The sequence below is a fragment of the Sphingomonas sp. 7/4-4 genome (assembly GCF_027941955.1).
In the GTDB taxonomy this organism is placed as follows: domain Bacteria; phylum Pseudomonadota; class Alphaproteobacteria; order Sphingomonadales; family Sphingomonadaceae; genus Sphingomonas.
On record NZ_CP115960.1, the window covers coordinates 3,217,999 to 3,332,464 of the forward strand.

A 114,466-nucleotide genomic window follows, 5' to 3' on the forward strand; every position below is an offset into this window, starting at 1 on the left:
TGTGCAGCGGCGCGTCGAAGGCCTGCTGGTTGGCGAACATCGCGTCGAGCGTCCGGAAGAAGGCTGGCGTGGGCACGCACTGGTTGAGCAAAGCCAGCGAGAGATCGGGCACGCCATGGATCAGATAGTCGCGGAATTCGTAGCTGAGCTTTCCGCTGGCGATCCATTCGCGGCGGAGCGGCTCGACGCCCTCGGCGGCGAAGCGGCCGCAGGTCGGGCAGGTGCGCGAGCCATATTCGACCAGCTTGATCGGCGCATTGGGGTTGCCTTGGCGAAAGCCGCCTTCGGGAGTTTTCGCGACCACGTTCACCCAGTTCGCGGCGGGCGCACGGCGCGTCTGTTGCGCGGGCGCGGTGGCGGCGCCGAGCGTCAGCAGCAAAGCGGCGGCAAGCAAGCGCAATGGCATCAATCGATCCTGCCGAGCTTGAGCGTCTCGTCCGCCGCCGCGACGCCTGCGGCAAGCGATTCGAGCACTGCCTTCAATTCCGGATCGGCGATGCCCCGCAAACTGTCGCCCATCGCTTCGGACAGCGGCTTCAGGCTCGGCGGCGGTGCGGCCTTGGCGGCGCGCTTGATCTCGCCCTGGCGGATCGCGACGCGGACCACCGCGGGATAGCCGAAGAAGCGATTGACCCGGTCGACGATCTCCGGGGCGATATGCTGCATCATCGGGGCATGCGCGCCCGCGACGACGAGGCTCAGCACGCCCTCGGCGCGCTTGCCCTGTGGAAAGCGGATCGATTCGGGCGCCGAGACCCGGGCATAGCGCTCGCCGACGATCTCGCTCCAGCGGCTGACGATCGCATGCTGGACGAAGCCGAACTTGCGGAACGCGGCCCGGCCGACATCGGGCAGCAGCTCGGAAACCGGCCGCGCACGGTTCGATCGCTGCGGTTCGAGCCGGGGCTGGCGCGTGGTGGCGCGTTTCGGTTTGTCGGGGGCCTTCGTCATTTCGGCCTACCCATGCCATAGGCGAGGCGTGCCCGACAACGTCCCTCGCGCAATCGCCGCTCCGCTGCTCAAATGGTACGACGCTTATGCCCGCGACCTGCCGTGGCGCGCACCGCCCGGCGCCAACGCACCCGATCCGTACCGGGTGTGGCTGAGCGAGGTCATGCTCCAGCAGACCCAGGTCGCCAGCGTGATCCCCTATTTCGAGAAATTCACTGCGCGCTGGCCGAGCTTCGAGGCGCTGGCGGCGGCGGAGGATGCCGATCTGATGGCTGCCTGGGCGGGGCTCGGTTATTATGCCCGGGCGCGCAATTTGCTCGCCTGTGCCCGTGAGGTCGCGCGGCGCGGGGCGCTTCCCGAAACCGAAGCCGAACTGCTCGGCCTGCCCGGGATCGGCGGCTACACCGCCGCGGCGATCGCCGCGATCGCCTTCGGCCGGCGCGCAGTGGTGGTCGACGCCAATGTCGAGCGCGTGGTGACGCGCTTGTTCGCGCTGGCCGATCCGCTTCCCGGCGTCCGGCCCAGAATCCGCACGCTCACCGATTCGATCACTCCCGACGCGCGCGCTGGCGATTTCGCGCAGGCGATGATGGATCTCGGCTCGGGCATCTGCACCGCCCGCGCGCCGCGCTGCCTTCTATGCCCTTTGCGCGGGCAATGCGACGGTTTTGCCGGCGGCGCACCCGAGCGCTTCCCGGTCAAGGCCGCCAAGGTGCCGAAGCCGCAGCGCTACGGCACGATGTTCTGGCTCGAGCGGGACGACCAGGTGCTGCTGGTGCGGCGTCCGGCCAAGGGATTGCTCGGCGGCATGCGCGCACTCCCCACCGGGCCCTGGACCGATTCACCACCCGGATTGGCGGACGCGCCGATCGCCGCTGGATGGCGCGTGCTCGACGCTCAGGTCCGCCACGGGTTCACGCATTTCAACCTCGACGTGGCGCTTGCGGCTGCAACAATCCCGGCGCACACAGGCGCGCCGGAGGGCGAATGGTGGCCGATCGCCGGGATCGAGGCGGCGGGGCTGCCTACCGTTTTCGCGAAGGCGGCAAGGATGTTCGGGAGGATGCATGCGTAGTTGGCGGATATTCGGATCGATCGCGGCGCTGGCGATCGCCGGCCCGGCCTGGCCCCAAACCGCTACCGCTCCAATGCCCTTTCCCGACTCGCGCAGCCTCACTGCGCAGGGCGAACTGGCCCGGCGGGTCGTCGCCGAGGGCAAGGTGCCGGGCATCGTCATCCTCAGCGCGGTGGGCAACAGCATGCCCCATCTGGTCGCCGAGGGGCGCATCGCGATCGAGCCGGATGCCCCGGCCGTGAATGCCGACAGCCTGTGGCGCGTCTATTCGATGACCAAGCCGATTACCGGTATCGCCGCGATGATCTTGATCGAGGAGGGCAAGCTCCGGCTCGACCAGCCGATCAGCGATTTCATCCCCGCGTTCAAGGACATGAAGGTCCTTGTCGATCCGGCCAAGGACCTGACCAGCCGTCCCGCCACGCGCCCGATCACGGTGCGCAACCTGCTCACCCACACAGCGGGCCTCGGCTACACCATCATCACCAAGGGGCCGCTGCTCGACGAATATAACCGGCTCGGGATCAATCCCGCGCAGGTCAACGCACTGCTCGAGCCCGGCATGCGCGCCGCACGGCCGGCGAGCCTCGAGGAATTCGCCAATCGCACCGCGACATTGCCGCTGATCGCGGATCCGGGCACCAAATGGAGCTATTCGATCGGCCTCGATGTGCTCGGGCGAGTGATCGAAGTCGCCGGCGGCATGCCGTTCGATCAGTTCGTCAACACGCGTATCTTCGCGCCGCTCAAGATGCAGTCGAGCTTCTGGACCGTGCCGCAGGCGAAGGCCGGCATCCTCGCCACCAATTACATGGCGCCCAAGGTCGCGATCGATCAGGGCGCCACGTCGGTATGGCTGCAGCCGCCCAGCTTCCCTTATGGCGGCGCCGGCCTCGTCATGTCGGCGCGCGACTATGACCGTTTCCTCCACATGCTGCTGAACGGCGGCGAGCTAGACGGTGCCCGCATCCTTAAGCCCGAGACGGTGCGGCTGGCGATGTCGGACCTGCTTCCGCCCAGCGTCGATCGCTCGACCCTCGCGCAGATGACTGCCGATACCGGCGCGCCGATGGGCTTTGGCGCGGGCGGCTCGGTCTATTTGGCCGATGTTCCCGGCGGCCCGGGCAAGGGCACTTATGGCTGGGCCGGCGCGGCGGGATCGATCGGCTGGGTCGATCCGGCGCACCGGCTGCGCGCGACGATGATGATCAATTCGTTCAGCGAGCAGGCGCTCAAGCGCGAAACATCGAAGGCGATCTACGCCGATCTCGCCCGGTGAGGGCGCCCGGCTTTACCGGCGGCACACTCGATCGTGCCGACCGGGTCCGCCACGAACCGGCGCTGCTCGCGGCCGCGGAAGCCGATCCGCGTGCCCGGCTGCTCGTGCTCCACGGACTGGATCCTGAGCTTGACGAGGCCGATCGGCTCGTCTGGACGTCGCTCGGTGCCGCGCCGGGCGAGCGGCTGTTCCTCGGCTTCGACGAAGGCGTTCCGCTCTTCGCCGCCGCGCCGCCGCATGGCCAGGTCTTCCCCGGCATTCGCTCGCCGGCCCTGTTCGCGATGCTCGATCGCTTCCATGCGCAGGATGCCGCGCTGTATGCCGCGGCGCGCAGCCTTGTCGACTGGCACAGCCGCCACGGCTATTGCGCGGTCTGCGCCACGCCCACCGCGATCTTCCGCGCCGGCTGGGGGCGGTCCTGCCCCAATTGCCATGCCGAGCATTTCCCGCGGGTCGATCCCGTGGTGATCATGCTCGCCGAGCGGGGCGACAAGGTGCTGCTCGGCCGGCAGCCGCCATGGCCGCAGGGGCGCTACTCGGCGCTGGCCGGCTTCCTCGAAGTCGGCGAATCGATCGAGGAAGCGGTCCGCCGCGAGATTTTCGAGGAAGCGGGCGTCCGGGTCGGCGCGGTGCGCTATGTCGCCAGCCAGCCCTGGCCCTTTCCTCCTCGCTGATGATCGCGTGTATCGGCGAGGCCGAGGGCGATGCGATCACGATCGATGTCCACGAACTCGAGGACGCCCGCTGGTTCAGCCGCGACGATGTCCGTCGCGCGCTGGCCCGCGATCCCGACGCTCCGTTCGGTGCGCCGCCGCCTTATGCGATCGCGCACACGCTGCTGACCGCCTGGTTCGAGGGCTAGTCGTCCTCGGCTACCGGCTGGGTCGCCCAGCTCGCATGCAGCGTCGGCACCGCCAGATGGAGCGTCATCAAATAGAAGCCGAGCGAGCGCAGCTGATCGAGGATCGTGAAGCGCGGCCAGTCGCCGATCAGCGCTAGGCCGATCACCAGCCAGATGCCGACGAATGCCGCCATGCTGACTGCGGCGAACCCGGCGAGCATCGCTCGGCCCCGCAGTGCGCGATCGAACTCGTCGATGCGTTCGGGCGATCCCCAGGGTTTCAGCGGGCCGAAGATCGGCAGCATCACTGCGATCGCGAAGCCCAGCATGATCAGCGCATAGCCGGCATTGACCAGATCGATGCGGATCAATCCCGTCAGCATGCCCGCCGATGCCATTGCCAGCGCGACGATCGGCACCCAGCGCAGATGCCGGCGCCGCATTTGGCCTCTGGCGATGGCGGGGACGCCGGTACGTTCGGCGGCAGCGTCGAGCCTGGCGAAAAAGCGTTGATTGAACTTGGTCATGGACCGGCTCCTATTCGGCGGCGCGCCGCAGCGCCGTCGCCACGGATTCGAAGGGATCGAAGGAGAAGAGCAATTCGATCGGCACGTCGAACACCCGGGCGATCTTCATCGCGAGCTCCAGGCTCGGGCTGTAATCGCCGCGCTCGAGATAGCCGATCGTCTGTGGGTTGACGCCCGCCGCGTCCGCCAGCGCGCGCCGGCTCATCCCGCGCTCGGCGCGGAACAAGGCAATGCGATTGTGGATTTGCAACATTGCAGCAACTCAGGCGATGACTTGTTGTGTATAGACAACATATCGTCGCGTGAGTCAAGCAAGCGAGATCAGCCGCTCTGCGCAATCATCGCTACTTTCGGTCAGGGCCGCTCGCGCGCCTGCGGATAGGTGCCGAGCACGCGCATCCACTTCGAATGGAACTTGAGTTCCTCGAGCGCGCGGTCGACCGCGGGATCGCCCGGGCCGCCGACGATATCGGCATAGAATTCGGTCGCCGCGAAGCTGCCGCCGCGCTGATAGCTCTCCAGCTTGGTCATGTTGACGCCGTTGGTCGCGAAACCGCCGAGCGCCTTGTAGAGCGCCGCCGAGACGTTCTTCACTTCGAAGATGAAGGTCGTCATCACCGGCCCCGCGACCGGCAGCGCCAGCGGCTCGTGTGCCAGCACGACGAAGCGCGTCATGTTGTGCTCGGCATCCGCCAGGTTCGATTCGAGCAAATTGAGTCCATAAAGCTCGGCGGCTCCCGGCGGCGCGAGCGCGGCAATCGCGGGATCGGCCATCTCGGCGATCACTGCGGCGGCGCCGGCGGTGTCGGGATAGGCGACCGGGGCGATCCCGCGTGCCTTGAGCCAGTGGCGGCATTGGCCGAGCGCCTGCGGGTGGCTCATCGCCTGGCGGACCTGGGCGAGGGTGCCGGTGCCCATCAGGCCGTAGCGGATCGGCAGGAAATGCTCGCCGGTGATCGCCAGGCCCGATTCGGGCAGCAGGAAATGGATGTCGGCGACGCGGCCGTGGAGCGAATTCTCGATCGGGATCATCGCGCGATCGGCGCGGCCTTCCTTCACGGCATCGATCGCGTCCTCGAACGAAAAGCACGGCAAGGGCAGCCCGTCGGCAAAGGCTTCGCGCACCGCGATGTGCGAATTGGCGCCCGGCGCGCCCTGGAACGCCACGGTGCGCTCCGGCTCGGCCGAAGCGTGAGCGATCATGTCCGCGACGATCGGTCGGGCGGGTGCTGCGAAATTCTCCATGGGATCGCGCGCTAGCGGTGCGCGTTTCCCGCGGCAACCCCGGCTTGCGATAGCAAAAACCGCGGCCTAAAGGGCGGACGACTTTCCTTTAGGGGCGTGTGATGGACGATCGGTTCAATACGATTGCGGGTTGGGCACTGGCGGGCGGCATTGCGGCGTTGGGCCTTTCGATCGTGAGCGGCATGGTCTTCCACTCCGAGCGGCCCGAGAAGATGGGCTACGCGATCGAAGGCGTCGAGGATACGAGTGAAGGCGGTGGCGCCGCCGTCGCGCCGATCGCGACTCGTCTCGCTGCCGCCGATGTCGCCAAGGGCGCCGACATATTCAAGCAGTGCACTGCCTGCCATACGATCAATCAGGGCGGCGCATCGGGCATCGGTCCGAACCTTTATGCCGCAGTCGGCAAGCCGCATGGCCATGTCCCGGGCTTCGCTTATTCGGACGCGCTCAAGGCGGTTCCCGGCACCTGGACCTTCGAAGCGCTCGATTCGTGGCTGACCAGCCCGCGTAAGTACGCGCCGGGTACCAAGATGACCTTCGCCGGCCTGTCGAACCCGCAGGACCGCGCGAACGTGATCGCCTATCTCAACAGCCAGGGCTCGAACCTGCCGCTGCCGGCCGCGCCAGCCGCAGGCGAGGAACCCGCCGCGGACAACGCAGCCGAGGCGAACGTCGCCGAAGGCGCCGGCACCGCCAACGTCTCCAACGAGGCGACGCCGGCAGAAGGCACTCCGGCCAAGGATCCGCAGGCTGCGATCCAGGCCGAGAAGAAGGGCCACTGAGCCGAGACTAGAGGTCGGGCAGCGCCTGGCCGGTCTCGCCCCAGCCTTGCAGCGCGCGGCTCGTCGCGCGTTCGAGCAAGATTTCAGCGTCGCGGATCGTGTAGAGCTTGGCGGATTCGAGATCCCGCAACTCGGTCCAGCTGATCGGTGCGGCGACCGGCGCGTTCTCGCGAGCGCGGGCGACATAGGGCAGCACCGCAGTCGCGCCGCGCTGGTTACGCAAATAGTCGATGAAGATCTTGCCCTTGCGGGTGACCTTTTTGAGATTGGCCGTGAAACGGTCGGGCTCGGCCTGCGCCAGTGCCCGTGCAAAGCGTTCGGCGAAGCTGCGCACCGCAGGCCAATCGGCTTCAGGGATCAGCGGCACCACGACATGGACGCCCTTGCCGCCTGACAGCAACGGCCAGCTCGTCAGGCCGATATCGGCGAGATGGCCCTTCAGGTCCTCGGCGGCCCTTCGGACCTGCGCGAAATCGAGCCCCTCGTCGGGGTCGAGATCGAAGACGAGCCGGTCGGGCTTCTCGATATCGGCGACGAGGCTGCCCCAGCCATGGAACTCGATCGTGCCCATCTGGACGCAGGCCATGATCCCGTCGAGATCGTCGACATAGAGATAGGGTTCGACCGAGCCGTCCTTCTCGCGGACGTCGATATGATGGACATGCTCGCCGAAGCTGCCGGCGTCGTGTTTCTGGAAGAAACAATGTTTCGCGCGTCCCTGCGGGCAGCGGACGAGGCTGATCGGGCGGTTCGCCAGCCAGCGCAGCGCCACCGGGGCGATCGCGGTGTAATAGTCGGCGAGCTGGCCCTTGGTGAGGCCGGCCTCGGGGTAGATGACCCGATCGCGGCTGCTGATCTTGATGCTCGATGGAGCGGCGGCAGGGGTTTCGGGCAGCGGCGTGGGCTTTTCGGCCACGACGTCTCTGGGCTTCTTGTCCTCGCGCAGCCCGATAAAGCTGCCGTGGCGCACGACATTCTCGGCGGTGAATTCGGTGAAGGCGATTTCGGCGACCAGTCTGGGCTGAAGCCATTGCGCGCCGCGCGCCTCGGCGCGGGGAACCTTCACCGGTGCTTCCTTTGCCGGGATCCTATCGAAGCGTTCGCGAAGATCGTGGAGCGTCGCCTGGTTGAAGCCCGTACCCACCTTGCCGGCATAAACGAGGCCATCGGGGCCGTTGAGCGCGAGCAGGAGCGAGCGGAACCCGCGGCCCTTGGCGCTGCTCGGGGTCCAGCCGATGATCACGAATTCCTGGCGGTGGATGCATTTGACCTTGAGCCAGGCCTTGGTGCGCGCGCCGCGATAGGGTGCATCGGCGCGCTTCGAAACGATCCCCTCATAGCCTTCACGGCACATCGTCTCGAACAGCTTCTCGCCCGCGCCGACGATGTGCTCGGAGAAGAGGATGCGCTCATCGGCGCCGTCCAGCAATGCGCGCAGCCGCTCTTTCCGGGCCAGCTGGGGTAGTTTGGTCGTATTCTCGCGATCGGCGAGCAGGTCGAAGGCGAAGAAGGTCAGGTCTTCGCCTCCGTTCGCGATCGCTTCCTGCAGCGTCGAGAAATCGGGCTTGCCTTCCTTATAGGCGACGATCTCGCCGTCGATGAGCGCAGGCGCGGGCAGGCTCTTCGCGGCTTCGGCGATGCCCGGAAACTTGTCGGTCCAGTCGAGACCCGTGCGGGTGTAGATTTTCGGGCCCTTGGCGCCGGTGGCGATCAGCGCGCGATAGCCGTCATATTTGACTTCGTGGAGCCATTGGTTGCCGGCGGGCACGCTGTCCACGAGGGTGGCGAGCTGGGGAGACTGGAAAGCGGGGAGTTTCGCGTCCCCTCTCTTTCCGTCATTCCCGCGAAGGCGGGAATCCAGAGTCGCGGGCGATTCGCTCTGGGCTCTGGATTCCCGCCTTCGCGGGGATGACGACGAAGAGGAGGATGACGAGGGGCCCTTTTTGCCCTCGGCGATTTCCTGCATCGTCCGCCCGGTCTTGATGCTGGTGAGACCGGTCTCGACCAGATAATCCGTGGCGCCGGCATATGCGTCGTCGATCTTCCGCAGCAGCCAGTTCTCGTTCTTCTCCTTGCCGCGCGGCTTGAGGCGGATGAGCAGCCATTCGCCCTTCATCCGTTCGCCTTCGAGGCGGAAATGGAGATGCCCCTTCTCCAGGTCCTTCGCGCTCTTGCCCTCGACCGGCTCCCAGACGCCGTCGTCCCACAGCATCACCGTGCCGCCGCCATATTGGCCCTTGGGGATCGTGCCTTCGAAATCGGCGTAGGACAGCGGATGGTCCTCGGTTCGGACGGCGAGGCGCTTCTCATTGGGGTCGAGGCTGGGGCCGCGCGTCACTGCCCAGCTCTTGAGCACGCCGTCGACTTCGAGGCGGAAGTCCCAATGGAGGCGCGTTGCGTCGTGCTTCTGTACCATGAAGCGATTGCCGCCGGTGCGTGCGATCTTCCCCGCCGGCTCGGCGGTCCGGGTGAAATCACGCTTGGCGTTGTATTTGGCGAGGGGATCGCGACCGGCCACGGATCAGGCCCGCTTCCGCGCCGATGCCTTCTTCGCAGGCGTCTTGGCCGGTTTGGTCTTCACCGCGCCGCTCGACTTGGCCTCGGGCCGCTCGAGCGACTTCTTGAGCGCGGCCATCAGGTCGACGACATTCGAGCCGCGGCTCGGAGCGCCTTCGTCGGCCTCCTCGATGATCTTCTTGCCCTTGGCCTTCTTCTTGCGCTCGATCAGGTCCTTGAGCGCATCGACATAGCGGTCGTGGAATTCCTTGGGGTCGAACTTCGCCACCTTCTTGTCGATCAGCGTTTCGGCGAGGCCGAGCAGTTCGGGGTCGGGCGCGGTGTCGGGGATGTCGCGGAAATAGCCCTGCGCCTTGTTGACTTCGTCGGCGTAGCGCAACGTCTCGAGCACCATGCCGCGCCCGCACGGCTTCAGGCTGACGACATATTCGCGGCCCCTGAGCGCAAGCTGGCCGAGCCCGACCTTGCGCGTGCGCTTCAACGCCTCGCGCAGCACGATGAACGCCTCCTCGGCGAGATCGTCGGCCGGGACGACGAAATAGGGCTTCTCGTAATAGAGCACGTCGATCTCGTCGGCGTCGACGAACTGGGTGAGCTCGAGCGTCTTCTTCGATTCGAGCTTCACCGCATCGATCTCGTCCTGCTCGAGCAGGACGTAACTCCCTTCTCATATTCGAAGCCCTTGACGATCTCCTCCACATCGACCGGGCCGACGCCGGGAGCGACCTTCTCATATTTGATCCGCTTGCCGGTCGGCTCGTGGATCTGGTGGAAGCTGATCTGCGCGCCCGATTTGGTCGCGGAATAAATCTCGACCGGGATCGACACCAGCGCCAGCCTTATCTGTCCTTGCCAATAGGCGCGCGCGGCCATGTCGAACTCCCTCGTTGCGAAACCGATTCAATTCGCCAGACGGGAGTCCGTTCCTCGACACCAAAATGGTGTCGGCGTAGAGGGCAGGCACGATGACGACCGATCCCTTCCAGCTGTTCGACGCGTGGTTCGTCGAAGCGCGGGCGAGCGAGCCCAATGATTCCAACGCGATGGCATTGGCAACGGTCGACGCCGCCGGCCAGCCTTCGGTGCGGATGGTGCTGCTCAAGGGCCATGGGCCCGACGGTTTCGTGTTCTTCACCAACCGGGAGAGTCGCAAAGGCGGCGAGCTGGCGGAAGGGTCCAAGGTAGCGTTGCTCTTCCACTGGAAGTCCTTGCGCCGTCAGATCCGCATCGAAGGGATGACCTCGATAGACGACGAGATGGACAGCGACGCCTATTTCGCCACCCGCGCGCGCGATTCGCAGCTCGGGGCCTGGGCTTCCGACCAGTCACGCCCGCTCGATTCGCGCGCGACGTTCGAGGCGCGCTTCGAAGCGGCGAAGGCGCGCTTCGAAGGGGGACGTCCCCGTCCGCCCTATTGGGGTGGCTATCGCATTGTCGCCGATCGCATCGAGTTCTGGCAGGACCGCGAACACCGGCTGCATGAGCGACGGCTGTTCGTGCGCGCGCCCGGCGGCTGGGACGAAGGGCTGCTCTACCCATGAACCTCGCGCGGCGGGCTGCGCTGGCGAGCGTCGCGTGTGCGGTGCTGCTCGGCACGCTCAAGGCGTGGGCGGCGTGGCGGACCGGTTCGGTGGCGGTGCTCGCCAGCCTGGCTGACAGCGTGCTCGATCTCGTCGCGTCGCTGGTGACCCTGGCCGGCGTCCATTGGGCGTCGCAGCCCGCGGACCATGACCATCGCTTCGGGCATGGCAAGGCCGAGGCGCTGGCCGCTTTGTTCCAGGTCGGGGTGATCGCAGTCTCGGCCTTCGCGATTCTGCTGCGCGCGTCGCAGCGGCTGATGGAGCACCAGCCCAGCGTCGAGGCCGAATATGGCATCGCAGTCTCGCTTGTTGCGATCGTCGTGACGCTGGCGCTGACGCGCTACCAGCGTTCGGTGGTTGGCCGCACCGGCTCGATCGCGATCGGGGCCGACCGGATCCATTATGAATCGGATATGTTCCTCAACAGCGCGGTGATCGTCGCGCTGGCGCTGGAAGGCTATGCCGGGATCGCCGGCGCCGATGCGGTGTTCGGCATCGCGATCGGGCTGTGGCTGCTGTTCGGCGCGTGGCGTGCCTCGGTCGCGGCGATCGATCAATTGATGGACAAGGAATGGCCGGAGGAGAAGCGCCAGCGCTTCGTCGAGGTGGCTGCGCGGCACCCCGAATTGATCGGGCTGCACGATCTGCGCACGCGGACCAGTGGGTCGAAGGACTTCGTCCAGTTCCACATCTGGATGGATCCGCACATGACCGTCCTCGAATCGCACGATGTGGTCGAGCGGCTCGAAAAGGAACTCGCGGAAGAATTCCCGGGCACCGAGGTGCTGATCCATGTCGACCCCGAAGGCCAAATAGACGAGCCGGGCAATCCGCTCGCCGAGACCGATTTGCTCAAGGACACGCGATGAAACTGTCTTTCGCCCAGATCGACGCATTCGCGGACCGGCCGTTCAGCGGCAATCCGGCCGCGGTGATCCCGCTCGATGCCTGGCTCGACGATGCGATGCTGCAGGCGATCGCTGAGGAGAACAACCTGTCCGAGACCGCCTTCCTCGTTCCCGACGCGAGCGGCGAGGCGGATTACGAACTGCGCTGGTTCACCCCTGCGGTGGAAGTGGCGTTGTGCGGCCATGCCACGCTGGCGAGCGGACATTATGTGCTCGGCCGCGAGCAGGACCGCGACCTCGTCCGTTTCCGCACGCGCAAGTCCGGGGTGCTCGAAGTGGCCCGGCACGGCGACGGCTATCTGATGGCGCTGCCCGCTTTCCCGCCCGCGGTGCTGGAAGTGCCGGGCCTTCTGGAGGCGCTCGGTGTCGCGCAGGCCGAGACGCTGCGCCACCCGCGTGGCTATGATCTGATCGTGCTCGAAAGCGCCGAGGCGGTGCTGGCGCTGACCCCGGATTTCCACGCCCTCGCGGCGATCGGCGACACGCTCAACATCGTCACGGCGCCCGGCACCGACACCGACGTGATCAGCCGCGTCTTCGCGCCGGCGGCGGGGATCGACGAGGATCCGGTCACCGGATCGGCGCATTCGGTGCTGGTGCCCTATTGGGCCGCGCGGCTGGGACGGAATGCCTTCACCGCATTCCAGGCGAGCCGCCGCGGCGGCTATGTCGGTTGCGAGCTCGACGGCGAGAAGGTGATCCTCGGCGGCAAATGCGTCACGGTGATCGAAGGCGAATTCAGGCTGCGATGAGCTCGGCGCGCTCGGTTTCCGCGATCCAGCCGCCGCCGAGGACGCGGTCGCCGGCATAGAGCACCGCGGCCTGGCCGGGCGCGACGCCATATTCGGGGGTCTCGAAGACCACGCGATCGGCCTCCAGCCGCGCCGGGACCGGCTTGGCCAGCGAACGGACCTTGACGGTCATCTCCCCGGCATGATCGCCGCCGAGCCAATTGATATTCTCGATCCGCGCGGCGCGGACGGCGAGAGCGCGCTTCGGGCCGACGACGACTTCGCGCGTCGCGGGATCGAGACGCAGCACATAATAGGGTTCGGGCGCCCCGCCGATCTCGAGCCCGCGGCGCTGGCCGACGGTGAAGTGGATCAGGCCCCTGTGCGCGCCGAGCTTGCGACCGCTCTCGTCGACGATGTCGCCGCCGGCCTCCGCGTCGGGCCGCAGCTTCTTGACCAATGAGGCGTAATCGCCGTCGGGGACGAAGCAGATGTCCTGGCTGTCCGGCTTGCCCGCGACGCCGAGACCGAGTTCCGCAGCGAGTTCGCGGACCTGCGGCTTGGGCATGCCGCCGAGCGGGAAGCGCAGAAACTCGAGCTGCGCCTGGGTAGTGGCGAACAGGAAATAGCTCTGGTCGCGCGCGGGATCGGCAGCGCGGTGGAGTTCGGGGCCCTCAGCGCCTTCGACGCGGCGGACATAATGGCCGGTGGCGAGGCAGTCGGCTCCCAGATCGCGCGCGAGCGCGAACAGATCGGTGAACTTGGGCCCCATGTTGCACTTCACGCACGGGATCGGGGTGCGCCCGGCGAGATATTCGTCGGCGAAATCGTCGATCACCGTCTCGCGGAAGCTCGAGGCGTGATCGAAGACATAATGCGCGATGCCGAGCTTGTCGCAGACGGCGCGGGCGTCTCGGATGTCGCGGCCTGCGCAGCACGAGCCCGCGCGGCCGACCGCTTCGCCATGATCGTAGAGCTGCAGCGTCACGCCGATCGTCTCGGCGCCGCTGCGCGCGGCGAGCGCGGCGACGACCGAAGAATCGACGCCGCCCGACATGGCGACGACGATCCGCCGCTTCGAAAGCGGCCCTGAGAGCTGGAAATCCACGGGAATCACAGAGGCGCACATAGGCGCATGTGCAGTCCCGATCCAGCCCGGAGCCTTGGAAACGGATCAGCAACGCAGGTTAAGCGAGCGTTCCCATCGGCTTTACGGCCCCTTCATCCTGCTTCGCTAAAGCTGGTCGACCAAGAGAATTGAGGCTGGATTCGTATCCGTGGACTTGAGCTTTGCTAGATTGGATCGCGACGTGGCGGTCACCGCCATGCCCACCGAGCTGGCAGTGCTGCTGGTGGGCGTCGCCGCCCGCCAGGCGGCGAGCCCCACGGCATGCATCCAGACGCGGCTGGCGCTGGCGGTTCCCGCCGATGCGCTGCTCGCACCTGCACACGGTGCCTTTCACCGTGCCGCGGCGGCGGCGCTAACGCGGTGGCAAGAGGAATGAAGCCGGCGTTTACCGTGGCGTTTCAGTCGTTGTTCAAACGCCGGGGATATTGGTCGTTGAAGTTGAGTAACGGGGGCCCCCGCCCCGATGAGGCAAGTAGATGATTGAAAACCAGAAGATCCGTCCTGCGAAAGTGATCGGGCCGCTCGGCGAGCCGCTGACGCTCGATACACTGCCGCCGCCGAGCACCACCCGCTGGGTCGTGCGGCGCAAGGCCGAAGTGGTCGCCGCGGTCAATGGCGGGCTGCTGAGCGTGGACGAGGTTTGCGAGCGCTACAGCCTTACCGTCGAAGAATTTGCCGGCTGGCAGCGGGCGATCGACCGTTCGGGCATGCCAGGGCTGCGCGTTACGCGCATCCAGCATTATCGTTCGCTGTACGAGCGCCAGCAGAAATACTGATTTAGCCCTCTCATCGGGCCAAGGCGGCTCGCTCCCAGGACCCGGGAGCGGGCCGTTTTCTTTGCGGCACTGTCCGGGCGCCGGAAAGTTCCGCTCGCGCCGCGAAAAATCGATACGGAACCAATATGAGTGCTTGCGGATTTTCTCTCTGTCGCCCGGGCCCGCCGGGCTAACAACGGAGGGACTATCTATGGTGGGTCTTCTTGTTTGGCTCGTCATCGGCGGCGTCGTCGGCTGGCTGGCGAGCATCGTAATGCGTACCGATGCCCAACAGGGCATCTTCCTCAACGTCATCGTCGGCATCGTCGGCGCATTTATCGGCGGCCTGCTTTTCGGCGGCTCGATCAATAACGGCGCCATCACGCCGATGACGTTCCTGGTATCGCTGCTGGGTGCGGTCATCCTGCTGGCGATCGTCAACCTCGTCCGTCGCGGCGCTGTGCGCTAAAGACGCGAGACGAGCATCAAAAGGGCCGCCTGCGAAGGCGGCCCTTTTTCATGTCTTCCTACTTGAGCAGGAAGCGGACGGAGAGCGACACGCGCAGCTCGCTTTCACCCGCGACGACCTGAGTCGCATCGGCTGCGGCCTCCGCACGCATCATCATCATCGGCCGCGGCGGTACCGGCATCGCGCCGCTTTCGGAAATCGACAGGATGCGATCGACCCGAAGCCCGGCCGCCTTGGCATAGAGCTCTGCCCGCGCGCGCGCCGTGGCAACGGCGGCGGTGCGGGCCTCGTCGAGCGCTGCTTCGGGCTTGTCGACCATCAGATTGGGCCCGGAGATATTGTTGGCACCCTCTTTCACCAGTGCATCGAGGATCGCGCCGCTCTTCGCGATGTCGCGGAAGCGCACGGTGACCTGGTTCGATGCCTGATAGCCGGTGATCACGGGCGGCTGGTTCTGTGCGTAGCGATATTGCGGGCTGAGGGCGATGCTCGAGGTCTGGATATCGCGTTCGGCGACGCCCGCACGCTGGAGTGCCGCGAGCACCGTCGCCATGCGCGTGCTGTTCTGCCGCATCGCAGTGCCCGCGGTCACCGCCTGGGTCACCACGCCCGCCTGGATCATCGCGAGATCGGGCGCGCGCGTGCTGGTGCCGTCGGCTGAAATCTCGAGCATGGTGCCGTCGATCGGCATCATCATCGGCCGCGCTTCCTGCGCGGATGCGGAAACGGTGGCCAGTGTGAGGCCGGCGGCGGTTGCATACAGGGCCAAGCGAGATCATCGATACTCTCCCGGAACAATGAACGTCCTGCCTCGCGCCCTGCCGGATGCAGGGCACACCGAAGCTGAACGAACCCGAAGGCCGGCGTTCAGATACGCCGGGCGATCACCATCCGATAGAGCGCGAGCAGGATCACCGCGCCTGCGGTTGCGGCGGCATAGGCCTGCCAGGTGCTGTCGCGCACCTCGAGCCCCAGCAGCGGCGTGAGATAGAAAGCGAGCAGCGCGCCGGCGATGCCGATGAGGATCGTGACGATCACGCCGCCGGGATCCTTGCCGGGCATGATCAGCTTGCCGAGTGCTCCGGCCACGAGACCGATGAGGAGCCATCCGAGGATACCGTGAGGCATGCTATCCCTCCTGTTGCCGCCCGATGCAGGGCGTTGAAAAACAAGGTCGCCCCAAGACGCTTTGATTGCAACCGTTTCTTGAATGGAACGATCGCGATCTTGCGGGAGGGGCTTAAAACAGGCATTGCGCGGCACACGAGGCGAAACGGCTCTTGTGGCCGGTGCTTTATTCATCTAATACAGTGCGATCAAGAGGGGCATCGGCCATGGCGGCCGGACAGGAAGCTCGCACATGAACTATGAGGCAGGGATGTTCGGACGACAGGAGCGGCTGGAGTTCACCGGCGAGGAAACCACGCGCAAGAGCAGGCGGTGGATCTGGATCGTCGGCGTGGCGATCGTCGTGGTGGGGGCCCTTGCCTTCTTCATGATGAGCGGCTCGAAGACCGCGGCGCCCAAGGGCGCAGCGGGCAAGGGCGGCCCGGCGGACGCCAGCCAGTCGCAGATCCCGACCGTGACCGTCGCGATGCCCGGCCGCAAGACCGTGCAGACGATCATCACCGGCACCGGCAGCCTCGCGGCGCGGCGCGAGATGCCCGTCGGCGTGGCCGGCGAAGGCGGTGTGGTGACTCGCGTGCTCGTCGAGCCCGGCAGCTGGGTGGGCAAGGGTCAGGTACTCGCGACGGTCGATCGCAGCGTGCAGGTGCAGACCGCCGAATCGCTCGCCGCTTCGGTGCGCGTGGCGCAGGCCGATGCGCGGCTCGCCCAGGCCGAGCTCGATCGTGCGCAGCGGCTCGTCGCGAACGGCTTCATTTCCAAGGCCGATATCGACCGCAAGACCGCGACGCGCGACCAGGCGCAGGCGCGCGTCCGCGTGGCCCAGGCGCAGCTTTCCGAGACGCAGGCGCGCAATCACCGGCTCGATATCCGCGCGCCCGAGGCGGGGCTGGTGCTGACGCGCCAGGTCGAGCCGGGCCAGATCGTCAGCGCCGGGTCGGGCGTGCTGTTCCGCATGGCGATGGCCGGGCAGATGGAGCTGCGCACCCAGCTTTCCGAAGTCGACCTCCAGAAGCTTCATCCCGGCGCGGTCGCCGAAGTGACCCCCACGGGCACCACCCAGGTTTTCAAGGGCGAAGTCTGGCAGGTCTCGCCGGTGATCGATCCGCAGACGCGCCAGGGCATCGCCCGCGTCTCGCTCAATTATGATCCGGCGCTCCGCCCCGGCGGCTTCGCCAGCGCGCGCATCATCTCCGGCGGGATCACCGCAGTGATGCTGCCGCAGTCGGCGGTGCAGAGCGACAATGAGGGCAATTTCGTCTACATCATCGACAACAAGAACCAGGCGGTGCGCCGCGGCGTGACCACCGGCGATGTGACGGAGGCGGGCGTGGCGATCACCAGCGGTCTGAACGGTACCGAGCGCGTGGTGCTCACGGCGGGCGCGTTCCTCAACCCCGGCCAGAAAATTATCCCCAACCTTCAGAAGTCGAAGTAAGCGAGGCGATCTGCCATGAGCTTCCGGAACATCTCGGCCTGGGCGATCCGCAATCCGGTTCCGCCGATCGTCCTCTTCATCGCGCTGACCATCGCCGGGCTGGTCAGCTTCGCCCGCATGGACGTCAACAACGATCCGGACATCGACTTCCCGATCGTGTGGATCTCGATCAGCCAGCCCGGCGCCGCGCCGAGCGAGCTCGAGAACCAGATCACCCAGAAGGTCGAATCGGCGGTCCGCAGCCTGCAGGGGATCGACGAGATCAACTCGACGGTTTCCGAAGGCAACAGCCAGACGGTCGTCCAGCTCGACATCGGCATGCCGATCGATCGCGCGGTCGAGGACGTGCGCAGCGCGATCCAGCAGATCCGCAGCGACTTGCCCGACGGCATCCTCGAGCCGCAGATCGGCCGCGTCGATACGGCTAGCGACAACGACATTGCGAGCTTCACTGCCGTCGCCACCGACATGACGGTGGCGGACCTCAGCTGGTACATCGACAACAGCGTCGCCAAGGAACTGCTCGCGGTTTCGGGCATGTCGGCAGTCGAGCGCAACGGCGGCGTCGATCGCGAGATCCGCGTGGTTCTCGATCCCGCCAAGCTCCAGTCGATCGGGCTCACCGCGAGCCAGGTCAACCAGCAGCTGCGCCAGGTCAATATGAACGCCGCGGGCGGCCGGGCCGAGATCTCGGGCTTCGAGCAGTCGGTGCGCGTGATCGGCAATGCCGACAACGCCTATCGCCTCGGCCAGACCCAGATCTCGACCGGTGGCGGACGGACGGTGCGGCTCGCCGACATCGCCGAGGTCAAGGACGGCTATGCCGAACAACGCAGCCTGGCGAAGTATAACGGCCAGCAAGTGATCTCGTTCGACATCAAGCGCGCCAAGGGCGCGTCGGACGTCGAGGTGTTCCACGACGCCGAAAAGGCGCTCAAGAAGCTCGAGGAGCATAACCCCAAGGTCAAGTTCCAGCTGCTCAACAACAATTCGAAATATGCCGAGCAGCAATATGAAACCGCAATGGAAGCGATGCTGGAGGGCGCCGCCCTCGCAGTGGTCGTCGTGTTGATCTTCCTGCGCGATTGGCGGGCGACGGCGATCTCGGCGCTGGCGATCCCGCTCTCGGCGATTCCCAGCTTCTGGTTCATGGACATGCTGGGCTTCACGCTCAACCAGATGACCCTGCTGGCGCTTTCGCTGGTCGCGGGCGTGCTGGTCGACGACGCGATCGTCGAGATCGAGAACATCGTCCGGCACATGCGCATGGGCAAATCGGCCTATCAGGCGTCGATCGACGCCGCCGACGAGATCGGCGTCGCAGTGCTCGCCACGACGATGGCGATCGTCGCGGTGTTCCTTCCCGTCGGCCTGATGCCGGGCATTTCGGGCCAGTTCTTCAAGAATTTCGGCCTGACCGTCGTCGCCGCGGTGCTGATGAGCCTTGCGGTGGCACGCCTACTGACGCCGATGATCGCGGCCTATTTCCTCAAGGCCAAGGGCCATGCCAATCACGGCGAAGGCCGGATCATGGATGCCTATACCGGGCTGCTGCGCTGGACGCTGCGGCATCGCTGGTCGGCGGTGCTCGGCTATGTGCTCTCGCTCGCGGCAACGGTGCTCATGTTCGCCACCTCGCCGATGACCTTCCAGCCGGCGCAGGATCAGGATAGCGTCACCGCGACGATCGAGATGGTCCCCGGTACGCCGCTCGCCGATACCGAGCGCGTCGTCGCGCAGGTCGCCGGCATCCTGCGTCAGGAAGGAATCGTCACCGACATCTATAGCCGCAGCTTCGTCGGCAACGGCCGTGTGACTGCGCAGCTCAAGGAAAAGCGGGACGAGACCAGCACGGCGTTCGAGAAGCGGCTCGCGCCCAAGCTGATCGCGATCCCCGATGCCCGCGTGAACTTCCGTTCGCAGTTCGGCTGGGGCTCGTCCGGCCGCGACCTGACCGTCACGCTGGGCGGTGAGGATCCGGCGCTGCTCAACGAGACCGCGAACAAGCTCGTCAAGCAGATGGAAGGGATGAAGGAAGTCGTGGCGCCGCGCGTCGCGGGCGATCTCAACCGTCCCGAGATCGTCATCCGTCCGCGGCTCGATCTCGCCGCCAATCTGGGCGTGACCACGGCCGCGCTCTCCAGCGCGATCCGTATCGCTACGCTCGGCGACATCGACCAGAACAGCGCGAAATTCTCGCTCTCGGACCGTCAGATCCCGATCCGGGTGGCGCTCGACGAGGACGCTCGCGCCAAGCTGTCGACGATCCAGAACATGCCGGTGCAGACCCAGATGGGCGGATCGGTGCCGCTTTCGGTAGTCGCCGATATCGGTTTCGGTGCGGGCCCGACGCGCATCCAGCGGCTCAACCTCCAGCGCCGCCTCGTCGTCGGCGCCGACCTCGCCATGGATCCGGCGACCGGCAAGCCCTTCGTCAACAACGAAGTGATGAAGAAGATCAACGAGCTCCCGATCATGAAGAGTCTGCCCCAGGGCGTCGGTCAGATGACCGTCGGCCAGGCCAAATGGCAGGCGGAGATGCTCAACAACTTCTTCATCGCGCTGGCTTCGGGCATCTTCCTCGTCTTCGCGGTGCTGGTGCTGCTCTATCGCCGCTTCGTCTCGCCGCTGGTCAACATGGGGTCGCTGCTCAACGCGCCGCTCGGCGGGCTGATCGCGCTCAAGCTGTTCGGCATGCCGCTGTCGCTGCCGGTGTTCATCGGCATCCTGATGCTGTTCGGCATCGTCGCGAAGAATTCGATCCTGCTGGTCGATTTCGCGCTCGAGGAGATGGCGAAGGGCGTCGACAAGTTCACTGCGATCGTCGACGCAGGCCATAAGCGTGCCCAGCCGATCGTGATGACCACGATCGCGATGGTCGCGGGCATGATCCCGACGGCGATGTCGCTGAGCGGCGACTCGTCGTGGCGCGCGCCGATGGGCATGGTCGTCATCGGCGGTCTTATCCTTTCGACCGTCCTCACGCTCGTGATGGTGCCGGCGCTGTTCAGCCTCGCGGTCGGGCTCGAAGGCTGGCTCGGGCCGCGGCTCTCGCGGCGCCTGCTCACCTTCAAGCCGGGCGACGACGGCGCTCGCGTGCTCGGCCAGGCGCATGGCGCCGGCACGATCGAGCACAAGCCCGGGGACGACACGCCGCAACCTGCGGAGTGAACTTCGGGGCGGTTCGGGTATTGGGGAGCGTGTGACCAGGTCGCCCGCTCCCTTTCGCTCGAGGCAACGCCGCCGGGGCTGCGCCGCATGCGGCTGGTCGCGACCGGGCTGCTCGTGCTGATGGCGGCGGTCTTCCTCGCGGCGCGGCAACTGCAATATCTGCACCCCGCGATCGGCTATGTCCGCGCCTTTTCCGAAGCGGCGATGGTCGGCGGGCTGGCGGACTGGTTCGCAGTGACGGCGTTGTTCCGCCATCCGCTCCGCCTGCCGATCCCGCACACTGCGATCATCCCGCGCAACAAGGATCGTATCGCGGGCACGCTGGCGGCGTTCCTGCGCGACAATTTCCTGATCCCCAGCGTGGTGGCGCGGCGGATGCAGCGCGTCGATGTCGCGCGTGCGGCTGGGCGCTGGCTCGCCGATCCGGGAGCGGGGCGCGGGCGGTTGCGCGCGGGCATCGGCCGGCTTGCTGCCGACATGCTCGAGGCGCTCGATCAGGAGCGGCTGGGCGGCATGGCCAAGCGTGCGCTGGCCGAGCGGCTGCGCGGGCTCGAGGTCGCCCCGCTGCTCGGCCGCGCGCTGGCGACGGCGATGCAGGAGGATCGCCACCGGCCGCTGCTCGACGGTATCGTCCATTGGGCCGCCAAGGTGCTCGATGCCAATGAGCATATGATCCGCCAGATGGTGCACGAACGCTCGGGCTCGGTGATGCGCTGGACCGGGCTCGACGAGACGCTTGCCAACAAGATCATCGCGGGGCTCGCCAAGCTGATCAACGACATGGCCGAGGATCCGGGGCACCCGCTGCGCGCCAAGGCCGAGGAGGGCCTGGCGAAGCTGGCGCAGGATCTCCAGCACGATGCCGAGAGGCGCGCGCAGGTCGAGGCGTTCAAGAACGAACTGCTCGATAATCCGGCGCTGGGCGATTGGTGGATGGGCGTGTGGGAATCGGGCCGGGCGGCGCTGCTGCGGCTGGCGCGCGATCCCGATCGCGTGCTGGCGGGCGACCTCGGCGGCGCGCTGCGCCAGCTCGGCGAGACGCTGCAGGGCGATGCGCGGCTCGCCGATACGATCAACCGCTTCGTGCGTCGCACTGCGGTCGGCGCGGCATCGGACTATGGCGACGGGATCGTCCGGTTGGTCTCGGACACGATCCGCGGCTGGGATGCGCGCACCGTGACCGGCCGGCTGGAGAACGCCGTGGGGCGCGACCTCCAATATATCCGGATCAACGGAACTCTGGTGGGGGAATGGTGGGCGTCGCGATCCACGCAGTGGATGCGGTGCTGCGCTAAGTTGAGGACTCATATTCTTTCCGCGTCGCCCCGGCTCAAGGCCGCCACGGGTTCGGCATCGGGCGCAGGATTGCAATGTAGGATTTCGTCTGCTTGGCTGGCGCGATCGGCATCGGCGCGAAAGGAGAATAGGGGTTCACGCAGGCGCAATAATGTTGCGTGTTGAATCGCGTTTCCGCCAACAGAGTCAATTTAGCGGCCGCGGGAACGCCGTTTCGGTACCGGACGGCATCTAATCACGCCTTGGATCGTCCAGTTTCTTTGTGATTCGCGCAGCGCCGACAACTCCATCGCCGCCACCGTCTCCTCCTGATGCTGATTGAGTCGTGACCCTAATGCGACGGCCCGATTAAGGGTCGACGCCGGCGATCCTGCCTGCCACCTTTCGCGGCAATCACTTCAGCTGGAGAGAGCCCGTCGCGATGATCCTTGCAGCCCTTCTCGCTCTTGCCGTCGCCGCGCCGGCCGACGATGCCGGCATTCTCGCCTTCGCCGACGCCTTCGACCGCGCACAGCTGGCGCAGGACGCTGCGGCGCTGAACGAGATGGTCGCCGACGAATTGGTGTTCATCGACGGATCTGGCAAGCGGCAGGGGAAGAAGGAGTTCATCGCCGGCTGGACCAGCCCGGGCGACCGCTTCGATCCGGTGGTGCTGCTCGATCGCAAGGTGGTTCCGCTCGGAGGCGATGCCGCGATCGTCAATGCCGAGACCACTCTCGGCGGCACATCGGGCGGGCAACGCTTCGCCAGCCATATCCGTTTCGCGGATACTTTCCGCCGCGTGGGCGGAAAGTGGCGCGCAGTGCATATTCAGGTGACGCCGATCCGCTAATATCTCCAGTCGAGCAGCGGCCAGCCGCGCTCGGCGGAGAGCCTGCGGAGCGGGCCATGGGCATTCACTGCGAACGGCTCGTCGGCCCATTCGAGCAGCGGCGCATCGGAGACATGATCCGAGTAGGCCCGGACATGGACATCGCCCCGCGCGATCCCCGCGTCTTGCATCCACGCCTCGATCATGTGGAGCTTTGCGGGCCCGTAACAGTTGTCCCCCTCGATCAGGGAGAGAATACGGCCTTGCCCATCGCCCCTCGCCCGTGTGGCGACCACATCGTCGAAACCGAGGAGCCGGGCGATGGCCGCGGCGTAATAGCCGTGCGACGCGGTCGCCATCACCAGCCGATAGCCCGCAGCCCGGTCCGCGGCGATCCGTTCGCGCGCGCCGTGGAGAATCCCCGTCGCGATCTCCTGCGCGGCGAAGCTTTCGGCGACGGCTTCAAGGTCGGGAAGGGTGATCGCCCTGCCGATCAGCAGCCGTTGCGAGACCTGCTTGAGCCTGGCGCGGCCGACCAGCTTGAGCAGATAGCCGAGCCCCGCGAAGCCGATGACCGGCATCAGCGCCAGCCGCCACGGCGCCCTCCTTCGCGCCGCATGCACGAGGAAGCGGGTCCAGGTGGGCGTCGCCGTGATCGTCTTGTCCATGTCGTAGATTGCAAGGTGCCGCATTGGCGCATCTAGGCCGCGTCGGCATGCCTGAGCAAATCCTTGCCGTTCCACCGCGAATCGCCGAAAGGTGGCGGTGATGAGGGAAGCGCGGATTTCGAGCAGATCGATGCGGGCGGCGGCACGACGCTGCGCTTCACCGGCAATTTGTCGCTCGCCTGCCTGCGCGATCTGCCCGAGCGGCTCAATGCGATCGAAGGCGAGGTCGCCAGGGTCGATTTGAGCCAGGTCGAGCGAATCGACACGGTCGGCGCCTGGCTGATCCATCGTTTCGCGCGCGACCATGGCTCGACGGTGGACGGCCTCGAGGAAGACGAGCAGCATCTGTTCGATCAGGTCGCTGCCGCCGAACATCCGATCGAGCTGCCGCGCAAGCCCGCCGACCCGTTCACGCGCGTGCTGGGGAGGTTGGCGACGCCATCTACGTCGCGGGTCACACGCTATACGGCTTGCTCGGCTTCATGGGCGCGACGACGATCGCATTCTGGAACGTGTTCACCCATCCCAGGCGCTTCCGCTTCAACGCGACGGTGCACCGCTTCGAAGTCGTCGGTGTCTCGGCGCTGGGCATCATCGGGCTGATGAGCTTCCTGATCGGCATCGTCATCGCGCAGCAGGGCGCTGTGCAGCTCCGCCAGTTCGGCGCCGAGGTCTATACGATCAACCTGGTGGGTCGCATCACGCTGCGCGAACTCGGCGTGCTGATGACTGCGATCATGGTCGCCGGCCGTTCGGGATCGGCGTTCGCCGCGCAGATCGGCACGATGAAGCTCACCGAAGAGATCGACGCAATGCGCACGATCGGCGTCTCGCCGATGGAAGCTCTGGTGGTCCCGCGCACCTTGGCGGTGGTGCTGATGATGCCGTTGCTCGGCTTCTATGCCTCGCTGGTCGCGATCTTCGGGGGCATGCTGCTTTGCTGGGTCAGCCTCGGCATCCCGCCGGTCACCTTCATCCAGCGCATCCGCGAGGTCGTGCCGCTCACCGATCTGTGGGTCGGGCTGGTCAAGGCGCCGGTGTTCGGCGCGATCATCGCGATTTCGGGATGCTTCCAGGGCATGCAGGTCGAGGGCGATGCCGAGCAGGTGGGCAATCGCACGACGATCGCGGTGGTGCAGGCGATCTTCCTCGTCATCGTGCTCGACGCGTTCTTCGCGGTGTTCTTTAGCGGCGTGGGCTGGATATGATGGTCCGCCGCGAACAGGAGGACGTGATCATCCGCGTCCAGGGCCTCAGGAACGGCTTTGGCGAGCAGATCGTCCATGACGGGCTCGACCTCGAAGTGCGCCGTGGCGAAATCCTCGGCGTGGTCGGTGGATCGGGGACCGGCAAATCGGTGCTGATGCGCTCGATCATCGGGCTGCAGACTCCGCTCGAAGGCAGCATCGAAGTGTTCGGCGAGAATACGATCGGTCGTGAGGAGACCGAGGCGACCAGCATCCGCAAGCGCTGGGGCGTGCTGTTCCAGGGCGGCGCATTGTTCTCGACGCTGACCGTGTCCGAGAACGTCCAGGTCCCGATCAAGGAATTCTACCCCGGGCTCGACCAGGCGCTGCTCGAGGAGATCGCGGCGTACAAGGTGGTGATGACCGGGCTTCCGCCCGATGCCGGCCCCAAATTCCCCGCCGAGCTTTCGGGCGGCATGAGGAAGCGTGCCGGCCTTGCGCGGGCGCTGGCGCTCGATCCCGAATTGCTGTTCCTCGACGAACCCACTGCCGGCCTCGACCCGATCGGCGCGGCTGCGTTCGACGAGCTCACTGCCTCGCTCCAAAAGACCCTGGGACTGACGGTGTTCCTGATCACCCATGATCTCGATACGCTCTATGCGATCTGCGACCGCGTTGCGGTGCTCGCCGACAAGCGCGTGATCGCGGTCGGAACCATCGACGAACTGCTCGCCCTGGAGCATCCTTGGATCGAGGAATATTTCAAGGGACCGCGCGGGCGCGCCGCGGTCGCCAGCGCCGAACGGGCGCAAGCGAGGACATGAGGCTCTGATGGAAACGCGATCGAACCATGTACTCGTCGGCGCCGTGGTGCTGATCCTGCTCGCGGTGCTGGCACTGTTCATCGTCTGGCTGGCGCGGCTCGGCGGCGGCAATGAGCGCCAGTACGACATCTTCTTCAAGCAGGCGGTCGACGGGCTCAATCCCGGTTCGGCGGTCAGCTTCTCGGGCGTGCCTTCGGGGCAGGTCAAGGAGATCAGCTTCTGGAAGCCCGATCCCAGCCTCGTCCGCGTCCGCATCAGCGTCAATGAAGACGTGCCGATCCTCGAAGGCACCACGGCGTCGATCCAGGGCAGCTTCACCGGGCCGAGCACCGTGCAGCTCGACGGCGCAGTCAAAGGTGCGCCATCGATCCGCTGCCCCGAGCAGAACCCGCGCGCAGCCTGCCCGCTGGGCGTGCCGGTGATCCCGACCAAGCAAGGCGGCCTCGGCGCCCTGCTCAGTTCGGCGCCGCAATTGCTGGAACGCATTTCGACGCTGACCGAGCGCCTCTCCGACCTGCTCGGCGACAAGAACCAGAATTCGATCGCCGGCATCCTGGCCAACACCAATCGACTGACCGATGCGCTCGCCGATCGCGGGCCGGAGATCGCCGCGACACTCGCCGAGACGCGGATCGCCATCCAGAAGTTCGGGCTGGCGACCGAGGAACTCGGCAAGCTCGCCACCACCACCAACGGCGTGCTCGCGGACGATGTCCGCCCGACGATCGCCAATCTCAACCGCACGATCGGCTCGGCGCGCAAATCGATGGAGACGCTCGACGCGACGATCGGCGATGCACGGCCTGGCCTGCAGGCGCTGTCGAAGAAGACGATCCCCGAGATCGGACAGCTCGTCCAGGATCTGCGCGTGATGTCGACGTCACTGGCATCGGTGGCCGAGAAGCTCGATCAGGGCGGCGCGTCGAGCCTGGTCGGCTCGCCCAAGCTGCCCGACTACAAACCCAAGTGAGGCCCATGATGAACAAGCGCGCCCTGCTCCTTGTCCTGCCGCTGCTCACGGCCTCGCTGAGCGGCTGTATCTCGTTCGGCGGCAAGCCCCCAAGTCGCTGCTGACGCTGACCTCGGCGGCCACTTTGCCGGTCGGTGAATCGCAACGGTCGAACGTCGCGGCGACGATCACGATCGCAGTGCCGTCGCTGCCGCAGGAACTCGCTTCCTCGCGGGTTCCGGTGCATTCGGGCGGGACGGCGATCGCCTTCGTCAAGGATGCGCAATGGGTCGAGCGCCCGTCGCAACTGTTCCAGCGGCTGCTCGGCGACACGATCACCGCCACCAGCGGGCGGCTGGTACTCAGTTCGCGCCAGTCGATGCTCGATCCCGGCGCCTATCTGATGGGCGATCTGCGCCGCTTCGGCGTGGAGGAAGAGACTAAGGAGGCCGTCGTCACGTATGACGCTGCGCTGATCCGCGGCCCCGAGACCATCGTCGAGAAGCGCCGCTTCGAGGCCCGCGTGCCGGTGACCGAGATCGAGGCCGCTCCGGTCGGCGCCGCGCTGAACCAGGCGGCGAACCAGGTTGCGGCGCAAGTCGCCGAATGGGTGGGCAAATAGCGTTCAGGGCGCGCGGCGAGATCGGCGCCTGGGCGTTGCAGATGTCGGCGCCGCCGGCGGGCACCGTGAAGAAGGGCGGCTTGCGGTTTTCGCGCTCGTTCAACCAGGCGGCGAACCGCGCATTGTCGGTCGCGCGATATTGGAAGCGCGGGCGCTCGTCCTCGGGCAGCTGGCTGGCTAGCCGCACCGACAGGATCGGCAGACGCTCGGCCTCGTTCTCGTAGACACCGAGGCCGCCGCCGCCGCGCGGCAGGCTGGACAGCCATTGCATGCCTTCGACGACACGGCCGACCAATGCGATGTTGCGGTCGAGATGGCGCGGCGCATGGCCGATCACGGTATAGAGTTCCGAGCCGCTGCCGGTGCTCGGCGCGAGATCGCGTGCGACGCCGACCATGCCGTAGCAATGGGTGAGCCAGCTTGCCTTGCCGTCGGTCGCAAGCGGCCAGCCGTCGGCGCTGTGGCTCGTCTTCGTCGCATAGGGATCGGTCCGCGCGAGGCTGGTCACGCCGTCGAAGCGCGCCCATTCATATTCGGCCGGCGGGTTCGCGATCACGCTGGGCGGCAGCGGCTTCTTCTCGGTCGCGTCGCCCCATTGGGTGACGTAATTGTCCTGGACGCGATAGACGCTGGCGCCGTCCCACCAACGCGCCTCGGCCAGCTTGCGGATATTGGTGACGTGCGCCGGCGCATAACGTGGCGCGAGCCGGATATAGACCTGGTGCCCGCCCTGCAGCGTCATGACGAGCATCTCGTTGTCGGGAATCGGCTGCCAGTCGACGGCGATCGCGTCGGCGGCGGAGGGCGCGGTCTGGGCGAGGGCCGGGACGGCGGCGGCGAGCGCGGAAAGCGCGAGCAAGGGCTTGAGCATGGCTTCAGACTGGCACGCGCGCCTGCGCTTGCCTAGCCTCGCCGCACGGGCTAGGGCCGCGCCTTCCGGGTATGCGGAGCGGTGGCCGAGTGGTCGAAGGCGCTCGCCTGGAAAGTGAGTATACGCCAAAAGCGTATCGAGGGTTCGAATCCCTCCCGCTCCGCCATTTCGCCTAGATCATCGGACTATTCCCAGGATTTACGGCGTGTCCGCGCTGCCGCCTCAGCTTGAGGCCGGCCGCCGCGCCGGAAAGCATCTGGTTGGAACTCAAAGTACAGCGTGAGAGATCTCACGCGTAACATCCCTGAAACATGTAAAAGATTGTCACACCTCTTTCCGCTGCGGGGGTGTCGTGGCATGTTGTGCCAGCCGGGGACACTCGGCCAGTGCAGGGGGCGCCATGTTGGGCTCGACTTTTGTGTGCGGCGTAAACGCCCCGTTCGAGCGCACCCTGATTCGGTGCAGCGCCGAAGCGCCCTTCCATTTTCTCGGCCGAGCAGCCCATCAGGATCGACCTCGTTTCGCGCGCACCGCGCGGAGGGCGCCGATCCGTCGGCCGCGCCGATAACGAAATCACGAACCGACAAAAGGAGATAATGACCTTGGCAGACTGAACAGACTACCGCCGCGAGCCTCTGGACGAGAGGCATCGATCAGAAGCAGCGGTGTTTCCCGTAGATCGCGAACCCTTTCGGCGTACCCTCTCAAAGAAGAGATTCCGGAGAAGCGCGATGAGTAACAGTATAATCTAGGTCAAAATCTTTCCCGGTTTTGGCTAGTGCATGCGTTATACTATATTGTACTCCCTATTAGTCGGAGAAATATGGGAATAGTCCGATAAATTGCTTCGCGTTAACCTTTCGTTAACTTCTTTCTATTAGCCCTCATCCTGTCGATGCCGACTCAGCTGCTGCCTGTTCAGGCGCAAACGAGGTGGCTTAACAGGGAGATCGACGCGTGATTAAAAGGGAAAAGAATGCGGCTCTCGCGAGCCAGGCAACGGCGGCGCGCCCGAAGCGCCGCCTGACCGCGCTTGCGGCAGTGATCGGAGTCGCGTTCGCCGGCGGTGCGGGAGTTTCCGCGCTGGCGCAGCAGGCGGCGGCACCCAAGGCCGCCAATCTCTTCCAGGAGCAGGCCGGCAAGCTCGGCGCGCGCAAATGCGCCAGCCTCTACGCGGCGCTCGGCCAGGGCATGACCCAGGGCGCGGCCTATACGCTCAAGACCGAGACCAGCAAGGAAGCGCCCGACACCCATATGGTGCAGGGCGTGGTCGGGATGACCTATAATCTGCCCGAACTGAAGGGGTCGGCGGGCGGTGTCCTGCTCGCGACGCCGATGGGCCAGGGATGCGAAGGCTATATGGTCCGCGTCGCGCCCTTCCAGAAGCCCTGCGCCGACGTCCTGCGGATGCTGCCCGCGGGAAGCGTGGAAGAGCAGCGCCTCTCCGGCGTCCCGCAATACCGGCTCGGCGGAAACCAGGGCCAGGCGCTGGTGATCCCGAGCGGCGCCACCTGCGTGGTGGTCACCGTGACCGGGATGGCCCGAACCTAGATTGAGTGCGCGCGGGCCGGGGCTTCTCCGCAAGCCCGGCGCCCGTTTTGAAAAACTACGTGTCCGATGGCCCATCCGCACATGGTTTTGCGGCGGACGGCTCGTGTCTGCGCTTTCGCCGACGCTTCGATGCGCCGGCGAGCAAAAAGGGAATAGTCATGGTCAGCATTGCGTCCGCGTCGAATGGCGATCGTCACACCGGTTTCGCCCGGAACTGGATCGGCGGCACGAGTAAGGAAGCTGGACCCAGCGGCGCCGGCTGATGGCCGTGCTGCGCCGGGCGCACCGGGTGCTGGGGGTCAACCGCAGGGAACTGGGCGTCGGTTCGCTGGGCTTCGGCGGCGGCGTCCGCTCGGCACTGCTGTCCTCCGCAGGCCCCGCGGGCATGATCGGCGGTCTCGCCGCGATCGTCGCGCTGGGGCTGCCGACGGCGGCGCAAGCCCAGACCGCCGTCGGAAACGGCACCGCGTCAGGTACCCGGAGCATTGCGATCGGAACCACCGCCACCACTGCGACTGCGAGTGGGGCAGATAGCGTCGCGATCGGCAATACAGCAACGGCAAGTGGACAGGATGCCGTTGCGCAAGGTCACAATTCCAACGCTGCTGCCCAGAACGCTGTCGCAATCGGTTTCCAGGCGGCCGCGACTCAGATCAACACCGTCTATCTCGGCGCGCGCACCTTGGCCGGATCGGGAGCGCTCTCACCGGGCGCCATTGCCATCGGCACGGATGTGACGGCGTCTCTCAATAATGCCATCGCGATGGGAACGCAGAGCGTTTCATCGGCACAATATGCGGTGGCTATCGGCCTGAATGCGCGGGCCACAGGCGCCGGCGGCGCGGTGGCGATTGGTCAGGGCACAGTCTCGAGCAGTGTCAATTCGGTCGCGATCGGCGTGCAATCCAGTGCCACCAGCGGGGGTGCCAGCGCGTTAGGCACCTTCGCCCAAGCTACGGGAGGGAACTCCACTGCGGTCGGCGTTGGCTCCACGGCCAGCAACAGCTATGCGTGGGCCGGCGGATATCAGTCCGTCGCCAGCGGCGTCAACAGCATAGCGGTCGGCCGCCTTGCCAATGCCGCCGGCGGGGATTCGGCCACCGTCGGCTTCAATTCCAGCGCGGCGGGAATCAGCGCATCGGCGTTCGGCACCGTCGCAAATGCCTCGGGAGACTATTCGCTGGCTCTGGGTAACCAATCCGTGTCGACCGGATTCGGCTCGGTCGCGGCGGGTTCCGGAGCCCAAGGCACGGCATTGGGGGCCGTCGCAGTCGGCAACAACGCGCTCGCCACCCTCGACCGCGCGACCGCGCTGGGCGTTAGCGCGTCGGCGGGTGCAGCGAGCGCGCTGGCCGTAGGCGACACCGCGAACGCGAGCGCTGCCGATGCCTTGGCAGTCGGCCGTGTGTCACAGGCATCAGGCCTTGCTGCTACTGCCGTCGGAAATGCAGCTCGGTCGCTGGGGGACAGTTCGCTTGCCCTCGGGACGCAAGCGGCGGCGATTGGCGCCAGCACGGTTGCGGTCGGACAGGGTGCCGGTGCCGGTTCGACCGTTGCCAATTCCGGCTCGGTTGCGGTGGGCATTGCCAGCGGCACGCTCGTGAGCGGTGCCCAGAATACCGCGATGGGCGGGGGTATCCCCAGCGCGATGCGAGGCGCGGGATCCGGCGTCTCGGGAACGCGCAACATCGCCTTTGGAACCGGCGACGGCACGGTCGCCTACGACGCTACGCTGGATGCCGCCGCGGGTAGCCTGGTGACGGGCAACGACAATGTCGCCATCGGCACCAATGCGGGCATCGGCGTCGCCAGCAACGCGACGACCTCGATCGGCTATAATGCGAAAGCGAGCGCGAACAACGCGATCGCGATGGGCAATACGGCAGTCGCCAATGCCGCCGACTCCGTCGCCATCGGCACTAACACCACGGCCACCGGCGGCAAGGCGGTGGCGATCGGCGCCGGCAACGTCGCCAATGGCGACGGCGCGGTCGCGATCGGCGATCCCAGCACCGCGACCGGCGACGGCGCAGTGGCGCAGGGCAAGGACAATACCGCCACCGGCAACGGTTCGGTGGCGATGGGCAACACCAACATGGTCGGCGGCGGCGGACAGGCGATCAGCACGCCCGGCACGGCGGCGCAGGGCGCGGTCGGCATCGGCTATCAGAACACGGTGGTCGGCCAGGGCTCGGTGGCGCTCGGCAGCACCAGCAGCGCGCTGGCGGCGGGCGCAGTGGCGTTCGGCGACACGGCGGTCGCCAACAATGCCGGCGACGTGGCGCTCGGCTCCGGCAGCACGACCGCGGCAGCGGTGGGGACGGCCGGGGCGACGATCAATGGCACCAATTATGCCTTCGCCGGCACCACGCCCACCAGCACGGTCAGCGTGGGATCAGGCGCTTTGCAGCGGACGATCACCAACGTCGCGGCCGGCCGCATCGACGGCAGCTCGACCGACGCAGTCAACGGCTCGCAGCTCTTCGCGACCAATCAGGCGGTGGACAGCCTCGGCACGCAGGTGAACCAGAACACCACCGACATCACCAATCTCGATGGCCGCGTGACGACGGTCGAAGGCGCCGTCACCAACATCACCACCGGCGGCGGCATCAAATATTTCCACGCCAATTCGGTGCTGGCCGATTCCACGGCGATCGGCACGAACTCGGTCGCCGTCGGTCCGGTCGCGGCGGCGGACAATGCCGGCGGCGTGGCGATCGGCCTCAACAGCCATGCGATCAGCAGCGGCAGCATCGCCATCGGCCAAGGCTCCGTCACCGGCAATGCGGGCGATCTCACGCGAGTCAATCAGGTCGCGATCGGCAATAATGCCGCCGCCACCGCGCAGAATAGCGTCGCACTCGGCGACGGCTCCGTCGCGAGCGGCCCGCAGGCCACGGCTTTGGGCTCGCTCGCCTCCGCGACCGGCTCGAACAGCGTCGCGGTCGGCCGCAACAGCCAGGCCGGGAATTCCGGCACGGCGCTGGGCACCACTGCCCAGGCCAACGGCACGCGCTCGACGGCGCTCGGCCAGAATGTCCAGGCGAACGTCGTCGACGGCACCGCCGTCGGCTATGGAACGCGGGTGACCGCCGCCGGCGGCCTCGCGATCGGCACCAATGCCGCGGCAAACGATGCAAACGCAGTCGCACTCGGCACCAACTCGACCACCGCCGCAGCGGTGGGCACGGCGAGCACGGTGATCGGCGGCACGACCTATAATTTCGCCGGCACCACGCCGCTGAGCACGGTGAGCGTGGGTGCCGTCGGTGCCGAGCGGACGATCACCAACGTGGCGGCGGGGCGTATCAGCGGCAGTTCGACCGATGCGGTCAACGGCTCGCAGCTGTTCGCGACCAACCAGGCGGTCAGCACGCTGACGAACACGGTCAACGCGACCGCCATACACTATCTCAGCGTCAACGACGGCGGCGTCACCGGCGGCAATTACACCAATAACGGCGCGAGCGGGTGAATTCGATCGCCTTGGGCGTGAATGCGGCTTCGGCGGCGTCGAATAGCGTCGCCATCGGCAACGGCGCTGCCAATCAAAATACCACCGGAACCATCGTAGACGCCGTTGCGATCGGCTCGTTGGCGCAAACCACGGGCCAAAGGGCGACGGCTCTCGGTACCGGTGCCCAATCACTCTCTCAAGCGACGATCGCGCTCGGCGCGGCGGCGTCAGCAACCAACGCTTATGCTGTTGCCATAGGATCCGGCGCACCGGCAGGGGGCGCAAGTGCGACCGGCATCGGAGCCATCGCCATCGGTGGCGGTGGCGGAACCGTGCCCACCGGTGCTCCAGCCTCTGCAACCGCATCACGCGCAATCGCCATCGGCCAGAACACGGTCGCCGCGTTCCAGAACTCGGTTGCCATGGGCAACAGGTCCGTGGTCGGCAGCGCCTCCTCGGTGGCTCTGGGCGACACCGCCACCACGGGTGCGACGGGCGTCAACGTCGCCATCGGCAATCTGAGCACGGCCAATGCCAGCACCGCCGCCGGCGGCGCGGTGGCGATCGGACGGTCCAACACCGCCTTCGGCGACGGCGCGGTATCGATCGGCGATCCGAGCTTTGCCAGCGGCACCGGCGCGTTCACCGGCGGCGCCAACAACATCGCCAACAGCGACGGCACCGCCACTGCAACGGTCGCGAACCAGGCCAATGGCGCAGTGGCGATCGGCAACAACAACCGCGCGATCGGCCAGGGCAGCGTCGCGCTCGGCAACGGCTCGACCGCCGGTGCGGCGGGCATCGCCGGGAATGTCGCGCTCGGCAACGGTGCGACTGCCACGGCAAGCGCGGGCGATGTCGCGCTCGGCTCGGGCAGCAGCACCCTGGCGGCGGTGGGCACGGCCGGCGCCACCGTCAACGGCACCAACTATGCCTTTGCCGGCACCACGCCCACCAGCACGGTGAGCGTCGGCGCGGCGGGTGCGGAGCGGACGGTCACCAATGTCGCGGCCGGCCGGATCAACGGCGGCTCGACCGATGCGATCAACGGCTCACAGCTGTTCGCGACCAACCAGGCAGTGGACAGCCTCGGCACGCAGGTGAACCAGAACACCACCGACATCACCAATCTCGGCAACACGGTCAACAACATCACCACCGGCGGCGGGATCAAATATTTCCATGCCAATTCGTCCCAGCCGGACAGCCAGGCGCTGGGAACCGACTCGGTCGCGATCGGCCCCAACGCAGTGGCCAACAATGCAGGCGACATCGCGCTCGGCTCGGGCTCGAGCACTTTGGCGGCAGTGGGCACGGCGAGCGCGCTGATCGGCGGCAATACCTATAATTTCGCCGGGACGACGCCGCTCAGCACGGTGAGCGTGGGCGCGGTGGGCGCCGAGCGGACGATCACCAATGTCGCGGCAGGCCGTCTCGACGGCAGCTCGACCGACGCAGTCAACGGCTCGCAGCTCTTCGCGACCAACCAGCAGGTGACGATCAACACCAACGATATCGCCAGTCTCGACGGCCGGGTGACGACGGTCGAGGGCAGCCTCACCAATCTCGGCGGCGCGATCACCAACATCGCCGGCGACACTTCGACCGCCTACACCGACGCGAATGGCCTCGGCATCCGTTATGTCCGCACCAACGAGACGGGCCTCGCGCAAACCGATGCCTTTGCCCAAGGAGTGGGATCGAGCGCGATCGGCTATCAGGCGACGGCTACCGCCAGGAACGCAGTGGCGCTCGGGCGCGACGCGCTGGCCAGCGTCGACGGTTCGCTGGCGCTGGGCGCGGGTTCGATCGCCGATCGTGCGATCGCGCCGGTCAGCGGCACGATCGCGGCGGGCATCGGCTTCGTTCCGTACAATACGACGGACGCGACGATGCTCGGTGCCGTTTCGGTCGGCAATGCGGCGACGAGCGAATATCGCCAGATCATCAATGTCGCCGACGGCACCAGCGCGCAGGATGCCGTGACGCTGCGCCAGCTTCAGGGCGCCATCGCTTCGGTCTCGGTCACTCCGGTGCTGTACTTCCACGCCAATTCGTCGGCGCCGGACTCGCTGGCGGTCGGTGCGGAATCGATCGCGGTCGGCCCGACCACGGTGGTCAACGGCGACAATGGCATCGGCATGGGCAACGGCGCGATCGTCGATCAGACTGCGCCGGGCGGCACTGCGATCGGGCAGAACGCCCATGTCTCGCAGGCCGACGGCATCGCGCTCGGCACCAATTCGGTCGCCAACGGAATTCAGTCGATCGCGATCGGTCCGGGCGCCAATGCCAGCTTCTCGGGCAGCGTCGCGCTCGGCGCCGGGGCGACGACGGCGGTCGGCTCGCGGACGGGCTATGCCGGCTATGGGCTCGCCGCGCCGCAGAACTCGGCAGGCGAGGTGTCGGTGGGCAGCGCGGGCGCCGAGCGGCAGCTCACCAATGTCGCCGCGGGCTCGGCGCCGACCGACGCAGTGAACGTCAGCCAGCTCAATCAGGTCGCGCAGAACACCGCCACGTCGCTCGGCGGCGGCGCGTCCTATGACTCGACGACGGGCAATTATACCGCGCCGAGCTACAGCGTGGGCGGCAACACCTACAACAATGTCGGCGACGCGCTGGGAGCCCAGAACACCCAGATCAACAATATCGACAACCGGGTGACCACGATCGAGAACGGCGTCACCAATGTCGACGCGCGCGTCACCGACCTGACCAACAACGTCACCAATCTCGGCAACAGCACCGCTGCCGGCCTCGGTGGCAATTCGAGCTACGATCCGACCACCGGCACCGTCACGACCAACCTGAATGTCGGCGGCAACACCTATAACAGCGTCAACGATGCCCTGACGGCGATCAACACGACCGCCGGCGCCGGCTGGAACATCCAGGCCAATGGCGGCCCGACGACGAACGTTCCGTCGAACGGCACGCTCAACGTGACCGCCGGCTCCAACACGGTGGTGACGCTGAACGGCAACCAGCTCCAGGTCGCGATGGCGGACAATCCGACATTCAGCGGCGTGGTCAATGCCAATGGCGGGCTTGCTGTGGGGGCTAATACGGGTGTCAACATGGGGGGCAACGTGGTGCAGAATGTCGGCGCGGGGGCGGTGAACGCCACGTCGACCGATGCGGTCAACGGGTCGCAGCTCCACCAGGTGCAGCAGGTCGCCAACAATTCGGTGCAGTACGATGCCACCGGCAACTCGGTGACCTTCAACCCGGGCGGGGCGGCGACCACGCTGCACAACGTCGCGGCCGGCGTCGCGCCCACCGACGCGGTCAACGTCAAGCAACTCGGCGACGGCCTCGCCAGCACGCTCGCCTCGGCCAACGCCTATACCGACACGCGGCTGGCCGGCGTCGAGTTCGACCTGTCGCAGGTCCGAAGGGATGCCAATGCCGGAACCGCGGGCGCACTGGCGGCGGCGGGGCTTCCCCAGGCGTTCGAGCCCGGCCGCGGGATGCTGGCCTTCGGTGCCGGCACCTATCAGGGGCAGTCCGCCTTCGCCCTCGGCGTCTCGCGGGTGATGGATGACGGAAAGACCGTCATCAAAGCGGGCGCGACCTACGACACGCAAAAGCGGGTCGGCGCCAATGCCGGTGTCGGCTTCCAGTTCTGACCTCCCATCTCCCATCTGATCTTCCAAGGAGGACGCAATGAAAACCAGGTTCCTCGCGCTCACGATCCTTACGGGCCTCATGAGTCCAGCCGCGGCCGTCGCTCAGAAGGCCCCACCGGCGCCCGCGGCCACGACCTATGTGGCATCGGTCGATCCCTCGGCCTTTCACAAGGCACCGCTCGAGCACAAGAAACTGGGCGTGACGGTGAGCCCCGCCTCGGTGCGGCTGATCACGCCGGGGGTCGACAAGTTCAGCATCTATCCGCTGCTCGGCCCGCCGCATTTCGGCGAGGGCATCACCCGGCGATGGAATTACGTGCTGTTCTTCCCGGTCGCGCCGGGAAGCGTGGAGCGGGTACGCTGCCGGATGCAGATCCGCTTCGAGCGGCAGCGCGGACGGTATAGCGTCACGGTTTCCGAAGTGATCTGGCAGGAGCAATCCTGCGCGGACCGGGTTGCAGCGGCGAGCTGATTGGGTGAGAGGTGGCGGCATGCGATTGATCGGCTTGTTCGTCACCTCTCTGGCGTTTGCCAGCCCTGCATTTGCACAGACCTTCGGGCCGCCGATCCCGGGCTATTGCATGCTCTCGCGCACAGGCGCGATCAGCGCCTCGCGCGCGGGCCAGTCGCTGCAGGCGCAGCTCAAGCAGATGCAGGTGTCTTTGAACGGCGAGCTGGCGCAGCGGCGCGCGGCCCTCGATCAGCAGCGCCGGGCGCTGGAAGCGCGGCAAAGCGCAATCGCGCCCATCGAATTCCAGCGGCAATTGGCCGTTCTCAACCAGCAGGCACAGGCGCTCGAGCAGCAGCAGAATGCGCGATTCATCGCCGCCCAGACGCGCGGCCAGCAGCAGATCGATCGTGCGCTCAACGACGCGCTCAGCCGCGTCATCACGCGCAGCGCATGCAGCGTCGTGATGGAGCGCGACCACGCTTATGGCTGGAACAATGCCATGGACATCACCGCGGCTGCCGCCCGTGAGATGGACGGCGTGCTGCAAAACGTCATTCTCCAATGAGGTGATGCCTCGCTGCGCTCCCGGCGCAGCGAGGCAAAGCAGGTCAGAATGTCGCGCGGACGCCGAAATTGTACCGCGCGCCGCTATCCTGAAGCATCAGGAAGCGATCCTGGATGGCCGACCATTCGTCGACCCGCGCCTTGGTGACGTTGACGCCCTGGACATAGAGCTGGAAGTTCGGCGTCACATCATAGCCCAGGTTGAAATCGAGCTGGCCATAAGCCGACCGGTTTCGCGGGCGCGCCTGGTCCGAGCGGCAGGCCCGCAGATAGTCCGAACGCCAATTGTACGAAACGCGCGCCGCCAGGCCGAATTTCTCGTAGAACACGCTGCCGTTCGCCGAATGGGGCGAAAGGCCGTTATAGCCGCAATCATAATCCGACAGCGTCGTGTCGCGATTGGCCTTGCTGTCGACATAGGTATAGTTGCCGGCCACGCCGAAGCCCGAGGCGAAACCGCCCAGGAAATCGAACGAATATTGGCCGCCGACCTCGATCCCGCGGATATAGCCCGTCTGGCCGTTGCGCGTGCGCGTATCCTGGAACACCCGCCCGAACCGCTCGACCGGCAGCGTCTGGAGCTCGAGGAAGTCGCTCAGAGTCTTGTAGAAGCCGCCGATGCTCAGATAACTGACCGGTGACAGATACCATTCCAGCGACAGATCGTAATTGGTCGACTTGAACGGTTGCAGCGCGGGATTGCCGCCGCTCGACAAGGGCACCGACACGCGCCCGCCAAAGGAATTGTCGACACCCAGATCGGTAAGCGTCGGGCGAGTCACCGTCTGCGAAAAGGCCGCGCGTGCGATCAGTTTGTCGGTCAGGTTCACCTTGAGATTCGCCGAGGGCAACGCATTGACATAGCTGTTGCGGACCGAGACCGGCGTGGAATCGCCATATTGATATTGCAGCGTGTCGTCGCCGGGCGTGTTGGTGATGTTCACTACCGGCAGCGCGAATCCGCGCGAGATCGTCTGCGTGCGGACGACGCGGATGCCGGCATTGCCCGACCAGTTCGTTCCGCCGAACTGCATGGCGATATAGCCGGCCAACAGCTCTTCCTGGACATCCAGCCGGCTGCCCAGATTCTCGCGCACGCCATAGGGACCGCCCGGCAATGCCAGCAGGCGCGCCGCTTCGGCGGCCTGCTCGGCCGCGGTTCGTCCTTGCCGGGGCCGGGCCAGGTTCGCCGGATCGGAGAGGAAGGCGATCACCGCGCGCGGGTCATAAGTGAAGAATTGCGCGGGCACATTCTCGCTGCCCGACACGCCCGACAGGAAATTGTCGAGCTTGAAGGGCTCGAGCAGCGACGTGTCCATCGGGATCTCGTACCCGCAATAGGCGCAGTTCCCGTCCTGGTTGTTCTGCGTGCGGCGAAGCTTGCTGCGATCGGAATAGGAAAAGCCGATCCGGACCGCCTGCAACGGGCTGTCATGCACCTTGAATTCGGTGTCGAGATGATATTCGGAGCCCTGGTCCTGCACGCGATTGTCGTCGGCGGCAGTGAAATGCGCCCGCATCAGCGACGGATCGGTGATGTTGCCCGAATTGGACACGATCGGCAGGTCACTGCCCTTGTTCAAGTCGAAGCGCGGGCTGGTCTGCGCCAGCGAGCCGACCACGACGAACATTCCCGGCGCGCGCTGCTTCGCGCGGGTGTTCGAGGCATCGAGCCGTACCTCGACATCCTCGCTCGGCCGCCATCTGAGATTGCCGCCGATCTGATAGGTCGTGGTCAGCCGGTCGCTGGGATTGACGATATTGTCGTTCTGGGAAAGCGACACTGCGTCGGCCAGCGCCGGATTGGCGGCGAGGAATTGCTGCCCGGGGCGATTGAAGCCGGTGACGGTGCCCTGCTCGTCCACCTCCATGCCGATATAGGGCGCGGAGAAGAAGTTGGCGAAGATGTTGCGGTCGCTGAACACGTCGAACTTCGAATAGATGCCGTCGACGGTCAGCAGCAGATTGTCGGCCAGCTCCGCCTGGAAGGTGCCGGAGACGTTGATACGCCGCCGGCGGTCCAGCTGCCGGGCGAACTGGACATTTTGCGGCGTGTGCACGTCGCCGGGCGTGGTGACGATCGCACCGGGCGTCAGTCCGGTCGAATCCGCCGTCCCGTCCACTGTCCGCTGCGGCCCGAACAGCCAGCCTTCGGTGCGCACATAATCGAGCTGGCTGTAGCGATCGGTGTAGGACCCCGCCAGCACGATGCCGATCGTCTTTTCCGCGTTGGTGAAGGAGGCGACCGCTGACAGATCGGGACTCACCTTCTCGCGCAGCGTGTCATAGATGCCGCCGGCCGATGCGGCGATGTGGAAGCCGCTGCGTCCCTCGAGCGGGCGGGCGGTGACGATGTTCACGGTGGCGCCGATGCCGCCTTCCTGCAGCTCGGGCACGCTGGATTTATAGACATCGGTGCGCTGGATCATGTTCGAGGACAGCACGTCGAACGAGAATTCCCGGCCCGGATTGTCCGTCGCCATCACGCGGCCGTTGACCAGCACCGTATTGAATTCCGGCCCCAGCCCGCGGACCGTGATGAACTGGCCCTCGCCGCCCGAACGATCGATGGCGACGCCGGTGATGCGCTGGAGCGATTCGGCGATGTTCGCATCGGGGAACTTGCCGACATCCTCGGCCGAAATGGTGTCGACGATCTGCTGGGCCTCGCGCTTGATCCGGGCGGAGGAAGCAAGGCTGCTGCGGATCCCGGTCACTACGATATCTTCGCCTTGGGGCGCTGCCTGCGCCGCTTCGGTTGCGGCGGCGGAAGGTTCCTGAGACGTGGTTTCCGCGCCTTCGGGCGACCCGGAAGGGGTGGTGGATTTTGCTGCGCCAGTGTCGGTGTGGAGATCGTCAACGCACTTACAAGCAAGCATGCCTTGAGCGACATCTTCATCATTCTCTCCCTTTGCATCGCCCCCTGGTGCCGGCCGCGATCGCGAGATCGCCTTCCGCTCACGTCTCATTTATATGATTTAGGCTAGAGGCAGGCGCCGCCTTGTAAAGGCGACGAGGGGCAACTGCGCCGCCCGTTTCCGGCAGCTTGTCGCAAAAGCGGCGGGTAGACGCATTTGTGCAGAGTCCGGCGTAAAGGTCGGCAAACGAAAGACGTTCCGGATAGTCTTGCGTCCTATCCTTCGCCCGCCCTTCTCCTTGGCTGCGCCGCGTCGGCGCGGATTCAGAACCAGATGCGCAATCCCGCGACGAAGCTCGTAGTGGTGGGATCCTCGCCGTCGGCGCGCGCGAAATCGGCGGTCCGGCCGGTCTTCGCCTCCCAGGCGACGCCGACATAGGGCGCGAATTGGCGCGTGATCTCGTAGCGTAATCTGAGGCCCAGTTCGGCATCGGTGAGGCCGGCGCCGATCCGGTTCTCCGGAACATCCTGCGGCGCGAGGTTGAGCTCGACGCGCGGCTGCAGGATCAGCCGCTGGGTGATCCGCTGGTCGTAATAGCCCTCGAGGCGGCCGAGCAGATCTCCCTTGGTCGAGAGGAACAGCGCGCCCTCGACCTCGAACATGTAGGGGGCGAGGCCCTCGAATCCGACCGTCGCATAGGTGCGGTCCGGTCCGCGCCCGAAATCCTGGCGGACACCGGCCTGGAGGTTGAAATAGGGGCCGATCGCATGGCTGTAGAGCGCCTGCACCTCGGCGCTTTCGAGCCGCTCGCCGAACGCGCCTTCGCCCTCCGACTTGAGCCAGAGGCGATCGATGTCGCCACCGACGAACGCCTCGCCATCCCAATGATAGCCGTCGCGGCCCTGCCGCGCGCGATATTCGGCAAGGTTGAACATGATTTGATGGAAGATCTGGCCGCCCTGCTCGCGCATCATCCGCTCCCGCGCGCGCGCCATTTCGTCCTGTGGAAACTGCCGGTCGGCAAAATGGTCCATCGGCGGTGGGGGTGCGGCCGCATCGCCGGCGGGCAGTGCCGTCCCGGTCATCTCCATCCCGCCGTGCTCGGCCTGCGGAGCCGCGCCGTGCCGGCTATGATCCTGCATGTCCATGCCGGGCATCGGCTCGGCCGGATCGGACGCGGGCGGCATCTGGCTCATGTCGTGCCCCGAATGATCCATGCCCTCCATGCCGCCGCTCTGCGGCGCCGCAGGCTTGGCGGGCTTCGCTGCCCGTTTCTTGGGCGCAGGCTTTTTAGGCGCTGGCTTCTTCGCCGGGGCGGGCGTCTGCATGCCCGGCATGTTCATGCCCTGATGCTGCGAATGCTCCTGCGCGAGCACCGGCTGGGCAAAGGCGAGCGCCGTGGATGCCGCGAGCGCAGTGAGGGCCCGGCTCATGCCGCCTCTCCCTTCGGCCGCACGCTGACGATGCGCATCATGCCCGCTTCCATGTGATAGAGCAGGTGGCAGTGGAACGCCCAGTCGCCGACCGCGTCGGCGGTGAAGTCCCACGTCACCTTGCCGCCCGGCTGGACGAGCACGGTGTGCTTGCGGGGGCGTGATCGCCATGCCCGGTGACCAGCTCGAAGAAATGGCCGTGGATGTGGATCGGATGGCTCATCATCGTGTCGTTGATGAGGTTCACCCGCACCCGCTCGCCCTCGGTGAACGGGATCGGCTCGTGCTTGTCCGACATCTTCTCGCCGTCGAACGACCACATGAACCGTTCCATGTTACCGGTCAGGTGGATGTCGATGCTGCGCGAAGGCGCGCGCACGTCCGGATTGCGATCGAGCGCCATCAGATCCTTGTAGACCAGCACCTTGTGCCCGGCGTCCTCGAGCCCCTGGCCGGGCTCGCCGGTGCGGTCCATCGGCATCGGCGAGATCGTCTGCACGCCGGGGCCCTTCCTGACCTGGGGGCGTTGGAAAAGTCGCGCATCTGCATCGAGCCGTGGTCCATTCCGGGCATGCTCGACATGTCCATGCCCATGTCCTTCATCGTCGCGATCGGACGTTTTCTCAGCGGCGGCACTTCGCCGGCCATGCCGGGACGCGGCGCCAGCGTCGCGCGCGCCATCCCCGAACGGTCGACCGCCTCGGCGACGATCGTATAGGCCTTGTCCTCGCCCGGCGTGACGATTGCGTCATAGGTCTCGGCGACACCGATCTGGAATTCCTCGACCTCGACCGGATGGACGTTCTGGCCGTCGGCCTGGACGATCGTCAGCGGGAGCCCCGGCATGCGCACATTGAAGTTGGTCATCGCCGAGGCATTGATCACGCGCAGCCGCACGCGCTCGCCGGGCCTGAACAGTCCGGTCCAATTGTCGCGCGGGCCGTGGCCGTTGACGATATAGGTGTAGGCGGCGCCGGTGACGTCGAGCACGTCGGTCGGGTCCATGCGCATCCGGCCCCAGTCGAGCCGGTCCTTCAGCTTCTGGTCACGGCCCGAAAGCAGGCCGGCGAGCGTCTGGCGCTGGAAGTTGAAATGCCCCGGATCGACCTTCATCCGGCGGAAGATCTCCTGCGGGGAAATCCGGCTGTGATCGGCAAGCACGAGCACATGCTCGCGATCGTATCGGGCCGGATCGGGGCCGGCGGGATCGATCACGATCGGGCCGTAGTGACCAAGCTGCTCCTGGAGCCCCGAATGGCTGTGGTACCAATAGGTGCCGTTCTGCCGAAGCGGGAACTCGTAGAGGAAGCTCGAATGGGGCTTGATGCCGGGAAAGGACACGCCCGGAACGCCGTCGAACTGCGGCGGCACGAGCAGGCCGTGCCAATGGATCGAGCTATCCTCGTCGAGATCGTTGACGACGTTGAGCCGCACCGTCTGGCCCTCGCGCAGGCGCAGCAGTGGCGCGGGCACGGTGCCGTTGATGCCGATCGCATTGGACTTGCGGCCGTCGAGGACCATCGTCATCCGCGCGATCCTGAGCGTGATGTCGTTGCCCGAGAGCGTCGGCAGCGGCCGGACGATCCCGGGCGAGACGGTCTGCGCCCAGGCCGGCAGCCAATTCGCGGCGGCGAGCCCACCCGCGGTGAAGTCGCGCCGCGCAGCAATTGTCGGCGGTTGATCTTCTTTGTCATGTCTGTCCCTGTGGCGGGCCTGAGCCGTTGATTGCCGATACGCACGGGCGCGGCGATGCCCTCGCCGCCGGTCCTTTTTGCCGCGGCTCAGATAGGGTTTGACACGATGTCAGGGTCAAGAGGCGTTCAGGAATGCCGCAATTGCTCGCTGAGCTTCGCCCGGGCGCGCCGCACCCGGGTCTCGACCGCCTTTTCGGTGATGCCGAGGATCGCCGCAGTCTCGGCCTGGCTCATATCCTCCACTGTTCGCAACACCAGCGGCTCGCGGAGTTGCGCCGGAAGTTCCGCGATCGCGCGCCCGACGCGCTGCACTTCCTCGCGAGCCGCGGCTTCGGCATCCGGCAGCGCCCGGTCCTCCCGAACTTCGGTACTGCTCGCATCGAGGGGCAGCGCGAAGACGAACAGCCGGCGCACGGCGCGGCGCCGGCGCCAGTCGCGGCATTTGTTGAGCGCGATGGTCACCAGCCACCGCCGCATCGGGCGCAGCCCATCGTAGCGGCCGAGCGCGCGATGCGCCGCGACGAAGGTTTCCTGGACGAGATCGAGCGCTTCCTCGGGATCGCCGATATTGCCGGCGACGATGCGAAAGATCGCATCGCGGTGCCGGCGCATGATCTCGGCAAAAGCGGCGTCCCTGCCGGCGAGGCTCAGGATCGCGAGATCGCCGTCGCTCAGCGCGGATGGATCGAGGCTCACCGTGCGTCGGCGGTCAGCGCCTTCACCACTGCCCGATCGAATTGGTCCGCCTGATCGGGATGCAGGATCTGCCGCATCGCGAAGATGTGCGCGAGGGTCGCCTTTGAAGCTCGCCCATGGCGACGTGCGACGAATCGACCGCCGCCGCGACCTTCGGTCCATTGCCGTGCTCGGCCTGGATCGCATCGGCGAGCCGCGCATTGGCGGCACGCAGCTCGAGCTCGAGCGCGCGGCGACGCACGGCGAACTGCCGTTCGATCACCTCGATCCGCGCCTCCTGACCGGCATCGAGCTTGAGCTGATGATGCAGGACGTCGTGCAGCTCGGACGATTGAGTCCGCGCCGGGATCAGCGCACGTCCGACGAGGGCGCCCGCGATGCCCGCGAGGAAGGCGATGACCGCAATGCCGACCGTCCAGCGCCAGGGCTTCATCAACCGGCTGCCAGCAATGTGGAAGGGGCGAGCGGGCTCGATGGGCTGAAGGGCGATAGCGCGTTCGGCGAAGCCGTCGCCGTTACCGGGCTTCCGGCGGCGACGCCCAGGCCAAGCGCCACGACCACAGCGACCGCGCCAATCCGCAACCGGTTCGTCGTCTGCGCAGCGAACGCCGCTTCCTCGCGCACCCGTGCGAATACCCTGTCCTCGATCTCCGCCAGGCCAGGGGCGTCGGCGCCGCCGAGAGCCGGCCGAGCGCCTCGTCCAAATCCATAGTCATGCCGTCTCTCCGCTCGCCCCTTTTCTGCATCTACGCAGATGAGCGGGCAATCCCTCGCGCAAGATGGTTCAGGACGCATTGAACGCACGTTGATGAGGGCTGCGCTTCGGCGATGCGTATTCTCCGGAAGACCGGCATGCCGCCGCCGTCCCGGAGTGAATCCCGAATGCGTTTTGCCCCCGTTCTCGCCATCGCGGCGCTCGTCGCGCCGCTTCCTGCCTTTGCCCATCCCAAGCTCGTCTCGGCAACGCCGGCCCCCGACGCGGCGACCGCACCGACCGCGCGCCTCCAGCTCGTCTTCTCGGAGCGGCTGGTCGCGCAGTTCTCGGGCGCGGAACTCGTCATGACCGAAATGCCGGGCATGAAGATGCATGGGCCGATGCGGATGCCCGTCAAAGCGAGCGTTGCCGAGGATGGCAAGACGCTGGTGCTGACACTGGCGAAGCCGCTTCCCAAGGGCGGTTACCGCGTCGACTGGCATGTGGTGTCGGCCGACACCCACCGAGTGCAGGGGAATTACAGCTTCAAAGTCCAGTAGCATGGACGCAATCGCAATTGCCCTCCGGTTCGCGCTCTATCTCGATCTGATGGCGCTGTTCGGCGTCGCCGCGTTCGGCCTCTATGGTCTTCGCGGAGACGAGCGCCTGTCTGGCGCCGCGATTGCGTTCCGCCCGCTGCTTGGCGGTACCGCGCTGCTCGGCCTGCTGCTGTCGGCGGCGGGGCTGGCCGCGCTCGCTGCCGCGATGGCCGGCGTGCCGCTGAGGGCGGTCGATTCTGCCTCGATCGCGATGGTCGTCCCCGAGACCACCGTCGGCACCGCCTGGATCGCGCGCGTGGCGGCACTCGCCCTCGTGCTGGTCGCGGTCCTGACCTGCGGCAGGCGGCCGGTCCTCATGCTGTCGAGCGCCGGACTCGGCGGCGGAATGGCACTGGCGAGCCTCGCATGGGGCGGCCATGCGGCCATGCGCGAGGGCGCGGTCGGCACAGTTCACCTCGGCGCCGACATTCTTCACCTGCTCGCGGCCGGGATCTGGATCGGCGCGCTGGCCGCGCTCCTCCTGCTCGTCTTCCGGCGGAGCGACAGGATGCCCGCAGACCATCTCAGGCTGACGCTTCGGGCGCTGGCCGGTTTCGCGACGATCGGGACGGTCGTCGTCGCTACGCTGATCGTCACGGGCACGGCGAACCTGCTGCTCGTGGTGCATTTCGATCAACTCAGCGCGCTGCCGGGGTCACCCTATGGCCGGCTCCTGCTCCTCAAGCTCCTGGCGTTCGCCGTGATGCTCGGCCTTGCCGCATCGCATCGCTTCCGGCTCGTACCGGCGTTCGAGCGGGCGCTCGCGGCCGAGGATCACCGGGCGGCGCTTCGGGTGCTGCGGACAAGCCTGATGGTCGAAACCCTCTGCGCGGCGCTGATCCTCGCACTGGTGGCGTGGCTCGGCACGCTCGATCCGTTGCCGACCTGAGGCCGAGCCTTTCGGGTTTCTGCTTGACCCTGACATCATGTCAGACCTTATCTGATGCTGCGTTGGAGGAATCGACGCATGAATCATGACCATCACGCGCATCACGGCCACGGCAAGGGCTGTTGCTCGAATCACGGCGAACCGGCGACCAACGTCGCCGCACAGGTCGAGGATCCGGTCTGCGGGATGACCGTCGATCCGGCTAAGACCCCGCATCACGCCTGGCATGACGGCGAGGACTATCCTTTCTGCAGCGCCGGATGCCGGACGAAGTTCCTGGCGGATCCCGAACGCTATCTGAGCGATTCGCCGCATCCTGAGCCCGAAGCCACGCCCGGCGCGATGTGGACCTGTCCCATGCATCCGCAGATCCGCCAGGAAGGCCCCGGTACCTGCCCGATCTGCGGCATGGCGCTCGAGCCGGAGGAGCCGACGCTCGACGATCGGCCCAACCCCGAACTGGTCGATTTCACCCGCCAGCTATGGGTGTCGGCGATCCTCGCTGTGCCGCTGCTCGCCGTGTCGATGGGCGCGGAGATGCTCGGGCTCGAGCTGGTGCGCCCCGCCGCCTCGCCCTGGGTGCAGCTCGCGCTCACGGCGCCGATCGTGCTGTGGGGCGGCCTGCCCTTTTCGAGCGCGGCTGGGCATCGCTCAAGTCGCGCCATTACAACATGTTCACGCTGATCGCGATCGGCGTGGGCGCGGCGTTCCTCTATAGCCTGGTCGCAACGCTCGCGCCGCAGCTGTTCCCGCCGAGCTTCCGCCAACACGGCATGATGGTGCCGGTCTATTACGAGGCAGCGGGCGTGGTGGTCACGCTGGTGCTGCTTGGGCAGGTGCTCGAGCTCAGGGCCCGCGCCGTCACCGGCCGTGCCATCCGTGCGCTGATGGACCTCGCGCCCAAGCTTGCGCGCCGGATTGCCGCGGACGGCAGCGAAGCCGAGGTAACTCTCGCCGACGTGGTGGCCGGCGACCGGTTGCGCGTGCGCCCAGGCGAGGCGGTGCCGGTCGACGGGATCGTTGTCGATGGGCGCTCGTCGGTCGATGAATCGATGCTCACCGGCGAGCCCGCGCCGGTGCGCAAGGAGGCGGGTGCGCAGGTCACCGGCGGCACGGTCAACGGCACCGGCAGCCTGGTGATGGAGGCGCGCGCAGTCGGATCGGACACCATGCTCGCGCGCATCGTCAGGATGGTCGCCGAGGCGCAGCGCAGCCGCGCGCCGATCCAGGCAGTGGCCGACCGCATCTCGGGCTGGTTCGTGCCGTTGGTCGTGCTGATCGCGGTTCTGACCTTCGTCGTCTGGAATCTGGTCGGCCCCGAGCCCGCGTTCGGGCATGCGCTGCTCAATGCGATCGCCGTGCTGATCATCGCCTGTCCCTGTGCACTCGGCCTCGCCACGCCGATGTCGGTGATGGTCGGCACCGGACGCGGTGCGCATGCCGGCGTGCTGATCAAGAATGCCGAGGCGCTCCAGGCGCTGGAGAAGGTCGATACGCTGGTGATCGACAAGACCGGCACGCTCACCGAAGGACGGCCGAAGCTGATCGCAGTCGAGCCGGTCGCGGGTCTCGCCGACGACGAGCTGCTTGCCGCGGCAGCCGCCGTCGAGAGCCGCTCGGAACACCCGCTCGCCCACGCCATCGTTCAGGCGGCCGAGGAACGCGGCCTCAAGCTCGGCTCCGTCGAGGCATTCGATTCGCAGACCGGTCTCGGCATCGGCGGGCACGTCGATGGGCGGACGGTCGCGGTCGGCAACGCTGCGCAGATGCACCGGATCGGCGCCGACCCCGCGCCGCTCGAAGCCGCCGCCGAACGGCATCGCAGTGCCGGTGCGGGCGTGATGCTGGTCGCGATCGACGGCAAGATCGCGGGGCTGCTTGCCGTCGCCGATCCGATCAGGGCTTCGGCGCGCGAGGCGATCGCGGCGCTCCGTGCCGAGGGGCTGCGCATCGTCATGCTGACCGGCGACAGCCGCGGTACTGCCGAGGCGATCGCCCGCACCATCGGGGGCGTGGACGAGGTCCATGCCGACCTTCGCCCCGAGGACAAGGCGCGGATCGTCGGCGCGCTCAAGGCCAAGGGCGCGCGGGTCGCGATGGCGGGTGACGGCATCAACGACGCCCCCGCGCTCGCCGTCGCCGATGTCGGCGTGGCGATGGGGACCGGCACCGACGTCGCGATCGAGAGCGCTGGCATGACGCTGACCAAAGGCGATCTTTCGGCGATGGTCCGCGCCCGCCGGCTGGCAAAGGCGACGATGGCGAACATCCGCCAGAATTTGTTCTTCTCGTTCCTGTTCAACGGCATCGGCGTTCCCGTCGCGGCGGGGGTGCTCTATCCGGTGGCCGGCATTCTCATGTCGCCGATGTTCGCCGGCGCCGCGATGGCGCTGTCGAGCTTCACGGTCGTATTGAATGCGCTGCGATTGAATGCGGTGAGGCTATGAATATCGGGCAAGCGTCGAAAGCGAGCGGGGTCTCGCAGCGGATGATCCGCCATTATGAGAAGCTCGGGCTGATCCCGCCGCCGCCGCGCCGCGACAGCGGCTATCGCGACTATTCGGAAGCCGACGTCCACCGCCTGCGGTTCATCGCCAACGCCCGCGATCTCGGCTTCCCGATCGCCGAGATCGAGACCCTGCTTGCCCTCTGGTCCGATCGCAACCGGTCGAGCAGCGAGGTCAAGCAGCTGGCCGAGGCGCGTGCGGCCGAGCTCGGGCAGAAGGCCAGGGCGCTCGAGGCGATGCGGGCGACGTTGCTCGACCTCGCGCGCCGCTGCCACGGCGATGCCCGGCCCGACTGCCCGATCCTCGAACAACTCGGGAGCTGACGCGGCGATTCCGGTGGTCACGCTTGACCCGAAATACGGGTTTGCGCCCGAGACGCTCAGGCCGTGACCGGCCCGCCGATCGACCAATGGTGGCCGAACGGATCGACGACCTGGCCGTAGCGATCGCCCCAGAACTGGTTGTCGAGCGGCATGCGCACGGTCGCGCCCGCGGCGACGGCGCGTTCCCACCATTTGTCGGCATCGTCGGTCTGGAGGTGCAATGTGACGCCGGCGGGAACCGAAATGCCGCCGGTATATTCGGGAAAGTCGTCGTTCAGCATCACCGAACCGCCGTTGATCTTCAGGTGCGAATGCATGATCCGCTTGCCGTCGTCGGCGAGGTGGCGGAGCTGCTCCTCGGCGCCGAACGCCGCCTTGTAGAATTCGACGGCTTCGCTGCCCTTGCCCTCGCGGATCGTCAGATGCGCAGTGACGCCGTCCATCGGGCCCTGATTCTCGGCCATGCTCGCTCTCCTTCGAGTCGGATGCGGCGATTGTAGCGGTTCAGAAGATGCCGAGGAACTTCTTGCGCTGTTCCTTGCGCTCTCCCTTCGACGCCTTGCCGCTTTCGGACTTGGCGGTGGTGCCCTTGCCGACATCGTCGCGGGGCTTGCCCTTGTCGGTGCGCTGGGCGCGGGCCGAGGCGCCGGCGAGCACCGGGCCGCAATCCGCTGCCTTGGCATCGCCGACATCGACGAACGCGATCACTGCTGCGAACGGGCTGGCGAGCACCCCGAGGCCGAGGCCGGCGCCGGCGCGGCCGACCAGCTCGGGACTGATCACGTCGATCCGCGGCCGGGCGAAATAGCCGCCGATCCCCACCGGCGACTGGCCCGAGAACAGGCTGAACTTCTTGCTGTCGGCACGGAAGGCGAGATCGAGCGTCTCGTTCCTGAAGCTGAATCCGCCGCGGCCGAGCATGACGTTCTTCTCGGTATCGATCAGGATCGGATCCGCCGCCGCGATCCCGTTTCGCACGCTGAAGCCGATCAGCCCGCAATTGATCTGCACCGGCTCCTTCAGTTTCTTCTCGAACATCTTCTGGATGAACACGCCGATATCGAGCTCGGAGAGCTGGACGTTGCGCGTCCAGAAATTGCCCTTGGGCAGGATCACGGCGATGCGGCCGTTCGAATTGGCCAGCGAATCGCGCACGCTGTTGCCCGATCCGGTCATCTGCACGCGCGCCTTCAAGGTGCCGCTGGTACCCGATTGCTCGACCCCGAACCCGGCGAGCAGCGTGCCCATTGGCGTAGGCGAGAGGCGGATGTCGTACTCGGTGAAGACGGGGTCGCGGCGCGCATTGATCGTGATGTCCGAATTGACGGTGCCGCGGGCCATCGAGAAGTTGAGCGGGCTGAGCTTGAGCAGCCGGTCGTCCAGATCGAGGCCGAGCGTGATGTTCGAGACCGGCAGGCTCTCGGCGCGGACGGTGCGCACGCGCCAGTCGACCTTGGCGTCGAAATTCCTGAGCGCCTCGACCCGGAGCGGCGCGTCCGGGAGGATGCGCGGCGTGCCGGCCGCCTGCGTCACCACTGCACCCGCCGCCGAGGCCTGGGGGCTGTAGCCGATGAACGGACCGGCATCGACGATGTCGAGCACGCGCGTAGAGAGATCGGCGGTGAGCAGCAGCCGCGGCTCCCGAACCGCCACCGTGAACTTGCCGGCGAGGTCGCTGGCGCCGAAGCGTCCGGTCAGTCGCGTGAAGCGCCATTCGTCACCGTATTTGGTGAGATCCGAGCGTAGCCGGTAGTTGCGGGTATCGGGCACGGCGATACCCGCGACCGCGAAGACGTCGGCGAGGTTCTGCCCGCGCGCGTCCATGTGGAGATCGGCGCCTTCGATCTCGGTCGCGCCGGGGAGGGTGCCCGCGACGTGGATGCTGGTGCGAACGCCCTCGACATGCAGCTTGAGCTGGTTCTGTCCGCCCGCGACAGTGGCATTGGGGGTGAGCAACTCGCCCGCCAGAGTGAATCGCGTGCCCCGCGCGGTGCCGTTGCCGTCGAAGCGGATCGTCGAAGCGAATTTGGTGTCGAGGGCCTCGACGGTGTGGATGCGGATGCCCGCGGCGATCCGCATGCGCGGATCGACGTAGCGGATCATCGTGCCCTGCACGATCGCGCGGCGGATGATCGGCAGGTCGAGCGGCTCGCCTTTCTCCTCGCTGAAGGTCCAGGTGTTGCGCCGGCCCTCTTTGTCCCACTGCAGATCGACATGGCCGTCCTCGAGACCGAGCCAGTTGATCCGCCGATTTCCGGTGATCAGGCTCCAGGTCGAGATGCGCGAATCGATCTTCCTCGCCGAGAAGAAATTGCCGCGCCCCGCCCATTCGGGATTGGAGATGGTCAGCCCCTCGGCGAGGAACCTGACGTTGAACGGCGCGAAATAGAGCTGAAAGTCGCCGGCGACCCTCACGTCGCGGTGCGTCTGCGCCGCAACGACTTTCTCGAAGGTGGATTTGAGGAAGCGGCCCTTGGTGACGAACAGGATCGTCCAGGCGAGGACGAGCAGCCCGAGGATCGTGGCGACGACGGCGATGACGCTGGCCAGCGGCGTGCCGAGCGCACGGGCGGGCCTTGCCGGAGCATCGCCGCTGGCCGGGGGCGGTGGTTCCTCTGCCATAAAGGCTGAAAAGCGCAGCAACCTCCGGGGGTTCCCGACTCAGGTTGCATTGCAGCGGGGCTTCGGTTATGCGCCCCGCTTTCCTCGAACGTCAGGAACACGCCCGGCCATCAAGGGCTGCCGCGGCTGTTCGCACGTTCGAGTTTGCAAGGAGACCAAAATGCCCAAGCTCAAGACCAAGAGCGGTGTGAAGAAGCGCTTCAAATTCACCGCCACCGGCAAGATCAAGCACGGCTTCGCCGGCAAGCGTCACCGTCTGATCAGCCACAATGCCAAGTATATCCGCCAGAATCGCGGCACGTCCGTGCTCGCCCATGCTGATACCGCGCGCGTCGTTGCGTGGGCTCCGTACGGTCTGAAGTAAGGAGCCCGGAACCATGGCACGCGTCAAACGGGGTGTTACCACCCGCGCCAAGCACAAGAATATCCTGGAACAGGCGAAGGGCTATCGCGGCCGTCGCAAGAACACGATCCGCATCGCGCGGCAGGCCGTCGAAAAGGCCGGCCAGTACGCGTATCGCGACCGCAAGGTTAAGAAGCGGACTTTCCGTGGTCTCTGGATCCAGCGCATCAACGCCGGCGTTCGCGCCGAAGGCCTGACCTATTCGCAGTTCATGCACGGGCTCAAGCTCGCGGGCATCGAACTCGACCGGAAGGTCCTGGCCGACATCGCGATGCACGAAGGCGAGGCGTTCACCGCCATCGTCGCGCAGGCGAAGGCGGCTCTGCCCCAGGCCGCCTGAGGCGACTGGTAGCGAGAAGATTTGGGGCGTCGGTGGTTACCACCGGCGCCCTTTTTCGTTTTACTCCGCCCAATTCCGTCATCCCGGCGAAAGCCGGGATCCAGAGCCAAGCAGGACGTCGCTTGAGACTCTGGGCCCCGGCTTTCGCCGGGGTGACGAGGAGGAATGAGGAAGAAAGGGCAAGACGAAATGGCGATGCAGACTTGGTGGCTCTATGTCACTGCCGTGTTCCTGATCGCGGGGACGCCCGGGCCGAACATGCTCCATGTGATGGTGCAGAGCATCCATCACGGGCCGCGCCGCGCGCTTTTCTCGATGGCGGGGCTGATGAGCGCGGTTCTGCTCTGTCTGCTCGCCTCCGCAGCGGGGCTTGGTGCTTTGCTCAAGGCGGCGCCGGGGCTGTACGATGTGCTGCGCTATGCCGGCGTCGCCTATCTGGTGTGGCTGGGGATCAAGGCGTGGCGCGCGCCGGTGGGCGCGGCAGCGAGCGATCCGCACACGCGGCGCTCGGCAGGCGCGCTCTATGCGACGGGGCTCGCCACGGGACTTTCCAATCCCAAGCTGATCATCTTCGCCGCGGCGCTGTTTCCGCAATTCCTCGACACGAATCGGCCCTTCTGGATCCAGCTTGGCGTGCTGGTGACGAGCTTCGTGGTGATCGAGGGCTTCTGGTACGGCGTCTATGCACTGGGCGGGCGCTCGCTGGCCGGCTGGCTCGCCCCGGCCAGCCGGCAGAAGCTGTTCAACCGCGCCACGGGGGTGATGTTCATCGGCTTCGGCGGGGCGCTGCTCGGCAGCCGGGTCTAGCCCCGATCAGGAATCCAGATACGCGCGGTAGAACACCGTCCGGAACTTGCGTGTCCAGGGAGGACCAGCTTCGGCCTGCTCTTGAGCGCGCTCTTCACGATCTGCTTGGCGGCCCAGAGCGGGTGATCGGTGCGGCGGCTGAAATGCTCGATCCGCCCGAAGCCCAGGCGCCCGAGCGTCTGCTTCATCTGCTCGATGCCCGAGAAGGTGAGATGGTCGGGAAGCAGCAATTCGCCGGGATAATCGGCGCGCGAGGGCAAGTCGCCGCCATTGCCGGTTTCGACGAACAGCGAGCCGCCGGGCTTGAGCCGGGCGCGGATCAGACCGCCGAAATGCTGGAAGTCGGGGACGTGCGAGAAGACGTTGATGATCGAGATCACGTCGTGGCTGCCGGTCACTTCCTCCAGCGTCTGCGCGGTGATCGGCACGCCGCGCTGCTGTGCGCGCGCGACCTTCACTTCCATCGGATCGATGCCGCTGGCCTTCGCATCGGGCAGCGCGCGCTGCACCGCCTCGACGAACTCGCCATTGCCGGCGCCGACGTCGAGCCAGCTGAGGCCCTTCTCGCCTTCGAAGAAGCGGCGGACGATGCCGGCATAGAAAGGCACCTTCCAGCCCTGGCGGCGCAGCCGCTGATCGAGCGTGCCGTCTTCGGTGGGATGGACGCCGTCGCGCGCGGCGGCGGAGATGTCCTCGGCGCGCGGGCGCTCGCGGATATAGACGGTGCCGCAGCCGGTGCATTTGACGGCATCATAGCCGTTTTCGGATGCCCAATGCCGATGCCCGTCGCTCTCGCAGCAGGGACAATCGACGGTTTCGAGCCTTGCCTGCATCAACATCGGTCGCCTCCGCGCATACGAGTCGGCGGCAATGGCGTCTCATGATCGCGGATCGGCGAGAAGGGGCTGCGTCATCCTGCCCCGCCCCCGCGACGGGCCGTGCGCGGAGGCGAATCTTGCGCCGGAGGGTTGACCTCGTGCGCACTCTGGGGTTCGGGCCTTTCATGACCACCGATCTCGAACAATTGCGCAGCGACCTGCTCGCCTCGATCGACGCCGCGACCGGGCTCGACGCCGTCGAGGCGCTGCGCGTCCATGCGCTGGGCAAACAAGGCGCGATCACCGGGCTGCTCAAGACGCTGGGCGCGATGAGCCCCGAGGAGCGCCAGGAACAGGGTCCGCGCATCCATGGCCTGCGCGAGGCAGTGACCGCGGCGCTGGCCGACCGCAAGACGACGCTCGAGCGGCTGGCGCTCGACGCGCGGCTGGCGAGCGAGACGCTCGACATGACATTGCCGGTCGACGGGGTGCCGGCGGGCTCGGTGCACCCGGTGAGCCAGGTGATGGACGAGCTGGCGGAGATCTTCGCCGATCTCGGCTTCGCCGTCGCGACGGGTCCCGAGATCGAGGACGACTGGCACAATTTCACGGCGCTCAACATCCCCGAGAGCCATCCGGCGCGGGCGATGCACGACACTTTCTATTTCCCGCCCGAGGCCGATGGCAGCCAGAAGCACCTGCTGCGCACCCATACCTCGCCGGTGCAGATCCGCACGATGCTGGCCAACAAGCCGCCGATCCGGATCATCGCGCCGGGCCGGGTCTATCGCTCGGATTCGGACGCGACGCACACGCCGATGTTCCACCAGATCGAAGGCCTGGTGATCGACAAGGGGATCACGCTCGGTCACCTGAAGTGGACGCTCGAGACCTTCCTGAAGGCCTTTTTCGAGCGCGACGACATCGTGCTCCGTCTGCGCCCGAGCTACTTCCCCTTCACCGAACCCAGCGCCGAGGTCGATGTCGGCTATTCGGTGGTCAACGGAAAGCGCGTGATCGGCGGGTCCGAGGGCTGGATGGAAGTGCTCGGCTCCGGGATGGTGCACCCCAAGGTGATCGCCGCCTGCGGGCTCGATCCCGATGAATGGCAGGGCTTCGCCTTCGGCACCGGCGTCGACCGGCTGGCGATGCTCAAATACGGGATGGACGACTTGCGCGCCTTTTTCGACGGCGATCTGCGCTGGCTGCGCCACTATGGTTTCTCGGCGCTCGACGTGCCCACGCTGAGCGGGGAGTGGGCGCATGAAGTTCACGCTGAACTGGCTCAAGGAGCATCTGGAGACGACCGCTTCGCTCGACGACGTGGTCGAGGCGCTGACGCGCGTCGGCCTCGAAGTCGAAGGCGTCGAGAATCCGGGCGAGAAGCTCGCGGCGTTCCGCGTCGCCAGGGTGCTCACCGCCGAGCGCCATCCGCAGGCCGACAAATTGCAGGTGCTGACCGTCGATACCGGCGAAGGCGCGCCGCTGCAGGTGGTCTGCGGTGCGCCCAATGCGCGTGCGGGGCTGGTCGGCGTGCTCGGGCTTCCGGGCGCGGTGGTGCCGGCCAACGGCATGCAGCTCAAGGTCGCCGCGGTGCGCGGCGTCGAATCGAACGGCATGATGTGCTCCACGCGCGAGCTTGAGCTCGGCGACGATCATGAGGGCATCATCGAGTTGCCCGCCGATGCGCCGATCGGCGTGTCCTATCCCGATTATGCGGGGCTGAACGACGCCGTGATCGACGTTTCGATCACGCCCAACCGGCAGGATTGCATGGGCGTGCGCGGCATCGCGCGCGATCTCGCGGCGGCGGGACTGGGGACGCTCAAGCCGCTCAAGGTCGATCCGGTGCCGACCAGCGGCGCCGGCCCCGAAGTGCGGATCGAGGCGCCCGAGGGATGCCCCGCTTATTTCGGCCAGACCGTCAGCGGCGTCACCAACACTGCCTCGCCCGAATGGATGCAGCAGCGCCTGAAGGCGATCGGCCAGCGTCCGATCTCGGCTTTGGTCGACATCACCAATTATGTGATGATCGATCTCGGCCGCCCGCTACACGTCTATGACAAGGCGAAGCTGAGCGGCGCGCTGGTGGTGCGCAAGGCGAAGGCCGGCGAGCAGGTGCTCGCGCTCAACGAGAAGACCTATACGCTCGACGAGAGCGTGACGGTGATCGCCGACGCGAACGGCGTGCACGATATCGGCGGGATCATGGGCGGCGAGGACACCGGCGTGTCCGAGGCCACCACCGACGTGGTGATCGAATGCGCCTTCTTCGATCCCGATCACATCGCGCGCACCGGCCAGAAGCTCAACCTGACCAGCGACGCGCGCTCGCGCTTCGAGCGCGGCGTGGACCCGGCGTTCCTCGACGACGGCATCGCGATCGCGGCGCGCTATGTGGTCGATCTGTGCGGCGGCACCGCCAGCGAAGTGATGCGCGCCGGGCAGGCGCCGACCACGCCACGCAGCTACCGGTATGATCCGGCCTTGGCCGAGACGCTGGGCGGCCTCGCCGTGCCGGCCGATCGCCAGAAGGCGATCCTCGAAAGCCTCGGCTTCAGGGTCGACGCCGACTGGGATGTCACCGTGCCGAGCTGGCGCCGCGACGTGGACGGCCCGGCCGATCTGGTCGAGGAAGTCATCCGCATCGAAGGCATCGACAAGGTGCCCTCGACGCCGCTGGAGCGCGTTCCCGGTGTCGCCCGCCCGACCGCCACGCCCGAGCAGAAGCTGGAGCGCAAGCTGCGCCGCACGGCCGCGGCGCGCGGACTCAACGAAGCGGTGACGTGGAGCTTCATCTCCGAGGCCGAGGCCGCGCCGTTCGGCGGCGGGGCATGGAGCCTCGCCAATCCGATCAGCGAGGACATGAAGGTCATGCGGCCGTCGCTGCTCCCCGGCCTGCTCGCCGCGGCCGAGCGCAATGTGAAGCGCGGCGCGAGCGGCGTCCGGCTGTTCGAGATCGGCCGGCGCTACCTCGCCGACAAGGAGCGGCTGACATTGGGCGTGGTGCTCGCGGGCGACCGCGCGGCGCGCGGCTGGCAGGGCGGCAAGGCCCAGCGCTTCGGCGCGTTCGACGCCAAGGCCGAGGCGCTGGCATTGCTCGAAGCCGCGGGTGCGCCGGTGGCGAACCTGCAGGTGATGGGCCCGGATTCCCTTTGGGCGGGGGATGTCTATCATCCCGGCCAGTCGGCGACCTTACGGCTCGGGCCGAAGACGGTGCTCGCCGCATTCGGCATGGTGCATCCGGGCGTGCTGAGGGCGTTCGACCTCGACGGCGATGTCGCTGCGGTCGAGATCTATCTCGATGCGCTGCCCGCGAAGCGCGGCACCGGCTTCATGCGTCCCGCCTACACGCCACCGGCGCTGCAGGCAGTCACCCGCGACTTCGCCTTCCTGGTGCCGGCGGAGCTGGCGGCGGGCGATCTCGTCCGCACGGTGAAGGGCGCCGACAAGGCGGTGATCGTCGATGCGCGGCTGTTCGACATCTTCACCGGCACCGGCGTGCCCGAGGGGCAGAAGAGCCTCGCGGTGGAAGTCACGCTCCAGCCGGGCGAGAAGAGCTTCACCGATGCCGAGCTGAAGGCGGTGGCGGACAAGGTGGTTGCCGCCGCGGCGAAGCTCGGCGCGATGTTGCGGGGATGAGCTGATTCCCGTCACCCCGGCCTTGTGCCGGGGTCCACCGGGAGGCAAGGGCGGAGCCAGAGCTCTCGCCTGATGCGTGAGGCTTAGTGGATCCCGGAACAAGTCCGGGATGACGGATACGGAGAATCGCATGCCCACCGCTCTCATCACCGGCGCCACCGCCGGCATCGGCGAAGCTGCCGCGCGGGCGTTCGTCGCGGCGGGGTGGAAGGTGATCGGCACCGGGCGGCGCGCTGATCGGCTGGCGGCGCTGCAGGCGGAGCTGGGCGATGCGCTCCACATGCTCGAATTCGACATCCGTGACACGGGCGCGCGCGACGCTGCGCTCGACGGGCTGCCCGAGGCGTTTCGCGGCATCGACCTGCTGATCAACAATGCCGGGCTCGCGCTGGGGCTGGAACCGGCCCAGCAGGCGGCGCTGTCCAACTGGACGACGATGATCGACACCAACATCACCGCGCTCGTGTCGATCACGCACAAGCTGTTGCCGCAGCTGATCGAGCGGAAAGGCGCGATCATCAACCTTGCCTCGGTGGCGGCCAGCTATCCCTATCCCGGCGGCAATGTGTACGGCGCGACCAAGGCGTTCGTCCGCCAGTTCAGCCTCAATCTGCGCTCGGACCTGATCGGCACGGGCGTACGCGTCTGCTCGATCGAGCCCGGCATGGTCGAGACCGAATTCACGCTGGTGCGCACCGGCAGCCAGGAGACTTCGGACAAGGTCTATGCCGGGGTCAATCCGATGACCGCCGAGGACATCGCCGCGACGATGCTGTGGGTCGCCGGGCAGCCGCCGCACCTCAACGTCAACACGATCGAGCTGATGCCGGTCAACCAGGCCTGGTCGCCCTTCCTCGTCCACCGCGAGGCGCAGGGCTAGCGCAGCTTGCGCCATACCGACCAGGCGACGGTGCCGTTGCCGGAGGCGCTGGCGGGGACCGCATAAGTGAGCACGCCGTCGCGGAAACTGTATTCGCGCACCTGCTGCTTGCCTTCCCAATTGGGCCAGGACGCGCTCTCGACGCTGAAGACGAGCGTCTTGCCGTCGGGAAGCGCGCGGACCCGGCCGAAATGCGTGCTCGAGCCGAGCACCACGGCGCGATATTCCTCCGGCGTGCCGCGAGTCTTGTCGCCGCTCGCGAAGAGCGGCCGATCGGGCCGGAATATCTGGATCGTGTAGCGCCCGTCGGCGTCGACCATCATCAGCCCGCGCGGATGCTCGCCATAAGCCGTGGCGCGCGAACCGTCGGCAAGGATTTCATAGGCCGAGGTCATTTCCCAGCTGCCTTCGAGCACCAGCGGCGGCTGTTGCGGGACTGCGGCGAGCATTGCGAGCGGGATCAGGGGTGGAATGGGCATTGGAGGCTCTCCGTAACCAGATAAATAGGTTACGATTGAGTGTGCGCTTAAGCATAACTTGTCAAGCCGGTTACCAAGGCCTAACTTGCGGCCATGCCCGATCCATCCCCTTCAGCAGAGCAGCGCGACGGCTTTCGCTTCCGGGGCGGGCATCGCGCGCTGGATCTCGTCGCCACGCTTGCGGCCCGGCTCAAGCCGGCGCCGCGCGACCTGTTCGCCACGCCTGGCGATGTCGAACGCTGGCTGCGCGCGGCGGGGTTCGACTCCGGTGCGCCCGCGACCGAGGCGGACCTCCTCACGGCGAGGCGATTGCGCGAAGCGATCCATGATCTGGCTGTCGCGCGTATCGCCGGGAAGCCCGATCCGGCCGAAGCGCGCGCCGATCTCAATGCAGTCGCGGCAGGGCTGGCGGCGGCGCCGCAGCTCGATCCGGCCGGGACCTTGGCGTGGCACGGAAATGCCGCGGGGCTGCTGGGCGAAGTGGCGCGCGAGGCGGTGCTGTTGTTCGGCGGGACACAGGCGCGCCACATCCGGCAATGCGAAGCGGAGGGTTGCGCGATCCTGTTCCTCGATACGTCGCGCTCGCACGACCGCCGCTGGTGCTCGATGGCGGCGTGCGGCAACAAGGCCAAGGTCGCCGAATTCCGGCGCCGTAAACGCTCGGCCGAATGAAGGATTTGGGATGATCGAGATCGCCAGCGACGTGCTCGACGCGCGGATCAACCCGCTCGGTGCCGAGCTTTCGAGCCTGCGCGACATCGACGGGCGCGAGCTGATGACCGATGCCGATCCCGCCTTCTGGGCCGGGCGCGCACCTTTGCTGTTCCCGATCGTCGGTCGGTTGATGGGCGACAAATATCGCCTCGACGGCGCGGAATATCCGCTGCCGCAGCATGGTTTCGCGCGGCGGCAGCGGTTCGCGCTGACCGAGCAGACGGCGAGATCGCGCGGTGTTCCGGCTGTCCGACAATGACGAGACCCGCGCGGTCTATCCCTTCGCCTTCACGCTCGACGCGGCGTTCACGCTGGCCGGCGCGACGCTGGCGATAGACATCACCGTGACCAATACCGGCGATCGCGACATGCCTGCCAGCTTCGGCTTCCATCCCGCCTTCGCCTGGCCGCTGCCGTTCGGCCGTCCGCGCGCGGATCACCGCATCGTCTTCGAGAAGCAGGAGCCGGCCGCGCTCTCGGCGATCGCGCGCGGCGGCTGGATCGCGCCCGAGAGCCGGCCGAGCCCACTCGACGGGCGCGAACTGAGGCTCGACGATGAAATGTTCGAGCGTGACGCTTTGGTATGGGACGGCCTCGAAAGCCGGTCGCTGCGCTATGACGGCGGTGCAGGGCCGGGGCTCGAGATCGGCTTTGCCGGCATGCCGAAGCTCGGCATCTGGACCAAGCCCGGTGCCCGCTTCGTCTGTATCGAGCCGTGGCACGGCATCGCAGACCCCGTCGGGTTCGACGGCGAGATCTGGGACAAGCCCGGCATCCTCCGCTTCGCGCCGGGCGAATCGCGCGCATTCAGCATGCAGGTGACGCTGGACGCGTAAACCTCCGTTCGCCCTGAGCTTGTCGAAGGGCGGTCCTTCTTCTACCGCCCCTGCAACAGAACCGTGCTTCGACAAGCTCAGCACGAACGGACAAATATTGCATGCCTTCCGACCGCATCAACGACCGCCGTACCTTCGCGATCATCTCGCACCCCGACGCCGGCAAGACCACGCTCACCGAAAAGCTGCTGCTGTTCGGCGGCGCGATCCATCTCGCCGGCGAGGTCAAGGCGCGCGGGCAGGCGCGGCGCGCGCGATCGGACTGGATGAAGATCGAGCAGCAGCGCGGCATCTCGGTCACCTCGTCGGTGATGACCTTCGAGCGTGAGGGGATCACCTTCAACCTGCTCGACACGCCGGGCCACGAGGATTTTTCTGAGGACACCTATCGCACGCTGACGGCAGTCGACTCCGCCGTAATGGTGATCGACGTTGCCAAGGGCATCGAGAGCCAGACGCGGAAATTGTTCGAGGTTTGCCGCCTCAGGAACGTGCCGATCATCACCTTCGTCAACAAGGTCGACCGCGAAGGGCGCGAGGTGTTCGACATCCTCGACGAGGTGGCGAATCTGCTCGCGCTCGACGTGACGCCGATGACCTGGCCGGTGGGGATGGGCGGCAATTTCGAAGGGATCTACGATCTCGCGACGAACCGCCTGCTGCTCCCCGAGGGCAATAGCCGCGAATTCCAGGGCAAGGTGATCCAGACCAACGGGCTCGACGATCCGCAGCTCGACGCCATCATCTCCGCCGAAAACCTCGCCAAGCTGCGCGAGGAAGTCGAGCTGGCTGGGGTCGGCTATCCCGAATTCGATGCCGAGGCCTATCGCCACGGCGACCTGACGCCGGTCTATTTCGGCTCCGCACTCAAGGAGTTCGGCGTCGATTCGCTGATCGAGGCGCTGGCCAGTTTCGCGCCGCCGCCGCGTGCCCAGCCGGCGGAGCCCGCCCCGGTCGAGCCTACCCGCGACGAAGTCACTGGCTTCGTGTTCAAGGTCCAGGCCAATATGGATCCCAACCACCGCGACCGTATCGCGTTCATGCGGCTGTGCTCGGGCACCTTCAAGCGCGGGATGAAGCTGACACCCAGCGGGCACGGCAAGCCGATCGCGATCCATTCGCCGATCCTGTTCTTCGCACGCGAGCGCGAGCTGGCGGACGAGGCGTATCCGGGCGACATCATCGGCATCCCCAACCACGGCACGCTCCGGGTGGGCGATACGCTGTCCGAGCGCGCCGATGTGCGCTTCACCGGCCTGCCCAATTTCGCCCCTGAGATCCTGCGCCGCGTCCAGCTCAAGGACCCGACCAAGACAAAGCAGTTGCGCAAGGCGCTGGACGACATGGCCGAGGAGGGCGTGACGCAGGTCTTCTATCCCGACATCGGCTCCAACTGGATCATCGGCGTGGTCGGCCAGCTCCAGCTCGACGTGCTGCTGTCGCGGCTCGATGCGGAGTACAAGGTCGCGGCCGGGCTCGAACCCGCGCCGTTCGAGACGGCCCGCTGGGTGTCGAGCGAGGACCCGAAGGCACTCGAGGAGTTCATGGGCCTCAACCGCGGCGCCATGGCGAAGGACCGCGACGGCAACCCGGTGTTCCTCGCCAAATCGGCTTGGGAAGTCGGCTATATCGCCGACCGCTATTCGAACGTGAAGTTCGCGGCGACGCGGGAGCGCTAGGCGATGCGAAAGCTGCTCGTGGCATCCTTGTTAGCTATTGCCGCGGTGGTCGCGACCGAAGCTTGCGCCATGCAGCGTAGCGAGGCGTCGATGAATTTCGACAAAGAGAACGTACGGCCGTTCCTGACGGAGCTGGAGCGCCGCCTGCATCTCGGGATTGAGATCGACGCGCTCGCGCAGTTCCTTCTCGATACGCCGATTGACGAAGAGCACGCCGTGACGATTCCGATACGATATCGGGGCAAGCCGATGGCGCTTCTGGTTCGGGCATATATGGACGACGTCGATGCGCCTGACCTGTATTTTGAGACCGATTCCAAGACACTTCGTAACGCCATAGACGCCGAAATGGCGCGCTTCGCAAAGGCGCGCGGCCTGTAACTCCGTTCAATCCACCCAGTCCCGCTGGAGGAACCGGCTCGCCAGCGCCATCAGCGCGCCGGCGACCAAATACAGGCACAGCCCCGCGGCGATCGCATAGCGCAGCGCCTCGTCGCCATAGGCCGGCGTCAGCGCTTTCGAGAGCGATCCGATCGCCCAGCTGCCGAGCCCCAGCCCGATCAGATTGTTGATCAGCAGGAAGCTCGCCGAGGCAGTCGCGCGCATATGGGCGGGTACCAGATGCTGGACCGCGGTGAGCACCGGGCCGAGCCAGACATAGACCAGCGCCTGCGGCAGCAGGAACAATGCGAAGGCGATCGGCCAGCTGCTCGACAGCACGCCCGCGATGAACAACGGCGCCCCCGCGGCGTAGCAGATCGCCGGCGCCAGCGCGTACCAGCGGCGGTTGCGTGGCCCCAGCCGGTCTCCCAGCCAGCCGCCGAGCAATATGCCGGCAACCCCGCCGGTGAGCAGCAACGCCCCGAAGAACTGGCCGGTCTGGACAAGGCTGAGCCCGAAGCTGCGCTGCATCAGGCTCGGCAGCCAGAAGGCGACGCCGTATCCGCACATCGATCCGGCCGCGGCGCCGAACGCCATCAGCCAGAAGCCGGGCTTGGCGGCGAGGATGCCGAAAACGCGCGCGACCGGCACCTGGTTCTCCGTGGTGGCGGCGGGGCGGGGCGGTCCCTGACCACCAGCCGGAAGATCGGCGCGATCGCCACGCCGGCGAGGCCGACGACGATGAACGCGGTGCGCCACTCTACATTCTGCGCGATATATCCGCCGAGCAGCACGCCGCCCGCCGCACCCAACGGGATGCCGAGCGAATAGATCGACAGCGCCCGGGCGCGCTTCTCGGGCGGGAAATAGTCCGAGATCAGCGCGTAGCTCGGCGCGACCCCGCCCGCCTCGCCGACGCCGACGCCGAGCCGGAACAGGAACATCTGGGTGAAGTTCTGCGCGAAGCCGCACAAGGCAGTGAAGCCGCTCCACACGCCGAGCGAGACGGTGATCACCCAGGTCCGGCTGGTGCGGTCGGCGAGCAAAGCCAGCGGGATCGCCAGCGTCGAATAGAGCGCCGCAAAGGCAAGCCCGCCGAGCATGCCGAGCTGCGCATCGTCGAGCCCCAGATCCTTCTTCACCGGCTGGGCGAGGATCGACAGGATCTGCCGGTCGAGGAAGTTGAAGGTGTAGACGAGCAGCAGCATCGCCAGCACCACGGCGGGATAGGCTGGGCGCCGAGCGGAATGGGTGTGGTTCATCGCTGGCCCTTAAGAGCCCTCTCCCGCAAGCGGGAGAGGGAGATTGCGTCAGAACTTCACGGTGCCGGTCACGAACACCTGACGCGGATTGCCGTAATAGGCTGTGAGCACGCCTTCGGTGCCGAGCGTCGGGACATAGGCGCCTGCCGGCGTGCGCAGGAAATCGCCGGTGTCCGGGTTCTGCGCGAGGAAATTATAGCCCGCGACGATGTAGCGCTCGTTGGTCAGATTGCGGCCGTGGATGCCGAGCGAGAAGGTCTGGTTGATGTCCCAGACGAGATTGGCGTCGAGCAAGGTATAAGCGGGTTGGTCGAGCATCGGCGTGCGCAGTTCGAATTGCTGCGAATCGCTGCGATAAGACACCGTCGTGCTCGCGCTGATCGCGCCGTCGCCGACGGGCACCTTATAGGCCAGAGTGCCGCTTGCGGTCAGGTCCGGCGTGTTCTGGATCTTCCGGCGATTCGCCACGTCAATGCCGCGCGCATCGATGAAGTGCAGATATTTCGCGTCGAGATAGCCCAGCGTCCAGCTCAGGTTGAGCGTACCGCCGGGGGCGCCGAGATCGCGCGAGGCGATCACATTGCCTTCGAATTCCACGCCCTTGATCCGCGCCTTGCCGGCATTGGTGGTGACGCCGACGAAGGTTTGCTGGCCATTGATCGTGGTGCCGATCGAGCCCGGCACCTGCACGTCGGTATAGTCCGACTGGAAGGCGGCGAGCGCGAGATTGACGCGGCGATCGAACAGGCTGGCTTTGTAGCCGATCTCGTACGTGGTGACCTTCTCGGGATCGAAAGCGAGGAAGTCATAGACCTGCTGCGGGGAGCAGGCGCCGCCGGCGGGCGTGCGGCACGCGGTCGACTGGCCACGCGGATCGAAGCCGCCGCCCTTGAAGCCCTTGGCCCAGCTTGCGTAGAGATTGTGGTCGGCGCTCGGCTTGAAGCTGATCGAGGCGCGCGGGGTGAACTGCGCGAAATCGGCCTCGCCCCGGAAATTCGAAGTGGTCGCGAACAGCGTGCCGGCGCCGCCGAAGAAGGGCGAGCCGCCGCCGAGGAAGGTCTGGCGCAGGATCGTCGACTGGCGCTGATCCCAGGTGTAGCGCCCGCCCGCCGAGACGCTGAACATCTCGCCAAGATCGTAGGTGAAGTCACCGAACACTGCGACGGTATCGGTGAACACATTGCCATAGGTCAGCGCAGTCACGCCGCCCGGCAGCCGCACGTCGAACACGGTGCGCGCCTCGGCATCGAGATAATAGACACCGAGCAGGCCGGAGAAGGACCCGGTGTCGATCAGGAACTGCGCTTCCTGGCTGAACTGCTTGTTGTTGTAGAAGGCCGGCACGTCGACCTGGACCGCGGGAAGCGAATCGAAGTCGATCGGCGTGGCGCTGTCGTCCTTGCGGTAGCTGGTGATCGAGCGGAAGGTCAGCCAGTCGGCGGGCTTCAATTCGATCAGCCCGGTGATGCCCCAGGCTTCGACTTCCTGCGCCGGGCTGGTGAGGCCCGCGCGGGTGTCATAGACGTCGTCGAGCACCGGTGCGCCGGTGGCGATGCCGGGGATCAGGCGGTGGCCGCCGCGCGGCTGGCTGGTGTCCTTGGTGTAATCGCCCGAAATGCGGAAAAAGGCCTCCGCGCTCGGCTCGAACTCGATCGTGCCGCGCGCGGCCCACAGATCCTTGTCGTAATTCTCCGCGCCGGTGGTGAGATTCTCACCGAAGCCGTCGCGGGTGAGCCGCGCATAGGCTGCGCCGACGCGCAATCCGGTGTTGCCGAGTGGTGCGCTGGCGCTGACTACGCCGTCGATCTGATTGTACGAGCCATAGGTGCCGCGCAGCTTGAAGCTGGGCGTGTCGCCGAGCCGGCGGGTGACATATTTGATCGCGCCGCCGATCGTGTTGCGGCCATAGAGCGTGCCCTGCGGCCCGCGCAGCACTTCGATCCGTTCGACGTCGTAGATGTCGAGCACCGCGGCCTGCGGACGGTTGAGATAGACGTCGTCGAGATAGATGCCGACGCCCGCCTCGAACCCGGCGACCGGATCCTGCTGGCCGACGCCGCGGATGAAGGCCGACAGCGTCGAATTGGTGCCGCGCGACACTTCGAGCGTCACGTTGGGAGTGGTGTTGGCGATGTCGGTGATGTCGAGCGCGCCCGATGCCTCGAGCTGCTCGCCGGTAAACGCAGTGATCGCGATCGGCACGTCGCGCAGCGTCTCCTCGCGGCGGCGCGCAGTGACGACGATCTCGCCGTCATAGCCCTGCGTTTCTTCCGCTTGCGTCTCGGCCGGCGTAGCGGTGTCCTGTGCGAAGGCGGGCATCGCCGAGAGCGCGGCGAAGGCGGCGCCTGCCTGTAGAATCATACGGGCAGACGGAATCAAGCGTGACATGGTCATTTTCCTCCCCAGAATTCGACCCGTCTCGTGCGCGGGTTGTAAGCTGTTGCGGGAAGCTATACTGAAACCTGAACCGGGTTTCAACTTGGATAAACAGGGGAGAGGGTGAAATGCCAGGCGGCAGTGGCGCGGACGCCACACCCCAGAGGGTGGACGGCAGCGAGGCGGCGAGCGCGGGCAAGGAGCCGCGCACCGCGCGCGGGCGGAAAACGCTGCGCGCGATCCTCGACGCGGCGGCCGAGGAGTTCGGCGAAAAGGGGTTCCACGAAGGCTCGATCAGCGGGATCACCCGCCGCGCCGGCGTCGCGCTCGGCAGCTTCTACACCTATTTCGATTCGAAGGACGCGGTGTTCCGGGCGCTGGTCCGCGACATGTCCGAGCAGGTCCGCGAACATGTCGCCCCCGCGCTCAAGGATGCGCCCGGCCAGATCGCGGCGGAGCAGGCGGCGTTACTGGCGTTCATCAAGTTCGCGCGGACCCACAAGGAGATCTACCGGATCATCGACGAGGCCGAGTTCGTCGATCCCGAGAGCTTCCGCATGCACTATGCCACCACCGCCGAGCGTATCGCCAGGCGCTTGCGTGCTGCGGCCGAGCGCGGCGAAGTGCGCGACGATGTGAGCGAGGTCCATGCCTGGGCAATCATGGGAATGAACGTGTTCCTCGGCCTGCGCTACAGCGTGTGGGAAGAGGACGTCGCGCCCGAGGCGATCGCGGAGACCGTCGCGGCGATGCTGGCGCGGGGTATTGCTACGGAGGGCTAGCGGATTGCTTGCCCCGGTTGCGGGCGTTCCTCTTTCCCTCTCCCCTTGTGGGAGAGGGAGGGAGCCGACGAAGTCGGCGGAAGGGTGAGGGGAATCGTAGCGGGACTCAGCCCCTCACCCTTCCCACTCGCTGCGCGAGCGGGCCCCTTCCCTCTCCCACAAGGGGAGAGGGAGTTTAGTCCACTTCCCACCTATGCGGATATCTCATGCGTCGGGACTAGCCGAAGCTGGTTGCCCGGCGGCTAAAGTCGATGCGCTATTTCCCCAGCTTGTCCTTGAGCGCTGCGAGCGCGCCAAACGGTCCCGCTTCCTCTTCGCTGATCACGCCCGCCTGCTTGAGCACTTCCGCGGCATTGGGGCTGCGCGGGAAGGGGTCGAGTGCCAGCGCCAGCGTCTCCGCAGCCGCCTCGCCGAGATCGAGCGCGCTGCCGGTGTAGAAGACGGTGTCGAGATCCTCCTCGGCAAGCTCGATTTCGTCGTGCGATTCGTCCTCGGTCGGCTCGGGGAGGAAGCGGATCGCGAAATCCTCCTCGATCTTCGCGGGGAGCGGCTCGCCGGTGACGCCGCAGGACTGGGTCACCGCCGCCGACAAATGGCCGCTCGCGCGCACGCCGGCCGCGTCGCGATGTAGCGCGAAGCTTGCGGCGAGATGATCGAGCGCGACGAGATCGAAGCGCCGGGCGAGCGCGGCGCGCTCGGTCTCGTCGGCCTCGATCGCGACATTGCTTTCGCCGGTGCCGATCTGGTCGAGTCGGTGCGGGCGCGGGAATTCGGGGGTCATTGCGGGAGCTCTCCGGCGATGATCGTTGCGGTGGGCGTGGCGGCAAGGCTGTCGCGGAGCGCGAGCAGCTCCGTCTCGACATGGGCGAGCGCGGCATCCGCCGGTGCCTGGCCGCGATAGAGGTTGCGGACCAGAGCGGCGCGCAGCCCCTCGCCGGCGAGACCTGCGCGATAGGCGCCGAGCCGACCGCCGACCATGCCCATCATCCGGCCCATATGCTTGCCGACGACGACGTCGCCGATGCCGATCTCGCGCAACTGGCCGTCCATGTCGTCGATGAAGCATTCGGCCAGCGCGGTGCTCGGCGCCTTTGCCTCGGCTTCGCCTTCGAGCCGCAGCAGGACGAGCGAGAGGACCGCGGCGATCATGTCGAATCGGCCGTCGATCGTGTCGGGGACGCCGCCTTCGGTGTACCAATGCGGAGCGCGGCCCCTGGCGACTATGCCCGCGTAGAGCTGCGGCGCGGTGCCGCGATCGGAGGCGCCGAACAGGCGCTTGAGCAGTCCCATGGTTGGTCTTCGTCCGTACAACTTGTGGCGCGACCTTGTTTGGCCGCATTTTGCCGCATATTGAGGCGAATGGCGCGCGATGCAATGCGTGCGCCGGTGCTCGCGTTGCCCTGGAGATTTCGATGCCCTTCCCCGTTCGCCTGGCCGGTTGCGCCGCGCTCCTCGTCGCCATGGGCGGCACTGCCTGCGCGCCGATCAAGTCGCACCAGGGCTATGTCATCGACAAGGAGCTCGTCGATTCGGTCCAGCCCGGTGTCGATACCCGCGAATCGGTGATGCAGACGCTCGGCCGCCCGACGCTGACCAGCCAGTTCAACCAGGGCGAATGGTATTATGTGTCCCGCGACAGCCGGAACTTCGGCTATAGCGATCCCAAAGTGCGCGACCAGACCACGATCCGCGTGCGCTTCGATGCGAACGGCAACGTCGCCTCGGTCGAGAAGATGGGCAAGGAGCTGATCGCCTCGGTCGACCCCTATGGCAAGAAGACCCCGACCCTGGGCCGCAAGCGCAGCTTCTTCAGCGATCTGTTCGGCAATATCGGCACGGTCGGCGCTCCGGGCACCGGCGGCGGTGGCCCTCCGGGCGGTTCGGGCCAGTAGCCAAGGTTGCTGATTGCTGACCGCCGCATTCCCGCGCGGTTCAGCCGGACTCCTCCAGATTGCAGCGGTGCCGGAAGAACCGGCCTGTGAGCTTGGAGGAATCCACATGAAGAAGATCATCACCGCAGCCCTGCTTGCCGCCGTGGCGATGCCGGCGGTGGCTGTGCCCACCGCCGCCAGCGCGCAATCGAATCGCGAGCTGCGCCGCGACCGCCAGGACATCCGCGAGGAACAGCGCGAGCTGCGCGACGCGCGGCGCCGGGGCGATCGCAGCGACATTCGCGACGAGCGCCGCGACGTCCGCGAGGCACGCCAGGAATATCGCGAGGATCGGCGCGACCGCGATCGCCGCTGGGGCGACAATGACTGGCGCGATTATCGCGCGCGCAACCGCGGCGTCTATTCCCGCGGCAATTGGCGGGCGCCGTTCGGCTATACCCGCTTCCGCAGCGGCGTGCGGATCGCGCCGAGCTATTGGGGGTCACGCTATGTGATCGGTGATCCGTGGCGCTATCGCCTGCCCCCGGTCGGGCGCTACCAGCGCTGGGTGCGCCATTATAACGACGTGTTGCTCATCGATACGCGCCGCGGCGTCGTGGTGCGGGTGATCCCGGGCTTCTACTGGTAAATGGACCGGACCCGGGCCGCGCGAGCGGTCCGGGGTTCGGCCGCGCCGGTTGCGGCGGCGCGGCCGGTGCCCTTGAGCACGGTCCGAAAGGGAAGGACCGCGCGATTGAACGCGCGGAAAAGCATTTCGCTCCCGTAGCGAAATGCGAGATCTTCAGCGCACCGTGAAGAGGATCTGATCGACCACGCGCCCGCCGAGGTCGACCAGCCGCAACCGGTGCTGCCCGCGCGTCGGCAGCAGCAGCGGGTGCGAGTCGGCAGTACCCAGATCCTCGCGGTCGAGCAGCAGGCGATGGCCGGCAACCTGGCCTGCCACCGAGATCGCCAGCCGCTGGCGATCGATCGGAATATCGGGATCGAGCGCATAGACGCTGCCCGCCACCGGATTGACGATCCGCGGCCGCCGCGCCGTCTCGGGCGCCGCCGCGACCTGGTCGAGCGCAGTGCCCTTCACGAAAAATTCGCGGCGCGGCTGCTCAATGCCCTCGGCAAAGCGGATTTGCCGCGTCTCGACGCCGGCCGGCGGGGGTGGCGGCCTGGAGGGTGTCGCGGCGTGCAATGCCGTCATGACGTCGCGCCACACCGGCGCCGCGCCGCTCGTTCCCGAGACGGCGCGCATCGGATCGCCTTCGAGATTGCCGACCCACACGCCGACGGTGAACCGGTCGCTGAAGCCGATGCACCAATTGTCGCGCATCGCCTTCGACGTGCCGGTCTTGGCCGCGGCCCAGAAGGGCAGGCGCAGCGCCGAATCGACGCCGAAGGTGCCGGCGCGGGCGTTCGGATCGGCGAGGATGTCGGCGACGATCCACGCCGCCTGCGGCGAAACGATCGGCCGGAGCGGCACGCTTGGAGAAGTCTTGGTCAACCGCAGCGGCGACCAGCGCCCGCCGAGCGCGAGGCTGCGATAGGCGGCGACCTGTTCGAGCAGGGTCACTTCGGCCGAGCCGAGCGCCAGCGAATAGCCATAATATTGGCCGTCCTCGACGAGCCCGCGATAGCCGGTGTCCCACAGCCGGTCGCGAAACGCATCCACCCCGGTCAGCAACAGCGTGCGCACCGCGGGGACGTTGAGCGATCCCGCCAACGCGATGCGTGCGGAGACCGGCCCCTTGAATGCCCGATCGTAATTCTGGGGAACGTAGAGCCCCGAGGCAGTGTCGAGCTGGACCGGCGAGATCGTCGAGGATCGAGGCTGCGGTGAGATAGCCTTTCTCGATCGCCTGCGCATAGAGGAACGGCTTCAGCGTCGATCCGGCCTGGCGATATGCCGAGGCGCCGTCGACCGCGGACGCAGTCGATTCGCCGCCGATCCCGCCGACATAAGCGAGCACGTCGCCGCTGGCATTGTCGACCACCACCACTGCGCCGTCCCGGGCGCGGGTGCCGCCCAGTCCCTGCAGCTGGCGGCGCAACGCCGCGATCGCGACCGACTGGATGCGCGCGTCGAGCGTGGTGGTCACGCGCGCGCCAGGCTTGTCGAGCAATCGCGCGGCGAGGTGCGGCGCGAGCCCCGGATCGAGCGCGAGGCTGCGTGCCGGCCCTAGCATTGATGCTGCGGCGCCGGCGAAGCGGCTGCAATCCTTGTCGCGGCTGAGTGCACAGGCGCGCCGCGCGACTTCGGTCGATCCTGCCCCCGGATTGGGAAGCAGGGCCGCGAGCAGCAATGCATCGTCGCGAGTGAGTGTCGCGGGCGTCTTGCCGAACAGCCCCAAAGCCGCGGCGCCGATCTCTGTGCCTCGCCGCGAAAGCCGGCGAGGTTTAAATACGCCTCGAGGATCTGGTCCTTGGTCCAGCCCCTCTCGAGCGCGGCGCCCGCGCGCATCTGGCGCACCTTGTCCCAAATACTGCGATGGCCCGGTGTCGCGAGATCGGGGGCGAGATAGGCAGCGACCTGCATCGACAGCGTCGAGGCGCCGCGCGCGCGCTTGCCCTCGACCCGGTCGCGCAGCGCGCCGCCGAGCGCCCACCAGTCGATTCCATTGTGATCGCGGAAGCGGCGGTCCTCGGCGGCGACGAGGGTGTCGCGTGCCACCGGTGATATATCGGCGAGGCGGACCCAGCCGAGCCGGCGCGCTTGGAGGTCGACACGCGTGCTGTCGATCAGCCGGCCGCCCCGATCGTAGAGCCAGGCCTCGGAGGGGTGCCAGTTGGCGGTTACCGCGGCGTAGCCGGGGAGCGGCGGCGGGCGCGTGACCCAGGAGAGCGATACGAAGCTGCCGGTGAGCAGGACCGCGGCGGTGAACACGATTCGCGAAGGCGTGAAGATGCCGCGCCAGCCGCGCTCGCGATACGCCGCGCGCTGGCGGCCGCCCCACGCGGCGAGCGCTTCGGGAAAGCGATCGATGCGGTGGATCAGACGCGAAAGGCGTTGCTTCACTACAATTCGTCATCCCGGCGAAAGCCGGGATCCAGTGTTTCTATGCCGTCTCGCTCATAGCTCTGGATCCCGGCTTTCGCCGGGATGACGGGGAGAGGTCACCGCTCCGTCACCACCATCACTGCATTGGGCAGCTGGGCGCGGATCTCCGGCGAGTACATCGCCTCGACGCGCGTCGCCGGCAGGCTGAACCGGCCCGAGGCGTTGAGCCGCATCACGTACGAGATCGTGAAGCTGCCCCGCGGCACCCAGCCATAATAAGCCCGCCACGATCCCTGTCCGCGCTCGATCCAGTTGGGCGAGACGCCTTCGGCCGTGCCGGCCTGCGCGTTGAGCATCTCGGATTGGCCGCCGAGGCTGCCGATCACCGTCGCGCCGCTCGGCACCGGATCGTTGATCACCACCCAGTTGCGCTCGGCCGATGCCTCGACGCTGATCGTCACCTTGATGACGTCGCCCCGCGTATACCGCCCGGGCACCAGCCCTTGCACCACGCTGACCTGCTTGGTCATCTTGTACCCGGCCATCAACGGCTGGGTGAGCGGCACCGCCGCCTTGACCCGGACGAACGCCCATGGCCCCGCGCCGCCCGCCTGGCGCATCACCAGCGGCGTGGTCGCCGCCGGCAGCGGCAGGCTGAAGCTGCGCTGCGGCTCGAGCAGCGGCCAGGGCCGGCTGATGCTCGCGCTGCCCAGGCTGGCGGTGGTTACCCCCGCGATCGCCTCCGCCGGATAGGCCGCCATGAATTTCCGGACGGCGATCGTGCCCCAGGCATTGCCGGTGGTGGTGCCCCAATGGCCGCGCTGCTGGCGCATCGCCACACCGACCATCATCTTCGGCGTCTCCGCCTGCCAGCCGGGGCGGCCCAAAGTCACCATCACGGCCTTGATCGCCGCTTCGTCGTCCGACGACATCAGCCACCAAGGCATGTTGCCCTTGTCGCTGAGGTCGATCCGGGTGCCTTCATAGACCAGCCGCTGGCGCAGCACCTGCTCGGCATCGGCGCGAAGCTGCGTGCCGTTGGCGAGACCGGGCACCTTGGCCAGAGCAGCGAGATAGTCGGCGAGCGACGAAGTCGGCATTTCCGCCGGCGCGATGCCGAGCTGGCCGAGCATCGCGCTGGTCGCCGCGCCCTGCCGGGCGAGCGCCGAGAAGGCGGCGATCCGCTGAAGCCGGACATCGCCATAATCCTCGCGGCGCAGGCGGCCGTCGAGCACTGCCTTCATCGCGTCGATCGCCTTGGCCCGCGGCCCATCGGGCAGCGGCAGACCCGCTTCGGCGGTGATCGACAGGATATAGGCGGTCAGCGCTTCAGATCCCGCCCATTCGCCGGGGAAGTAGCGCAGCAGCCCGTCGCTGTCCTGATAGGCGGGCAGCTCGCCGGCGATGCCGTTCCACATCCCCGTATCGCCAAGCGCGATCGCGCGCGACGTGCGCTGCTCGAGGCAGCCATAAGGATATGTCCCCATGTAATCACGCACGCCCTGGAGCGGCGGGGCGAGCGTATCGGCAAGGCTGATGTCGACCATCCCGAAACCGGGCAGCGCGCCCGCGGGCGGGGCGATCGAGAAGCTGGTGCCTTCGCCGACCCGGGCGAGCGTCGCCGCCCAGACTTCGACGGGCACCGCCGGGATCACGTCCTGCGCGACTGTCACCTTGTCGACTGCCTTGCCGTCGGCGGACTTGGCCGAGACGGTCCAGCTGAGCTTGCCCGCGGCGTTGGGCGCCGTGAGGTTCCAGCTGACCGGCGCGGCGCCGCCCGCCGGGATATCAACGGTCAGCGGCTTGCCGGTGGCGACCGCCGGGCTGAGCACGACATTCGCCGTCACGCGCATCGGCTTGTCCGATCCGTTGCGCAGCGTGAACATCGCCCCGAACGTGTCGCCGGAACGCACCACCTGCGGCACGCCCGGATAGATGCTGAGATCCTGATGGGTGCGGACGCTTGCCTCGCCGGTGCCGAAGAGTTGCGCGCCGTTGGTGGCGATCGCGACCAGCTTGAACGAGGTGAGCGCGTCGGACAGCGGCACCTGCACGCGGGCGCGGCCATTGCCGTCGAGCGGCACCTTGCCCTTCCACAGCAGAACCGGCTGGAAATTCTCGCGGTTGAGCCCGGAGAGATCGCCGCCGCCACCGCCGCCGGCCTCGACGGCTTTCTTGCCGTAATGCCTCTTGCCGACGACCTGCGTCTGCGCGGTGGAGGTGAGCACCGAGATCGGCCGATCGCCCATCATCGCCGTGAGCACGTCCCAGCTCTCATTGGGCGCGAGTTGGAGCAGGGCCTCGTCGACCGCGGCGAAGGCGACATCGGCCTCGCGCGCCGGCGAGCCGTCGGGATTCTTCACCTGCACGTCGACATTGGCAATGTCGCGCGCGGCGTAGGTCGCCTTTTCGGCCTTGACCGCGACGCCGAGGCGATGGCCTTCCCAGCCGACCTTCACCTTGGCGATGCCGAGGCGATAGGCAGGCTTGGCGAGGTCGACCGTGGCGGTCGGCTTGCCGCCATCCTGCGAGAAGGGCAGCCCCCAGTCGCGTGCGAGGCTCGATCGCCAATTGGCGAAACCCGAGACGCGGCCGCGGACGGCCATCACCGAGACATAGACGTCGGGCGCATAAGCGGCCGGCATCGGCACTTCGATCACCGGATCCTTGCCGCTCAAGCCGACGACGAAGCTCGAGAGCACGCCTTCGCGCTCGACCGTAACCAGCGCGGTGGCTTCGCGGAACGGCATGCGGACCTGGAATTTGGCGGTTTCGCCGGCCTTGTATTCGAGCTGCTCGGGGATGACGTCCATGCGGTCGCCATTGTCGCCGCCGAACCACCAATCGTCGTCGCCGACCAGCCAGGTCGAACGCGTCGCGCGTGCGACATTGCCGTTGGCATCCTTGGTGGTCGCCACGGCATAGACTTCGCCCGACACGCCCGGATCGAGCTGGCACGTCGCCAGCCCCTGCGCATCGGTGGTCGCCGAGCAGGTGGCGCCCAGCTTCGTCGTCTTCATCTGGTTGTCATAGGCGTAGAAGCCGCCGATCAGCCGGCGCCGCGCGGTCAGGATCTCGCGGCTGTAGAGCTCGACCGATATAGACTGGTTGGCGAGCGGCTTGCCCGAAGTGTCGAGCGCGACGAAGCGCAGCCGCAGATCGTCCTGCTTCATCAGCCAGCCGTCGGTCTTGATGCCGAGCTGGACCGCGGAGGTGTAGATCGGGATGCGGCGCGAGGCGGTCAGGATCTCGCCATTGGCGTCCTGATAATCCATCTCGATCTGCATGTTGGTCGGCTGGTCGAGGCTTTGGGGAACCTCGATCGAAGTGCGTGCGGTGCCGTCGCCGCCGAGCGTGACGGGCAAGGTCTGGGTGGGCGGCAGCGGTGTCGATTCCTCGTCGGTCTCGCTGTCGCCGTTCAATGGTTTGACGCCCTCGGTCAGCGCGCGGCCGCCGAAGCTGTAGCTGTCATAGCCGTCGGGCGCGGTCACGCCTTCGAACCAGCCGACGCGCAATTCGACGGGCAGATTGCCCGCGCCGCCACCCGAGAGATAGCCGACGAAAAGGTCGAGCGGCAGCGTCGAGGGGCGCACCGCCGCCTCCTTGGGTCCCGTGACCGACGCCTTCATCGTCGGCAGCTTGTATTCGTCGATCTTAAACGACTGGCCGGTATAGGCGATCTTCTCGTTCTCGCCCTCGGTCGTCACGACCTGGATGTCGTAATCGCCCATCTTGGCGCCCTGCGGCGCAGTCCATTCGGTCTCGCCGATGCCGTTGGCATCGATCGTCAGCGGCAGGTCGTATTTGGTGTCCGATCCGCGATGCGAGAGGCGCAACGTGCCTGTGAACGCCGGTGAAGTGCCGAAGCCGGTCGCGATCGGCTGGCGGACGATATGCTTCATGTGGATCGTCTCGCCCTGGCGGACGAGTGCGCGATCGAACACGGTGTGGAAGATCTGATCCTGCGTCTGCCAGCCATAAGGCAGATCGAAGTCGTAGGGGCGGATGCCGTCGCCCCATTGCGTGAGCGTGAAGCTGAAATCATCGGCCTTGCGTGCCGACACCATCAGCGGCGAGGCAGTGCCGCCTTCGCAGCTCGAATAGGTTTCGGGCTCGGGCAGCCCGGCGGGGACGCCGAGCCGGCCCGAGGCATCGGTGGTGCCCTTTGCGAGGATCTGGCCGGTGCAGCTGTCGGTGATGCGGACTTCGGCGCTGCCGACGCCCTTGCCGCTGTCGAGCGCAGTGACCCAGACCAGCGACTGGTCGCGGCCCCATTTGAAGTGCACGCTCATATTGGTGACGAGCGCGCCTGCCGCGACATAGCGCGGGCTGTCGCGGCCGAGCAGGGCACTGCCGAGCCGCGGGCTGGCGAGCTCGACGACATAGAATCCGGGCTTGGTCAGCGGGATGCCGACGACTTCGAACTCCTTGCCCTTGCCGGGCAACGAGACCTGGAACGGCTTGCCCGTGGCGGGCGTGAGCAACGGCTCGCTGCCGGTGAGATTGACCCGGATCGTCTCGTCGCCGTGCTGCGTCGTCGAGCTCTTGGTTTCCGCGGCGTCGTCGATCGCCCGCAACCACTTGGCGATCTCCCCGTCGCCCCCTCGACCCTGAGGCTCTGTCCGCCGACCGCCATCTGCTTGCCGACGAGCTGCGGCTCGACATTGCGCACTGTGACCGGGAGGACGCCGCCCTCGGCCGCTTCGAGGATGCCGAAGTCCGCGGCGAACTTCACCAGCGGCGGCGCTTCGTCGAAGCGCACATCGAGCGGGAAGCGTTCGGCGTTGGAGAGCTTGCGCCCGCTTTCGTCTGCGACATTGGCGGGGAGTGTCAACTTGGCGGTGACCGCGGCCGGCAGTGGCGCCTTGAACTTTACGTCCGCGATCACTGCCTTGCGCTTCTCTTCGTCGGAGAAGATCGGCGTCAGCGCCTTGCCGTCGGGCAAAGTGATGCGGATCGCCTCGGCCTGCGCACGCGGGATCGGCGCCGAGAAGCGCACCCATGCGTCCTGCACCGGGCTGCATCCGGCTTGCGCGTTGACCCGCGAGCATTCGAAGCGCGCCGCGAACGGTTTCCGGACCGTGAAATCGAAGCGCTGGTCGGTGCCCGCGATGCGGCCGCCGCTGGCGATATCCTTGCCCCAGACGAGCGCGACGTCGCGGCCGGGGGAAGGGGCCGGCGGCATTTGAGCGCGACCACGCTGGCAGTGGCTTTCACCCGATCGGCTTCCGCGGCGGGAAGCGCCTTGGGCAAGCCCGCTTCCTCGAGGAAGCTCTGTACCGACCATTGATCGGTGCCCAGCCCCGCGAGCAGCTTGCCCGGCACGTCGGCGGGCAGCACATCGACGGGAATCCGCTCACCGATCCCGTCGACCGCGCAATAGGCATTGGCGCCGACCGAGGCGCGATCGGGCGCGATATTGGCGGCGACGAGGAAGGTCTGATCCTCCTCGATCTCGCCGCCGTAACGGCTCGGCAGCACTGCGCGCGCGATCGGGCCGCCGCTGTCGACGGTGAATTTGCTCTGGCCGGTCAGTGCGTAACCCGCGAGGCTCTTCAGCTTGTCCTTCAAGGTGAAGGTGCAGGTCACGCCGCCGGGGAGCGGGCTGGCGAATTCATGGACATAGGTCTGCTGGTCGACCCAGCGCCCTTCGCCGCCGACCGGGCATTCGACCGTGAACGGCCCCGCCGCGCGCGGATCGCCGAGAGGGACCATCGCCTGATTGAAGCGCGCAGTGAACCGCTCGATCGCGCCGTCGCCGACGCCGGGCGTGGCCATTTCGACCTGCGGGCTGTTGTCGCCCATCGCGAGCGTGGCGCCCAGCGGCGCAGCGATCAGCGCCAGGATACCGAGCCGGGCAACAAGCTTCATGGCACAAATCCCCCAAAGGCCGACGCACCCTAGCCGGGCAGGGGAAACAGGCCAACGGTGAAATGACCGCCTCCGAAACGGACGGAAATCTGGAGAGTCCCGGCCAAGTCAACTTGATCATTTAATAAACAATGCGGAAGATGAGTGCATCCGAATCGGAGATTTCGCGGTGTTGGGACGGTCGTGCTGATCACCGCGATAGATGCGATTGCGCGTGAGGCGACATTGTTCGCCGCGATCTGGTTCCTCGTCGGCGGCCTGGATGATCTGCTGGTCGATCTGATCTATGCGGCGAGACGCGTTCGATTGCGGCTGCGCAGTCTGCCGCAGCGCCCTCTCTTTGTCCGGACTCTGCAGGGTCGATTCCGCCGGGGCGGATCGTGGTGTTCGTGGCAGCGTGGGATGAGTCGCAAGTGATCGGCAGGATGCTGCGCACCGCGCTGCGCCGGTTCGATCATGCCGATTATGCGATCTATGTCGGGACCTATCCCAACGATCCGGCGACGATCGCCGCGGTCGCGGACGTTGCGGAGAGGGATGCTCGCATACGCCTGGTGATCGGCGGCGCGCCGGGCCCGACCACCAAGGCCGATTGCCTCAATGCATTATGGCGTGCGTTGCTCCGCGACGAGCTGGCGGAAGGTTCACCGGTGCTGGGGATCGTCCTCCACGATGCCGAGGACATCGTTCATCCGCTCGAACTCAAGGTCTTCGCGCATCGGCTCCAGCATTGCTCGGCGGTGCAACTGCCGGTGCTGCCTTTGCCGCATCCGCGATCGCGCTTCGTCGCCGGCCATTATTGCGACGAGTTTGCGGAGGCGCATGCGAAAACGCTCGTCGTGCGCCAGGCGCTGGGCGCGGGGCTGCCGCTGGCGGGAGTCGGCTGCGCGATCCGGCGCGACATGCTCGGCGCGATTGCCGACGCGCGCGGCGGTGCGCCGTTCGATGCGACCAGCCTTACCGAGGATTACGAACTCGGGCTGACGATCCATGCGATGGGCGGAAAGACGGTGCTGGCGCGCGTGCCCGAGCGCATCGGTGGACCGCCGGTCGCCGTGCGCGCCTATTTCCCCGATACGCTCAGGGCGGCGGTCCGGCAGAAGGCACGCTGGCTGACGGGTATCGCGCTCGCCGGATGGGACCGCACCGGATGGCACGCGTCGGCGCATCTCGGCGACAATTGGATGCGGATGCGCGATCGGCGCGCGACGCTGGCACTGCCGGTGCTCGCGATCGCTTATTGCACGCTGCTGCTGTGGAGCGTGTCGACGCTCGTCCATCTCGTCGCCGGATCGACGGCACCGGTGCTCGATCCGTCGGTCCAGGCGCTGCTCTGGGCGAATTTCGCGCTCGTCGGCTGGCGTCTGCTGGTGCGCGCCGCGTTCGTGCACCGCGCTTATGGCTGGCGCGAGGCATTGTGGTCGGCGCCGCGGGTGCTGGTCGGCAATTACATCGCATTGTTCGCCGCGCGCCGGGCGATCGGGCTCTATACGCGGATGCTGTTCGGCGCCGCGCCGCGCTGGGACAAGACCGACCACCAGTTTCCCGATCTCCCCGAACAGGCGGCCGGATGACCGGACAGGGGCGCCCGATCCGCTTCCTCGCGCTGGTGGCGCTCGGCTGGGTCGGTGTCCGTATCGCGTTGCTCTGGTCGCAGACCGGCTCGCTTCCCGAAGCGATCCGGCGCGTGGTGCCGCTAGCATCGCCGGCCATCCCGGGCGCGGTCGCCGCACCGGTGCAGGTGCGTCCCGTTCCGGCCGTTCGAGCGGCCTATATTCCCGTCCTCGTTCGCCTGCCTCAGCCGTCTCCGCCCCAACCGTCCCCATATGCGACGTCTGCACAAGTCGTCGCAGACCCGGAGCGCGTCCAGATGGCGCTGCTCGCGCTCGTCCAATATGGCGCGCCCGCCTTTGCCGGCGTCGCGCCCGTGCCGCTGCCGCCCGCCGCGCAACCCGACCATCTGCCGCCGTCGCCCTCGCGCTGGTCGGCGAGCGCGTGGCTGGTGGCGCGTCCTGGCGCGGGGCTCGGCGCCGCACCGGGCGCGAGCCAGCTCGGCGGTAGCCAGGCCGGACTGCGCATTGCCTATATGCTCCTCCCGGAACAGCGGCTGGCGGCCGTTGCGCGGTTGGTGACTCCGCTTCGAGGCAAAGGCGCCGAAGCCTCGCTGGGTCTCGAATGGCAGCCGACCCAGGCGCCGGTCCGCCTCGCCGTCGAACAGCGTTTCGGCCTCGACGGCACCAAAGGTGGGCCCGGTGTCGGCGTCATCGCGGGGTTCGACGGACCGGTTGCGTCCGGTTTCCGGCTCGAATCCTATGGTCAGGCGGGAGCGATTCGCCGTGACCGCAGCGAACCCTATGCCGACGGCGCCGTCCGCGCGACGCACACCCTCGCCGAAGGCGGCGGCGTGCGGCTCGCGCTCGGCGGCGGTGCCTGGGGCGCGGCGCAGCGCGACGCCGCGCGCCTGGATATTGGTCCCTCCGCAACGCTCGCGCTCCCGCTTGGGCAGCAGAATGTCCGCCTCGCGCTCGACTGGCGCCAGCGCGTGGCGGGCAATGCCCGTCCCGGCTCGGGCCTCGCACTCACGCTCGGAAGCGATTTCTAGCTCGGAGGCTTTTGCACTGCCGCGCAAACGCGGTATCGCCTCCCCGCAATGGATCTCTATCTCCCCATCGCCAATCTCTCGGTCAATGCGCTGGTGATCGTGGCGCTCGGGCTCGGCGTGGGGCTGCTCTCGGGGATGTTCGGGGTCGGCGGCGGATTCCTGACCACGCCTTTGCTGATCTTCTACGGCATCCCGCCCACCGTCGCCGCGGCATCCGCGGCGAGCCAGGTGACCGGCGCCAGCGTCTCGGGCGTGTTCGCGCATTTCCGGCGCGGCGGAGTCGACGTGCACATGGGGCTGGTGCTCGTCGCCGGCGGCGTGATCGGCAGCATCGCCGGCGCAGTGCTGTTCCGAATGCTCCAGGCGACCGGCGTGATCGATACCGTGATCGCCATCCTCTATGTGCTGATGCTCGGGTCGATCGGCGGGCTGATGCTCCACGAATCGGTGACCGCGGTCCGCGTCGAGCGCGGCGCTCGCCCGCCGAAACCCCGCAAGCGCCGCCACCATCCGCTCGTCGCGATGCTCCCCTTGCGCTGGCGCTTCTATCGCTCGGGGCTCTACATCTCGCCGCTCGCCCCTTTGCTGCTCGGCTTCTTCACCGGCATCTTGACCGTGCTGCTCGGGGTAGGCGGCGGCTTCATCCTCATTCCCGCCATGCTCTATCTGCTCGGCATGGGCACGTCGGTCGTGGTTGGGACCTCGCTGTTCCAGATCCTGTTCGTCACTGCCGCGGCGACGATGGTCCACGCTACGACCACCAAGGCAGTCGATATCGTCCTCGCCGTTTTGCTGCTGCTCGGTTCGGTGACCGGCGCGCAGCTCGGCGCCCGTCTCGCCCAGAAAGCGAAGCCAGAATATCTGCGCCTCGCACTGGCGCTGATCGTGATCGCCGTGGCGCTGCGCATGCTGCTCGGGCTCGCCTGGCGCCCCGACGAGATCTTCTCGGTGGAGCTGTTGTGAAACGGCTCGGCGCCATCCTGATGGTGCTCGGCGCGCCGCTGCTGATGGGGCAGGCCAAGCCCGTGCTCGTCCCCGACGTCTCGCAGCGCGATATCGAGATCGCTTATTCGTTCACCGGCGCGGAGCTCCTGCTGTTCGGCGCGATCCTCTATCCGCGCGGCCGCGCCCCGATCCCGAGGACGGGCCCGTGGACATCGTCGTGGTGGTCAAGGGGCCGACCCAGTCGATCCTCGTGCGCGAGAAGGCGCAGCGGGCAGGCATCTGGCTCAATGCCGAATCGATGCGCTATCGCTCGGCACCGAGCTTCTATGCGATCGCCTCGCCGCGGCCGATCCGGAAGATCGTCGATGAGCGTACCCGCGCCATCTTCGAGCTCGGCGTCGACAGCCTCCAGCTTTCGCCGGCCTCCGGTGCGGTTCCGGAAGTGCAGCAGCGCTTCGATCGGGGCCTCGTCGATCTGCGCACGCGCAGCGGCCTTTATTACGAAGCTCCCGGCGCCGTGGAGATCACCGGCGGCGTTCTCTATCGCGCGCGCCTCGCCATACCGGCGCGCGTGCCCGTGGGGCGCTTCACTGCCGAGACCTTCCTGATCCAGAATGGCCGTGTGCTCGCCGCGGCGGTGCGGCCGATCGACATCCGCAAATCGGGCTTCGAACGCTTCATCGCCAGCAGCGCGGAGCATTACTCGATTTCCTACGGATTGATCGCAGTGGCGCTGTCGGTATTGTTCGGCTGGGGAGCGGGCGCGATCTGGCGGCGCTTCTGAATTATCAGACAACCTAAAATTTACGCTCCCATGCGCATGATGCTCCGCACAACCCCGGGGAGTATCCGATGGAAGGTCAGTTCGGCGCGCGCGCCCTGGATAACGCCGTGCCCGTTTCGTCGGGAGACGCGGCCTCGCCGCGCGTCCAGGCCCGTCCGATCGGCGCCGTGCTCGAGATCGCCGGATCGTCGAGCCAGGTGATGTTCGACCCCGCCGAGATCGAGGCGCTCGCCACCAGCAGCGACGTCGCGGTCGCCAATGCCGGGCAGGTGGGCAGCCAGGTCAAATTGCGCGTCGGCAGCATTTGGCTGATCGCCAATGTCCGTTCGCTGCGGCTCGATGCCGGCGGTGACCGGATCCTCGCGCAGGTCGATTTCCTCGGCGAAGGCGACGAGGAGAAGCTCACCGGCAAGCTCTACAAGTTCCGCCGCGGCGTCACGCGTTATCCGACGCCGGGCTGCGCGGTGTTCCCGATCTCGACCGCCGATCTCAAGCAGATCTACGCCGCCGACGATCGCGCCCATATCGAGATCGGCAATGTCTATCCGACCAAGGATATCCGCGCCGCGCTTTATATCGATTCGATGCTCGGCAAGCATTTCGCATTGCTTGGGTCGACCGGCACCGGCAAGTCGACCGCCGCGGCCCTGATCCTCCACCGGATCTGCGAGCTTTCGCCGCAGGGTCATATCGTGATGATCGATCCGCACGGCGAATATGCCAGTGCGTTCAAGACCACCGGCGCGCTCTACGACGTCTCGAACCTGCAGATGCCGTATTGGCTGATGAATTTCGAGGAGCATTGCGAGGTGTTCCTCACCACGCAGGGCTCGGACCGCCAGGTCGATGCCGACATCCTCGCCAAATGCATCCTGCTCGCCAAGGGCAAGAACCGGCTCGCCCAGGAATTCGGCAAGCTGACCGTCGATGCGCCGATCCCCTATCTGCTCTCGGACCTCACCCAGATCCTCCAGACGGAAATGGGCAAGATGGACAAGGCGACCGATACGGGCCCCTATCTCCGGCTGCGCAGCAAGGTCGACGAGATCAAGGGCGATCCGCGTTACGCCTTCATGTTCTCCGGCATGCTGGTCGCCGATACGATGGCGAACTTCCTCGCCCGCGTCTTCCGTTTGCCGGGTGACGGCAAGCCGATCTCGATCGTCGACGTCTCCGGCGTGCCGAGCGAGATCACGTCCGTGGTCGTGGCCGTTCTCTCGCGCATGGTGTTCGATTTCGCGATCTGGTCGCGCGGCGAGGCCAAGCGGCCGGTGCTGCTGGTCTGCGAAGAGGCGCACCGCTACGTTCCCAACGAGCGCAACGCCGATGGTTCGTCCGTCGGCCGCATCCTCAGCCGGATCGCCAAGGAAGGCCGTAAATACGGCGTCTCGCTGGGGCTGATCACGCAGCGTCCGTCGGACCTCGCCGAAGGCGTGCTCTCGCAATGCGGCACGATCCTGTCGATGCGGCTCAACAACGAACGCGATCAGGCCTTCGTCAAGGCGGCGATGCCCGAAGGTGCGCGCGGCTTCCTCGATTCGATCCCGGCTCTGCGGAATCGCGAGTGCATCGCCGTGGGCGAAGGTGTCGCCACGCCGATCCGCCTGCTGTTCGACGCGCTCGAGGACGGCAAGCGTCCGGCGTCCGATGATCCTCTGTTTTCCGAATTGTGGCGCGAGACCGGCGGCGAGGAACTGATGCTCGAACGCACGATCAAGCGCTGGCGTTCGCAGGGAAGTAATCCCGACGCGCCGGCCGGGCCGCGCGATTCCCGGCGTCAATTGCCGCTTGGATCTGCCAGATCGGGGAAGAGCTGTTCGATAGCGCCTCGCAGGTCGTCGTTGCCGGGAAGCAGGCCATGATGATCGAGCAATCGCTTCACTAACGCTGCCTTGTGCGGACCGACGCCCGGCATTGCCTCGAGGCCGGGAAGGTTCGGGTCGCGAAGCCGTTCCGCCACATCTCCGAGCGTCCGGTAGCCCGCCGATGTCAGCTGCCGGCGTAATCCCCATGGCAATATGGACTGGTTCACCGGGAAATCACGAGCGGTAGCGTTCGGCGTCGTGCGCAGCAGCCGCGTGCCGCCCGCTTTCTCTCGCGAGAGGGTTCGACGAACATGGCCAAGTTGGGCGGAGCTAAGCCCGAGCTGGCGTGCGATCTGTCGGTACGTACAGCCGGATGCGCGCAGCGCGCGGGCTTCTTCCACATTGAGCGTGGCTTGCTGCGACGGGCTCAACATTGGTCCCGATTCGTCCCTTTGAAGGTGCCGGCGGCTTGTTGTGGAGTTCGTCGAGCTTGCGATAGTCGGCGCACGCTCAGGCGGACCTCAGTCCTCGTCCTTCTCCGCCCCGCGCCCCACCGGCACCGACAGGAGCTGGCCCAGCTTCGAGCGGAACTCGCCGAGATCGCTGCCGGTCAGCTGGCGCATCGACGTGAACGCCACCGAGCGCGGGTTTACCGCGACGCCGTTCTTGTAGAGCTCGTAATGGAGGTGCGGGCCGGTCGAGAGACCGGTATTGCCCACCGCGCCGATCACCTGACCCTTGCGCACGCTCTGTCCGCTGCGCACTACGATCCGACTGAGATGGCCATAGCCGGTGCCGAACGCGCCGCCGTGATCGAGCTTGATGAAATTGCCGTAGCCCGAGCTGCGTCCCGCGAACTGCACGACGCCGTCGGTGGCGGCATAGACCGGTGCGCCCCAGGGTGCGGCGATGTCGACGCCCCGGTGCATCCGCGTATAGCCGAGGATCGGATGGCGGCGCATGCCGAACGCCGAAGAGAAGCGGCCGTTGGTCGGCATCGCCATCATGCCGGTCTTGTTGCCCTTGCCGGCACCGTCGAACCATTCGATCTTGCCGTTCGATTCCCACGGCATCATCTGGACCCTACTGTCGCAGCCGCTGACGCCGGCATAGAGCAGATTGCCGAGCTGGACCTCGCCGGTGGCGGCGCGCGCCTGCTTGACGATGATGTCGAACTTGCAGTTCGAGCCGAGCCGCGCGACGGGCACGCGGGTGGCCAGCGTGCGGATATAGGATTCGACGGCCTTGGCCGGCGCGCCGGCGGCGCGCGCCGAGCGATACAGGCTCGATCCGACCGCGCCCTGCACGCGCAGCGGCGTATGGTCGATCGCGATCGGGATGACCTTCAGGTTGAGCGAGGCACCGACCCGAGTGATCTCCATCCTCTTGTCGAATGCCGCGCGCAGCTCGAGCCGCTCCAGCGGCCGCGGCTGCGATTTCTCGGGACGCCTGCCGAGCTGATAGTCGAGCAAGGTGCTCTGGATCTCGCCCAGCGGCATCGCGCTCGAAACGAGCTGGCCGACCTGGGTGGCGTCCGTCTTGCCGACGCCGGTGCGCTGGAGGACCGAGACCAGCGCCGCGCCGAATGCGAGCTTGGCGGTTCCCTCGATAATCGGGCGTTCGGGCGTATCGGTCAGCGGCGAGACGAGCTTGGTCGCGGCGACGCGGTAGCCGCTGGTCGCGCCCTGGGCGAGCGGTGTGATCGCCTGCGCGCGGGCAGCGTCCCATTCGGCGCCGCTAAGCGCGGGCGCGACGGTGCCGTAGATCGGGGTTTCGAAGCCGGGTGCCATCAGCACGGTCAGCGCACACAGGCCGATGCAGGTGGCGACGCCGCGATACCAGGTGAGCGAGCCGATCCGCGCGCCGAGATCGGGCGCCAGATCGAGATCGGCGAAGAAGCGGCGCTTGAGCTGAGTGCTGAGGGCGGTGCCGGGCACAGCGGCGAGCGCAGGCGTGGCGATGCCGCCGCCGCCGAGCTCCAGGCCATGATCGTTACGCAGGAACAAGGCGCGATGCCCCCGAAAACTCCGTCGTCGAATGTGCCGCCACCCCCGGCGAACACCGGATCACTGTGGAAGAGAGCGATTAAAGTCAAATTAAGCAGCCCATTCCGTTCCCCTGACTCCGGCGATCTGTGCACATGCCGGGACCAAGGGAATCCTCATGTTTGAATGTCCTAATAAATCAACATGGTTAAGGGACCTTTGCAATCAGGGGTGTTGCTTAAGGGCTGACTCGGAACGATGTTGGTTGGCGACATGAGCCAGTTCGCGCGTTCGCCGGTCACTGCGGTGCTCGGCCCCACCAATACCGGCAAGACCCACCTCGCGGTCGAGCGGATGTGCGGCCATGCCAGCGGCATGATCGGCTTCCCGCTGCGGCTGCTCGCGCGCGAAGTCTATGACCGTGTCGTCCGGATGAAGGGCGTGGAATCGGTCGGGCTGATCACCGGCGAGGAGAAGATACTCCTCCCAAAGCGAAATGGCTGCTGTGCACCGCCGAGAGCATGCCGCTGGAGAGGAAGTCGCGTTCGTCGGCCTCGACGAGGCGCAACTGGGTGCCGACCCCGAGCGCGGGCATGTCTTCACCGATCGGCTCCTGCGCGCGCGGGGATATGCCGAAACGATGATATTGGGGTCGGATTCGATGAAGCCGATGCTCAAGGCACTGGTCCCCGACGCCGAGGTCATCGGCCGCCCGCGCTTTTCGACGCTCAGTTATGCCGGCGCGAAGAAACTTTCGCGCCTCCCCGCCGCTCGGCGATTGTCGCCTTCTCCGCCGAGGAAGTTTACGCGGTTGCGGAGGCACTCAGGCGCCTGCGCGGTGGTGCTGCGGTGGTGATGGGAGCGCTCTCCCCGCGCACCCGCAACGCCCAGGTGGCGATGTTCCAGGCGGGCGAGGTCGACTATCTCGTCGCCACCGACGCGATCGGCATGGGGCTGAACATGGATGTCAGCCATGTCGCCTTCGCCTCGCTTTCCAAGTTCGACGGCCGCCGCCAGCGCCGCCTCACCGTGGCCGAAATGGCGCAGATCGCGGGTCGTGCGGGCCGTCACCAGAAGGACGGAACGTTCGGCGCGCTCCACGATGAGGGCCCCAGCGCCTTCACGCCCGAGGAAGTGCTGGCGTTGGAGGCGCACAAGGTGCCGCGGCTCGAGCATCTCTACTGGCGCGAAGGCGAACCCGATTTCGCCAGCATCGATGCGCTGGTCGGCAGTCTGGAGGCCCGGCCGCATGAGGAGGTGCTGCGCGCGGCGCCTGAGGCAGTCGATCTCGCCGTGCTCAAGCGGCTGGCGGAGGAGGATTGGGTGCGCGCGCGGGTGCGCTCGTCCGGAATGGTGATGCGGCTCTGGGCAGCGTGCGGGCTCCCCGATTTCCGCAAGCTCGGCGTCGATCCCCATGCGCGCTTCGTCGGGCGCCTTTTCGGACATCTTTCCGAAGCCAATGGCCATGTCCCGCACCAATGGTTCGCCGACGAGATCCAGCGGCTCGACAACATGGCCGGCGATGTCGAGACGCTCGCCGGGCGCATCGCCGCGGCGCGGAGCTGGGCCTATATCGCGCACCGCGCCGACTGGCTGCAGGACCCGATCCACTGGGCCGAACGCACCCGGGCGATCGAGGAGAAATTGTCGGACGCGCTCCACGCCAGCCTGACCCAGCGTTTCGTCGACAAACGCACCACCGTGCTGCTCCGCCAGATCGGCGCGGACGCCTCGAACCTGCCGGTGACGATCGGGCCCGAGGGCGAAGTGAGCGTCGAGGAGCATCCGCTCGGCACGATCGAGGGCTTCCGCTTTACCGTCCAGCCCGACGCGCGCGCCGCCGACAAGCGCATGCTGCTGGCGGCGGCGGAGAAGCGGCTCGCCGGCGAGTTCCGCAGGCGCGGCGAGGCGCTGATCAACGCGGAGGATTCGGAGCTCACACTCTCCGTTCGCCCTGAGCTTGTCGAAGGGCAGCCCTTTCTTCGACCGAGGTGCAGAGGAAGAACGGCCCTTCGACAAGCTCAGGGCGAACGGTGTTGTGGGGTGGCGTTCCTGTGGCAGGGCTCAAGCCCGGCACAAATCTCGTCCGCCCCAGGATCGTGCTCGATCGCGCGCTCGACATACTCGATCCGCTGGTGCGCAACGCAGTGCAGGCGCGACTGGAAGCCTGGTTCGCCGCGCAGGTCGCGCGACACCTGCCGACATTGTCGAAGCTCGACGCCGCGAGCCGCGATCCCGAAGCCGGCGGGCCGCTGCGCGCGCTCGCCAATGCGCTGCTCGATACCGGGGGCTGCTACCCCGACGGGCGGCGGCGGCTTTGGTCGAGGGCTCGACGCCGATGCGCGCAAGCGTTTGCGCGCGATCGGGATCACCATCGGAACGCTCGACCTGTTCGCGCCGGGCCTGCTCAAGCCTGCAGCGGCACGGTGGCGCCGCGAATTGATGGCGCTGGCCGAGGCGCCGCCCGAGGGATCGACGGTATTGCCCCGCAATGCGCCGGGCGCGGATCTCGCGCATGGCTTCCGTCCGCTGGGCGCGCAGGCGGTGCGTATCGATCTTGTCGAGCGGATCGCGCGGGCGGCGCATGACGCGCGGCAGGGGCGGAAACCCTTTGTGCCCGATCCCGCGCTGGCTACTTCGATCGGCCTCACGCCCGAGACGCTGGCGCGGCTGATGGCGCAGCTCGGCTTCAAGACTGCAAGGGCGCGCGAAAGCGAGCCGCAACGCTGGATCTGGCAGGGGCTGACTCCCGTCGCCACGCCCAGGGCCGCGCCGACCGACAACGCTTTTGCGGTGCTCGCCGGATTGCGCGGTGGCTGACGGCGCGAGCATCCGGCTCGACCGCTTCCTGTGGTTCGCCCGGCTCGCGAAGACGCGCAGCGCTGCGCAGGCGATCGCCGAGAAAGGCACGCTCAGGCTCGACGGGCGGCGGATCGAGCGCTCGGCGGCGCCGGTGCGGATCGGATCGATCATCGTCTTCCCGCTCTTTGGCAAGGTGCTGGCCTTGCGCGTCGAGGCATTGCCGAAGCGGCGCGGCCCCCGGCCGAGGCAGCCGAGCTTTACACGCGTCTGGAAATCCAGGCGCCCAGAAACGTTGACGCCGCAGAATCCGGGGCATAGCAGGGGCGCGCGTTACAGACCTTTTGCCGCTCAGGGAGCCGACCTGCCATGACCTATGTCGTCACCGACGCCTGCATCCGGTGCAAGTACATGGACTGTGTCGAGGTGTGTCCGGTCGATTGCTTCTACGAGGGCGAGAATATGCTCGTCATCAATCCCAGCGAGTGCATCGACTGCGGCGTCTGCGAGCCGGAATGCCCCGCCGAGGCGATCCTGCCCGATACCGAGAACGGCCTGGAGAAGTGGCTCGAGCTCAACAAGACCTATTCGGAGGAATGGCCCAACATCACCCAGAAGGGCGACGTTCCCGCCGATGCCGACGCGATGAAGGGCCAGGAAGGCAAGTTCGACAAGTATTTCTCGACGGAGCCCGGCACCGGGAGCTGATCGGGCCGCCCTCCGGGGACCTCGAAATCCAGCCGCGCCGCGCTTGCGCGACGCGACTGACCGCAAATCTTCGCCGCAGTGCACATAAATGTGCACCGGTGGTGACGTGCGGCTGGTAATTTTATTGCAACCGTGTTAAACAGGCTGCGACGGAAGCGTTTACGCGCTTTCCGCCCGGAGAGCATACGAGTTAGTCCCGAAGCCGCTTGCCCGACGGCCTGGCGCCGCCGGGCCAATGCCGCACTGTTCGGGGCGGGTTTATTCACGGAAAGGTTCCTCGCACATGGCTGCCAAGGCGCTGTCCTTCGATGTCGGCGATTATGTCGTTTACCCCAAGCACGGCGTGGGCCGTGTGATCGAGCTGCAGAAGCAGGAAATTGCGGGCATGCAGCTCGAACTCTACGTCCTGCGTTTCGAAAAGAGAAGATGACGCTCCGCGTTCCGACCAACAAGGCCGAGAGCGTCGGCATGCGCAAGCTTTCCAGCGACAAGACGCTCAAGGAAGCGCTCGAGACGCTGAAGGGCAAGCCCAAGGTCAAGCGGACCATGTGGTCGCGCCGCGCGCAGGAATATGAGGCCAAGATCAATTCGGGCGACCTCGTGTCGATCGCCGAAGTGGTCCGCGATCTGTTCCGCGCCGACGACCAGCCCGAGCAGAGCTATTCGGAGCGCCAGATCTTCGAAGCGGCCGCGTCGCGCCTCGCGCGCGAGCTGGCTGCGATGGAAGAAGTGGACGAGCCGACCGCGCTCGAGAAAATCCTCGACATCCTGCGCAAGTCCGCTGCGATCTGGAACAAGGACAAGGTCCCGGCCTGACGCGCGCGCAGATGTCGCGATTTTGTGACTTTTGGACAGGGGCGGACCGGCAACGGCCGCCCTTTTCCTTTGCCGATAGATGGTGTATTGCATAACCAACACACGAGTTCGGGAGAAGGAAATGCGTATGTTGCTGATGATCGCATCGTTGCCGCTGGCCGCGTGCCAGTCGAACTGGGAGAAAAAGGGCGAGGCCGCTCAGGCGAGCGGCAGCGGCGCCTCGCGCAGCTTCGCCGCGAGCGGCTTCGCCGGCGTCGAACTGCGCGGGCCGGACGATGTCGACGTCAAGGCCGGCCAGAACTTCTCGGTGACCGCCGAGGGCGATCCCAAGGTACTCGACAAACTCGACATCCGCGTCGTCGACGGCACGCTGCGGGTCGGGCGCAAGGATATGAAGGAGCAATGGTTCAACAACGACCATGGCGCGCGCATCCATGTCGTGATGCCCAGGCTCACTTCCGCGACGGTCAGCGGTTCGGGCGATTTGACCGCGCAGCGGGGCGAAGGCGATTTCGACGGCGCGATTGCCGGCTCGGGCAATCTCAGCGTGGCGGATCTCCGCGCCAATGCGGCCGACCTGTCGATCGCGGGCTCGGGCAACCTCAGCGTCGCCGGCAGCGCGTCGAAGCTCTCCGCTTCGATTGCCGGTTCGGGCGACATCGACGCCAAGCGCCTGACCGCCACAAGCGCCGAGGTCTCGATCGCGGGATCGGGCAACGTTCTCGGGACAGTGAAGGGCCCCGCCTCGGTCTCGATCGTCGGTTCGGGCGATGCCGAACTGGGCGGCGGCGCCAAATGCTCGGTGAATGCGGTCGGCTCGGGCGAGGCGCATTGCAGCTAAGGCTTGCCTGAAGGGGCGCGGGGGCGACTGTCGCGGCATGCGATCGCTGCTCCTCGCTCCGCTCCTGTTGCTCACCGCCGCCGCGCCGGCGGACGAGCGCAGCTTCATGGTCGGCAGCTTCGAGCGGTTGCGTGTCGACGGTCCGTTCGAAGTCGAGGTGGTAACCGGCTCGCCGCGCGCTACCGCCAGCGGCGCGCGCGGAACGCTCGATCAGGTCGCGGTTCAGGTCAATGGCGACACGATGGTCGTGAGCGCCGGGCCGCTGTCCTGGGCCAGCGCGAAGAGCGCGGCCGCACCATTGCCCAAAGTCCGTGTGTCGGTATTGGCGCTGCGCGGCGTGATGCTCAGCGGCGGCGCGCGGGTGCGAGTGGCGCAGATGCGTGGCGGGCGCATCGATCTGGTGCTGACCGGGTCGGGGAGTCTCGACGTCGCGGCGATCAAGGCCGACGATCTCAATGCGAGCCTGACCGGCACCGGCGCGATGACGCTGGCGGGTACCACGGCGCGCGTGATGCTGCGCAATTCCGGCGCGGGCTCGATAGATGCCGCCGGATTGACCGCCGGGGACGCGCGACTGACGTCGGACAGCAGCGGCCCTGTCCGCGTCAACGTCCGCTATACTGCGCAGGCCATGGCGATGGGCAGCGGCGAAATCGCCATATCCGGCAAGCCCGAATGCACGCTGCGTGGGTCCGGGCCGATGACGTGTTCGGGGACGATCCGGAAAAATTAGGCGGCGAGAGGAAGCGCAGCAGGCGATCGTCGAGCGCGACGAGCGCTTGCGCGCCGCGCCCCACTGCGCGGACGATCTCGGGATGATGCGCGTCGAGCCCGCCGGTGAGCGCGCCGAATGCGGGCAGGATCAGCTTGGTGGCAGTGGCCACGAAGCAGCGCCGCGAAACCTGCCGGCCGCGGATGCTGATCCGCAATTTGGGATGGAAATGGCCGGATAGCTCGGGGCGGATCTCGCCCGGCGCGGCCTCGTGGCGGAGGACGAGCCCGTCGACCTCGGCTTCTTCGAGGATCGTCCCTCCGCAATGATCGATCAGCAGTGAATCATGGTTGCCGGTGATCCAGCGCCAGTCGAGCCGCGCAGTAAGCCCGGTGAGAAGCGCGCGGGCATCGGCGGGAAGCCGTTCGCAGCCCGCCGAATCGTGGAAGCTGTCGCCCAGGCACCAGAGCTCGACTGCGCCGGTGCGTGTCACCAATGCCGACAGATCGGTGAGCGTCGCCAGCGAATCATAGGGCGGCAGCATCTGCCCCTTGCTGGCGAACCAGCTTCCCTTTTCGAAATGGAGATCGGCGACGAGTAGCGCGCGCCGCGCGGGCCAGTAGAGCGCCCCTTGCGCGAGCGCCTGAAACGCATGACCGCCGAACGAAAGGGGAACCATGCTCTGCCTATCCGGCTTCGCACCGGGCATTGTCAACCGTAGCCGCTTCAGGCGGTCTCGGTCTGCCTTGCCGGCTCCATCGCTCCCAGTCGCCCGAGGATCCGCACCCACGATCGAATGCCCTTGTGGAAGCTGTTGAGGTCGTACTTCTCGTTGGGCGAGTGGATATTGTCGTCGTTGAGCGCGAAGCCGACCATCACGCTGTCCATGCCCAGGATCGAGCGGATCGAATTGACCACCGGGATCGAGCCGCCGCTGGCGAGCAGTGCCGATTTGCCCCATTCGGCGTCGAGCGCGGCGCGGGTGGCGGCGAGCGGCGGGCTGTCGCTGGCGAGGCTGATCGCGCGTGATCCGCCTCGGACGTTGAACTCGGCGCAGCAGTCGGCAGGGAGGCGCGAGCGGACATGCGCCTCGAACGCCGCCCAGATTTGGTCGGGATCCTGATCGCCGACGAGGCGGAAGCTCACCTTGGCATGGGCTTCGGCCGGAATCACCGTCTTGAAGCCTTCGCCGGTATAGCCGCCCCAGATGCCGTTGATCTCCGCGGTCGGGCGCGCCCAGCTCTGCTCGAGCACGCCGACGCCCTTCTCGCCCGCGGGGACGCTGAGGCCGACATCGCCGAGGAACTCGCCGGCGTCGAAGCCGAGCGCGTCCCAGCTTTTCTGGACCTCGTCGCTCAAGGGGTGAACGCCGTCGTAGAAGCCGGGCAGCGTGACATGGCCGTCGGCGTCCTTGAGATCGGCGAGGATGTTGGTCAGCACCTGGATCGGGTTGCGCGCCGGGCCGCCGTACAGCCCTGAGTGGAGGTCGCGCGAGGGCCCGCGCACGGTCACCTGCCCGCCGGCCATTCCGCGCAGGCCGATGGTGAGGCCGGGCGTGGCAGTGTCCCACATCGAAGTGTCGCAGATCAGCGCGAAATCGGCCTTGAGCTCTTCCGCATTGGCCCGAAGGAACGGCTCTAGGCTCTCGGAGCCCGATTCCTCCTCGCCTTCGAACAGGATCGTGACGCGCACGGGTAGGCGGCCCTCGGTCTCCTTCCACGCGCGGCACGCCTCGATGAAGGTGCGCAGCTGGCCCTTGTCGTCCGATGCGCCGCGGCCGACGATCGCCTTGGTGCCGTCGGCGCGCGTCTCGAGCACGGGGTCGAACGGATCGCGCTTCCACAGCGCGAGCGGATCGACCGGCTGGACGTCGTAATGGCCATAGAACAGCACGTGCGGGCCGTCGCCTTCCTGATGCGCGACCACCATCGGATGGCCCTCGGTCGGCGCGACGCGCGCCTCGAAGCCGAGGCCGGTCAGCTCATCGGCGAGCAGTTGCGCGGCGACGCGGCACTGTTCGGCATACGCCGGATCGGTGGAGATCGATTGCACGCGCATCAGCGCGAACAGGCGATCGAGGCTGTCGTCGATATGGGTCTCGACATAGTCGAGTGCGGGCGTCGAGTCGGTCATGGCGGAGGGCTACGCCGGGAGCGCGGGCGTAGCAAGCGACCACCCATGGCGGATTTGCCGATGGCTCGAAGCGGCGGCGCATAGTCCAGATCACTCGTGAATCTTGGGACGCCAGTAATTAACGAAAAATTAACTATAATATGTGTACACAGTCGCAGTTATTAAAGAATTAATTATATATTATTGCGACAATAAGAGACATCGATGGTTGCGCTTGCGCAAAGATTGGTTGAATGTCTTGGACGACGGGATGCTACACTGCATCTTATCGCACCGACGCACCTTAACGTATAGTGGCTTCATTTATGCTTTGCGTAACTGTGACAACGTCCGCCCACTCCGCGACCCCGATCGCCGCCACTGCATTTGCGGCAGTCGACTGCATCCGTGCATCCGGATCGCGGCATGGGTGCTGAGGGCAACTCGCTCGCCAGGCTATTGCGCGACGCGGAAGCGCGACTCATCGAAAGCCGCCGCTCGGTGGACGACGCGCTGGATCTGGTTCGGCGGGCGTCGGAGCTGAGCCAGGACGCACCCGCAGCGGGCGAGGCGCCCGCGCTCGAGGCCGTGCTCGATTCGCATCGCGAGGAACTGGTCGGTCTCGTCCTCTCCGCGCTGGAGAAGGGCGCGAAGCCGCGCGAGCTGCGCAACGACTATTTCAATTCGCTGGTCTATCGGCCGGAGGAGAACCAATACCGCGTCGGCCGGCGGCAGGTGGGGCTGACCGAATCGGAGAAGCATGTGCTCGATCTGCTCTGGCAGGCGATGCCGCAGCCGGTTTCCCGCGGAAACATCCATCAGGCGCTGTATGCCGATGCGGCCGAACAGGCGTCGATGGGGACGATCGACGTGTTCGTGTCCAACCTACGCCAGAAGCTCAAACTCGCCAGCGGCGGCCGCGATTTCATCCATTCGGTGCGGGGACAGGGCTGGGCGCTCAAGCCCGAATTCTGCCGCCACCGGGCCAATTCCGCCGATTCTGCCGAGCCGGAAGCCGACCGGCACCGCGCCTGACGCTCAGCGCTTGCCGCCGTTCACCACACGAAGCCGAACCTGCGGCCGGTCGCCGCTGCGATGCGCCCGCTCGAAGCCGTCGGCATAATCGCGCAGGCGGTCGCCCAGCGCGGCGGCGACTTCCGGATGGCGGTGGTGGGGAGTGGTGGTGAGATTGCCGAGTGATTGCAGCCGGCGAGCGGCGGCATCGGTTTCGAGCAGCCCGAAATTCACCAGATCGACATAGATCGACGAAACAAGCAGTGCCTGCGTCTCGATCATCGTCTCGATGATGTCGCCGAAATCTTCCGGACTGACGGGCTTCTTCATGCGCCCAGACTAGGAGCCGTTCCGGAACGCGCGCAAACGCTTTCCGGAACGCGGCAGCGTCAATCCGGGACACAATGTCCCGATTCAGCGCAAAGGCTTGCCGCTGTCCTTCCACTTGTCGAGGATCTGCGAATCCGGGAGCGCAGCCGCGGCATAATCGGCAGTGGGCATGCCGCTTTCGGCATGCGCCGGCTGGATCGTTTCGCTGATCGGCCGCGAGGCAGCCGCAACGGGCTGCGGCACCGGCTGCACGGCGGCGATCGTCGCAGCCGCGCTCGCATGCGGCGCCGGCAAGGGCTCGCCGCCCTGATAGGATTGGCGGAATGCGGCGGCCATGCCCCACCAGCCCTTCCAGCGATGGAAGAAATGCGCGCCGAACACGCCGGTCATCACCAGGCTGCGGTTCCACGACGGCGTGACGGCATAGGTGTGGTAATGCGTCGCCATGCCGACCGGCGCGAACACGCTGCCGGCGAGCGCCGCCCCGGCCACCCGCGCCGCGCGGTCCCACGCGGTGCGCGACGGGATGCGCGCCATGGCACCGTCACAGGCGAAGCTGAACTGGCAGCCGCTTCTCTCCGAACCCTGGAAAACGACGCCGCACACCGTGGCGGGAAATGCCGGATGCCGCACGCGGTTGAGCACGACCTGTGCGACGGCGCGCTGGCCGTCGTCGGGCTCGCTCGCCGCTTCATAATAGATAGCCGTAGTGAGGCACTGGAGCGCGCGCGCGTTATCGACGGGCGTTCCGGCGAGGCGGAACGGCGCGGCCGGCTGGATCGACGAATCGATCACTGCATTTTCGGGCACCGGCATATCGGGGAGCGCGATCGTCCCGGTCATGCCGCTCGCCGCCGCTTCGTCGGAAACGGCGGTATAATAAGCGGCGCCGGGGAAATGATCGTCGGCCTCATAGCCGCTGACGGCAGGCTTGCCGGAGGTGGTACGCGGCTCGGGGCTGAGTGCCTGCGCCGAGAATCCTGCGCCGACCAGCGAGACCAAAGCCCCCGCCGTCAGCCCTCGTGCCTGTACTCGGGTGAACCGCCGCCAGAACAAATGCGCTGCCTCATGGAAGCCCAAAGGGCCCGGAAGCCAGCGCATATATCGCGAAAAGTTGAACGAAACGCCCTTCGATTTCGACCCGTCCCGCGACGGAACAGAAGATGGTTAAGTCAAGGCTTCGGGGGTTCGGCCGTGCGATAGCGCGCGCGGAAGTCGTCGGCGAACGCCGCCAGCCGCCCTTCGCCGATCGCCGCGCGCAGATCGGCCATGAGCTGCTGGTAGAACCAGAGATTATGCTCGGTCATCAGCATCGCGCCGAGAATCTCGCCGGCACGGACGAGGTGATGGATATAGGCGCGGCTCCAGCCGGTGCAGGTCGGGCAGGCGCAGGTGGGATCGAGCGGCCCTTCGTCCTCGCCGAACTTCGCATTGCGGATGTTGATGGGGCCGGTCCGCGTGAAGGCCTGCCCGGTGCGGCCCGAGCGGGTGGGGAGGACGCAATCGAACATGTCGACTCCGCGCTCGACCGCGCCGACGATGTCGTCGGGCTTGCCCACGCCCATCAGGTAGCGGGGCTTGGCGGCATCGAGCTGGCCCGGAGCATAATCGAGCACGCCGAACATCGCTTCCTGTCCCTCGCCGACGGCCAGGCCGCCGATCGCATACCCGTCGAAGCCGATGTCGAGCAATGCGTCGGCAGAGACTTTGCGGAAGCTTTCGTCCAGCGCCCCCTGCTGGATGCCGAACAGCGCGTTGTTCTCGGCATGCTCGCCGCCGGCATCGAACCCCGCGCGCGAGCGCCTGGCCCAGCGCATCGAGCGTTCCATCGCCGCGGCCTGCACGTCGCGAGTCGAAGTGGTGGGCACGAGCTCGTCGAACGCCATGACGATGTTCGAGCCGAGCAGGCGCTGGATCTCCATCGAGCGTTCGGGGCTGAGCATGTGGCGCGAGCCGTCGAGGTGCGACTTGAAGACGATGCCTTCCTCGCTGCGCTTGGTCAGCTCCGACAGGCTCATCACCTGATAGCCGCCCGAATCGGTGAGGATCGGCCGGTCCCAGCCCATGAACTTGTGCAATCCGCCGAGCTTGTGGACGCGCTCGGCGGTGGGGCGCAGCATCAGATGATAGGTATTGCCGAGCAGGATGTCGGCCCCCGATGCGCGAACATCCTGCGGCTTGACTGCCTTGACCGTAGCGGCGGTGCCGACCGGCATGAAGGCGGGCGTGCGGATCTCGCCGCGCTGCATCGCGATGGTGCCGAGCCGCGCCTTGCCGTCGGTGGCGTGGATAGTGAACTGGAAACGGGGAGCCGAGGATGACATGGGGCGTTGCCTTTGCCGGTTCGCAGGCGTGGCGCAAGCCTATCCTCCCCCGCAAGGGGAGGTGGCAGCCAAAGGCTGACGGAGGGGAGGACTCCCAACAAGCGCTTGGGCTTCCTCCCCTCCGACACGCTGCGCGCGCCACCTCCCCTGGCGGGGGAGGATAAGGAGGATCATGCCGAACGAGACGACGGAGAAGCTGCGCGAGATGGCGGCGCATCGCGGATTGAAGCTGGTCAGCTCGCGGCGGCGCAAGCCGGGCGGCGACTTCGGCAAATATGGATTGCACGACGCGAAAGGGGCGCCGGTGTTCGGCGTCGAGAAAGATCGCCTCACTGCCGGCGCCGAGGAGATAGAGGGCTATCTTCGCGGCGCGGCGAGCAATGCGTGGAGCAAGTCGGCCGGTTCGGTGAAGGCGCGGCGAAAGGCCGGGCCCGAAGTGAAAGCGGCTCCGGCGCCGAAACCCAAGCCAAAGCCGCGCTTCAAGGTGAAGGTGGCGAATCTGCTGACGAAGCTACCCGCGGCGAAGCGCGCCGAGGCATTCACCGAATTGCTGGCGCGCCCAGGCATTCGTGTCGAGCGGATCGTCTCGCGCGGACAGGCGACGCCCGAGGACGAACCGATGGTGCAGGCGCAGGACGAATGGGTGCTGCTGCTCGAGGGCGCCGCGGGCCTGCGCATCGAGGATTCGGCCGAGGTGACGCTCGGCCCGGGCGATCATGTCTGGATCGCGGGCGGACAGAAGCATTGGGTGACATGGACCGCAAAGGACCGCCCGAGTGTCTGGCTGGCGGTGCATCTGGATTAGGGCGTACCGACTTTCACTTCCCTCTCCCGTCGGGAGAGGGTTGCGCAGACTTGGGTCCGCTTCTTCAGCGGGTCCTAGTCGGAGCTGGGTGAGGGATCACCCTATCGATAGCAGGACACCCTCACCTAGCTGCGCTAGGCAGCAAGCTGCCAAGCTTCGCTACCTCTCCCACAGGGACAGGAGAAGAGCCGTCGAATATCGATACGGCCTCAGGCTCAGCGATGCGCGGCGACGTAGTCGATGATATCCTGCGGCTTGCGGAACAAAGCGTCGGGTCGAAGCGCGGTCAGCACCGCCTCGCTGGCATAGCCCCACAATACCGAGCCCGCGCGCATCCCGACTTCGCGCGCGGCATCGACGTCACGGGTTTCGTCGCCGATCGCCAGCGCCTGTGCAGCGGGAATGCCCATCTTCTTGAGCACGCGGCGGAACTTGGGCGCCTTGCCGAACAAGGACGAGCCACAGGCATAGAAGTCGATCCGGGCGGCATGCTCCTCGCCCAGGATTTTCCGCGCATTGGCTTCGGAGTTCGAGGTGACCAATGCGATCTTGACGCCGGTGTCCGCCAGCCGCTCGAGCAGATCGGGGGTGCCCGGGAAAAGCTCGATCTCGTGCGCGTTGCGGCCCACGAGCTTGCGCAGATGGCGCGCGATCAGCGGCATCTTCCAGCGCGAAATGCCGAGAAAGTCGATCACTTCGCGCGAGCTCTTGTGGCGCAGCATCTCGACCTGATCGGGCGCGACGGTGCGGAAGCGGAAGCGCCGCGCCAGCTGGTCGATCACCGACAGGAACCAGTCGCCGCTGTCGGAAAGCGTGCCGTCGAAATCGAAGATCACCAGCCGGATCAGCGGCGGCGGCGGCACATCGGCTGGGCGGACTGCCTCAACCATGCGCGTCCCCATGCATCCGGCATTCGGCGCCTTCGCCCAGCTCGATCTGGACCGTGGTGTGATCGATCCGGAAATCGTGCGCGAGGCGGTGCTGGAGATCGATCAGGAATGCATCACCGGGATGTCCATCGGGCATCACCAGATGCGCGGTCAGCGCCGCCTCGGTCGTGCTCATCGGCCAGATGTGGAGATCGTGGACGCGCGCGACGCCGGGCAGATTGGCTAGGGTGTTTCGGACCGCGTCCGCATCGATCCCCTCGGGCACCGCCTGGAGGACCATCGTCAGCGATTCGCGCGCCAGCCCCCAGGTGCTCCACAATATGACCGCAACGATCACGAGGCTCACCGCAGGATCGACCCATTCCGAGCCGGTCAGCAGGATCAGCCCGCCGCCGATCACCACGCCGGCAGAGACCGCGGCGTCGGCTGCCATGTGGAGATAGGCGCCGCGGATGTTGATGTCGCTCTTGCGCCCGCGTGCGAACAGCAGCGCCGTGGAGAGATTCACGACGATGCCGAGGCCGGCGACGATCATCACCGTCCCGCCTGCGATCGCCGGCGGATCCGAGAAACGCCCGATCGCTTCCCACGCAATGGCGCCGACGGCGACGAGCAGCAGTACCGAATTGGTCAGTGCGGCGAGAATCGAGCTGCCGCGCAGGCCGTAGGTGAAACGCTTCGAGGCCGGCCGCTTGGCGAGTTCCACGCCCGCCCAGGCGACGAGCAGCCCGAGCACGTCGGAGAGGTTGTGGCCGGCATCGGCGAGCAAGGCGACCGAATCGGTGAGGAAGCCCGCAGTGCCTTCGAGAAGCACGAAGCCGAGGTTGAGCGCCGTGCCGATAGCGAAGGCGCGGCCGAAACCGGCCGGACCATGGGCATGGTGATGATCGTGCTCGTGATGTCCCGCCATTATCGCCGTTTAGCCACGCAAACGCATGAGATGCTAGGACCTCAATTGCGCGGAGGCTGGGCGGGCGCGCTCATGGTGCGTCCGCGCCGGTCGCGATCGAACATTTGCGGGCGCAGCGTCAGCAGTTCGCTGCGCGCGAGCGACCCGTCCTTGTTGGTGTCGAATCGCGTGAACAGCAGCGCGAAACGCGCGGCGAATTCGTCCCAGGTGATGCGGTTGTCGCCGTCGCGATCGGTCTCGAACGGGCTGGGCAGTGTGTTGCGGTCACCGAGCCAGCGTTCGGACCAGTCGGAAAAGGCGATATAGCCGAGCGAGCCGGTCTTGCGGGTGTCGACGCTGTCGAAGCTGTGGCGGAGCCCGGCGTCGAACTCGGCGCGGCTGACCAGGGCATCGCCGTCGCGATCGAACGCCGCGATCATCATCGCCACCGGCTCGGCCATCACCGTGGCGGCGGGCTGGGCCTGCGGGCCGGGCACGACCGGCGTCACCTGCGCCGGCCGCGCCTGCTGGGCGGAAACGGGGCCGGCGACGAACGCGGCGAGCAGCAGGAACAGGCGCATCGATGTCCTTCCGTCAGGGCAGCAACAGGCTGGCATCGCCATAGCTATAGAAACGATAGTCCTTGTCGATGGCATGGGCATAGGCCGCCTGCATCCGATCGAGCCCCATCAGCGCCGATACCAGCATGAACAAGGTCGAGCGCGGCAAATGGAAGTTGGTGACGAGGCCGTCCACGCCCCTGAAGCGATAGCCGGGCGTGATGAAGATCGCCGTGTCGCCTTCGAACGGATGGATCACGCCGTCCGCGCTCGCGGCGCTCTCGATCAGGCGCAGGCTGGTGGTGCCGACCGCGATCACCCGGCCTCCCGCGGCGCGGACCGCATTGAGCCGGTCGGCGGTCGCGGCGTCGATCCGGCCCCATTCGGCGTGCATCCTGTGCGCGTCGGTATCCTCCGCCTTGACCGGCAGGAAGGTACCCGCGCCGACATGGAGCGTCAGGGTCGCGTGGCCGATCCCGGCCGCCTCGAGCGCGGCGAGCAGCCCGGGCGTGAAATGCAGCGCGGCGGTGGGCGCGGCGACGGCGCCGGGCTCACTCGCGAACATCGTCTGATAGTCGTCGGCGTCGCGCGCGTCGGTGGGGCGCTTCGAGGCGATGTACGGCGGCAGCGGCATCCGGCCGCAGCGTGTCAGCAGCAGTTCGACCGGCTCGTCGCCGGCGAAATCGAGCGCGAAGCTGCCATCCTCGGCGCGGTCCGACGCGAGCGCCGTTACATTATGGCCGAAATCCACGCTGTCGCCTTCGCGCAGCCTTTTGGCGTTGCGGATGAACGCCCGCCAGCGTCGCGGGCCCTCGCGCTTGTGCAGGGTCGCGCCGATGCGGGCGCCCGGCGCGCTTTGCGCGCCATCATTACGTTCGCCGCGCAGCCCCTCGAGCTGGGCGGGGATGACGCGGGTGTCGTTGAACACGAGCAGGTCGCCGCGACGGAGGAAAGACGGCAGCTCGCGCACGGTCGCGTCGCGTGTATCCGCGCCCTCCAGCACGAGCAGGCGCGCGGAATCGCGCGGGCTTGCCGGGCGGAGCGCGATCCGCTCGGTCGGCAGCTCGAAATCGAACAGGTCGACGTTCACTTACTGGGGCAGCGTGACCTTGGTCTCGCCCTCCGGCAACGCCGCCGGCGCAGCGACTACCGGGGCTTGATAGGGCGGCGGGTTGTCCGCGGCGATATAGGCGTGGAGGATGCGGGTCGGGTTTGCCGGCGGCTCGCCGCGCTCGATCTTGTCGACCCACTGCATGCCTTCGACCACGCGGCCGAACACGGTATAATCGTGGTCGAAGCCCAGGCGCGGGCCGAACATGATGAAGAACTGGCTGTTGGCGCTGTTCGGGTCCTTGGTGCGCGCGGCCGAGATCGCACCACGGACATGGGGTAGATTGTTGAACTCGGCGGGCACGTCCGGAAGATCGGATTCGCCGGTGCCGGTGCCGGTCGGATCGCCGCCCTGCGCCATGTTCTCTTCGCCGTCGATCACGCGGTGGAACACGACGTTGTCATAGAATTTGCGGCGGGTGAGCGTCTTGACCTGCGTGACCATCTTGGGCGCGACATCGGGGCGCAGTCGGATCGTGACGCGGCCGCCGGTCGAGAGATCGAGGATCCAGGTGTTTTCCGGGTCGGCAGCGACGGTGGTCGCGACGGTCGCCTTGGGATCGGCGGCGACCCCCTTGAACGTCTCGATCTCGGGCTTGGCGGCGGGGCCCTTCTGGGCGGCGGCGGGCACGGCAATCAACATGGCGGCAGCAGCGGCCAAGGCGGCAACGAAACGCATCAACATCCCCAGGATTCTCTTGTCGGCGAAGGGTCTAGAGCAAAGGTGTGGCGGCGGAAAGGCAGTGTCTCAACTGCCCTTGCGGCCGATCTCCGAGACCCGGCGCGCGACGTCGGCCTCGACCGCGGGGCTGACGAACTTGCGGATCGCACCGCCGTACAAAGCGATTTCCTTGACCAGCCGCGAAGCGATCGGCTGGAGCGAGACGTCGGCCATCAGGAAGACCGTCTCGACGCGGTCGTTCAGCTGCTGGTTCATCCCCGCCATCTGATATTCATACTCGAAATCGGCGACGGCGCGCAGGCCGCGGATGATCATGCTGGCGCCTTCGCGCTCGGCGAAGTCCATGAGCAGCGAATCGAAGCTGACGACGTGGATCTCGCCTTCGATCCCCGCGGTCTCGCGCTTCACCATCGCCAGGCGCTCGTCGATGGTGAACATCGGCGACTTGGAGGGATTCGTGGTCACGCCGATCACCAGCCGGTCGACCAGCTTGGCGCCGCGGCGGATGATATCCATGTGCCCGCGCGTGATCGGGTCGAAGGTGCCGGGATAGACTCCGGTGCGGATAGTCATCGATCCCTCTCCAGCGTGTAGCGCGCAATATCGCGCAGCAGATCGGCCTCGGGGCCGTAAGGCTTCAGATGCGCGACTGCCTGGTCGACCAGCAGTCGCGCCTGCTCGCGGGCGCGATCGAGGCCGAGCAGGGTGAGGAAGGTCTCCTTCCCCGCCGCTCCGTCCTTGCGGAGCTTCTTGCCGGCGAGCGCTTCGTCGCCCTCGGCATCGAGGATGTCGTCGGCGATCTGGAAGGCGAGGCCGAGATCGCGGGCATAGCCGCGCAAACCCGTGCGGCCTTCGGGCGGCAGGCGGCCGAGGATCGCGCCGCTCTCGACCGCGCAGGAGATCAGCGCGCCGGTCTTCATCGCCTGCAGCCGCGTGACGGTAGGCAAGTCGAAGCTCGCCTTCGCGGCCTCCAGGTCCATCATCTGCCCGCCCGCCATGCCCGAGGGCCCAGAGGCATGGGCGAGCGCACCGACCAGTTCGACGCGCACGAAGGGATCGGCATGCGTCGCGTCGCCGGCGAGGATCTCGAAGGCGAGCGCGTGGAGGCAGTCGCCGGCGAGAATCGCGGTCGCCTCGTCGAACGCCTTGTGCACCGTCGGCTTGCCGCGGCGCATGTCGTCATCGTCCATCGCCGGCAGATCGTCATGGATCAGCGAATAGACATGGATGCATTCGAGCGCGGTCGCGACGCGGGCGATGGCGGTGCGATTGACTCCGAACAGGCCCGCAGTGCCGAATACGAGCAAGGGCCGGAGCCTCTTGCCCCCGCCGATCGCGGCGTGGCGCATCGCGCGGTACAGGCCTTCGCGGGGATCGTCGGGGATCGCCAGCAGCACGTCGAACTGGCGGTCGATCTCGGTGGAGACCTGCCTGAGCGCCGACTGGAGCGCGAGAGACGCGTCGGCCACGCTCGCCACCCGGTCAGCCGGCGGCGAAGGGAGCGGTGCCGGTGGCGCGGCCCTGCGCGTCGGTGCGGATCGCCTCGATGCGCGCCTGCGCGGCGTCGAGCCGGGCGGCGCACTGGCGGCGGAGCTGGTCGCCGCGTTCGTAGAGGTCGATCGCCTCCTGGAGCTGCGCGTCGCCGCTTTCGAGCCGCATCACGATTCGCTCGAGTTCCTTGAGTGCCTCCTCGAACGAGAGCTCCGAGATTTGCGCTTCGTCTGCCATCGGCACGCTATGCGGCAGGGCGGGCGGGGATTGCAACCGCCGAACCACGCCACATGTTGAGCACGGAGTTTCGAGGAGACGTGTGCCATGTTCACGAGCATCAACCCCGCGACCGGCGAGGCCGGCGAAAGCTTCCGCGAGCTGGACGCCGACGCCGTGGAACTGGCGCTGAGCCGCGCACAGACCTGCTTCCAGTCCTGGCGCAATTCCCCGCTCGACCAGCGGACCGCATTGCTCGGGCGAATCGCGGACCAATGGGAAGCGAACAAGCAGCACCTTGCCGAGACCGCGGTGAAGGAGATGGGCAAGCCGATCACCGGCGCGATCGCCGAGGTCGAGAAATGCATTTCGGGCTTCCGGCATTATGCCGAGCATGGCCCGAGCTATCTGGAGCCGACCGAAGTGACGACGGCGACCGGCCGCGCGGTGGCGCGCTGGCTGCCGATGGGTCCGGTGCTCGCGGTGATGCCGTGGAACTTCCCGTACTGGCAGGTGGTCCGTTTCCTCGCGCCGACGATCATGGCGGGCAATGTCGCACTGTTGAAGCACGCGTCGAGCGTGCAGGGCTGCGGCGCGCTGATGCAGCAATTGGCGAGCGCGGCGGGGGCGCCCGACGGGCTGTTCCAGAACCTCGCGATCAAGTCCGACAAGGTCTCGGACATCATCGCCGACAAGCGGGTGGTGGCGGTGACGCTGACCGGCAGCGAGGGCGCGGGCGCCAAGGTCGCGCAGGCGGCGGGCAAGGCGCTCAAGAAAGTGGTGCTCGAGCTGGGCGGATCGGATCCGCTGATCGTGATGCCCTCGGCCGATCTCGATCTGGCGGCGAAGACCGCGGTTACCGCGCGCGTCCAGAATGCCGGGCAGAGCTGCATCTGCGCCAAGAGGATGATCGTGCACGCCGATGTCTATGACGCGTTCCTCGACAGATTCTCGGAAGGCATGAAGGCGGTGAGGATCGGCGACCCGATGGATGCTGGCACAGTGATGGGGCCGCTCTCCAGCGAGGCGCAGCGCGATACGGTGCTGGAGCAGGTCGAACGCGCGAAGGCGGCGGGGGCGACCTTGCTGTTCGGCGCGGAGAAGATCGACCGCGAAGGCGCGTGGATGACGCCCGGCGTGCTCGTTGGTCTCGATCCGGAGAGCGATGTTGCGAAGGAGGAGATCTTCGGGCCGGTCGCCGCGGTGTACAAGGCCGAGGACGTGGATGCGGCGATCGCGCTGGCGAATGACGTTCCCTATGGGCTCGGCTCGGCGGTGTGGACCAGGGACGAAGCCGAGATCGAGCGGTTCGCGCGGGACATCCAGTCCGGCATGACCGCAGTGAATTCGCTGCTCGCCTCAACCCCGGAAGCGCCGTTCGGCGGCGTGAAGCTGTCGGGCCATGGCCGCGAGCTCGGGCCCTGGGGAATGCACGAGTTCATGAACTTGAAGGCAGTGATGTACGGCGCGGGGAAGGCGGGGATTGAGGCCTTCGCGCCGGAGGATCGCGTTCAGCGCACGACGAACTTGCCGGTCATGCCGAAGCCGGCGTGGAGGAAATGGGTGCATTTGATCGGATAGACGCCTGCTCCGGGTGCAATGAAACGGATGTCGGCGCTCTCGCCGCCCTCGAGTTCGATCTTGCCGTCCTTGATCCGGGCGCGGTCCGCCGGTGCTATCGTCGCGGCGGCGAAAAAGCCCTGGCGGCGAAGCTGTGGCCGCCCTTGCTCGACAAATGCAGGACATAGGATTGGCCGTGCGTCAGCTGGATGGTCGCGGGCGTGAAGGCGAAGTTGGAGAGCGCGACGTCGACGCGCTGCCCGGCGGGTGCGGCTGCGGTCAGCACGAGGAGTAAAGGCGCTAGACGGAGAAGCGGCATGGCGGCCTCCTGACGGCGGAGAGCCTAGGCCTGGATGGCGAGGGCCGCAACGGCGCCGCGCTAGCTGCGTCCCATCCGGATCGCTGCGCCGGCGACGAACGGGCAGCCCGCGACCAGCAACAGGCTTACCGCCGCAAGCAGCTTGAATGCCCCGGCTGGTCGCCGGTCGCGCCTGCCCCGAAGATCAGCAGGGGCACTGCGAAGGGCAGCATCACCAGCCCCGCCAGCGCGCCAGCGCCGCGGAGGCCCGCTACCAGCGCGGCGGTGGCGATGCCGAGCGCGGCGAGGCCCGGCGTGCCGATCGCGAGGCCCGCGAGCAACGGCAGCAGCGCGCCGGCGGGCAGATGGAGCAGCGCGGCCGCCACCAAGGTTGCGGCGAGCAATGCCGGCGCGAAGCCGAGCCAATGGCCTACCATCTTCGCCGCGGCCACGCCGGCATCGGAGAATCCGCGCACGGCGAACTGATCGAGTACGCCGCTCTCGGCATCGGGGGTGACCAGCCGCTCGACCGGCAGCAGGGCCGCGAGCAGGGCCGCCGCCCAGATCACGCCGCCGCCGACCCGCGCCAGCAACCTGGCATCCGGGCCGATCGCGAAGGGGAACAGGATCGCGACGAGCAGGAAGAAAGCGATCGGCATCAGCAGCCCGCCGGTGCTCCAAGCCCGCCGCAGCTCGCGCCACACGATCGCGGCGAAGATGCTCACGCTTCATCACCCCGTTCGCCCTGAGCTGGTCGAAGGGCTGTTCTTGCTTCCTCGCGAGAAAGGACGGTGCTTCGACAAGCTCAGCACGAACGGGAGAGGGTGCCGTCATAGCCGCAGCTCCCGTGCATCCGGCAATGCGATCGGCAAATGCGTGGCCACCAGCGCGATTCCCCGGTGCTGCGATGCGCGGCTATCAGCGCCTCCAGCGTCCGCACCGACTCCGCATCGAGCCCGTTGGCGGGTTCGTCGAGCAGCCAGACCGGCGCACCGCTCGCCACCACGCGCGCCAATGCCGTTCGCCGCCGCTGCCCGGTCGACAGCAGCCGCACCGGGACCTGCGCGAGATCGCCGAGGCCGACTGCGGCGAGCGCATTGTCGACCGCGGCGGGTCGACCGTCGATCCGCGCCCAGAAGTGCAGCGCCGCCGCGACGCTCAACTCCGGATCGAGCGCGGCCGTCTCCGCCAGCAGCGCACGCGCCCTTCGCCTTCCACGCGCCCGGCAGCGGCCGGAAGCAGCCCCGCCGCGATGCGGATCAAGCTCGATTTGCCGGTGCCGTTGGGGCCGCTCACCAGCGCCGCGCCGCCGGGCGCCAGCGTGAAGCTCAGCCCTTCGAACAGCAGATTGCCGCCGCGGATGCAGGTGACATGGGCGAAGGACAGGCCGGCGTTCACCCGGCGGCGTCTTCCAGCGCGTGCATATCGTCGTCGGACAGGCCGAAATGATGCCCCACCTCGTGCACGACGATGTGCGCCACCAGTACCTGCAGCGGCACGCCGGTATCGCACCATTCGTCGAGGATCGGACGGCGATAAAGGTGGATGCGATCGGGCAAGCCGCCCGAATCGAACGCGGATTTCTCGCCCACGGGGCGCCCGTGATAGAGGCCGGTCAGGTCGAACGGATCCTCGATCCCCATCGCGTCCAAGGTCTCGTCATCGGCGAATTCCTCGACGATCAGCACCACGTCGGCGAGATGCGTCTGGAACGGCTCGGGGATGCGCGCGAGCGCGTCGCGGGCCAGCGTCTCGATCGTTGCCGCGCTCGGCGCGTGGGAAGGCGCTTGCCCGCTCATCCGCGAACCCATAGGCCGAGCGGCAAAGGCTGGGCAAGGAGGCGATCATGGTGGCGCGACTGACCGAGGGACACCGGCGCGAGTCGCTGGCCGCGATTCCCGACTGGACCTACGACGAAGCCCGCGACGCGATCACACGCCGCTTCACCTTCGACGACTTCAACCAGGCGTTCGGTTTCATGACCCGCATCGCGCTGATCGCCGAAAAGGCCGATCATCATCCCGAATGGTCGAACGTGTGGAACCGGGTCGACATATTGCTCACCACGCATGACGCCGACGGACTCTCGCAGCGCGACATCGCGATGGCGCAGGCGATCGACGCGCTCCTCTAGGCGATCGCGCCGCGGCGCATCTGTTTGCGGAGCGCACCCGGCATCCAGCGCGCGGCGAAGGCGAGCCGGCGCGCAGTCTTGCCGATGATGACATGGACCTTGTCGCGCTCGATCCCTGCCCAGATCTCCTCCGCGACCTGCTCGACCGGGGTGAATTCCAGCCCCGCCGCGCGTACCGAATCGCGCGCGGTGCGGTTGGTGCCGGAGACGTTCGAATCGAGCAAAGGCGTGTCGATGAAGCTCGGCATCACCACCCGGACCTTGATCCCGTCCGCCGCCCATTCGGCGTCTAGCGCTTCCGACAGGCCACGCACGCCGAACTTGACTGCGGCATAGAGTGCCAGCCCGCTCGATCCGTAGATCGCCGCGGCCGACGCAGTGTTGACCAGCGCCGATCCCGGCGTCGCCTTGAGGAAGGGATAAGCCGCGCGCGCGCCGTTGATCACGCCGACCAGATTGATGCCAACGATCCGGTCGATCTCGTCGTCGGTGGCATAAGCGAGCGGCCCGCCGACCGCGATGCCGGCATTGTTGAACAGCACGTCGAGCCGCCCGCCGCTTGCCGCCGCGAAGGCGGCCAGCGCCTCGCGCCATTGATCGCGGTCGCGCACGTCCATCACGTGGGCGGTCGCCATGCCGGCGGGCAGCATCGCGCTGGTCGCCTCGAGCCCCGCGGCGTTGACGTCGGCCAGCCCGACGCGCCAGCCGCGGGCGGCGAACAGCTTCGCGACCGCTTGGCCGATTCCCGATCCGCCGCCGGTGATGAAGATCGCCTTCTCGCCCGCCATCCGCCCCCTCCTGTTTTTTGACCTTTGCAACTTCATCCCGCACAACCGCCGGCGATGCCAGAGCAATCGCGCAGCGTTACCTTCAAAAATGTCAGTAAGGTCTATGCTGGCGTGAAGGCCGTGGACCAGGTGTCGCTGGAGATTGCGGGTGGCAGCTTCGTGGCGCTGGTCGGCACCTCGGGCTCGGGCAAGTCTACCTTGCTCAAGACGGTCAACCGGCTGATCGAGCCGAGCGAAGGCGAAGTGCGGATCCATGGTGAGCCGGTGGCTGCCGAGCCCGCGCATCTGCTGCGCCGCCGGATCGGCTATGTCTTCCAGAATATCGGGCTCTTCCCGCACATGAATGTGGGCGAGAATGTCGCGATCGGCCTCAGGCTAGCGGGCCAGAGCGATACGAAGGACCGGGTGGCCGAGCTGCTCGCACTGGTCGAGCTCGCGCCGGAGCTGGCCGGGCGCATGCCCGACGCTTTGTCGGGCGGCCAGCGCCAGCGCGTCGGCGTCGCGCGTGCGCTGGCCTGCGGGCCCGGGCTGCTCCTGATGGACGAGCCGTTCGGCGCGCTCGATCCTGTCACGCGCGACGGACTCGGCAAGGCGATCCGCGCGCTGCACGACAGGATGGAGCTCACCACGATCCTCGTGACCCACGACATGGCTGAGGCATTGCTCCTCGCCGATCGCGTGCTGGTGATGGAGGCCGGCCGGATCGTCGCCGATGCCACGCCGCGCGATCTGCTCGCGGGCAAGGCGGGGGCGGCCGCGGACGCATTGGTCGCGGTGCCGCGCGAACAGGCGCATCGGCTCGCGGAGTTGGAGAAGTGACCGCCGCCTTCGCGCGCGTGCCCGAATTGCTCGCGCAGCATCTGCTGCTCGCCTTCTCGGCGCTGCTGCTCGGGCTGGTCGTCAGCCTGCCGCTCGCCGTGCTGTCGTCGCGTAGCAAAACGGTCGGGCGCATCGCGCTCGGTTTCGCCAGCCTCGTCCAGACGATCCCGAGCCTCGCGCTGCTCGCGCTCTTCTATCCGATCCTGTTGTGGCTCTCGGCGCTGGTCGGCGGCGGTATTCCGGCGCTGGGGTTCCTGCCCTCGCTGCTCGCATTGTCGCTCTACGCGCTGTTGCCGATCCTGCGGAACGGCGTGACCGGCCTCGCCAATCTCGACCCCGCGGTGATCGAGGCGGCCGACGGCATGGGGATGACGCGCGGCCAAAGGCTGTGGCTGGTCGAGGCGCCCCTGGTGGCACCGATGCTGATGGCCGGCATCCGCACCGCCGCGGTGTGGACGATCGGCGCGGCGACGCTGTCGACAACGGTGGGCCAGCCGAGCCTCGGCGACCTGATCTTCGCCGGGCTCCAGACCCAGAACTGGACGCTCGTCCTCGCCGGCTGCGCCGCCGCCGCCGGTCTCGCACTGGCAGTCGACGCCCTGCTCGGGCTCGCCGAAATCGGCATCGCACGGCGCCGGCGCGGGCTGGTCTGGGCGAGCCTCGCAGCATTGCTCGTCGCGGCGGCGATCGCGCTGGCGCCGGCATGGCCGGCAGCGCGCGGCACGGTCACCATCGGTGCCAAGGGTTTCTCCGAGCAATATATCCTCGCCCGGCTGATCGGGCACCGGCTGGAGGCGGCGGGTTACAAGGTGCGCTATCGCGAAGGCCTCGGCTCGGCAGTGGCGTTCGGCGCGCTCGCGAGCGGCGATGTCGATGTCTATGTCGATTATTCGGGGACGATCTGGGCCAACCAGATGAAGCGCACCGACGTGCCGCCGCGCGCGGCGATCGTCGATGGCGTGGCGCAATGGGCGAAGGCGAACCACGGCGTTACGCTGCTCGGGTCGCTCGGCTTCGAGAATGCCTATGCCTTTGCGATGCGCGGCGAGGATGCGAAGCGTCGCGGGATCGCCAGCCTGAGCGACCTCGCGCGCCAAGCCGACGAACTCGATTTTGCCACCGACGTCGAATTTCTCGACCGGCCCGAATGGGCGGCGGTGCGCCGCGCTTATGGCCTGAACTTCAAATCGGCGCACCCGTATCAGCCGACCTTCATGTATCGTGCGCTGGCGAGCGGCGAGGCCGATGTCATCTCCGCTTTCTCGTCCGACGGCCGCATCGCCGCCGACAAGCTCGCGGTCCTCACCGATCCGAAGGGGCGATCCCCGGTTACGACGCGATCCTGCTGCTCGCCCCGCGCCGCGCCGGAGACCTGCGTTTCCAGGCGGCACTGCGCCCGCTGATCGGCGCGATTCCGGTGGAGAAGATGCGCGAGGCCAATTATCTGGTCGATCGGGACACGGACAAGCAGAGCCCCGACGCCGCCGCACGATGGCTGGGGCGTGGACTCGGGCACTGAATACGCGGTATCGCTAACACAAAGAACAAGAGGGAGAGTTGAGATGCGGCCTGGAACGAAGCTGTTGCTTGCGACCACGATTCTGTGGGCCGCGCCGGCTGTTGCGCAGCAAGCGCCGACAGCGCTGTCAGGTGGGCCGACCGTCGCCGACCCCGCAAAATGGCCGAAAGCCGCCAGCGAAGGCCTGGTCGATCCCGCAACCGAGAAGTTCGTCTCGAGCCTGATGGCCAAGATGACGCTCGAGGAAAAAGTCGGGCAGATGATCCAGGGCGATATCGGCAGCGTGAAGCCCGAGGATCTGCGTAAATATCCGCTCGGCTCGATCCTCGCGGGCGGCAATTCGCCGCCGCTCTCGGGCAATGATCGCTCGGGGCAGGCCGACTGGGTGGCGACTGCACGCGCCTTCCGCGTCGTGGCAATGGAGCCGCATCAGGGCCACGCCCCGATCCCGCTGATCTTCGGAGTCGACGCCGTCCACGGCAACAACAACGTCATCGGCGCGACGATCTTCCCGCACAATATCGGGCTCGGCGCGGCCAACGATCCCGCATTGATCCGCCGCATCGGCGCCGCCACCGCCGAGGAAACCGCTGCAACGGGCCCCGACTGGGCATTCGGTCCGACGCTCGCCGTGCCGCAGGACGACCGCTGGGGCCGCAGCTATGAAGGCTATTCGGAGAATCCGGCGATCGTCCGCTCCTATGCCGGCGAGATGGTGCGCGGGCTGCAAGGCGAACCGGGCACCACCAACCGCATCCAGAAGGGCAAGGTCGCGTCCTCGGCCAAGCACTTCCTCGGCGACGGCGGCACCTTCAACGGCATCGACCAGGGCGATACGCGCGTCAGCGAAGACGAACTGATCGCGATCCATGACGCCGGCTACCCCAACGCAGTCGACGCCGGCACGCTCACCGTGATGGCGTCGTACAACAGCTGGAACGGCGCGAAGATGCACGGCAACAAGTCGCTGCTCACCGACGTGCTCAAGGGCCGGATGGGCTTTCAGGGCTTCATCGTCGGCGACTGGAACGGCCATGGCCAGATCCCCGGCTGCACGCCGACCGATTGCGCTGCGACGTTCAACGCCGGGCTCGACATGGCGATGGCGCCGGACAGCTGGAAGGGGCTGTTCGATTCGACGGTCAAGCACGTCAAGGACGGCACGATTCCGATGAGCCGCATCGACGACGCTGTCCGCCGCATCCTGCGCGTCAAGGCGAAGCTCGGCCTGTTCGATCCGGCGCGGCCGATCGAGGGCAAGGCCGGCGTGCTCGGCGCGCCCGAGCACCGCGCGATCGCACGCGAGGCGGCCGCCAAGTCGCTGGTGCTGCTCAAGAACAACGGCGTGCTTCCGGTCAAGGCGAGCGCCAGGGTGCTCGTCACCGGCCCCGGCGCCGATTCGATGGGCATGCAGACCGGCGGCTGGACGCTGAGCTGGCAAGGCGACGGCAATGCCAACGACCTGTTCCCCAATGGCGAGACGATCTTCGCGGGCGTGAAGAAGGCGGTCGAAGCCGCGGGCGGCACGGCGACCTTGTCCGAGGACGGGGCCTTCACCGCGAAGCCCGATGTCGCGATCGTCGTGTTCGGCGAGCAGCCTTATGCCGAGATGCGCGGCGACATCCGCACGCTCGAATTCCAGCCCGGCGACAAGCAGGCACTGGGATTGCTCAAGAAGCTCAAGAGCGCCGGCGTGCCGGTGGTCTCGGTGTTCCTCTCGGGCCGTCCGCTCTGGACCAATCCCGAAATCAACGCCTCGGACGCTTTCGTCGCCGCATGGCTGCCGGGCAGCGAGGGCGGCGGCGTGGCCGATGTGCTGGTCGGCGACGCCGCGGGCAAGCCGCGCACCGACTTCAAGGGGCGCCTGTCGTTCAGCTGGCCCAAGACCGCGGGCCAGTTCGCGAACAACAAGGGCAAGCCGGGCTATGATCCGCTGTTCGCGCTCGGCTACGGCCTGACCTATGCCAAGAGCGGCGCGGTGCCGGCGCTGAGCGAGGAAGCGGGCCTCGATCCGTCGCTCGGCAATACCAGCACCTATTTCGCCAAGGGTGTCACGCCCGCGCCCTTCTCGTTCGCGACCGACAGCCGGATCACCCGGAAGACGGTGGACGGACCGCAGACGCAGGAAGGCGCGCAGCAGCTCGTCTGGCCCAACGGCCCCGCGACCTTGCGGATCGGCGGGAGCGAGCTCGATCTCAGCCGCGAGGCGAATGGCGATCTGTCGCTGCAAATCAGCTACCGCGTCGATCGCGCACCGGCGGGCAAGGTGCAGCTTTCGATGGAAGGCGGCGCCAACAAGGGCGCGATCGACGCGACCAGCCTGTTCTCCGGCCAGGTGGGCACGTGGCGCACCGTCAAGGTGTTCCTCAAATGCTATCAGCAGAACGGCGTCGATCTGACCAAGGTCAATGCGCCGCTGGTGCTGGAGGCATCGGGCCCGTTCGGGCTCAGCATCGCCGATGTGCGGATCGTCTCCGATCCCAACAACTCGATCTGTCCCGGTGCCAAGCCGTGAGCAAGGGCGCGGCGATCGAGACGATCGAGATCGCCCGGAACGGGGTTCGCGCCGAGCTGCTCACGCTCGGCGCGGCCCTGCGCCGGCTCGAAGTGCCCGGGCGCGACGGCAAGGCCGCCAATGTCGTGCTCGGCTATCGCGACCTGGCGGAGTATCGCGCGCATCCGCGCTTCTACGGCGTGGTCGCGGGGCGCTATGCCAATCGGATCGGCGGCGCGCGCTTCACGCTCGACGGCACCGAATATCGGCTGCCCGCCAATAATGGCGCGAACAATTTGCATTCGGGGCCGGGCGGCTTCGACGTGCAGGATTGGCAGGTCGCCGCGCGCGATGCGCATTCGGTGACCTTCGCGCTACTGAGCCCGCATCTCGACAATGGCTTTCCCGGCAATCTGCATGTCGAAATGCGGTACGCGATCGAGGCGGACGGGCTCGCGATCCGCTTCCGCGCCACTACCGATCATGCGACGGTCATCAACCTGACCCACCACGCCTATTTCAATCTCGCGGGCGAAGGCAGCGGGACGACGATCCTCGATCA

General features: G+C 66.9%; 89 protein-coding genes, 1 tRNA gene and 21 pseudogenes (2 of these 111 running past the window's edge). 62 read left to right on the plus strand and 49 right to left on the minus strand.

The features are described 5' to 3' along the window. Window positions 1-406: the 5' portion of a thioredoxin domain-containing protein gene (locus tag PIB19_RS16330; RefSeq protein WP_271238190.1), read on the minus strand. It extends 302 nt beyond the left edge of the window; the window shows 406 of its 708 coding nt (coding positions 1-406); the start codon lies at window positions 404-406; the stop codon falls past the left edge of the window. Next, complete coding sequence (locus tag PIB19_RS16335; RefSeq protein ID WP_271238191.1) at window positions 406-951, minus strand: DUF721 domain-containing protein; 546 nt, start codon at window positions 949-951, stop codon at window positions 406-408. The genes PIB19_RS16330 and PIB19_RS16335 overlap by 1 nt, the downstream gene beginning before the upstream one ends. A gap of 28 nt (window positions 952-979) precedes the next feature. Here PIB19_RS16335 and PIB19_RS16340 point away from each other — a divergent pair, with 28 nt between their 5' ends. The 3 genes and pseudogenes from PIB19_RS16340 to nudC all read left to right on the plus strand — a co-directional run bounded on the left by PIB19_RS16340 (window position 980) and on the right by nudC (window position 4,167). Further along, window positions 980-2,026 (plus strand): A/G-specific adenine glycosylase, encoded by a 1,047-nt coding sequence (locus tag PIB19_RS16340; protein ID WP_271238192.1) that lies wholly within the window; start codon window positions 980-982, stop codon window positions 2,024-2,026. Next, the gene (locus PIB19_RS16345; protein WP_271238193.1) at window positions 2,019-3,305 is read left to right on the plus strand and encodes a serine hydrolase domain-containing protein; all 1,287 of its coding nucleotides are present in this window, start codon (window positions 2,019-2,021) and stop codon (window positions 3,303-3,305) included. Before PIB19_RS16340 ends, PIB19_RS16345 begins: the two co-directional genes overlap by 8 nt. Further along, window positions 3,302-4,167, plus strand: a pseudogene (gene nudC, locus PIB19_RS16350) (NAD(+) diphosphatase). The gene PIB19_RS16345 and the pseudogene nudC overlap by 4 nt, the downstream one beginning before the upstream one ends. Here the strand turns inward: nudC and PIB19_RS16355 are convergent. From PIB19_RS16355 to PIB19_RS16365, 3 genes are all read right to left on the minus strand, one after another. After that, window positions 4,164-4,673: a hypothetical protein gene (locus PIB19_RS16355; RefSeq protein ID WP_271238194.1), complete on the minus strand. Its 510-nt coding sequence runs from the start codon at window positions 4,671-4,673 to the stop codon at window positions 4,164-4,166. The pseudogene nudC and the gene PIB19_RS16355 overlap by 4 nt on opposite strands. 10 nt (window positions 4,674-4,683) lie before the next feature. Continuing rightward, window positions 4,684-4,926 carry a helix-turn-helix transcriptional regulator gene (locus tag PIB19_RS16360; RefSeq protein WP_271238195.1) on the minus strand — a complete coding sequence of 81 codons (243 nt, stop codon included), beginning with the start codon at window positions 4,924-4,926 and terminating at the stop codon, window positions 4,684-4,686. A gap of 101 nt (window positions 4,927-5,027) precedes the next feature. Next, window positions 5,028-5,918, minus strand: a complete 891-nt coding sequence (locus PIB19_RS16365) for a prephenate dehydratase (protein ID WP_271238196.1) — start codon at window positions 5,916-5,918, stop codon at window positions 5,028-5,030. Window positions 5,919-6,019: 101 nt separating this feature from the next. On the opposite strand from PIB19_RS16365, the gene PIB19_RS16370 reads away from it, so the two are divergent. Next, window positions 6,020-6,700 (plus strand): c-type cytochrome, encoded by a 681-nt coding sequence (locus tag PIB19_RS16370; RefSeq protein ID WP_271238197.1) that lies wholly within the window; start codon window positions 6,020-6,022, stop codon window positions 6,698-6,700. Between the two features lie 7 nt (window positions 6,701-6,707). Here PIB19_RS16370 and ligD read toward each other — a convergent pair whose 3' ends face one another. After that, window positions 6,708-9,218: a DNA ligase D gene (ligD, locus tag PIB19_RS16375; RefSeq protein WP_271238198.1), complete on the minus strand. Its 2,511-nt coding sequence runs from the start codon at window positions 9,216-9,218 to the stop codon at window positions 6,708-6,710. Window positions 9,219-9,221: 3 nt separating this feature from the next. After that, a pseudogene (gene ku / locus PIB19_RS16380) lies at window positions 9,222-10,090 on the minus strand (non-homologous end joining protein Ku). Between the two features lie 92 nt (window positions 10,091-10,182). Between ku and pdxH the strand changes: the two are divergent. Genes pdxH through PIB19_RS16395 form a run of 3 tightly spaced genes read left to right on the plus strand, consistent with a single transcriptional unit; the run spans window position 10,183 to window position 12,457 of the window. Then, on the plus strand, window positions 10,183-10,758 hold the full coding sequence (pdxH, locus tag PIB19_RS16385) for a pyridoxamine 5'-phosphate oxidase (RefSeq protein ID WP_271238199.1): 576 nt from the start codon (window positions 10,183-10,185) through the stop codon (window positions 10,756-10,758). Continuing rightward, the gene (locus PIB19_RS16390) at window positions 10,755-11,666 is read left to right on the plus strand and encodes a cation diffusion facilitator family transporter (protein ID WP_271238200.1); all 912 of its coding nucleotides are present in this window, start codon (window positions 10,755-10,757) and stop codon (window positions 11,664-11,666) included. The genes pdxH and PIB19_RS16390 overlap by 4 nt, the downstream gene beginning before the upstream one ends. Further along, window positions 11,663-12,457 carry a PhzF family phenazine biosynthesis protein gene (locus PIB19_RS16395; RefSeq protein ID WP_271238201.1) on the plus strand — a complete coding sequence of 265 codons (795 nt, stop codon included), beginning with the start codon at window positions 11,663-11,665 and terminating at the stop codon, window positions 12,455-12,457. The genes PIB19_RS16390 and PIB19_RS16395 overlap by 4 nt, the downstream gene beginning before the upstream one ends. Here the strand turns inward: PIB19_RS16395 and mnmA are convergent. Beyond that, entirely contained in the window at window positions 12,444-13,565 is a 1,122-nt protein-coding gene (mnmA, locus tag PIB19_RS16400) for a tRNA 2-thiouridine(34) synthase MnmA (protein ID WP_271238202.1), read from the minus strand. The two genes, PIB19_RS16395 and mnmA, sit on opposite strands and share 14 nt — an antisense overlap. Before the next feature lie 181 nt (window positions 13,566-13,746). On the opposite strand from mnmA, the gene PIB19_RS16405 reads away from it, so the two are divergent. From PIB19_RS16405 to PIB19_RS16415, 3 genes are all read left to right on the plus strand, one after another. Then, on the plus strand, window positions 13,747-13,941 hold the full coding sequence (locus PIB19_RS16405) for a hypothetical protein (RefSeq protein WP_336297165.1): 195 nt from the start codon (window positions 13,747-13,749) through the stop codon (window positions 13,939-13,941). A 100-nt stretch (window positions 13,942-14,041) separates the two neighbouring features. Beyond that, the gene (gene sciP / locus PIB19_RS16410) at window positions 14,042-14,341 is read left to right on the plus strand and encodes a CtrA inhibitor SciP (RefSeq protein ID WP_100282480.1); all 300 of its coding nucleotides are present in this window, start codon (window positions 14,042-14,044) and stop codon (window positions 14,339-14,341) included. A 193-nt stretch (window positions 14,342-14,534) separates the two neighbouring features. Further along, a complete protein-coding gene (locus tag PIB19_RS16415) occupies window positions 14,535-14,789 on the plus strand; it encodes a GlsB/YeaQ/YmgE family stress response membrane protein (RefSeq protein ID WP_271238204.1) in 255 nt (84 codons plus the stop codon). A gap of 58 nt (window positions 14,790-14,847) precedes the next feature. On the opposite strand, the gene PIB19_RS16420 is transcribed toward PIB19_RS16415, so the two are convergent. Together PIB19_RS16420 and PIB19_RS16425 are read right to left on the minus strand one after the other, a co-directional pair. Then, entirely contained in the window at window positions 14,848-15,558 is a 711-nt protein-coding gene (locus PIB19_RS16420; RefSeq protein WP_443018631.1) for an SIMPL domain-containing protein, read from the minus strand. A gap of 98 nt (window positions 15,559-15,656) precedes the next feature. Then, window positions 15,657-15,917, minus strand: coding sequence for a GlsB/YeaQ/YmgE family stress response membrane protein (locus PIB19_RS16425; protein WP_271238205.1), 261 nt, complete (start codon window positions 15,915-15,917; stop codon window positions 15,657-15,659). 232 nt (window positions 15,918-16,149) lie between these two features. Between PIB19_RS16425 and PIB19_RS16430 the strand changes: the two genes are divergently transcribed. From PIB19_RS16430 to PIB19_RS16445, 4 genes and pseudogenes are all read left to right on the plus strand, one after another. Beyond that, entirely contained in the window at window positions 16,150-17,352 is a 1,203-nt protein-coding gene (locus tag PIB19_RS16430) for an efflux RND transporter periplasmic adaptor subunit (RefSeq protein ID WP_271238206.1), read from the plus strand. 15 nt (window positions 17,353-17,367) lie between these two features. Next, window positions 17,368-20,523 carry an efflux RND transporter permease subunit gene (locus tag PIB19_RS16435; protein ID WP_271238207.1) on the plus strand — a complete coding sequence of 1,052 codons (3,156 nt, stop codon included), beginning with the start codon at window positions 17,368-17,370 and terminating at the stop codon, window positions 20,521-20,523. 87 nt (window positions 20,524-20,610) lie between these two features. Then, a pseudogene (locus tag PIB19_RS16440) lies at window positions 20,611-21,818 on the plus strand (DUF445 domain-containing protein). Window positions 21,819-22,240: 422 nt separating this feature from the next. Further along, window positions 22,241-22,651 (plus strand): nuclear transport factor 2 family protein, encoded by a 411-nt coding sequence (locus PIB19_RS16445; protein WP_271238208.1) that lies wholly within the window; start codon window positions 22,241-22,243, stop codon window positions 22,649-22,651. On the opposite strand, the gene PIB19_RS16450 is transcribed toward PIB19_RS16445, so the two are convergent. Continuing rightward, complete coding sequence (locus tag PIB19_RS16450; RefSeq protein WP_271238209.1) at window positions 22,648-23,322, minus strand: HAD family hydrolase; 675 nt, start codon at window positions 23,320-23,322, stop codon at window positions 22,648-22,650. The two genes, PIB19_RS16445 and PIB19_RS16450, sit on opposite strands and share 4 nt — an antisense overlap. A 102-nt stretch (window positions 23,323-23,424) precedes the next feature. Here PIB19_RS16450 and PIB19_RS16455 point away from each other — a divergent pair. From PIB19_RS16455 to PIB19_RS16470, 4 genes and pseudogenes are all read left to right on the plus strand, one after another. Beyond that, window positions 23,425-24,506, plus strand: a pseudogene (locus PIB19_RS16455) (ABC transporter permease). After that, on the plus strand, window positions 24,506-25,309 hold the full coding sequence (locus PIB19_RS16460) for an ABC transporter ATP-binding protein (RefSeq protein WP_271238210.1): 804 nt from the start codon (window positions 24,506-24,508) through the stop codon (window positions 25,307-25,309). The pseudogene PIB19_RS16455 and the gene PIB19_RS16460 overlap by 1 nt, the downstream one beginning before the upstream one ends. A 7-nt stretch (window positions 25,310-25,316) precedes the next feature. Continuing rightward, window positions 25,317-26,279, plus strand: coding sequence for an MlaD family protein (locus PIB19_RS16465; protein WP_271238211.1), 963 nt, complete (start codon window positions 25,317-25,319; stop codon window positions 26,277-26,279). 124 nt (window positions 26,280-26,403) lie between these two features. Next, on the plus strand, window positions 26,404-26,880 hold the full coding sequence (locus tag PIB19_RS16470) for an ABC-type transport auxiliary lipoprotein family protein (RefSeq protein ID WP_336297166.1): 477 nt from the start codon (window positions 26,404-26,406) through the stop codon (window positions 26,878-26,880). Window positions 26,881-27,184: 304 nt separating this feature from the next. On the opposite strand, the pseudogene PIB19_RS16475 reads toward PIB19_RS16470, so the two are convergent. After that, window positions 27,185-27,751, minus strand: a pseudogene (locus tag PIB19_RS16475) (peptidylprolyl isomerase); the annotation flags it as partial. A gap of 75 nt (window positions 27,752-27,826) precedes the next feature. On the opposite strand from PIB19_RS16475, the gene PIB19_RS16480 reads away from it, so the two are divergent. The 7 genes and pseudogenes from PIB19_RS16480 (at window position 27,827) to PIB19_RS16505 (ending at window position 37,407) form a co-directional block, all read left to right on the plus strand. Then, window positions 27,827-27,917 (plus strand) — tRNA-Ser (locus tag PIB19_RS16480). A 791-nt stretch (window positions 27,918-28,708) separates the two neighbouring features. After that, window positions 28,709-29,302 (plus strand): hypothetical protein, encoded by a 594-nt coding sequence (locus PIB19_RS16485; RefSeq protein ID WP_271238212.1) that lies wholly within the window; start codon window positions 28,709-28,711, stop codon window positions 29,300-29,302. 262 nt (window positions 29,303-29,564) lie between these two features. Continuing rightward, window positions 29,565-32,780 carry a beta strand repeat-containing protein gene (locus PIB19_RS16490; protein ID WP_271238213.1) on the plus strand — a complete coding sequence of 1,072 codons (3,216 nt, stop codon included), beginning with the start codon at window positions 29,565-29,567 and terminating at the stop codon, window positions 32,778-32,780. A 17-nt stretch (window positions 32,781-32,797) separates the two neighbouring features. Then, window positions 32,798-33,163, plus strand: a pseudogene (locus tag PIB19_RS23735) (hypothetical protein); the annotation flags it as partial. 21 nt (window positions 33,164-33,184) lie between these two features. Continuing rightward, entirely contained in the window at window positions 33,185-36,391 is a 3,207-nt protein-coding gene (locus PIB19_RS16495; RefSeq protein ID WP_271238214.1) for a YadA-like family protein, read from the plus strand. Between the two features lie 37 nt (window positions 36,392-36,428). Beyond that, the gene (bamE, locus tag PIB19_RS16500; RefSeq protein ID WP_271238215.1) at window positions 36,429-36,863 is read left to right on the plus strand and encodes an outer membrane protein assembly factor BamE domain-containing protein; all 435 of its coding nucleotides are present in this window, start codon (window positions 36,429-36,431) and stop codon (window positions 36,861-36,863) included. Window positions 36,864-36,882: 19 nt separating this feature from the next. Next, window positions 36,883-37,407 (plus strand): OmpH family outer membrane protein, encoded by a 525-nt coding sequence (locus PIB19_RS16505; protein WP_271238216.1) that lies wholly within the window; start codon window positions 36,883-36,885, stop codon window positions 37,405-37,407. 43 nt (window positions 37,408-37,450) lie between these two features. On the opposite strand, the gene PIB19_RS16510 is transcribed toward PIB19_RS16505, so the two are convergent. The 5 genes and pseudogenes from PIB19_RS16510 to PIB19_RS16530 all read right to left on the minus strand — a co-directional run bounded on the left by PIB19_RS16510 (window position 37,451) and on the right by PIB19_RS16530 (window position 44,520). Then, complete coding sequence (locus tag PIB19_RS16510; protein WP_271238217.1) at window positions 37,451-40,123, minus strand: TonB-dependent receptor; 2,673 nt, start codon at window positions 40,121-40,123, stop codon at window positions 37,451-37,453. Between the two features lie 464 nt (window positions 40,124-40,587). Next, window positions 40,588-41,697 carry a copper resistance protein B gene (locus PIB19_RS16515; RefSeq protein ID WP_271238218.1) on the minus strand — a complete coding sequence of 370 codons (1,110 nt, stop codon included), beginning with the start codon at window positions 41,695-41,697 and terminating at the stop codon, window positions 40,588-40,590. Beyond that, a pseudogene (locus tag PIB19_RS16520) lies at window positions 41,694-43,391 on the minus strand (copper resistance system multicopper oxidase). Before PIB19_RS16520 ends, PIB19_RS16515 begins: the two are co-directional and overlap by 4 nt. A 126-nt stretch (window positions 43,392-43,517) precedes the next feature. Beyond that, complete coding sequence (locus tag PIB19_RS16525) at window positions 43,518-44,087, minus strand: RNA polymerase sigma factor (RefSeq protein ID WP_271238219.1); 570 nt, start codon at window positions 44,085-44,087, stop codon at window positions 43,518-43,520. Beyond that, window positions 44,084-44,520, minus strand: a pseudogene (locus tag PIB19_RS16530) (periplasmic heavy metal sensor). Before PIB19_RS16530 ends, PIB19_RS16525 begins: the two are co-directional and overlap by 4 nt. 449 nt (window positions 44,521-44,969) lie before the next feature. Between PIB19_RS16530 and copC the strand changes: the two are divergent. The 4 genes and pseudogenes from copC to cueR all read left to right on the plus strand — a co-directional run bounded on the left by copC (window position 44,970) and on the right by cueR (window position 49,099). After that, complete coding sequence (gene copC, locus PIB19_RS16535) at window positions 44,970-45,341, plus strand: copper homeostasis periplasmic binding protein CopC (protein WP_271238220.1); 372 nt, start codon at window positions 44,970-44,972, stop codon at window positions 45,339-45,341. Window positions 45,342-45,390: 49 nt separating this feature from the next. Continuing rightward, on the plus strand, window positions 45,391-46,269 hold the full coding sequence (gene copD / locus PIB19_RS16540; protein ID WP_271238221.1) for a copper homeostasis membrane protein CopD: 879 nt from the start codon (window positions 45,391-45,393) through the stop codon (window positions 46,267-46,269). A 78-nt stretch (window positions 46,270-46,347) separates the two neighbouring features. Continuing rightward, window positions 46,348-48,716 (plus strand): annotated as a pseudogene (locus tag PIB19_RS16545) (heavy metal translocating P-type ATPase). Next, the gene (gene cueR, locus PIB19_RS16550) at window positions 48,713-49,099 is read left to right on the plus strand and encodes a Cu(I)-responsive transcriptional regulator (protein WP_271238222.1); all 387 of its coding nucleotides are present in this window, start codon (window positions 48,713-48,715) and stop codon (window positions 49,097-49,099) included. The pseudogene PIB19_RS16545 and the gene cueR overlap by 4 nt, the downstream one beginning before the upstream one ends. A gap of 56 nt (window positions 49,100-49,155) precedes the next feature. On the opposite strand, the gene PIB19_RS16555 is transcribed toward cueR, so the two are convergent. Continuing rightward, window positions 49,156-49,563, minus strand: coding sequence for a VOC family protein (locus PIB19_RS16555; RefSeq protein WP_271238223.1), 408 nt, complete (start codon window positions 49,561-49,563; stop codon window positions 49,156-49,158). A 40-nt stretch (window positions 49,564-49,603) separates the two neighbouring features. Further along, window positions 49,604-51,721 (minus strand): AsmA family protein, encoded by a 2,118-nt coding sequence (locus tag PIB19_RS16560; RefSeq protein WP_271238224.1) that lies wholly within the window; start codon window positions 51,719-51,721, stop codon window positions 49,604-49,606. A 160-nt stretch (window positions 51,722-51,881) separates the two neighbouring features. Between PIB19_RS16560 and rpmI the strand changes: the two genes are divergently transcribed. The 3 genes from rpmI (at window position 51,882) to PIB19_RS16575 (ending at window position 53,271) form a co-directional block, all read left to right on the plus strand. After that, the gene (gene rpmI, locus PIB19_RS16565; protein WP_271238225.1) at window positions 51,882-52,085 is read left to right on the plus strand and encodes a 50S ribosomal protein L35; all 204 of its coding nucleotides are present in this window, start codon (window positions 51,882-51,884) and stop codon (window positions 52,083-52,085) included. A gap of 13 nt (window positions 52,086-52,098) precedes the next feature. After that, window positions 52,099-52,464, plus strand: a complete 366-nt coding sequence (rplT, locus tag PIB19_RS16570) for a 50S ribosomal protein L20 (RefSeq protein ID WP_056616278.1) — start codon at window positions 52,099-52,101, stop codon at window positions 52,462-52,464. 189 nt (window positions 52,465-52,653) lie between these two features. Next, complete coding sequence (locus PIB19_RS16575) at window positions 52,654-53,271, plus strand: LysE family translocator (RefSeq protein ID WP_271238226.1); 618 nt, start codon at window positions 52,654-52,656, stop codon at window positions 53,269-53,271. Here the strand turns inward: PIB19_RS16575 and PIB19_RS16580 are convergent. Beyond that, on the minus strand, window positions 53,268-54,110 hold the full coding sequence (locus PIB19_RS16580) for a class I SAM-dependent methyltransferase (protein ID WP_271238227.1): 843 nt from the start codon (window positions 54,108-54,110) through the stop codon (window positions 53,268-53,270). The two genes, PIB19_RS16575 and PIB19_RS16580, sit on opposite strands and share 4 nt — an antisense overlap. A gap of 164 nt (window positions 54,111-54,274) precedes the next feature. Here PIB19_RS16580 and pheS point away from each other — a divergent pair. The 3 genes and pseudogenes from pheS to PIB19_RS16595 form a co-directional block, all read left to right on the plus strand. Beyond that, window positions 54,275-55,342 (plus strand): annotated as a pseudogene (gene pheS / locus PIB19_RS16585) (phenylalanine--tRNA ligase subunit alpha); the annotation flags it as partial. Between the two features lie 10 nt (window positions 55,343-55,352). Further along, complete coding sequence (gene pheT / locus PIB19_RS16590; RefSeq protein ID WP_271238228.1) at window positions 55,353-57,731, plus strand: phenylalanine--tRNA ligase subunit beta; 2,379 nt, start codon at window positions 55,353-55,355, stop codon at window positions 57,729-57,731. Window positions 57,732-57,861: 130 nt separating this feature from the next. Continuing rightward, window positions 57,862-58,611: an SDR family NAD(P)-dependent oxidoreductase gene (locus tag PIB19_RS16595; RefSeq protein ID WP_271238229.1), complete on the plus strand. Its 750-nt coding sequence runs from the start codon at window positions 57,862-57,864 to the stop codon at window positions 58,609-58,611. Here the strand turns inward: PIB19_RS16595 and PIB19_RS16600 are convergent. After that, window positions 58,608-59,090 carry a lipocalin-like domain-containing protein gene (locus PIB19_RS16600; RefSeq protein ID WP_271238230.1) on the minus strand — a complete coding sequence of 161 codons (483 nt, stop codon included), beginning with the start codon at window positions 59,088-59,090 and terminating at the stop codon, window positions 58,608-58,610. The genes PIB19_RS16595 and PIB19_RS16600 overlap by 4 nt on opposite strands. A gap of 93 nt (window positions 59,091-59,183) precedes the next feature. Here PIB19_RS16600 and PIB19_RS16605 point away from each other — a divergent pair, with 93 nt between their 5' ends. From PIB19_RS16605 to PIB19_RS16620, 4 genes and pseudogenes are all read left to right on the plus strand, one after another. Then, window positions 59,184-59,762 (plus strand): CGNR zinc finger domain-containing protein, encoded by a 579-nt coding sequence (locus PIB19_RS16605; RefSeq protein ID WP_271238231.1) that lies wholly within the window; start codon window positions 59,184-59,186, stop codon window positions 59,760-59,762. Window positions 59,763-59,772: 10 nt separating this feature from the next. After that, window positions 59,773-60,640, plus strand: a pseudogene (locus tag PIB19_RS16610) (aldose 1-epimerase family protein). A 101-nt stretch (window positions 60,641-60,741) separates the two neighbouring features. Continuing rightward, window positions 60,742-62,319: a peptide chain release factor 3 gene (locus PIB19_RS16615; RefSeq protein ID WP_271238232.1), complete on the plus strand. Its 1,578-nt coding sequence runs from the start codon at window positions 60,742-60,744 to the stop codon at window positions 62,317-62,319. A 3-nt stretch (window positions 62,320-62,322) separates the two neighbouring features. Continuing rightward, on the plus strand, window positions 62,323-62,700 hold the full coding sequence (locus tag PIB19_RS16620) for a hypothetical protein (RefSeq protein WP_271238233.1): 378 nt from the start codon (window positions 62,323-62,325) through the stop codon (window positions 62,698-62,700). A gap of 6 nt (window positions 62,701-62,706) precedes the next feature. Here PIB19_RS16620 and PIB19_RS16625 read toward each other — a convergent pair. Beyond that, window positions 62,707-63,962: pseudogene (locus tag PIB19_RS16625) on the minus strand (spinster family MFS transporter). 48 nt (window positions 63,963-64,010) lie between these two features. Beyond that, a complete protein-coding gene (locus PIB19_RS16630) occupies window positions 64,011-66,356 on the minus strand; it encodes a TonB-dependent receptor (protein WP_443018634.1) in 2,346 nt (781 codons plus the stop codon). 110 nt (window positions 66,357-66,466) lie between these two features. On the opposite strand from PIB19_RS16630, the gene PIB19_RS16635 reads away from it, so the two are divergent. Next, window positions 66,467-67,120, plus strand: a complete 654-nt coding sequence (locus tag PIB19_RS16635; protein WP_271238235.1) for a TetR/AcrR family transcriptional regulator — start codon at window positions 66,467-66,469, stop codon at window positions 67,118-67,120. Window positions 67,121-67,376: 256 nt separating this feature from the next. On the opposite strand, the gene PIB19_RS16640 is transcribed toward PIB19_RS16635, so the two are convergent. After that, a complete protein-coding gene (locus tag PIB19_RS16640; protein ID WP_271238236.1) occupies window positions 67,377-67,901 on the minus strand; it encodes a YceD family protein in 525 nt (174 codons plus the stop codon). After that, the gene (locus PIB19_RS16645) at window positions 67,898-68,410 is read right to left on the minus strand and encodes a ubiquinol-cytochrome C chaperone family protein (protein WP_271238237.1); all 513 of its coding nucleotides are present in this window, start codon (window positions 68,408-68,410) and stop codon (window positions 67,898-67,900) included. Before PIB19_RS16645 ends, PIB19_RS16640 begins: the two co-directional genes overlap by 4 nt. 122 nt (window positions 68,411-68,532) lie before the next feature. On the opposite strand from PIB19_RS16645, the gene PIB19_RS16650 reads away from it, so the two are divergent. After that, window positions 68,533-69,012: an outer membrane protein assembly factor BamE gene (locus tag PIB19_RS16650; RefSeq protein ID WP_271238238.1), complete on the plus strand. Its 480-nt coding sequence runs from the start codon at window positions 68,533-68,535 to the stop codon at window positions 69,010-69,012. Window positions 69,013-69,118: 106 nt separating this feature from the next. Next, complete coding sequence (locus PIB19_RS16655) at window positions 69,119-69,640, plus strand: RcnB family protein (RefSeq protein WP_271238239.1); 522 nt, start codon at window positions 69,119-69,121, stop codon at window positions 69,638-69,640. A 153-nt stretch (window positions 69,641-69,793) separates the two neighbouring features. Here the strand turns inward: PIB19_RS16655 and pbpC are convergent. The 4 genes and pseudogenes from pbpC to PIB19_RS16675 all read right to left on the minus strand — a co-directional run bounded on the left by pbpC (window position 69,794) and on the right by PIB19_RS16675 (window position 77,872). Next, a pseudogene (gene pbpC, locus PIB19_RS16660) lies at window positions 69,794-71,908 on the minus strand (penicillin-binding protein 1C). A gap of 209 nt (window positions 71,909-72,117) precedes the next feature. After that, on the minus strand, window positions 72,118-76,293 hold the full coding sequence (locus tag PIB19_RS16665) for an alpha-2-macroglobulin family protein (protein WP_271241020.1): 4,176 nt from the start codon (window positions 76,291-76,293) through the stop codon (window positions 72,118-72,120). 107 nt (window positions 76,294-76,400) lie between these two features. Further along, window positions 76,401-77,000, minus strand: a complete 600-nt coding sequence (locus PIB19_RS16670; RefSeq protein ID WP_271238240.1) for a hypothetical protein — start codon at window positions 76,998-77,000, stop codon at window positions 76,401-76,403. After that, a complete protein-coding gene (locus tag PIB19_RS16675) occupies window positions 76,925-77,872 on the minus strand; it encodes a hypothetical protein (protein ID WP_271238241.1) in 948 nt (315 codons plus the stop codon). The genes PIB19_RS16670 and PIB19_RS16675 overlap by 76 nt, the downstream gene beginning before the upstream one ends. Before the next feature lie 183 nt (window positions 77,873-78,055). Here PIB19_RS16675 and PIB19_RS16680 point away from each other — a divergent pair, with 183 nt between their 5' ends. The 6 genes and pseudogenes from PIB19_RS16680 to PIB19_RS16705 all read left to right on the plus strand — a co-directional run bounded on the left by PIB19_RS16680 (window position 78,056) and on the right by PIB19_RS16705 (window position 84,065). Beyond that, the gene (locus PIB19_RS16680; protein ID WP_271238242.1) at window positions 78,056-78,289 is read left to right on the plus strand and encodes a hypothetical protein; all 234 of its coding nucleotides are present in this window, start codon (window positions 78,056-78,058) and stop codon (window positions 78,287-78,289) included. After that, window positions 78,286-79,446: a glycosyl transferase family protein gene (locus PIB19_RS16685; RefSeq protein WP_271238243.1), complete on the plus strand. Its 1,161-nt coding sequence runs from the start codon at window positions 78,286-78,288 to the stop codon at window positions 79,444-79,446. The genes PIB19_RS16680 and PIB19_RS16685 overlap by 4 nt, the downstream gene beginning before the upstream one ends. After that, complete coding sequence (locus PIB19_RS16690) at window positions 79,443-80,474, plus strand: hypothetical protein (RefSeq protein WP_271238244.1); 1,032 nt, start codon at window positions 79,443-79,445, stop codon at window positions 80,472-80,474. The genes PIB19_RS16685 and PIB19_RS16690 overlap by 4 nt, the downstream gene beginning before the upstream one ends. A 48-nt stretch (window positions 80,475-80,522) precedes the next feature. Further along, window positions 80,523-81,437, plus strand: a complete 915-nt coding sequence (locus PIB19_RS16695; protein WP_271238245.1) for a sulfite exporter TauE/SafE family protein — start codon at window positions 80,523-80,525, stop codon at window positions 81,435-81,437. Between the two features lie 44 nt (window positions 81,438-81,481). After that, a pseudogene (locus PIB19_RS16700) lies at window positions 81,482-82,203 on the plus strand (TIGR02186 family protein). Between the two features lie 68 nt (window positions 82,204-82,271). Then, on the plus strand, window positions 82,272-84,065 hold the full coding sequence (locus tag PIB19_RS16705; RefSeq protein ID WP_443018635.1) for an ATP-binding protein: 1,794 nt from the start codon (window positions 82,272-82,274) through the stop codon (window positions 84,063-84,065). Here PIB19_RS16705 and PIB19_RS16710 read toward each other — a convergent pair. After that, on the minus strand, window positions 83,981-84,439 hold the full coding sequence (locus tag PIB19_RS16710) for a hypothetical protein (protein WP_271238246.1): 459 nt from the start codon (window positions 84,437-84,439) through the stop codon (window positions 83,981-83,983). The genes PIB19_RS16705 and PIB19_RS16710 overlap by 85 nt on opposite strands. A 90-nt stretch (window positions 84,440-84,529) precedes the next feature. Next, window positions 84,530-86,014: a M23 family metallopeptidase gene (locus tag PIB19_RS16715; protein ID WP_271238247.1), complete on the minus strand. Its 1,485-nt coding sequence runs from the start codon at window positions 86,012-86,014 to the stop codon at window positions 84,530-84,532. Window positions 86,015-86,266: 252 nt separating this feature from the next. Between PIB19_RS16715 and PIB19_RS16720 the strand changes: the two are divergent. From PIB19_RS16720 to PIB19_RS16745, 6 genes and pseudogenes are all read left to right on the plus strand, one after another. Beyond that, a pseudogene (locus tag PIB19_RS16720) lies at window positions 86,267-88,813 on the plus strand (helicase-related protein). Next, window positions 88,806-89,039, plus strand: a pseudogene (locus PIB19_RS16725) (S4 domain-containing protein); the annotation flags it as partial. The pseudogenes PIB19_RS16720 and PIB19_RS16725, both read left to right, overlap by 8 nt. 122 nt (window positions 89,040-89,161) lie before the next feature. Continuing rightward, on the plus strand, window positions 89,162-89,500 hold the full coding sequence (gene fdxA, locus PIB19_RS16730) for a ferredoxin FdxA (RefSeq protein WP_271238249.1): 339 nt from the start codon (window positions 89,162-89,164) through the stop codon (window positions 89,498-89,500). Window positions 89,501-89,783: 283 nt separating this feature from the next. Next, window positions 89,784-90,316, plus strand: a pseudogene (locus PIB19_RS16735) (CarD family transcriptional regulator). A gap of 121 nt (window positions 90,317-90,437) precedes the next feature. Further along, window positions 90,438-91,157, plus strand: coding sequence for a head GIN domain-containing protein (locus PIB19_RS16740; RefSeq protein WP_271238250.1), 720 nt, complete (start codon window positions 90,438-90,440; stop codon window positions 91,155-91,157). Between the two features lie 37 nt (window positions 91,158-91,194). Continuing rightward, entirely contained in the window at window positions 91,195-91,890 is a 696-nt protein-coding gene (locus tag PIB19_RS16745; RefSeq protein WP_271238251.1) for a GIN domain-containing protein, read from the plus strand. Between the two features lie 10 nt (window positions 91,891-91,900). Here PIB19_RS16745 and pdeM read toward each other — a convergent pair. Continuing rightward, window positions 91,901-92,548, minus strand: a pseudogene (gene pdeM, locus PIB19_RS16750) (ligase-associated DNA damage response endonuclease PdeM); the annotation flags it as partial. Between the two features lie 47 nt (window positions 92,549-92,595). Beyond that, window positions 92,596-94,002, minus strand: coding sequence for a M20/M25/M40 family metallo-hydrolase (locus PIB19_RS16755; protein WP_271238252.1), 1,407 nt, complete (start codon window positions 94,000-94,002; stop codon window positions 92,596-92,598). 405 nt (window positions 94,003-94,407) lie between these two features. Here PIB19_RS16755 and PIB19_RS16760 point away from each other — a divergent pair, with 405 nt between their 5' ends. Further along, window positions 94,408-95,016, plus strand: a complete 609-nt coding sequence (locus PIB19_RS16760; protein ID WP_271238253.1) for a winged helix-turn-helix domain-containing protein — start codon at window positions 94,408-94,410, stop codon at window positions 95,014-95,016. Window positions 95,017-95,019: 3 nt separating this feature from the next. Here the strand turns inward: PIB19_RS16760 and PIB19_RS16765 are convergent, their stop codons facing one another. From PIB19_RS16765 to tgt, 3 genes are all read right to left on the minus strand, one after another. Continuing rightward, window positions 95,020-95,325 (minus strand): hypothetical protein, encoded by a 306-nt coding sequence (locus PIB19_RS16765; RefSeq protein ID WP_056616362.1) that lies wholly within the window; start codon window positions 95,323-95,325, stop codon window positions 95,020-95,022. An 84-nt stretch (window positions 95,326-95,409) separates the two neighbouring features. After that, window positions 95,410-96,426 (minus strand): cell wall hydrolase, encoded by a 1,017-nt coding sequence (locus PIB19_RS16770; protein ID WP_271238254.1) that lies wholly within the window; start codon window positions 96,424-96,426, stop codon window positions 95,410-95,412. A 71-nt stretch (window positions 96,427-96,497) separates the two neighbouring features. After that, window positions 96,498-97,649, minus strand: a complete 1,152-nt coding sequence (gene tgt / locus PIB19_RS16775; RefSeq protein WP_271238255.1) for a tRNA guanosine(34) transglycosylase Tgt — start codon at window positions 97,647-97,649, stop codon at window positions 96,498-96,500. A gap of 172 nt (window positions 97,650-97,821) precedes the next feature. Between tgt and PIB19_RS16780 the strand changes: the two genes are divergently transcribed. Further along, entirely contained in the window at window positions 97,822-98,454 is a 633-nt protein-coding gene (locus PIB19_RS16780) for a cupin domain-containing protein (RefSeq protein WP_271238256.1), read from the plus strand. Window positions 98,455-98,669: 215 nt separating this feature from the next. Here the strand turns inward: PIB19_RS16780 and PIB19_RS16785 are convergent, their stop codons facing one another. The 8 genes from PIB19_RS16785 to PIB19_RS16820 form a co-directional block, all read right to left on the minus strand. Then, on the minus strand, window positions 98,670-99,344 hold the full coding sequence (locus PIB19_RS16785) for an HAD-IA family hydrolase (RefSeq protein ID WP_271238257.1): 675 nt from the start codon (window positions 99,342-99,344) through the stop codon (window positions 98,670-98,672). Continuing rightward, window positions 99,337-100,254, minus strand: coding sequence for a cation diffusion facilitator family transporter (locus tag PIB19_RS16790; protein ID WP_271238258.1), 918 nt, complete (start codon window positions 100,252-100,254; stop codon window positions 99,337-99,339). The genes PIB19_RS16785 and PIB19_RS16790 overlap by 8 nt, the downstream gene beginning before the upstream one ends. A gap of 41 nt (window positions 100,255-100,295) precedes the next feature. Further along, on the minus strand, window positions 100,296-100,814 hold the full coding sequence (locus PIB19_RS16795; protein ID WP_271238259.1) for an EF-hand domain-containing protein: 519 nt from the start codon (window positions 100,812-100,814) through the stop codon (window positions 100,296-100,298). Between the two features lie 13 nt (window positions 100,815-100,827). Next, window positions 100,828-101,883 (minus strand): tRNA preQ1(34) S-adenosylmethionine ribosyltransferase-isomerase QueA, encoded by a 1,056-nt coding sequence (gene queA / locus PIB19_RS16800; protein WP_271238260.1) that lies wholly within the window; start codon window positions 101,881-101,883, stop codon window positions 100,828-100,830. Continuing rightward, the gene (locus tag PIB19_RS16805) at window positions 101,884-102,582 is read right to left on the minus strand and encodes a peptidylprolyl isomerase (protein WP_271238261.1); all 699 of its coding nucleotides are present in this window, start codon (window positions 102,580-102,582) and stop codon (window positions 101,884-101,886) included. Window positions 102,583-102,651: 69 nt separating this feature from the next. Further along, complete coding sequence (gene coaD, locus PIB19_RS16810) at window positions 102,652-103,152, minus strand: pantetheine-phosphate adenylyltransferase (RefSeq protein ID WP_271241022.1); 501 nt, start codon at window positions 103,150-103,152, stop codon at window positions 102,652-102,654. 2 nt (window positions 103,153-103,154) lie between these two features. Continuing rightward, the gene (locus PIB19_RS16815; protein ID WP_443018636.1) at window positions 103,155-104,063 is read right to left on the minus strand and encodes a polyprenyl synthetase family protein; all 909 of its coding nucleotides are present in this window, start codon (window positions 104,061-104,063) and stop codon (window positions 103,155-103,157) included. Window positions 104,064-104,067: 4 nt separating this feature from the next. After that, window positions 104,068-104,313 carry an exodeoxyribonuclease VII small subunit gene (locus PIB19_RS16820; RefSeq protein WP_056616381.1) on the minus strand — a complete coding sequence of 82 codons (246 nt, stop codon included), beginning with the start codon at window positions 104,311-104,313 and terminating at the stop codon, window positions 104,068-104,070. 87 nt (window positions 104,314-104,400) lie between these two features. On the opposite strand from PIB19_RS16820, the gene PIB19_RS16825 reads away from it, so the two are divergent. After that, complete coding sequence (locus PIB19_RS16825; RefSeq protein ID WP_271238263.1) at window positions 104,401-105,873, plus strand: NAD-dependent succinate-semialdehyde dehydrogenase; 1,473 nt, start codon at window positions 104,401-104,403, stop codon at window positions 105,871-105,873. Between the two features lie 94 nt (window positions 105,874-105,967). Here PIB19_RS16825 and PIB19_RS16830 read toward each other — a convergent pair whose 3' ends face one another. From PIB19_RS16830 to PIB19_RS16845, 4 genes and pseudogenes are all read right to left on the minus strand, one after another. Beyond that, the gene (locus PIB19_RS16830; protein ID WP_271238264.1) at window positions 105,968-106,171 is read right to left on the minus strand and encodes a hypothetical protein; all 204 of its coding nucleotides are present in this window, start codon (window positions 106,169-106,171) and stop codon (window positions 105,968-105,970) included. Window positions 106,172-106,231: 60 nt separating this feature from the next. Then, window positions 106,232-106,875, minus strand: a pseudogene (locus PIB19_RS16835) (heme exporter protein CcmB). 105 nt (window positions 106,876-106,980) lie between these two features. After that, window positions 106,981-107,548 (minus strand): annotated as a pseudogene (gene ccmA, locus PIB19_RS16840) (heme ABC exporter ATP-binding protein CcmA). Then, window positions 107,545-107,949 (minus strand): metallopeptidase family protein, encoded by a 405-nt coding sequence (locus PIB19_RS16845; protein WP_271238265.1) that lies wholly within the window; start codon window positions 107,947-107,949, stop codon window positions 107,545-107,547. The pseudogene ccmA and the gene PIB19_RS16845 overlap by 4 nt, the downstream one beginning before the upstream one ends. A gap of 47 nt (window positions 107,950-107,996) precedes the next feature. Between PIB19_RS16845 and PIB19_RS16850 the strand changes: the two genes are divergently transcribed. After that, the gene (locus PIB19_RS16850; protein WP_443018637.1) at window positions 107,997-108,284 is read left to right on the plus strand and encodes a 4a-hydroxytetrahydrobiopterin dehydratase; all 288 of its coding nucleotides are present in this window, start codon (window positions 107,997-107,999) and stop codon (window positions 108,282-108,284) included. Here PIB19_RS16850 and PIB19_RS16855 read toward each other — a convergent pair. Further along, window positions 108,281-109,072, minus strand: coding sequence for an SDR family oxidoreductase (locus tag PIB19_RS16855; RefSeq protein ID WP_271238266.1), 792 nt, complete (start codon window positions 109,070-109,072; stop codon window positions 108,281-108,283). The two genes, PIB19_RS16850 and PIB19_RS16855, sit on opposite strands and share 4 nt — an antisense overlap. Before the next feature lie 54 nt (window positions 109,073-109,126). On the opposite strand from PIB19_RS16855, the gene PIB19_RS16860 reads away from it, so the two are divergent. The 4 genes and pseudogenes from PIB19_RS16860 to PIB19_RS16875 all read left to right on the plus strand — a co-directional run. After that, window positions 109,127-109,891, plus strand: coding sequence for an ATP-binding cassette domain-containing protein (locus PIB19_RS16860; protein WP_271238267.1), 765 nt, complete (start codon window positions 109,127-109,129; stop codon window positions 109,889-109,891). Next, window positions 109,888-111,410: pseudogene (locus tag PIB19_RS16865) on the plus strand (ABC transporter permease/substrate-binding protein). Before PIB19_RS16860 ends, PIB19_RS16865 begins: the two are co-directional and overlap by 4 nt. 43 nt (window positions 111,411-111,453) lie before the next feature. Further along, window positions 111,454-113,925, plus strand: a complete 2,472-nt coding sequence (locus PIB19_RS16870; protein ID WP_271238268.1) for a glycoside hydrolase family 3 protein — start codon at window positions 111,454-111,456, stop codon at window positions 113,923-113,925. Next, window positions 113,922-114,466: the 5' portion of an aldose epimerase family protein gene (locus tag PIB19_RS16875; protein ID WP_271238269.1), read on the plus strand. 496 nt of this gene lie beyond the right edge of the window; only the first 545 of its 1,041 coding nucleotides appear in the window; its start codon is at window positions 113,922-113,924; the stop codon falls past the right edge of the window. Before PIB19_RS16870 ends, PIB19_RS16875 begins: the two co-directional genes overlap by 4 nt.

Excerpts from the sequence above, each read along its gene's own strand:
- PIB19_RS16460 (WP_271238210.1), top strand. The coding sequence starts at position 24,506 with ATGGTCCGCCGCGAACAGGAGGACGTGATCATCCGCGTCCAGGGCCTC.
- PIB19_RS16595 (WP_271238229.1), top strand. The coding sequence starts at position 57,862 with ATGCCCACCGCTCTCATCACCGGCGCCACCGCCGGCATCGGCGAAGCT.
- PIB19_RS16560 (WP_271238224.1), bottom strand. The coding sequence starts at position 51,721 with ATGGCAGAGGAACCACCGCCCCCGGCCAGCGGCGATGCTCCGGCAAGG.
- pdxH (WP_271238199.1), top strand. The coding sequence starts at position 10,183 with ATGACGACCGATCCCTTCCAGCTGTTCGACGCGTGGTTCGTCGAAGCG.
- PIB19_RS16605 (WP_271238231.1), top strand. The coding sequence starts at position 59,184 with ATGCCCGATCCATCCCCTTCAGCAGAGCAGCGCGACGGCTTTCGCTTC.
- copD (WP_271238221.1), top strand. The coding sequence starts at position 45,391 with ATGGCGCTGTTCGGCGTCGCCGCGTTCGGCCTCTATGGTCTTCGCGGA.
- PIB19_RS16390 (WP_271238200.1), top strand. The coding sequence starts at position 10,755 with ATGAACCTCGCGCGGCGGGCTGCGCTGGCGAGCGTCGCGTGTGCGGTG.
- PIB19_RS16850 (WP_443018637.1), top strand. The coding sequence starts at position 107,997 with ATGGTGGCGCGACTGACCGAGGGACACCGGCGCGAGTCGCTGGCCGCG.
- PIB19_RS16645 (WP_271238237.1), bottom strand. The coding sequence starts at position 68,410 with ATGGGACTGCTCAAGCGCCTGTTCGGCGCCTCCGATCGCGGCACCGCG.
- PIB19_RS16690 (WP_271238244.1), top strand. The coding sequence starts at position 79,443 with ATGACCGGACAGGGGCGCCCGATCCGCTTCCTCGCGCTGGTGGCGCTC.
- PIB19_RS16705 (WP_443018635.1), top strand. The coding sequence starts at position 82,272 with ATGGAAGGTCAGTTCGGCGCGCGCGCCCTGGATAACGCCGTGCCCGTT.
- PIB19_RS16855 (WP_271238266.1), bottom strand. The coding sequence starts at position 109,072 with ATGGCGGGCGAGAAGGCGATCTTCATCACCGGCGGCGGATCGGGAATC.
- PIB19_RS16665 (WP_271241020.1), bottom strand. The coding sequence starts at position 76,293 with ATGAGCGTGCACTTCAAATGGGGCCGCGACCAGTCGCTGGTCTGGGTC.
- PIB19_RS16360 (WP_271238195.1), bottom strand. The coding sequence starts at position 4,926 with ATGTTGCAAATCCACAATCGCATTGCCTTGTTCCGCGCCGAGCGCGGG.
- PIB19_RS16465 (WP_271238211.1), top strand. The coding sequence starts at position 25,317 with ATGGAAACGCGATCGAACCATGTACTCGTCGGCGCCGTGGTGCTGATC.
- fdxA (WP_271238249.1), top strand. The coding sequence starts at position 89,162 with ATGACCTATGTCGTCACCGACGCCTGCATCCGGTGCAAGTACATGGAC.
- PIB19_RS16580 (WP_271238227.1), bottom strand. The coding sequence starts at position 54,110 with ATGTTGATGCAGGCAAGGCTCGAAACCGTCGATTGTCCCTGCTGCGAG.
- PIB19_RS16365 (WP_271238196.1), bottom strand. The coding sequence starts at position 5,918 with ATGGAGAATTTCGCAGCACCCGCCCGACCGATCGTCGCGGACATGATC.
- PIB19_RS16795 (WP_271238259.1), bottom strand. The coding sequence starts at position 100,814 with ATGCGCCTGTTCCTGCTGCTCGCCGCGTTCGTCGCCGGCCCCGTTTCC.
- PIB19_RS16870 (WP_271238268.1), top strand. The coding sequence starts at position 111,454 with ATGCGGCCTGGAACGAAGCTGTTGCTTGCGACCACGATTCTGTGGGCC.
- mnmA (WP_271238202.1), bottom strand. The coding sequence starts at position 13,565 with ATGTGCGCCTCTGTGATTCCCGTGGATTTCCAGCTCTCAGGGCCGCTT.
- PIB19_RS16515 (WP_271238218.1), bottom strand. The coding sequence starts at position 41,697 with ATGAGCCGGGCCCTCACTGCGCTCGCGGCATCCACGGCGCTCGCCTTT.
- PIB19_RS16445 (WP_271238208.1), top strand. The coding sequence starts at position 22,241 with ATGATCCTTGCAGCCCTTCTCGCTCTTGCCGTCGCCGCGCCGGCCGAC.
- PIB19_RS16345 (WP_271238193.1), top strand. The coding sequence starts at position 2,019 with ATGCGTAGTTGGCGGATATTCGGATCGATCGCGGCGCTGGCGATCGCC.
- PIB19_RS16620 (WP_271238233.1), top strand. The coding sequence starts at position 62,323 with ATGCGAAAGCTGCTCGTGGCATCCTTGTTAGCTATTGCCGCGGTGGTC.
- PIB19_RS16435 (WP_271238207.1), top strand. The coding sequence starts at position 17,368 with ATGAGCTTCCGGAACATCTCGGCCTGGGCGATCCGCAATCCGGTTCCG.
- PIB19_RS16845 (WP_271238265.1), bottom strand. The coding sequence starts at position 107,949 with ATGAGCGGGCAAGCGCCTTCCCACGCGCCGAGCGCGGCAACGATCGAG.
- PIB19_RS16860 (WP_271238267.1), top strand. The coding sequence starts at position 109,127 with ATGCCAGAGCAATCGCGCAGCGTTACCTTCAAAAATGTCAGTAAGGTC.
- PIB19_RS16745 (WP_271238251.1), top strand. The coding sequence starts at position 91,195 with ATGCGATCGCTGCTCCTCGCTCCGCTCCTGTTGCTCACCGCCGCCGCG.
- copC (WP_271238220.1), top strand. The coding sequence starts at position 44,970 with ATGCGTTTTGCCCCCGTTCTCGCCATCGCGGCGCTCGTCGCGCCGCTT.
- PIB19_RS16780 (WP_271238256.1), top strand. The coding sequence starts at position 97,822 with ATGCCGAACGAGACGACGGAGAAGCTGCGCGAGATGGCGGCGCATCGC.
- PIB19_RS16630 (WP_443018634.1), bottom strand. The coding sequence starts at position 66,356 with ATGACCATGTCACGCTTGATTCCGTCTGCCCGTATGATTCTACAGGCA.
- PIB19_RS16785 (WP_271238257.1), bottom strand. The coding sequence starts at position 99,344 with ATGGTTGAGGCAGTCCGCCCAGCCGATGTGCCGCCGCCGCCGCTGATC.
- rplT (WP_056616278.1), top strand. The coding sequence starts at position 52,099 with ATGGCACGCGTCAAACGGGGTGTTACCACCCGCGCCAAGCACAAGAAT.
- PIB19_RS16760 (WP_271238253.1), top strand. The coding sequence starts at position 94,408 with ATGGGTGCTGAGGGCAACTCGCTCGCCAGGCTATTGCGCGACGCGGAA.
- PIB19_RS16830 (WP_271238264.1), bottom strand. The coding sequence starts at position 106,171 with ATGCCGCTTCTCCGTCTAGCGCCTTTACTCCTCGTGCTGACCGCAGCC.
- PIB19_RS16555 (WP_271238223.1), bottom strand. The coding sequence starts at position 49,563 with ATGGCCGAGAATCAGGGCCCGATGGACGGCGTCACTGCGCATCTGACG.
- PIB19_RS16825 (WP_271238263.1), top strand. The coding sequence starts at position 104,401 with ATGTTCACGAGCATCAACCCCGCGACCGGCGAGGCCGGCGAAAGCTTC.
- PIB19_RS16755 (WP_271238252.1), bottom strand. The coding sequence starts at position 94,002 with ATGACCGACTCGACGCCCGCACTCGACTATGTCGAGACCCATATCGAC.
- PIB19_RS16655 (WP_271238239.1), top strand. The coding sequence starts at position 69,119 with ATGAAGAAGATCATCACCGCAGCCCTGCTTGCCGCCGTGGCGATGCCG.
- PIB19_RS16395 (WP_271238201.1), top strand. The coding sequence starts at position 11,663 with ATGAAACTGTCTTTCGCCCAGATCGACGCATTCGCGGACCGGCCGTTC.
- sciP (WP_100282480.1), top strand. The coding sequence starts at position 14,042 with ATGATTGAAAACCAGAAGATCCGTCCTGCGAAAGTGATCGGGCCGCTC.
- PIB19_RS16805 (WP_271238261.1), bottom strand. The coding sequence starts at position 102,582 with ATGCGTTTCGTTGCCGCCTTGGCCGCTGCTGCCGCCATGTTGATTGCC.
- PIB19_RS16675 (WP_271238241.1), bottom strand. The coding sequence starts at position 77,872 with ATGAAGCTTGTTGCCCGGCTCGGTATCCTGGCGCTGATCGCTGCGCCG.
- rpmI (WP_271238225.1), top strand. The coding sequence starts at position 51,882 with ATGCCCAAGCTCAAGACCAAGAGCGGTGTGAAGAAGCGCTTCAAATTC.
- PIB19_RS16495 (WP_271238214.1), top strand. The coding sequence starts at position 33,185 with ATGGGCAACAGGTCCGTGGTCGGCAGCGCCTCCTCGGTGGCTCTGGGC.
- PIB19_RS16650 (WP_271238238.1), top strand. The coding sequence starts at position 68,533 with ATGCCCTTCCCCGTTCGCCTGGCCGGTTGCGCCGCGCTCCTCGTCGCC.
- bamE (WP_271238215.1), top strand. The coding sequence starts at position 36,429 with ATGAAAACCAGGTTCCTCGCGCTCACGATCCTTACGGGCCTCATGAGT.
- PIB19_RS16640 (WP_271238236.1), bottom strand. The coding sequence starts at position 67,901 with ATGACCCCCGAATTCCCGCGCCCGCACCGACTCGACCAGATCGGCACC.
- PIB19_RS16600 (WP_271238230.1), bottom strand. The coding sequence starts at position 59,090 with ATGCCCATTCCACCCCTGATCCCGCTCGCAATGCTCGCCGCAGTCCCG.
- PIB19_RS16450 (WP_271238209.1), bottom strand. The coding sequence starts at position 23,322 with ATGCGGCACCTTGCAATCTACGACATGGACAAGACGATCACGGCGACG.
- PIB19_RS16505 (WP_271238216.1), top strand. The coding sequence starts at position 36,883 with ATGCGATTGATCGGCTTGTTCGTCACCTCTCTGGCGTTTGCCAGCCCT.
- PIB19_RS16820 (WP_056616381.1), bottom strand. The coding sequence starts at position 104,313 with ATGGCAGACGAAGCGCAAATCTCGGAGCTCTCGTTCGAGGAGGCACTC.
- tgt (WP_271238255.1), bottom strand. The coding sequence starts at position 97,649 with ATGTCATCCTCGGCTCCCCGTTTCCAGTTCACTATCCACGCCACCGAC.
- PIB19_RS16355 (WP_271238194.1), bottom strand. The coding sequence starts at position 4,673 with ATGACCAAGTTCAATCAACGCTTTTTCGCCAGGCTCGACGCTGCCGCC.
- PIB19_RS16770 (WP_271238254.1), bottom strand. The coding sequence starts at position 96,426 with ATGCGCTGGCTTCCGGGCCCTTTGGGCTTCCATGAGGCAGCGCATTTG.
- PIB19_RS16790 (WP_271238258.1), bottom strand. The coding sequence starts at position 100,254 with ATGGCGGGACATCACGAGCACGATCATCACCATGCCCATGGTCCGGCC.
- PIB19_RS16430 (WP_271238206.1), top strand. The coding sequence starts at position 16,150 with ATGAACTATGAGGCAGGGATGTTCGGACGACAGGAGCGGCTGGAGTTC.
- PIB19_RS16575 (WP_271238226.1), top strand. The coding sequence starts at position 52,654 with ATGGCGATGCAGACTTGGTGGCTCTATGTCACTGCCGTGTTCCTGATC.
- cueR (WP_271238222.1), top strand. The coding sequence starts at position 48,713 with ATGAATATCGGGCAAGCGTCGAAAGCGAGCGGGGTCTCGCAGCGGATG.
- PIB19_RS16370 (WP_271238197.1), top strand. The coding sequence starts at position 6,020 with ATGGACGATCGGTTCAATACGATTGCGGGTTGGGCACTGGCGGGCGGC.
- PIB19_RS16635 (WP_271238235.1), top strand. The coding sequence starts at position 66,467 with ATGCCAGGCGGCAGTGGCGCGGACGCCACACCCCAGAGGGTGGACGGC.
- PIB19_RS16695 (WP_271238245.1), top strand. The coding sequence starts at position 80,523 with ATGGATCTCTATCTCCCCATCGCCAATCTCTCGGTCAATGCGCTGGTG.
- PIB19_RS16425 (WP_271238205.1), bottom strand. The coding sequence starts at position 15,917 with ATGCCTCACGGTATCCTCGGATGGCTCCTCATCGGTCTCGTGGCCGGA.
- PIB19_RS16490 (WP_271238213.1), top strand. The coding sequence starts at position 29,565 with ATGGCCGTGCTGCGCCGGGCGCACCGGGTGCTGGGGGTCAACCGCAGG.
- pheT (WP_271238228.1), top strand. The coding sequence starts at position 55,353 with ATGAAGTTCACGCTGAACTGGCTCAAGGAGCATCTGGAGACGACCGCT.
- PIB19_RS16765 (WP_056616362.1), bottom strand. The coding sequence starts at position 95,325 with ATGAAGAAGCCCGTCAGTCCGGAAGATTTCGGCGACATCATCGAGACG.
- PIB19_RS16335 (WP_271238191.1), bottom strand. The coding sequence starts at position 951 with ATGACGAAGGCCCCCGACAAACCGAAACGCGCCACCACGCGCCAGCCC.
- PIB19_RS16740 (WP_271238250.1), top strand. The coding sequence starts at position 90,438 with ATGCGTATGTTGCTGATGATCGCATCGTTGCCGCTGGCCGCGTGCCAG.
- PIB19_RS16615 (WP_271238232.1), top strand. The coding sequence starts at position 60,742 with ATGCCTTCCGACCGCATCAACGACCGCCGTACCTTCGCGATCATCTCG.